Source organism: Sphingopyxis sp. sgz302558, assembly GCF_057220455.1.
Genome location: NZ_JBXPUZ010000003.1, coordinates 411,215 through 521,988 on the forward strand (window position 1 = coordinate 411,215; position 110,774 = coordinate 521,988).

Here is a 110,774-nt window from a genome sequence, read left to right on the forward strand (position 1 = left end):
GACGATCCCGATCGAAAAGACGCCCGGCACTCCCGACAGCGCAACCTCGCCGCTCCACCGGCTGGAACATGCGCTACATCCATGGGTGGCGTTCGCGATTGTACCGCTGTTTGGCTTTGCCAATGCCGGGGTGAACATCACCGGCATGACCGTGGCACAGCTGTTCGCGCCAATGCCGCTGGGCATTGCATTGGGGCTGTTTCTGGGCAAACAGCTGGGCATATTCGCGGCGGTCTGGCTGGCGGTGAAGGCTGGTTTTGGCGCCAAACTGCGCGGCGCGACGTGGGTGCAGATTTACGGCGTGGCGACGCTGTGCGGCATCGGCTTTACGATGAGCCTGTTCATCGGCGGCCTTGCCTTCACGGATCCATTGTTGGTCGAAGAAGCGAAGATTGGCACGCTGATGGGCTCCTTCGCGTCGGGCATCATGGGCTATCTGATCCTGCGCCTGTGCGCGCTCCACCCCGGTCATGCGCGTGAGGAAGCGGCGAAGGCGGCCGAGATCGATGCCGACGGCGATGTGGCGAGTTTGGAAGAGAGGGCTAGGGCATGAAGCCATTGGCAACGGCTGCAGCGGCATTGTTATTGACGGGCTGCGCAGTGGGCGCGCAGGCACAGGAGATCGTCGCCACCAAGCCGCCCCTTTCGTCAGTCTCGGTGGATGACCTGCTGAATCAGCTCGCGCGCGATTATGTGGCGCTCAGCCTTGAAATCGGCACGCACGAAGACGGCTACATCGATGCCTATTACGGCCCGCCCGAAATCCGCGCCCTCGCCGAAAAAGCTCCTCGCGACAAGGCGGCTCTTCGCGCCGAAATTGTCAACATGCGCGGCTTGCTAAACCTGCTCAACGGAAGGATGCCCGGCATCGACGCACGCCGCATCGCTTTCCTCGACAAGCAGCTCATCGCCGCCGACACGCGCCTCGCCATGATGATGGGCGAAAAGTTCAAATTCGCCGATGAGGCCGAGCGCTTGTTCGGCGTCCGCCCCCAACTCAAGCCGCTTAGCGTCTATGACGCGGGGCTGGCCGAGATTGCCAAGCTACTCCCCGGCGACGGCCCACTGGCGGCGCGCGTCGATGCGTATCTCGACCGCTTTACCATCCCCAAGGAAAAGCTGCTGCCGGTGTTCAATGCCAGCATTGCATCGTGCCGCGCCCGCACCGAAAAGCACATCGGCATGCCGCCGGGAGAGAATTTCAAGCTGGAGTTCGTCACCGGCAAATCGTGGAGCGGATACAACTACTACCAAGGCAATTACCAAAGCCTGATCCAGATCAACACCGACTTTCCGATCCGCCTGTCCCGCGCGGTCGATCTGGGGTGTCACGAGGGTTACCCCGGCCACCATGCGCTCAACTTCCTGCTCGAACAGCGGCTGACGCGCGAGCGCGGGTGGATCGAATTTAGCGTCTATCCGCTCTACAGCCCCCAAAGCCTGATCGCCGAGGGCACCGCCAATTACGGCATCGAAATGGCCTTCCCGGGCGGCGACAAGGCGGCCTATGAACGCGATGTCCTGATGCCATTGGCCGGCATCGCGCGCCCAGCCGACGACAAATACTGGCACCTAACCGACGCGATCAAGGCGGTGTCGGGCGCGCGGTTGACCATCGCGCAAATGTATCTCGACGGCGAGATTGACCGCGCGAAGGCGATCGAGCTGTCGCAGCAATATCTGCTGATGTCGCCGGCGCGCGCCGAACAGTCGGTCAAATTCACCGAAACCTATCGCAGCTATGTCATCAACTATGGCTTGGGCGAGGCGATGGTGAAGGCCGATGTCGAGCGCGAAGTTGGTGAGGCCGCACGGTGGAAACGTTTCGAGGCGCTGATAAGCGAGCCGACTTTGCCAGGGGATTTGCGTCGGTAAAGCCCGCTATCCTCTTCCCCGCCTGCCCTGAGCTTGTCGAAGGGCTGTCCCTTCTTTGGGAATGGGGAAAGAAAGAGCGGTGCTTCGACAAGCTCAGCACAGACGGGAGTTGGAAACAGCTACTCCGCGGCAATCGCAAATTCGACGCGTTGCGGGCCGCGGATGACAGTGCCAGGAAACACTCCCTGGCACACGCCATCGCGGAACGTCACCTGCCCCGACTTGACCGTCGCGACATAGCCATCGGCGCGCTGCAACAGGCGCTTACCGCCGGCGGGCAAGTCGAACGCCAGCCATGGCTTGCCGAGTTTCAGCTTGTCCATGTCGATCACGTTCAAGTCGGCGAGATAGCCCGGCGCAACCAGCCCGCGATCCTCTAACCCATAGAGCAGCGCGGTATCGCGGCATTGGCGCTTGACCGCTTCTTCGAGCGCAATACGGCCGCCGCGCTTACGGTCGCGCACCCAGTGCTGAAGCATGAAGGTGGGACTGGCGGCGTCGCAAATTGTGCCGCAATGCGCGCCGCCATCGGACAGGCTGTTCACCGTATCGCCGCTGCGCTGCAAAGCTTCGAGGAAATCCAGATTGCCATCGGCATAGTTGAGGATGGGCAAATAAATGAACCCCCGCCCATCGTCGCGGCATAGCAGGTCGTAAGCATATTCCTCGCCCGACACGCCGGCTGCTTCGGCGCGCGCGAGGATGCTTTCTTCTGCCGTCGGTTCATAGTCGAAGTCGGGGTCCATTTCATATTGCATGCCCCAGCCGCCCGCGACGACCATGACGAGGCCGATGATGTCGGGGTTGACCTCGCTCATGTCATTGCTTTCGGACAAGAGCTGCGCCTTGAAGGCGGGGTCGAGCAACTTCGCCTTTTGCTGCTCCCACGGCAGTTCGGCGATGGCGACATAGCTGGGGCGAAAGCGGAAGGGGTGGACGGTGCCCTGCCACGCCATGACGATGCCGTTGCCGCGCAGCGCGATCTGCGCGACGATATTGGCACCATTATCGTTCTCTGCGCGCATCGCGGCGATCTGCTCGTCGAGCGGCATTTCCTTGGCGATGCTTTGCAGCGCGGCATAGGTGCAGGGCAGCCCGGTTTCGCGGCTCAATGCGCCCATCCAGCCAAATTCGTCCCATTCGCGACGCATGTCGCTGGCCATTTCGAACACGCCATGTCCTACACGCCCCATGGCGCGGCCGATGGCGATCAGCTCTTCCTTGGTCGCGGTGGTACCGGGCACCACCTCGCCATCGACAGAGCGGTGGAGCACGGTGCGGCTGGTCGAAAAGCCGAGCGCGCCCGCACGCACTCCGTCTTCAACGATGGCCGCCATAGCCGCGATATCGTCGTCGGTCGGGATTGCGCCGGGCTGTTCGCGGTCGCCGAGCACATAGGCGCGCACCGCGCCGTGCGGGACATGCGTGCCGACATCGATGGTGCGCGGCAGTTTTTCCAGCGCATCGAGATATTGGGGGAAGGTTTCCCAATCCCACGTCATCCCTTCGGCAAGCGCGGTGCCCGGGATATCTTCCACCCCTTCCATCAGGCCGATCAGCCAATCGTGGCGGTCGGGTCGCGCAGGCGCAAAGCCGACGCCACAATTGCCCATGACGACAGTGGTGACGCCGTGCCACGATGACGGTGCCATTTCCTGATCCCACGTCGCCTGGCCGTCATAATGGGTGTGGATATCCACAAAGCCGGGGGTAACGATCTTGCCACTGGCGTCGATTTCCTCGCGCCCTGGCCCCAGATTGTCGCCAACCGCGATAATGCGGTCGCCGTTGGCCGCGACATCAGCGCGGCGCGGCGCGGCACCGCTGCCATCGACGACCATGCCGCCGCGAATGACCAGATCATACATTGTCCGACTCCCGCTGTTTTGGTTTTGATACGAAACCTAACATAGCGATGCTGCTTGGCAAGCCTCAGGCCGCCAGCGGCTCCAATCGGAACCCGTCATAGCCCGCCGCGACCACCGCGTCGCACGTCTCGACATAGGCAGGGAAGCCGCCCACATAAGGGAGGAAAACGCGCGGTTTGCCCGGCACATTGGCGCCCATGTACCAGCTGTTAGCGAGCGGATAGAGAGTAGTGTCGGCAACTTCGGCAACATGCGCCACCCACGCGGCTTCAGCCGCCTCGGTCGTTTCGATGGTGGCGAGCTGGCGCTGCTGCAAATGGCCAATAGCCGCCGCAATCCAGTCAACATGCTGTTCGATCGACATCACCATATTGGTGAGCACCGACGGGCTGCCGGGACCAGTAATCGTGAAGAAATTGGGGAAGCCGGCGACCATCAGCCCCAAATTGGTCACCGGACCGTCGGCCCATTTTTCCGCCAGCGTCATCCCGCCGCGCCCGGTGATGGCAATCTTGCCCAGCGTGCCCGTCATGGCGTCAAAGCCCAGCGCGAAAATGATGGCATCGCACGGGTGCTCACCCGCGCTGGTGCGGATGCCGGTGGGGGTGATGCGCACAATCGGCGTTTCGCTGATATCGACCAGCGTCACATTGTCGCGATTATAGACCTGGTAATAGCCGGTATCGACACACAATCGCTTGGTGCCGAAGGGATAGCTTTTGGGCGTCAGCTTGTCTGCGACGACCGGGTCCTGCACCACCTCGGCAATCTTGCCCGCGACCCAATCGGCAATGACCTTATTGGCGGCGAGATCGACGCCAACATCGGCGTACGGCCCCCCAACGCGAAAGCCGCCGTCGCGCCAGCGTCGTTCACACTCCGCGGCGCGTTCCTCCGCCGTTGCCTCCAGCGCCAGCGCCTCGGTCGGGTCATTCCAAAAGGCGAGCGGCTCGGCCCTGGCGCGCGCGCGATAGGCGGCGCGGTCGGCATCCCAGGCTGTCTGTTCGGCCTCGCTGAGCGGCCGGTTGTGGGCGGGGACACTGTAATTGGGCGTCCGCTGGAAGACCGTCAGATGTGCGCATTCGGGCGCGATGGTGGTGATGGTCTGGATCGCAGACGAGCCTGTGCCGATGATGGCGACGCGCTGACCGGCGAAATCGACGCCGCGCGCGGGATAGTCGAAGGTCGAGTAGATCGCGCCCGCGAAATCCTCCTTGCCAGCGAAGTCGATGGGCTTTGGTTCGGACAGGCAACCTGTCGCCATGATGCAATAGCGCGCACGATACTCGTCGCCTGCGTCGGTAGTGACGGTCCAGCCAGCTGCGACTTCGTCAAAGCGGGCGGCGACGACGCGCGTTTCGAACTGGATATCGCGGCGTAGGTCATAGCGGTCGGCGACATGGTTGAGGTAGCGCAGCAATTCGGGCTGCGCGGCATAGCGTTCACTCCACCGCCATTCGCGCTCCAACTCAGGGTCAAAGCTATAGCCATAATCGCGGCTTTCGATATCGACGCGGGCACCGGGGTAGCGGTTCCAATACCAGGTGCCGCCGACCCCCGCCCCCGCCTCGATCACCCGCGCGTTAAGGCCCATGCCGCGCAATTTGTGCAGCATATACATGCCGGCAAAGCCCGCGCCGACGATGATGGCGTCGAAATCCGTGTTGGCCATGGCCGATCTCCCCTCTCCCGCGCCAAAGCTATCACTGCATGGTCAATTATCCCAGCGTGCCTTTGCGTGGTCCCAGATAGCCGAACAAATAGGCCGCCACTTTGCGCATCTGAATTTCTTCTGCGCCTTCGGTGATGCGATAGCGGCGATGGTGGCGATAGATATGCTCGAACGGTTTGTGGCGCGAGTAGCCGATGCCGCCATGCACCTGCATCGCGCGGTCGGCGGCTTCACAGCACAGGCGGTTTGCCCAGTAATTGCACATGCTGACCTTATCGGAGATGGCGTGCTCAATTTCCTTGTGCGGCATGTTATCCATTTCCCAGGCCGTCTTGCGGATCAGCAGGCGCAGCATTTCGGCCTGCGTCGCAAGCTCGACGAGCGGGAACTGGATTGCCTGATTCTTGGCGAGCGCTTCGCCAAAGGGTTTGCGCGCGCGGGCGTAACGGACGCTTTCTTCGATGCAATAGACGGCGGCGCCCAGCGATGAAGCGGCCTGGCGGATGCGGTTCTGGTGGACGAAACTTTGCGCGATCGATAGGCCGCCGCCCACCGGGCCGAGCCGGGCGCTGTCGGGCACCCAGACATCGGTGAAAGACAGGCGCGGGTGATCGGTGGGCATATTAAAGGTCCACAGATATTCTTCAATCACCAGCCCCGGCGACGGATTGGGCACCAGCAGACAGGTGATGCCGCGCGCCTCGCCATCATTGCCGTCGGTGCGGCAAAAAGTCGCACAGTGGGTGGCGACGTGCATACCGGTGATCCACATCTTGCTGCCATTGATACGCCAGCCGTCGACGCCATCGCGGCTCTCGCGCACCGCGCGGGTTTCCATATGCGTCGCGTCGCTACCATGATCAGGTTCAGTGAGGCCAAAGGCGGTGATGCGTGTCCGGGCAAAGCCGCCGAGGATAAACTCCTGCTTCTGCTCTTCGCTGGTCGCGAACTGTTCGAACATTTCGACGAAGGGAAAATTGCCGACGATGCTGTGTTCGTTCTGCAGGTCATTGTGCAGACCTAGCCCCTTGGCGGCGAGATGTTCGCGGATCACCGCCATCCACAGGTTCGACCCGTCTTTCCCGCCATATTTTTTGGGGGCCGAAAAGCGCCAATGCCCCGCCGCATCGGCGCGCTTGCCCGCTTCACGCAGCAATGCTTCCCATTCATGGCGCGGCAGCCCGTGATTGTCCCAATCGGTGCGCGCATGTTCGCGGCGGTGGTCGAAGAAGCGGATGTTGTCGTCCGCCGCAACCAGCGGGTCGATTTCGCGTTCGATAAAGGCGTCAAGCTCGACGAGATAGGCTGCAAGGTCGGCGGCTACGGCGAAATCCATGAACTATCCTTCCGCTGCAATCTTGCTGAGCGCTCGCTCGAAAGCCTCCGGGGGATGCCCGCCCGAAATCACATATTTGCCGTTGATAATGAAGGTCGGCACTGCCTGAACACCTTCGCGCCGCCAGTAATTTTCCTCGGCACGAACTTCGCTAGTATAACGGTCCGAGGTAAGGATAGCGGCAGCTTCGATGGGGTCTAGCCCGGCGGCAAAGGCAGCTTCGGCGAGCACCCTGTGGTCACCCATATCGCGCCCTTCGGTAAAATGCGCCGTGAACAGTGCCATTTTGAGTTCGCGCTGCTTGCCCAGTTCGCCTGCCCAGTGGAGCAGGCGGTGGCAGTCAAGAGTATTCCAGATGCGGCTGTCTGGGCCGCTGTTCATCGCAAAGCCGACCTCCGCCGACCGGCGTTTGATCTCGTCGCGGATTGCAATACCCTCGCCCGGCGGACGGCCATATTTTTTGGCGATATGCTCGCCGACGTTCTCGCCATCGCGCGGCATGTCGGGGTTAAGTTCGAAGGGATGGAGGGTGACGTCGGCAGTGATCCCGCCCAAACGCTCAAGCGCGGTTTCCAAGCTGCGGATGCCGATGACGCACCAGGGGCAGACGACGTCTGAGACAATGGCAATGTTGAGTTTGGTCATTCGGGCGCTCCCCATTTTTCGCGCGCTTGCGCCAGCGCGGGATATTTGGGCATATCGCCGGCCAGCTTGTCGAGGCAAGTCCGCCGCAGCCGCGCAAGCAGGCCCGGCTCGCAAAGCGTCACCTCGCCGGTGAGCAGCGCGTCGGCCAACGATTTGTCGGCATAGTCCACCGGCCGTTCAAGAGCGCGCGCGGTGATGCCCAGCGCGTTCATTGCGACCGCGACCATGAATTTGTCGCGTCCCTGCACGCCGGGCTTGATGTCGCTGGCCAACCATTCACGCACGGCGGTGACAAGTTCGGCAGACGTTGGTTCGCCGCTGCGGAGGGGGATGGATGGTGCGGGCGGGGGTATGGGGCAGCTACGCTCAGTCTCAGGCGCTTCTTCCTCTAGCAGCAGCAGCAGGTCGAGTTCCTGCTCGGCGGTGCGCCGGGCGACGACAACGCGCTCCAGGCTGCGGTCGGCACCGCTGCGCCATGCCGCGCCCATGCCAAGGCAGCCCATTGCCCACCACAGGGTGCGATATACGAGCCAGAAGCGGAAGCGCGCGGGGTCAACTTGGCCGCCGCCGGCCGCCCGATAAGCGCCGAAAAACGCCTCCAGCGATCCAAGCCCGAAAGCCGGCAAATCCGGTCTGCCAAAGCGCCAGACCGTCATGCAACCATAGGCGAGGTCTTCGTGGAGGTCACCGCGATGCGCCAGTTCCCAGTCGAGCACGGCGGTCAAGCGGCCGTTATCGACCAACAAATTGCCCATGCGAAAATCGCCGTGCACCATCACCAACGGGTCGGCGGGCGAAGGCAAATGGTCCTCGCACCATTTGATCGCCAGTGCGATAATCGGCCTGTCACCGCCATAATCGGCGAAGCGGGCTTTAAGGTCAGCGAGCGCAGCAGCAACGTCCATGACTGGGATAGCAGCGGGCACTTGTGCTGCTGGCAACGCATGGATTTGCGCCAACGCCTCCGCTGTTTCCGTGAGCAATGTTGGCGACGGCGCCGCTAGGATTGTGGCGGGATTGGCGTCGCCTGCCACGCGCCGCATCACATAGCCGCTCCCTAATCCATCGCCAGCCCCCAGCACCGCCACGACTTCGGGCGCGCGCACCCCGGCGCGGTGCGCGGCGTTAACCAATGCAGCTTCAGCAGCATGATCATAAGGGCGGTCGGCGACATAATCGGCGCTGGGCGCGCGGCGCAGCACATAGCCGCTCTGTTCAACTGGATCACCCCAGTCGAAAGCCCAGCTTTCCATGCTTGCTCCGCCCGACAGGCGTGCCATCCCGGACAATGCACCATTGCCGACCGCACGGGTCATCACAATGGCTAGCTGTTCAGCAATCTCCGTCCCCATGTGCGCCATCGTGGGACGCGATGCGGGCCATGGCAAGCCCCGCCCTAGGCGCGCTGCACAGTTACTGACTGCGCGATCATCTGTGCCGAGCCAAAAATGGTCATGAAACCCACATCGGTGGCATCGCGGCCAACGGCAATACGCACCAGATGGGTTTCTGGGACCAGTCGTGTCGGATCAATCAAGTGCCAACTGCCGCCCAGATACACTTCAACCACCGCATGGAAATCAGGTGGATCGAGATCCAACGCATAGGCCGATACCATACGCGCGGGAACATCGGCAGCGCGGCATAGCGCGATCAGCAGATGCGCATAGTCGCGACATACGCCCTGGCGCGAAAGGAACGTATCAGCCGCGCTGGTCGATATGTCGGAACTGCCCGGTACATAGTCGAGCTCGGCATGCACCCATGCCGCCATATCAAGCACCTGTTGCCCCTTGGTTGCCGCTTGAAACCGCGTCGCCACAAAGTTGGCAAAGCGATCAGACGGGCAATAGCGGCTGGGCATCAAGTAAGAGATATAGGCTGGCGGAAGTTGATTGTGCGCAACAACGTCAAGCGTAGCGATCGCTATCGGAGCCCGCGCAATGGTTGCGGTTGCTACATAATTGATCGCGATTCGTCCCTCGGCGTGCAGCCAGGTACGCCGTCCTAGCCCGTCCATCCCCTCAATAGTGGTGAGCGGGCCGCTGCCCTTAACGCGCAGCAAGTCATGCTCGAGTTGCTGATCAGGCATGGGAATCGCCTCTATCGCCAACAGCACATCGGCTGGTTGGTCCAACTGATAGTCGAGCGTGGCGGTGATCGATACTTTGGTTGGGGCGTTCGGCATTCGCCGCCCATCGGGCAACAGCGTGGGAGGCGCAAGCAGGGTTTACGGACGGCGCAATCTTTCCTGCGATATCCGGTCATGGCGCTTTGCCGCAAAATGGAGCAGCAGGAGAATAGGAGCTGCCAGCGCGACCCAGTTCCAATCGATCATGCTGTCGAGCCCCCCATCGATATGCATACCGAAATAGGCCAAGACCAGAAAAAATCCGACGGCATACTGGCCTAGCAGATAATAATTGCGCGGGATGCGCGCCTTGGCCGGATCAATCGCCAGCGGCGCGCGCCCGGCGACTGCGGCCTCCAGTTCGTCACGCTGTCGGCGCCACTGGGCGAAATAATCATGTACCTCTATCCCAATGAGTCCGCCTTCGATCAATATGCCAGCGACGATGATACCGACCTTTTTGCCATAGCCCTCAATCCCCAATGCGCTGAACAGGAGCGGCCCCAAAATGGCGGTTCCAATTATCACAGCGGCGGTAATCCATACATTCCGCGGCAGGTCCGCCAGCATCGCCTCGATCCGCTCATGGGCGGCAGCACGCCATGCCTCCAGCTCGTCGTCGCCAACACGGCGCGGCCGGCCGGCGCGGTCGATATAGGCGGTGCCCATCGGTGTTTCCACAAACCATCGGGCAAAGCGCGCGCGCTCAGTTGTGCGCAAGGCATCAACCTGCTTTGCGTTCACAAACTGCATCATCAGGCCGCGCGGGCCGCTGCGTGATACAGCGGCGCGATTTCCAGCCGGTCGCGACCTTTAGCTTTTGCTTCATAAAGCGCCTTGTCGGCAGCACGATAGAGCGCCAGCCATTCGCCCTCACTGCCGCCCAGCCACCCGGTTGCCGCGCCCATCGACACGGTGATACGCTGGCCGCCTGCGGGAGGAAGCGCCCGCACCTGATCGAGCAGCCCGGTATGATAACGGCGATCATCGGCGTCACTGGGATAGATAAGTGCAAATTCCTCGCCGCCGATGCGCGCGGCCAGCGCGTCGCGGCGACGGCCCGCCTCGATCATCTCGGCAATGCGGCACAACACCTGATCGCCCGCGCTATGCCCGATGCTGTCGTTGATGCGCTTGAAGTGATCGACGTCAATCAGCACCAACCGATACATCCCCGCCTTTTCCGGCGGAGGGCAGACGGTGCGCATCAGAGCACGGCGATTGCTCAGACCTGTTAGCTCATCGGTATCGGCCTGATGTCGGGCTTCGGCGACGTCGGCGCGCGCCGAATCACGCTGCGCCTGCACTTGCCGGACACGGTGCGCGATGATCATCGACGACAGCAAAGCTTCGGCGCTCATCGCCACCAAAGTTGCGTTGTCGAGCCAGAAGCTTTGCGGAATCAGCCCAAAACCATGGAGAAGACGGCTTGTATTGAACAGGACTGGCACCATCCAAGCGATAACAAACAACCGTTCGATGCGGCCGCCGCTGTACCAGCCGCGCGCAAACATGGCGACGCCGACAGCGAAAAGCAGAGCGTAGGAGGTGAAATAGACGCGGTCGAGCAGGGCGACTTGCCATGGTGCAAGCGTTGCGAAGGCAACAGCGGAAATAGCAACGATGGCACCGCTCGCTACCACCAACCAGTCGAACCAGCGCGCAAATCCGCGATCTCCCAAGAAGGCACGCACGAACCACAAGGCGCAAATCGCGGTGGCCGCTAGCCCCAAATAGTTGAGTCGCAGCCGCAGATTGTTGTCGATCGCCGGGAAAACCTGAGCCAAGGTAGCTGACGACGTGATGGCATAGACCAGACAAGCGGCAATCATCGCCCCATAGGCACGCAGATAGTCTTCCCGCAGTGCGCGCCACAGCACCATATGATAGGTCAGCAGCGCAAGGCAGAGCCCTGCAAAGCCGCCATAGAGAGCAGAGCGCTGGGCATCGGTGCGCGCCACATGTTCGCCGCTGGCAAGGTGCGGCCCCAGCAAAATTCCGCGCATGTTGCCCGAACCATTGATCCGTAGCAGTAGCGTTTGTGCCACTGCGCTACGGCGCAGCGTGACCGTGTAGATACCGCCAATGTTGACGAAACGGCCCGAGCCGGCGGTGGGTACGTCGAACCGGTGTACTGGCCCGTCGGCATAGGTCGCCAAAATGGTCGCCCCGCTCTGCCACACACTGGTCCAGCGCAGCCGGTTGGCGCCCATGGGCGTATCCCTGGGAACCTCCATCCGGATCCAATAGTCACCCGGGCCGAAGGCGGTCTGTTTGGTCGTACAATCGAATGCCGTAGGCTGTGCAATCAGCGCATCAGCAAGATCTCCAGGCTGCACGCGTTTGATGCAGGGCTTGAGCGCAATACGTATGTCGGCGCGGGCGCGCTCTTCGGCATGGTGGTCGGCGTAAGCCGGAGCCGTCATCGCCCCTGCCGCAAATAGCAGCATGACCAAATGCGTGATAACGCGCAACAAATAGCCCCCGAACATGCAGCTGCGATAACCCAGCAAGGAAAAAATGGAGTTAATGGGGGGGGAAGCGCACACGCATTGCGGTGCCGGTGAACGCTGCCTATGCTGCCCGAAAACGGGACAGGAGCATTACATGGCTATCGCCGACCAACAGCGCGTGGGATCGCCATTTCACGCCAAATCGACCGGGACAGAGGTGCTTACGGGGATCGACCTCAGCGGCAAAGTCGCCATCGTCACTGGCGGCTATTCGGGCATTGGATTGGAAACCACCCGCGCACTTGCGGCGGCTAGGGCCAAGGTGATTGTTCCGGTGCGCGATCCGGCCAAGGCCGAGAACGCGCTCGCGGGTGTAGTGGGCGATGTCAGCAGCGCTGCGCTGGATCTGGGCAACCTCGGCTCGGTGCGCAGTTTTGCCGCCGATATGGCGGACAGCCTGTCGCGGCTCGACATTCTGATCAACAACGCGGGCATCATGGCTTGTCCCGAAGCTCGCGTTGGGCCGGCGTGGGAAGCGCAATTTGGCACCAACCATTTGGGGCACATGGCGTTGACGCTAGGGCTGATGAAACTGCTACAGCGCACCGAAGGCGCGCGGGTGGTCGCGCTGTCCTCGACCGGGCACAAGCGCAGCGGCATCCGCTGGGACGATGTGCATTTCACCGCCGCGCCCTATGACAAATGGGACGCCTATGGCCAATCGAAGTCGGCCAATGCGCTGTTTGCAAACACGCTGTCGCGGCGGCTGGCACCGTCAGGCGGGCTCGCATTTTCGGTGCATCCTGGCGGCATATTCACCCCACTGCAGCGCCATTTGACGGTGGAGGAAACGACCATGCTTGGTTGGACCAACGCCGACGGCACGCCCTCAGAGCTCGCCAAACGCGGATTTAAAACACCCGAGCAAGGCTGTTCGACCAGCCTTTGGGCCGCGACCAGTCCGTTGCTGGTGGGCAAACCCGGCGTTTATTGCGAGGATTGCGAGGTGGCGGTGCCGACTGACCCTGCCAGCCCGATGGCGCGCTACGCGGGCTGCGAGGCCCATATCTGCGAAGACGAAGCCGCCGAACGGCTTTGGTCGATGAGCGAGACGATGCTGGCAGAGGCGTAGTTAAAGCGCGCCATAGCTCCGGTAATCCTCCACATGCGCGTTGCTGCGCTGGAAGGCTGTAAAGCTCATGCTCGCCGACAGGTCGAGCGCTTCGATCTGGTGCCACCAGCCGACGGGCAGAAAGATGGCTTCGCCGGGGCCGAGGATAGTTTCCAGAACTGGGGGTCGTTCGGCATCGCCGGGGCCATGGGGCAGTGCTTCATTGCCCCAATCAGAAAAACAATGTTGGCTGTTCTTCATCCGATCGCTGGCCCAGGGTGGAGCGAGGCGGACGCGTTTGCGGCCCATCACCTGCACCAGAAGATTGTTGGTGAGGTCGTGGTGCCACGGCGTGAGGGTCCCGCGCGGGCCGAGCCAGAAAAAACCTTGGCGATGGCCACCGTCGGCGAGCAGAGCTATCGGCGCAAGGTCGTCCCACAGCGACGCCAGCGCAGCCGCATTGGTGCCGCTGTTATAGGCGGTAAGGTAGATGTCATTGCTGGCTTCGTCCCTGCGCAACCAGTCGATGAATTCGCCAAAGCGCAGCAGCCGCCGGTGATCATCCTTGGCAAGCTCATAAGCCGGGTCGCGCTCGCGTTCGACCTGCGCCTCGACAATAGCATCGCCGCAGCGCGCGGCAAAATGGTCCAGTGACCAATGGGTCAGCGCAGACCAATGGTCGATCATCCCGGTCAGCTTGACGGGACGTCCAGCGTCATAAAAAATGCGGTAGAAATCGGCAGGCACTATCGCATTGACCTCGTCAAGCGCAAAGCCGCCTTCGGCCTCCATCGCTAACCGCCGTTGGTTGGCGAGCAGCCACTGCTGTTTGGCCATCCGCTCCGCCAGACGGCGCAGCGCGGCGGCGAAGGGGTCCTTGTCCAGCCGCCCGATCTCATAGCGCGCGGCAGCGGCGGAAATGCCTGCCGCAGTCAGACGCGTCAGCAGCGCCGCATCATCCTCGCCCGCCGTGAGCCCCTCGGCCAGCAGGCTGCGTTTATCCACTTCTGCCATGACGCTGGCCAAGCCGAGAAAGATGACAAACGCGTTACGTCGGCTTACCGCTTCAGTTTGTCCCGGTCGCCGCCGCTTCCATTTCCCCGCTCTGGATGAGCCAATCGGGATGGTCGGATTGCACCGCCGCCATGATCCGGTCCATGGCCGCAGCGACCTCATCTCCCTCGGCAGCCCGGTCACGCGCCACTATGACTCGGCGCGCCTGCCTGTCGATCACCAGCTGGTCGCGAGCAATCAGGCCCCCAGTCATCAGCCCGGCTGCAATTGCGCGGATTGATTCGTCACGATTTTCGAGTGCCGCGATGCGGTTCTGCAGCCGCTCTTCGATTTGCACCGCGGCGTCGGTTTGCTGGCGCATCTGTACGATGCTGACGCGCGCCTCACGGTCCAGCTTCTTGCTGACCACGGCGGACAGTCGGCGCGGCAAGGTTGGCGAGTAGCGGTCGACAATCACCACGCCATCGATGGCAATGGCTTCCGCCTCCGCACGGACCGTTAGCGTGTCGATGCGGTCGTCTTCGCCCATCAGTCCACGCAACTCCGCTTGTACAACCGACCGCGCCCGCACTTCGGCAGCGATGGAATTAAGTGACAAGGCGAGCGGGATCGACAAGAGACCGATCACCGTCAAGCTGCCGACCATTTGCATCGCGGTGTGCTGTGGCGTCAGGTAGGGGCCGAAATGGTTCAGTCGCGCAACAAGCGTCGCGGCCAGCGCGATCGCCAGCGTGTTGGTCAGAAACAGCAGGCCAGCACCCGTCGCAAACTCTGGGCGCCATGTGGCCAACCCGAACCCCACGGTTGACAGTGGCGGGACAAGCGCGGTGGCTATGGCCACGCCGACCATTACCCCCGATAACCCACGCATAATGGCGAAAACACCGGCAATGCCGCCAACGACCGCGACCCCAAGATCAAGCAAGGTCGGCTGGGTGCGCGCCCGCAGTTCAGGTGTGACGTCGGCGATGGGTGACAACCAAACGATCACCATAGCTACCAGCACAGCAACAGCAATTCCGGCGGCAAGTGTGACCAGTGACCGCTTGATCAGCCCGGCTTCCAATGTCGCCAGCCCAAAGCCGATGCCCATGATCGGCCCCAGCAGCGGCGATACCAGCATCGCACCGATGACGACGGCCGTCGAGCTTTGCAACAGGCCCAAAGTGGCGATTGCCGCTGACAGGAGCACCAGCAGCAAAAACTTGCGGTCCAGCCGGGCATCGCGGGCGACCCGCGCGAGCAAGAGTGCCCGGTCGAGCTTGCCGCCTTCCTCATCGTCGTCAGGTAGCGCCGAGAATCGACCGCCCGCCGAAAACCCAGCTTCGCCGCGATTCGCTGAGGGCTGGTCGGGCGACAAGCTCCTTTGCCGAGATTACAGCTTGCCGGTCAGTTCGGGCACAACATTGAACAAATCGCCGACCAGTCCCAAATCGGCGACCTGGAAGATTGGTGCATCCTCGTCCTTGTTGATGGCAACGATGGTCTTGCTGTCCTTCATGCCCGCGAGGTGCTGGATCGCGCCGGAAATGCCGATAGCGAAATACACCTCAGGGGCGACGATCTTGCCGGTCTGGCCGACCTGATAGTCGTTGGGGACATAGCCCGCATCGACCGCCGCGCGGGATGCGCCCAGCGCCGCACCCAGCTTGTCGGCCAGCGGAACGATCACTTCCTGATATTTCTCCGATGAGCCCAGCGCACGGCCGCCCGAAACGATGATCTTGGCGCTGGTCAATTCGGGGCGTTCGGATTTGGCGATTTCCGCGCCGACAAAACTTGAAACGCCCGCGTCGCCACCGGCAGTGACGGCTTCCGTCGCAGCCGATCCGCCGGTTGCGGCTGCCTTTTCAAAAGCAGTGCCGCGCACAGTGATGACTAGTTTGCTATCGCTAGATTCGACCGTGGCGATGGCGTTGCCGGCATAAATCGGACGGGTGAAGGTCTTGGGGCCTTCGACCGAAATGATTTCCGAAATCTGCATCACGTCGAGCAAAGCGGCGACCCGCGGCGCCACATTTTTGCCGGTCGTCGTGGCGGGCGCAACGAAGGCATCGTGATGGCCCATCAAATCGGCAATGACCGGCGCGATATTTTCAGGCAGATTATGGCCGAAGGCAGCATTGTCGGCGACGTGCACCTTGGCCACGCCCGCAATCTGTGCGGCAGCGCTGGCGACCCCGCCTACACCCGTTCCGGCGACCAGCAAATGAACTTCGCCAAGCTTCGCAGCAGCGGTGACAGCGGAGAGCGTCGCGTCCTTCACCGACGCGCCATCATGTTCAACCCAGACGAGCGTTTTCATGCGCCAACTCCCATGGCTTTCAGCTTTTCAACCAGCGTGTCGACGTCGGGCACCTTGATGCCCGCCTGCCGCACCGGCGGCTCCGACACTTTGACGGTTTTGACGCGTGGGGCGATATCGACGCCATAATCCCCCGGTGCAGTGACGGCGAGCGGCTTTGATTTCGCCTTCATGATGTTGGGGAGCGAGGCATAGCGCGGTTCATTGAGGCGCAGGTCGGTGCTGACAATCGCGGGCAGCTTCAGCTTCACCGTTTCTAGACCACCATCAACTTCGCGCGTCACCGCGACATGATTGCCATCGACTGCGACGGCGCTGGCAAACGTGCCCTGCGGCCAGCCGGTCAGAGCACCGAGCATCTGGCCGGTCTGATTATTGTCGCCGTCAATCGCCTGCTTGCCGAGGATGACCATGCCGGGCATTTCGGCGTCGCAAATGGCCTTGAGCAGCTTGGCAACGGCGAGCGGTTCAACCTCTACCCCATCTTCCACCTGCACCAATATCGCGCGGTCGGCGCCCATCGCGAGCGCGGTGCGCAGCGTTTCCTGCGCCTTGGCGGGCCCAACGGACACGGCAACAATCTCGGTCGCCACGCCCTTTTCTTTCAGCCGAATCGCTTCTTCGATGCCGATTTCGTCGAACGGATTCATCGACATTTTTACATTGGCCAGATCGACGCCCGTGCCGTCGGCCTTGACCCGCGGCTTGACGTTGTAATCGAGCACCCGCTTCACCGGCACCAAGATTTTCATCGCGTCAGCTCCATCTCACTTTGCTGCACTACGCCATATTTTGCGTTTACGTAAACGTCAACTTGCTCGTGGCGGGTTCAAGCGACCGCCCGCACCTCGGCCACGATCTTCTTTGCCGCATCACCAAGGTCGTTGGCCGGGACAATAGGCAGACCGCTGTTCGCGAGTATTTCCTTGCCCTGCTGCACATTGGTGCCTTCAAGCCGTACGACCAGCGGCACCGCCAGATTTACTTCCTTCGCCGCTGCAACAATGCCTTCGGCGATGATGTCGCATTTCATGATGCCGCCGAAGATGTTGACAAGGATGCCCTTTACGGCGGGGTCCTTCAGGATGATTTTGAACGCCGCCGTCACCTTTTCCTTGCTCGCACCGCCGCCGACGTCGAGGAAATTGGCGGGAAATTCGCCGTTCAGCTTGATGATGTCCATTGTCGCCATGGCCAGCCCCGCGCCATTGACCATGCAGCCGATGTTGCCGTCGAGCTTGATGTAAGCGAGATCATATTCGCTCGCCTCGACCTCAGCCGGGTCTTCCTCGGTCAGGTCGCGCAGTTCGGCGAGGTCGGCGTGCCGGAACATGGCGTTGCCATCGAACGCCACCTTGGCATCGAGCACCAGCAGCTTGTCGCCCTCGGCGCTCGGGCAAATAGCGAGCGGGTTGATTTCAATCTGTTCGGCATCTGTGCCGAGGAACGCCGCATAGAGCCCTGCCAAAATCTTTGCACACTGTTTGGCGAGGTCGCCGGACAACCCCAGCGCCGCGGCAACGCTGCGCCCGTGATGCGGCATCAGGCCGGTCGCGGGATCGATGGTGATGGTGTGGATTTTTTCCGGCGTATCATGCGCCACGTCTTCAATGTTCATCCCGCCTTCGGTCGAGGCGACGACGGCAATGCGGCTGGACGCGCGGTCGACGAGCAGCGCGAGATAGAATTCCTTACCGATATCGACGCCGTCGGTGATGTAGAGGCGGTTGACCTGCTTGCCCGCTTCGCCGGTCTGGATCGTTACCAGCGTGTTGCCGAGCATGTCGGTGGCATGCGCGCGCACTTCGTCGAGGGTCTTGGCGAGGCGCACACCGCCCTTGGCGTCGGGGCCCAATTCCTTGAACTTGCCCTTGCCGCGCCCGCCCGCGTGGATTTGTGCCTTCACGACATAGAGCGGCCCCGGAAGTGCCTCGGCGGCCTTGACCGCTTCGTCAACGGTCAGCGCGGCAATGCCCTTGGGCACCGCGACGCCATATTTCGCCAGCAATTCCTTGGCCTGATATTCGTGGATGTTCATGGGGAGAGCAGCGCCTTTCCGGACAGGACGGAGTAAAGAGTCGCGGGGTCCATAAGCACAAGTGGCGAGGCGATGCTACCCCTTCGCGCTGGCAGCTGGGGAGCACCGCCGCATACTGGTCAATTTTCGTAAATCCGCGCCACCGCCGTCAGATTGGCGGCCCCCAAGCCCGCTTGAAGCGCAGTTGCAAAGACATCTGCAGCGGCATTCGTGACCGGCAGGGTCGCCGCTTCAGCCCCTATGGTATAGCCAAAATCCTTTGCCACCAATTCAACTGGAAACAGCGGTTCATCGCGCCGGGCGAGCATCAAAGCGGCAGCTCCCTTCGCCGATGGGCTCAGCACTGGCGTCTGGCTGAGCAGCTCCAGCGCCGCTGCCGGATCAAGACCGAGCCCCTTCATCCGTCCCAGCAGTTCGGCGAGCAGCGCGACCTGCGCTCCGAACAGCGTGTTGGCGATCAATTTGAGTGCCGTACCCGCTCCCGCCGGACCAACGTGATGTTGCGCCGCGCTCATGCTCACCAACAGCGGCTGCGCAGCTACAACGTCCTTTGCATCGCCCCCAATCAGGTGGATCAGTTGCCCAGCCTCTGCCTGTGGGCGGCTGCCCAGCACCGGCGCATCGATCATGCCAACACCAGCATCCATGGCAGCCATATGCAATTCGGTCATTCCGGCTGGACTTAGCGTTGAGCATTCAATCGCCAAGGCACCCTGACGCATGCCACCGAGAGCGCCTGTTTGGGCGTCCAACCAGACGCTATGTGCCGCCCCATCATCGCGCAGCATTGCGATGACAATGTCCGCATCTTGCGCCGCTTCGCGCGGCGTAGTGGACATCCCGGTGCGGTTCCACCGGTGGACCTGGTAACCGGCCGCAACCAGCCGATCGGCCATGCGCGATCCCATTGCGCCCTGTCCCAGAAAAGTGATGTTCATGGCTTTGCTCCAAATAGAATCAGCTGGTGCGGCGCCTCCTTGGGTAAAGGAAGCGCCGCGACAGGCTTGCGTTGGCGAAGGATCAGGCGGCGGCTTCCAGCTCCGCGCGCTGGGTGCGGCCTTCGGGATCGATCCAGCGCAGTGCCGGGTCCAGCATGAAATCTTCCAGCGGGGTGTGGGTCAGGTGGTTGGTGTAATTGCTGATCACCTTGGTGGCGATGATGGTGACGACTTCCAGCACCTGCGCGCGGGTGAAGCCGGCGGCGATGAAGGCATCGACGGCGTCATCCCCGGCAAAGCCGCGCGTTTCGGCGACCAGCTCGGTGAAGCTGCGCAGCGCCTGCAGCCTGGCGTCGGCGATGACCGTCTGATTGCGCAGTGCCTGGATAGCGTCTTCGGGAACGCCAGCGTTGCGCGACAGGAAAGTGTGGCCTGCCGTGCAATATTCGCAGCCATGGAACACATTGATCGCCTGATATACCACCTGTTGTTCGGCGGGGGTGAAAGAGGTTTGCGTCACCAGCGCCCAGAGCGCGTCATAGCCCTTCAGTGCGGCCGGGCTTTCCGCCAGAATGGCATGCAGCTTAGGAATGAAGCCCCAACCTTTTTTGGTCTCGGCCAGCGCGGCACGCGAACCTTCGGGGGCGTTGGTTTCGTTATAGAGTTCGAAGCGGGTCATGGTCGGTCTCCTTGCATCGCGGCGGCGGGCTGCCGTCGGTGAGAGCCTTTTCGTTCATCGCTGATGATTGCAGAAGAAACGCTATGGCGATATCATTCATTCCGAAAGGGAATGATCATGGATCGGCTCGGCGCGATGGCGCAGTTTGTCCGCGCGGTTGAGGCGGGTAGTTTTTCCGCCGCTGCGCGCGTGCTCGGCCAAGGCCAGCCCGCCATTTCCAAGGCCGTGGCGCAGTTGGAAGCAAGGCTGGGGGTGCGCTTGCTCAACCGCACCACCCGGGCGCTGACACTGACCGATGCTGGGCGCGCCTTTTATGATCGCGCGCGTACTGCGCTCGACGCCGCCGAAGAAGCCGAAGCGGCAGCGCGCGGCGCTGGCGCTGCGCTGACGGGGCGGCTGCGCGTCTGCGCGCCGGTAACGCTTGCGCGGCTGCACATTGTGCCGTCGCTGCCCGCCTTTTTGGCGGAGCACCCCGCACTCGACATTGACCTGCTCCTTGATGACCGGCGCATCGATCTGATCGAAGAGGGCATTGATATCGCCATACGCGCCGGGCCGTTGGCCGACAGCAGCATGGTGGCAACGCATATCGTCACCGGACAGCGGATGGTGCTAGGCAGTACACGCTTCTGGACCGCGCACCCGCCCATCGAAAAGCCATCCGATCTGGCCCACCTACCCTTCATTGCCTATGGCCCGGCACCGGGCGGCACTGACTGGGTGTTCGCCAACGATGGCGCAACCGAACTGGTCCGGATGACCCCGCGTCTGCGTATGAGTGCGCTCGAAGGCGTGCGCGAGGCGCTGTTTGCCGACATCGGCTTTGCCATCCAGTCCGAATGGGTGACGCGCGACGAAAGGGCGAGAGGCATCATTGAACCTCGGCTGCAAGCCTATCAGTTACCAGCGATTGCCGTTTCCGCAGTCTACCCAGCAGGGCGCCAGCCGCCAACTCGCGCGCGTGCCTTTGCGGCGCACGTCACCAACGTGCTGCGCGCCGCAACGGTCAATCCGTAACCGCGTCACGAAGCACCGCAACACCGTCTTCGCGCTGCTGGCGCAGTTCGGCTTTCAGTTTCGCCGGATTGCGCGCGAAGATGAAGCCGAAGCTGACCCCGCCTTCCTTGCCGATCGTCGCATGATGCAGCTTGTGCGCCTGCACCAACCGCTTGGCATAGCCGCCCCGCGGCACATATTTGAAATAGCGTTGGTGGACGAGGCCGTCGTGCACCAGCGTATAAATGATGCCGTAACCCAAAATGCCGAAACCGATCCACGTCGCGGGCTCCCAAGCATCCGCGCCCATGACCAGCGGCGAGCCAAGCGCAAACATCGAAATGCTCATCGCCGCGCCGACCACGCCAAACAGGTCGTTCTTTTCGAGGACATTGTCGTGCGGTTCATGATGGTCGCGGTGCCAGCCCCAGCCAAAGCCGTGCATGATATATTTGTGGCTGCTCCACGCGACACACTCCATCGCGATGATGGTGGCAAGGATGATGATCAGGATGGCAAGCAGCGACATAAACGTAGTATAGCGCGTCAATCGGCCTTCGGAAAGAAATAGGCAGCGATGTCGGCACCGATGCGCGCGGGGCGCAGCGTGGTGGCGTCGATGCAGCACCAGCTGGATTTCACCTCGGCCAGCACTTCTTCGCCGCGCTTGATCACCGTGTTGTAGAATGCTCGCGCGCCATGCAGGCTTTCGAGCAGCACGGTGGCGACGACATCATCGTCCAGAAACGCCGGTTTGCGGTAGGTAATCTCGTGTTTCAGCGCGACCCATGCGCGCTGGGCGACTGCATCGGGCGGCGCGAGGCCGCGCCAATGGGCGAGCACCGCTTCCTGCACCCAGTTCAGATAGCGGCTGTTGTTGACATGCCCCATGAAGTCGATGTCGTCGGGCAAAATTTTGATGGGGAATCGCAGGGTTAGGGTGTCCATCGACGATGGATAGCCCAGCAAGATTACAATTTCCAGAAATTGCGCAAAACAAGCTTGCTTGCGTTGCGCTGCCCGCTGTGGCTAACGCCAAGCCATGACCCGCCCTCGCACATTGTATGAAAAAATCTGGGACGCGCACCTCGTCGAACGGCGCGACGATGGCACCTGCATCATCTTCATAGACCGGCATCTGGTGCATGAAGTCACCAGTCCGCAGGCCTTTGCCGGGCTGCGCGCGGCCGGGCGCACTGTACGGCGGCCCGATCTGACGCTGGCGGTGCCCGATCACAACCTGCCGACCACTGCAAGGCGCGATGCGAGCGGCGCGCGCATTCCCATCGCCGACCCCGACAGCGCGGCGCAGTTGGCCGCACTCGAGAAAAATGCGCCCTATTTCGGCATCCGCTATATCGGCGACGCCGACCGCGAGCAGGGCATAGTTCACGTCGTTGGCCCCGAGCAGGGATTTTCGCTGCCAGGCACCACCATCGTGTGCGGTGATAGCCATACCGCCTGCCACGGCGGGCTGGGCGCGCTGGCGTTCGGTATCGGCACCAGCGAGGTTGAGCATGTGCTGGCCACGCAGACGCTGTTGCTCCAGCCATCCAAAACCATGGAACTGCGCGTCGAGGGCGCGCTGGAACCGGGCGTGACGGCGAAGGATCTGGTGCTGCACATTACCGGTGTGCTCGGTGCGGCAGGGGGCAGTGGGCATGTGATCGAATATACTGGGCAAGCCATTCGCGACCTGAGCATCGAGGGCCGCCTGACGATCAGCAATATGGCGATCGAGCATGGCGCGCGCGCGGGATTGATTGCGCCCGATGCCAAGACTTTTGCATATCTCAAAGGCCGCCCCATGGCGCCCAAGGGTGCCGATTGGGACGCGGCGTTGGCGTGGTGGCAGAGTCTGCCGACCGACGCTGGTGCGAGTTACGACAAGACGGTGGTGATTGACGCCGCCGTGATCGCGCCGTCGGTCACATGGGGAACCAGTCCCGAAGATGTTGTGCCCATCACCGGCGTCGTACCCAATCCCGAAAGCTTTGCCGATCCGTCCAAGCAGGAGGCGGCGCGCAAGTCGCTTGCCTATATGGGCCTGACCCCCGGCACGCCGATGACCGAGGTGCCTGTCGAGCATATCTTCATCGGCAGTTGCACCAACAGCCGCATCGAGGATCTGCGCGCCGCCGCCGCCGTGCTCAAAGGGCGGCGCAAGGCAGATGGTATCAAATGGGCGATTGTCGTGCCCGGCAGCGGACTGGTGAAAGCGCAGGCCGAAGCCGAAGGCCTTGACCGCATCTTCATCGACGCGGGCCTCGAATGGCGCGAACCCGGCTGCTCCGCATGCCTCGGTATGAACCCCGACAAGGTGCCGCCGGGGGAGCGCTGTGCCAGCACGAGCAACCGCAACTTCGTGGGGCGGCAGGGGCCGGGTGCACGCACGCACCTGGTGTCGCCCGCGATGGCGGCTGCGGCTGCGGTGACCGGGCGGTTGACGGATGTGCGGGAGCTTTCAGCATGACCCCCCTCACCACCGTGTCCGGTCGCGCGATTCCGCTAGGCCTGAAAAATGTGGATACCGACGTCATTGTTCCGGCCCGCTGGTTGAAAACCATCAGTCGTGAGGGACTGGGCAAGGGGGCGTTCGAGACCATCCGCGCCGAGCCTGGTAATATTTTTGACCAGCCCGAATTTGCCGGTGCGCCGATCCTGATTGCGGGGGACAATTTCGGGTGCGGATCAAGCCGCGAGCATGCCGCGTGGGCGCTGGCCGATCTGGGCATCCGCGTGGTGATCGCGCCCAGCTTTTCCGACATTTTTTCAGGCAATGCAGTGAAGAACGGCATTTTGCCGCTGGTCCTGCCGCAGGCCGCGGTTGACCGGCTGCTGGCGGTGGCGGCGACCGATCCAGTTGACATCGATCTGGAGGCGCAGACGGTCACCACCAAATTTCAGGACCGCTTCGCCTTTGACATCGACCCGTTCCGCAAGTCGTGCCTGCTCGGCGGACTCGATGAAATTGGTATTACCCTGGCGAGCGAGGCCGCGATTGACGCTTTCGAGGCGCAGGACCGCAACGCGCGTCCATGGCTGGTACCGGCCACCATTTGACCTGAGGGAGAGGAACATGAAAGCCCTGCTATCGACCGTCACCGGCGGTCCCGAAACATTGACCGTTGGCGAATTGCCCGAACCGGTCGCCGGTCCTGGCCAGGTGGTGATCGCGGTCAAGGCTTGTTCGATTAATTTCCCCGACACCTTGATGATTGTCGACAAATATCAGTTCAAGCCGCCGCGCCCCTTTGCGCCGGGCGGCGAGGTCGCCGGGATTGTCGACAGCATTGGCGAAGGCGTGACCGGATTTGCTGTTGGCGACCGGGTGATGGCCGGCTGCGGCAATGGCGGACTGGCCGAAAAAATCGCGGTGTCGGCGCATAATTTGTACAAAATGCCTGACAGCATGTCGTTTGAGCATGGTGCATCCATCCTGATGACCTATGGCACCTCCAGCCACGCGCTGAAAGATCGTGGGCGGATGAAGGCAGGTGACAATGTGCTCGTGCTCGGCGGGGCGGGCGGCATTGGCATATCGGCCATCGAGATTGCGAAGGCATGGGGTGGCCGCGTCGTCGCAGGGGTGTCAAGCGAGGCCAAGGCGGTGATTGCGCGCGAGGCCGGGGCCGACGAGGTCGTCGTCTATGGCCACGCGCCGTTCGACAAGGACCAGTCCAGGGCGCTGGCCGAAGCGTTCAAGGCCGCCGCTGGTCCCAACGGCTTCGACATCATCTATGACACGGTGGGCGGCGATTATTCGGAGCCCGCCGTGCGCGCCATCGCGTGGGAGGGGCGCTTCCTGGTCGTCGGCTTCCCGGCTGGCATCGCCAAGCTGCCGCTCAACCTGACTTTGCTCAAGAGCTGCGATGTGTGCGGCGTCTTTTGGGGCGCCTTCACGATGCGCGAGCCGGAGCGCAACCGTGCTAACATCGCCGAACTGTTCGACCTGTACAGCGCAGGCAAGATCCGCCCGCGTGTCTCCGAAACCTTCCCGCTGGAACGCGGCGGCGAGGCAATTGCCAAGTTGGCGAATCGCAGCGCGGTGGGCAAATTGGTTGTCACCTTCTGACCAAATTCTAGCCCACCGGTTCCGCCAAATCCTTCACCGGGCTTAACCTTTTCTTGAAACCGTAGAGCTAGACCCATTCGACGGCATTGGAGTCGGAAGAGGCAATCATGGCCCGGTTTCAGCGGCAAGGCGGTTATCACAGCGACGGCAGCAGCGTCGGCGCACGTGGGCGCCGTGCGCGACTGACCGCCGAATTCGAAGCCGATCTGGGCATCGATCACGCCGCACGCCGCCGCGCTGCCGAGGCCGAAGCCCGCTGGATCCGCATTAAAACCGGCATCGTTTGGACAATTGCATTGATTTTCTTCACGATCGCCTGCGTGCAGCTATTCGTGCTGCGCGAAGAGGTGGACGAGCCCTTCTCCGGCGCAGCAGGCGCGCTCGACTGGATCGAACTGCCCGATCCCCCGCCACCGCCGCCGCCGCCGGTGCTGTTCAACTAAAGCGGACGCACCCGGCGCTGCAAAAGCGGCCGTATGCGTAAAAACCCTAAATAAGCCAGTTCGAGCAGCCACAATATGGGCGGGATGCGCGCTAAGTGCCCAAGCGGTCGCAACGTGGGGATGCAGCGCCACATCGCCGCGAACGCGGCCGCGCCCGATAGAAGTTTGCCATTCTCCAGCGCATGAAAGCGGGCCAACAGGTCGGCAGGAGCAAGCGGGCACGATCCGGCATTGGCTGGATCGGCAACATCGACAAAGTGGATCGACCCCCGCCGGTCAAGCCGACGCATCAACGCAATTTCGCGCTGGCATAGTGGACAAGCGCCGTCATGATAGACCGTGAGGCCAACGGGCGCCGCGATCAATAAACCCTCGCCTTCGGTTCAATATAGCTGACATCGTCCGACAATGTGTACTCATGCACCGGGCGGTAATCAATTTTCACATCGCCGCCCTTGCCGCCCCAGCCGTTGAACCAAAGCGCGGTATGCTTCATCCAGTTGGCATCGTCACGGTTTGGGAAGTCCTCGTGCGCGTGGGCGCCGCGGCTTTCCTTGCGGTTGGCGGCACCATGCATCGTCACCGTCGCTTGGCTGATGAGGTTATCGAGCTCGAGCGTTTCGACGAGGTCGGTGTTCCAGATCAGGCTGCGGTCCTTGATGCCGACGTCCTGCAGCCGCTGATAGGTAGTGGAGAGCTTAGCTTTACCTTCCTCCAGTAGCGCGGTGTCGCGGAACACAGCACAGTGCGCCTGCATGGTGCGCTGCATGTCGAGCCGCACTTCGGCTGTCGGCGAGCCGCCCGCCGCGTGGCGGAAATGGTCGAGGCGGCCGAGTGCGAAGTCGGCGCTGTCGGCGGGCAGCGCAGGCTGCGCAGCATTGGGCTTGAGCAGCTCCTTCAGCCGATGACCGGTTGCACGACCGAAGACGACCAGATCGATCAGACTGTTCGAGCCAAGGCGGTTGGCCCCATGCACCGACACGCAAGCGGCTTCGCCGACCGCGAACAGGCCGGGGACAATGGTTTCGGGATTGCCGTCCTTCACCGTTACCACTTCGCCCCAATAATTGCAGGGGATGCCGCCCATATTATAGTGTACGGTCGGGCAAACGGGCAACGGCTGGCGCGTCAGGTCGACCCCGGCAAAAATCTTGCCGCTTTCGGTGATGCCGGGCAGGCGTTCGGCCAGCACCTTCGCATCGATATGGTCGAGGTGCAGGTAGATATGGTCCTTGTTCGGGCCAACCCCGCGCCCTTCGCGCATTTCCAAAGCCATGGAGCGTGACACCACGTCGCGCGATGCCAGATCCTTCGCTGACGGGGCGTAGCGTTCCATGAAGCGCTCGCCCTCGCTGTTGGTTAGGTATCCGCCCTCGCCGCGCGCCCCTTCGGTGATCAGGACGCCCGCGCCATAGATACCAGTGGGATGAAATTGTACAAATTCCATGTCCTGCAGCGGCAGCCCGGCGCGCAGCACCATGCCGCCGCCATCGCCCGTGCAGCTGTGTGCGCTGGTGGCTGTATAGTAGGCGCGACCGTAGCCGCCGGTGGCCAGCACCACCGCTTGGCTGCGGAAACGGTGGATGCTGCCATCGTCCATGCACAACGCAATTACGCCACGGCATTCGCCATCAACCATGATCAGATCGAGCGCGAAATACTCAATGAAGAAATCAGCGTCATATTTCAGGCTCTGCTGATACAGCGCATGCAGGATTGCGTGACCGGTGCGGTCAGCGGCTGCAGCTGTCCGCTGCACAGGTGGGCCGGCGCCCATATTCTGCATGTGGCCGCCAAAGGGACGCTGATAGATGGTTCCATCGGCGTTACGGCTGAACGGCACGCCCGCATGTTCCAGCTCGTAAACCGCCGCCGGAGCCTCACGCACCATATATTCTATGGCGTCTTGGTCACCCAGCCAGTCAGACCCTTTGACGGTGTCATACATGTGCCAAGTCCAATGGTCGGGTGAATTATTGCCAAGACTGGCCGCGATGCCGCCCTGCGCCGCCACCGTGTGGCTGCGCGTCGGGAACAGCTTCGTGATGCACGCGGTTTTCAGCCCCGCCTCGGCACTGCCCATGGTGGCGCGCAGCCCCGATCCGCCCGCGCCGACGACTACGGTGTCGTAAACATGGTCGATAATCTTGTAAGCAGCCGTCATGCGCCGGTTGTCCCCGCCAAAGCCACGCGCAGCACGGCGAAAATGCCATAGGCCGCGCCCGCAAATACAAAAAAGTTTAAGGCCACCAGCGCGACCAGCCGCGCCGCTTCGCCATGCACATAATCCTCTATCAGCACCTGCAACCCCAATTTGAGGTGGTAGAAGACCGATACAAGGAACAACATTAACGGCAGCGCCACCAGCGGGTCGGCGACCCAACCGCGCGCCGCGCTGTAGCTGGAAAAATCGCCCAGCAGCAGCGAAACGAACAGCCAAATTCCCAGCACGACATTGCCCAGCGCGGTGATGCGCTGCATCAGCCAGTGGTGCGAGCCATGTTTGGCAGAGCCCAGCCCGCGCACGCGGCCGAGACTGGTGCCGCCCTGCATTTTGCCGCTCATGCCCCTGCCCCCCCCAGCGCGCGTCCGAAAATGAAGAGCCAAACTGCCGCGGTGGCGAACAGAGCCGCGATGATCACGATGGTCGACCACAGCTTGTTGACCGGCAGCGCATATCCCGCGCCGGTGTCGAGCACGAAGTGACGAAGCCCCGAGAAGAGGTGCTGGAAGAAGGCCCAGGTCAGGCCAATCAGCACGATGCGACCGATCCAGTTGGTGATGGACAGGCCGGTCGCGGCCACCTCAACCACCGGCGGCGCGCCGGGTGCGGGGGGCGGGGGTACGGCGGGAGCGGCCTGCCATACAATGTCGAGAAAGGCGGCATAGCTGTCTGGCCCACCCGCAATCGCGCCGAGCCACCAGAGGAACATCAGGCTGCCAACGATCGCGAGGCCATCGCCGCTGGCGCGGTGGAGGATGGATACCAGCATGTGCGGGCCCCATTTATAGACCTGCAAATGCGGTGAAATCGGCCTGCTCGATGCCATGAAAGCGAGTCCCCTGTCTGCCGGTGCGATGCGGCGCAGCCATGCACTTGGCCAGCAAAGGCGTCAAGGCGGGGGTGCGGGTCGGCCATAAAAAAATGGCGGGAAACTGCGCAACTTCACACACTATTGCAGGATTTTCCTGCGTTGGTGTTCGTGCGTGCTGACGCGAACATTGCCAAGGTTGTCCACCTGCGGCCCGGCCAGCGGAGATGCGATGTTTGCGACCTTTGATCTGGAACGCGAAATTGACGATGGAAAGTGCCGGTCCGTGAGGATGGCAGCGGCGTGCGGTGTAGGAAAGGGGTTTCACGGCGATACAGCCGATATTGCCGACCCTCCGTCAGGCCTTCGGCCTGCCACCTCCCCAATGCAAGTCATTGGGGAGGACTAGGTCACGCCGTCCGCTTGTTCCTCCCCTTCGACTTGCGATGGGGAGGTGGCATCGCGTAGCGATGACGGAGGGGTGGAGGGGACGCCAAATCCACTGTTCACAAACGACCGCGTTGGGTTCGGATCGTAGAAATTCTGGTCAATAATTATTGCGACGAGGAAGACACCCATCGCAGTCCAGCCGACAACATTTCTGGTGACTAAGTTATCAAACCAACCGAAAACGAATGTCGCCATCAGGCAGATGCCCGTAACTTTCAGCATCAGCAATAACCAGCGCAGGAAGGCTTTAGAGGATAGCTTGGCCTTGAATGAAGCGAAGTCCACTGCCGCCCAACTTCACTTCTTCCTATTCGCATAAAGCAGCGCCGCCAGCAGTGCGGCCGAGCCTACGCCGATGCCGACGCCGGTTTTCCAGCCGATTTGCTTCTTCTCCGCTTTGGCGGCGGCTTCGGCTTGTTCCTTGGCGCGGCGCGTTTCGCGCATCACTTCATTCTCTTCGGGCGCGTCTTCCGGGGGATTGGGGTCGGTCATTTGCCTTGGTCTTTCATTATCTTGTCAGCTGGTCAGGCGAGCATCTCCGTCACCGGAGCATAATCCATCCCCATCGCTTCCGCCACCGCTTCATAGGTGATTTTGCCGTTGCACACATTCAGCCCTGCGGCGAGGTGCGGGTCGCGGCGCAGCGCGTCTTTCCAGCCCATGTCGGCAATGCGCAGCGCGTGAGGCAAAGTCACATTGTTGAGCGCATAGGTGCTGGTGCGCGCCACTGCGCCGGGCATGTTGGCCACCGCATAATGGACAATGCCGTCGACCACATAGGTGGGATCGGCATGCGTCGTGGCATGGCTGGTTTCGAAGCAGCCGCCCTGATCGATAGCCACGTCCACCAGCACCGCGCCGGGCTTCATCGTGCCCAGCATTGCGCGCGTGACCAGCTTGGGCGCTTCGGCGCCAGGGATCAGCACCGCGCCGATGACGAGGTCGGCCTCGGCCACGCATTCCGCGAGATTGGCCTTGTTCGAAAAGCGCGTTTTGGCGCGCGCTTCAAAAAAAGTACCGACGCGTTCGAGCACGTCGGGGTCGCGGTCGAGGATGGTCACATCCGCGCCGACGCCCGCCGCCATCTGGGCCGCGTTGAAACCGACAACCCCGCCGCCGATGATGCAGACCTTGCCCGGCGCCACGCCGGGGACGCCGCCCAGAAGGACACCGCGCCCGCCATGCGCCTTTTCCAGCGCGGTCGCACCGGCCTGGATCGACATGCGCCCGGCGACCTGGCTCATGGGTTTGAGCAAGGGCAAGCCGCCACCAGCGCCGGTGACCGTTTCATAGGCGATGCATACCGCACCAGAGGCCATCAGGTCGCGGGTCTGGTCGGGGTCGGGGGCAAGGTGCAGATAGGTGTAGAGGATCTGCCCTTCACGCAGCATGGCGCGTTCGCCCGGCTGGGGTTCCTTGACCTTTACGATCATATCGCTGTCGGCAAAAATCTGTGTCGCGGTGGCGACGATTTCGGCGCCCGCGACGCGGTAATGTTCGTCGCTGGCACCAATGCCCGCACCTGCGCCGGTTTCAACCAGCACATGATGGCCATGCGCCACCAGTTCACGCGCGCTTTCGGGGGTCAGGCCCACCCGATATTCATGATTCTTAATCTCGCGGGGGGTGCCGATGATCATGGCGCAGAATCTCCTCTCGGCCCGCTTATAGCAGCGGCAATCAGGACTGGCGCGGGCGAAATTGCTCTGCCTTACCTAACGGCCTGTTAACCAGTTTGCTGGCAGTAAGCGGGCAGGGAAAAACGCTTGTCACAGGGACGCCAAATGACCGCCACCGACCAGACGCCGCTGGAACCCAAGCCGATAACGCCGGTACGCGTCGAGGACCGGATCCACCTGTTCAACCGCGATGGGCGGCTGCCCCAGCTGGCCCGCGCCATCTATGATGCCATCCAGGGTCATGAACATGCCATCGCCATGTCGTTCTGGAACACCTATAACAGTTTGCCCAGTATTCCGCGCCGCGTGGAAGGTGCGCTCCTTGAAACTTACGCCAAGAACAGCGCGCACTATATTCTGACGCGCTATGCCGATGTTGAAGGTCAGGATTGGGTGACTCAATGCTGCGGCAACGCCGACATGGTCGCGCGCGCAGGCATGTCGGTGGTGGATGTGCAAACATGCCTGCTGGCCGGCCATGAAACGATCCTCGAACTGGTCATCACCCATTATAGTGGACACGAGCAGATGGCCGCCGTCGCCAAGGCAGTGACGCGCATGGCAATGTTCGAAAATGACATCATGGCGGCCTATTGGCAGCAGATGGAGCGGCAGCGCGAAGAAAAGAACCGCCGCACGCTGGCCGAGGATTTTGACCGTTCAATCGCCGCGCTGGTGCAGGACACCGAACATGTGCGCGGCCGCGTGGCGCAGCAGGCCCACAGTGCCGATGCCGCCGCGCAGGGCATGATTGCCAAGACCGCCGAAGTGGCTGCCGCGTCCGAGCAGTCGGCAATGGCGATGCGCGAAGCGGCATCGACGGCCGCTGGCCTGATCCGCGCCATCGAAGATGCGCGCGCCGAGGTGGAAGCCTCTGCCGACGTCGCCACGCGCGCCTCGCAGCAGGCGGGCGAAGCGGTCGCCATGTCCGAGGCGCTGTCGCACCATGCCGAGGCGATTGATTCGATTCTGGGCCTGATCCGCGACATTGCCGGACAAACCAATTTGCTGGCTCTCAACGCCACCATCGAAGCGGCACGCGCTGGCGAAAGCGGGCGCGGATTTGCAGTGGTGGCGCAGGAGGTCAAAAGCCTGGCCAATGAAACCGCGCGCGCGACCGACGATATTGCCGGCAAAATCGCCGCGATCCAGCAAGCCACGCGCGGTACCGTCGCCGCCAACCAGTCGATCCAGACCACGATCCATGATGTCCAGGTATCAGCGCAGCGGATCCGCGATGCGATGGATGCGCAGGCACAGACGGTGACAAGTATTACCGCCGCGGTCGATGAAACCGCACTCGCCGCCGACAGCATGTCCTCGACCATCGCCGCAATCCGAAGCGATACCGGGCAGGTCGCGGGCGAAATCGGCAGCCTGGCAGGCGAATTTGCCGCGATGGGTGACCGCCTGAAGAAACTGGAGCAAGCCGCAAGCGAGTTTAGCCGCCGGGTTGCTTAAGACGCGGCCCGCGCGCTAAGCGCGGGGCATGCAAACCCATATCCTTCTTACCGGCGGGTCACGCGGAATTGGCGCGGCGATTGCGGCAGCGCTGGATCGGCCCGATGTGCGGCTGGTTGCGCTGTCGTCCAAAGATGGCGACCTCAATGATCCCGCCGTGCCTGCACAGCTGTGGGACTATGCATTGGCGCGGCTTGCGGGCCGCGTCGATGTATTGATCAACAATGCCGGGGAATTTGCTGCCAATCCGATTGATGCGGGCGACGCCGATTGGCTGGCGGGATGGGATCGCGGGCTGCGCGTCAACCTCACGTCCGCCGCCGACCTGTCGCGGCGGTTCGTGCTGCACACTCAAGCGAATGGCGGGGGCCGCATCGTCAATATCGCCAGCCGCGCGGCGCATCGCGGGGACAGTCCGGCGCACTGGCATTATGCGGCGGCCAAGGCGGGGATGGTGGCGATGACCAAGACCATTGCGCGCGGCTATGCGGCGCAAGGCGTGCTCGCCTTCGCCATCTGCCCCGGCTTTACCATGACGGGTATGGCGGAGGACTATCTGGCCAGCCGTGGGGGCGACAAGTTGCTGGCGGATATCCCGCTGGGGCGCGTCGCGATGCCCGACGAAGTGGCGGAGATGGCGCGCTGGTGCGCGCTGGATGCGCCAGCGTCGATGACCGGCGCGGTGCTGGATGTAAACGGTGCGAGCTATGTTCGGTAAGCCAGGTGCCGCCCAACACCGAAGGGCTGAGCCTGTTAAAGGGCTACGGTTCATTGTGGCTTGCGCAGCTCTGACTTTTTCTGCGTGCGCAACCACGGAATTCCCCCTCACTCCCGCACAAAGCCAGCAACGCGTGCTTGCGAAGGCCTGCGAAGGGCGTGACGGGTGGAGCGATCCCGCGCCGCCCGCGCGCATTTTCGGCAACACTTACTATGTCGGCACCTGCGGGATCACTGTGCTGCTGGTCACTGGTCGGGAGGGCCATGCGCTGATCGACGGCGCAACCGAAGCGGCCGTGCCGTCGATTCTGGCCAATATCCGGTCGCTGGGGTTCGAGCCGCGCGACGTGCGGCTGATCGTCGGGACGCACGAGCATTATGACCACATGGGTGGTTTTGCGGCGCTGAAGGCCGCAACGGGAGCGCGGCTGATGGTGCGCGAACCGGCGCGTGCCGCAGTCGAGACGGGCAAGGTGAATGCCGCCGACCCGCAATTTGGCATCATTGAGGGCATGACGCCAGTCGCGGTCGATGCGACCTATACGCATGGCGAGGTGCTGCGTATTGGCGACGTTGCGCTGACCGCCGTCGCGACGCCGGGGCACACGGATGGCGGCACCAGCTGGCACTGGCGCAGCTGCGAAGGCGTGCGCTGTCTGACCATTGCCTATCTCGACAGCCTGACCGCGGTGTCGCGCGACAGTTATCGCTTTGCCGACCATCCCGAAAAGGTTGAGCCCTTCCGCGAAACCTTTGCTACGCTGCGATCCATGCCGGGCGACGTTTTTCTGACTGCCCACCCGGCCGCTGGCAGCATGTTCGCGCGCTTTGCCGGCAAGGAGCCACTCGTCGACCGCGATGCCGGACGGCGGCTGGTGCATGCCATGCGGAGGCGGCTGGACGACCGGCTCGCTAAGGAAGCAGCGGAGAGGCCATAATGGCAGGCTGGCTGCTGTCGCTGCCCTGCACGCGCGCCGAGGCGGAGGTATTGGCGGGAGAAGTGTCCGCGCTTGACGCGCTGGCCGATCCGCCAGTGGTGGTAACGCGTGAGATCGATGAGGCGGCAGCGGCATGGCAGCTAGACTGCTACTTCACCGAACGGCCCGATGCCGCCACGATTGCCGCGGTGCGGTCGTTGGTACCGAGCGCAAGGCACGCCAAGCCGCTGGTCGAAGCGCTGCCCGATGAAGATTGGGTGACGGTGAGTCAGCAAGGGTTGAAACCCGTTCACGCCGGCCGCTTCTATGTCCACACCGCCGACAATCGCGGGGAGGTGCCGGCCGGGGCGCGGGCGTTGCAGATTGATGCGGGACTGGCGTTCGGGACCGGCGGGCATGATACCACGGCAGGGTGCCTGGTGATGCTCGACCGGTTGGCGCGATCGGGGCGGCAGTTTCGTAACATTGCCGATGTGGGGTCGGGCACTGGCGTACTCGCCTTTGCCGCGCTGCATTTATGGCCCGGCGCGCGCATGCTGGCGAGCGACATTGATCCCATCAGCGTCGAGGTATTGCTGGCCAATGCACGGCTGAATGGCTTTGCTGTCGGGCGCGCGCGTGGGCAGATTGTGGGCGTGGCAGCCCCGGGGACCGACCATCCCGCCATCCGTCGCCGCGCTCCCTATGACTTGCTGATCGCCAATATCTTGGCCGGGCCGCTGATGACGTTGGCGCCCGATTTTGCCGCCGCCACCGCGCCGGGCAGCCATGTGGTGTTGGCCGGGCTGCTGGCGGGACAGGAGGATGCGGTGCTGGCCGTATATCGCGCGCAGGGGTTCCGGCTCGCCGCGCGCAGTCAGGCGGGCGACTGGCCGTGCCTGTTGCTGGTGCGCCGGGCGCGTTTTGGCCACCGCCGAGTGCAGCGCGCGCGGCATCGCAGCGACCCGGCAGACGCCAGCTTCGGCAGCTGGTAAATCTGAACGCGAGCTAACATCCAAGTTCAGCATCGCGACAAGGCCGAATCGCTACACCAGGCTCAACGGCCCGCGATGGTTGCGGGCCGCAGATGGAGGCTTTTATGGCCAAGACGCTTTCGACCCTGACCAAGGCCGCAGTTGCGGCGGCCACCACCGGCGCCATGCTGAGCGCCACCCCTGCCGCCGTGGCGCGCGACCGCGACCGCGATGGCATCAGCGCTGGCGAGGTTATCGCCGGTGCCGTGATCCTGGGCGGCCTCGCCGCGATCCTGTCGGACAATGACCGGGGTGACTATCGCGGCCACGACGGACGCTACAACGACCGCTATGGCTATAACCGTGACTATTATGAGCGCGGCTATGGCTATGACTATCGCCGCCACGGCAATGCACGGCAGGCCGTCAACCAATGCGTGCGCGATGTCGAATATCGCAGCGGACGCTGGGGCCGTACCGACGTGACCCAGATCCGCGACATTGAACGCCGCCGCGACGGCTATATCGTCAAAGGCAATGTCGTGGTGCGCGAGGGTTATCGCGGCCGTTATGGGCGCGATGGCTATTATGACCGCGGCAAGTTCAGCTGTTTCGTGCGCTATGGCCGGGTGGAGAATGTCCGCTTTTCGGGGCTAGGCTGATCGACAAGAAAAGGGCGGCAGGGTCACCCCTGCCGCCCTTTCGCTTGGACCAGTATTTGCAGGGTCAGGCAACCCGGCGGGCTTCGTTGCCATGCTCGTCGACGTCGCGCAGCACATAGCCGCGACCCCAGACGGTTTCGATATAGTTTTCGCCGCCGCACGCCAGCGCCAGTTTCTTGCGCAGCTTGCAGATAAAGACGTCGATAATCTTGAGTTCTGGTTCGTCCATGCCGCCATACAGGTGGTTGAGGAACATTTCCTTTGTCAGCGTGGTGCCCTTGCGCAGGCTCAAAAGCTCCAGCATCTGATATTCCTTACCGGTCAGATGCACACGCAGGCTGTCGACTTCGACGGTCTTGGTGTCGAGGTTGACGGCGAGTTTGCCGGTCTTGATGACACTCTGGCTGTGGCCCTTGGAACGGCGGACAACGGCATGAATGCGAGCAACAAGTTCGTCGCGGTGAAAGGGTTTGGTCACATAATCATCGGCGCCAAAGCCGAACGAGCGGACCTTGGAATCCATTTCCGAAATGCCCGACAGGATCAGCACCGGCGTCTGCACTTTGGCCGTGCGCAGCTTTTTCAGCACATCATAGCCGTGCATGTCGGGCAGATTGAGGTCGAGCAAAATGATATCATAATCATACAGCTTGCCCAGATCGAGGCCTTCCTCCCCCAGGTCGGTCGTGTAGACGTTAAAGCCTTCGGTCGTCAGCATCGTGTCGATGGCCTTGGCGGTCGTCGGCTCGTCTTCGATCAACAATACGCGCATTGGGTGTGCCCCTTGATCCGTTTCCCCAGCGGCCATTTCGGGTCCGCAGGTTTATTAACCACGAAAGCAATGAACGGAAAAGGTTAATTTTGAATTAAATGAGGATTCCCCGCGAGTCGCACATCAAGTGGGTGTCCGCCGCACGATTGTTTGAGGCTGCCCATCAGATGTTCGACCAGCGCATTGACGCGCGCTGGGCGGCGGCGGCCGGGGGGCATCACGATTTGCAGACGCAGCGCTGGCAAGGACCAGTCGGTCAGCACGCGCACCAGCCGCCCATCGGCCAACTCGCCCGCCATGATGAATTCCGGCAGTGCCGCCAGTCCCTGCCCGGCGACGAGCATCGGCACCATGACATCGCCATTGTTGGCGAACAGCGGCCCGCCAGGGGTCACCGCCGCTGTTTCGCCCGGCCGGGTAAAGCGCAGCGGCGTCACCTGTCGCCGATGGCCATAGCCAATAACCCGATGAAGGCCGAGATCGAGCGGGTGGCGCGGCGTGCCGTGCGCGCTGAGATAAGCGGGGCTCGCTGCCAGCGCCATCGGCACCGGGGCCACCGTGCGCGACAACAGGCTGCTGTCGGGCAATTCGGCGATGCGCAGTGCCAGATCATGACCGTCGGCGATGATATCGCAATGATCATCGCTGAGCATCAGATCGAGCGTGACATCGGGATGCGCCGCCGCGAACGCCGCCAACGGCGCGCCCAGCGCGCGGATGCCGAAACTCATCGGCGCGGTCAGGCGGATCGGCCCCGCTAGCGCGCCACGTTCTTCGCGCGCGCTTTCGACAGCGGCAGCTGCTGAGGCAACCATCGCACGTGCGTCAGCCAGCAAGTCTGCCCCGGCGGTTGACAGCGCAACGCGGCGCGTGGTGCGATGGAACAGGGTCAGGCTTAGGCTGGCCTCAAGCCGCGCCACCGCTTTCGACACGCTGGCAGGAGATACGCCAAGCTTGGCCGCCGCCGCAGCAAAGCTGCCTGCATCGGCGACGGCGGCGAACATCGCCCAGCCTTCATAATCGGGCAGCGCCATGATTACCTTTCATTTGGAATTAATATTCTTCCATTTACGCTCTTATCGAAATTATCTCCAGCCCCTATCTGGCCCTTGTTCCGGCGGCGCCTTTTCGTTTGGCTAACCCCGCCGATGCAAGGAATGACCAATGATCGACGTTCGCACTTTCGACAGTCTGGGTCATGCCGACCATGGCTGGCTCGACGCGCGGCACCATTTCAGCTTCGCGAGCTATCATGACCCCGCGCGGATGGGCTGGGGCGCTCTTCGCGTCTGGAATGACGACAAAATCGCCGCCAAGAGCGGTTTTCCGCCGCACCCGCATCGCGACATGGAAATCATCACCTATGTCCGATCGGGCGCGATTACGCACCGCGACAGTATGGGCAATGTCGGCCGCACCGCAGCAGGCGATGTGCAGGTGATGAGCGCGGGCAACGGCGTAACTCACAGCGAGTTCAATCTGGAGAATGAGGACACGACGCTGTTTCAGATCTGGATCCTGCCCGACCGTGCGGGCGGTGAACCCGGCTGGGGCCAGCGCGAATTCCCTAAGGCCGACCGCAGCGGCAAATTCGTCACACTGGCGAGCGGTGTGGCGGGAGATGAGGCCCTGCCCATCCGCGCCAACGCCCGCGTTGCCGGAGCGACGGTCGCGGCGGGCGAGACCGTTACTTATGACATCGGCAAGGGCCGCCATGCCTATCTGGTTCCTGCCAAGGGCCAGGTGCGCGTGAACGGTACAGTGTTGAACGAACGCGACGGCGCGGCGATCCGCGATGTGGACAGCATTACGGTCCAGGCATTGTCCGACGCCGAACTGGTGCTGGTGGATAGTCTTTAATTGCCCTCAGCGCGGGATTGGTTCCTCCCTCCCCGGTCCCGCGCCACCCTTAACTACGACCACGAAAGGAACGACCCATGACCAAGACCCTGATCCTTTATTACTCTTCCTATGGCCATATCGAAGCCATGGCCCAGGCCATTGCCGAGGGCGTGCGCAGCGAGGGCGGCGAGGCCGTAATCAAGCGCGTTCCCGAAACCGCGCCCGAAGCGGTCGCCAAGGCCGCGCATTTCAAACTTGATCAGGCTGCTCCGATTGCGACCGTCGAGGAACTGAAGGACTATGATGCCATCATAGTTGGGTCGCCCACCCGCTTTGGCCGGATGGCGAGCCAGATGGCAGCCTTCTTTGACGCGGCCGGCGGCGTGTGGATGCGCGGCGAGCTGAACGGTAAGGTCGCGGCTGCCTTTACCAGCACCGCGAGCCAGCATGGCGGGCAGGAAACAACGCTGTTTTCGATCATCACCAACCTCTTGCACTTTGGCACCACCATCGTCGGGCTCGATTATGGATTCACCGCGCAGATGGGCGTGGATGAGGTGAAGGGCGGCGCGCCCTATGGCGCCACCACCATTGCCGATGGCGACGGCAGCCGCCAGCCGAGCGAGACCGATCTCGCCGGTGCGCGCTATCTGGGCGCCCGCGTTGCGCGGACAGCAGCCAAGCTGGCAGCTTGACCGAGTAGCCACCTTTGCGCTGGCCGGGTCGCAATCCGGCGGGACACCCCTCCTCCCGGCGCAAAGGTGAGCGAACGAACGGGCGGGCCGTCTGCGGACGGTCCGCCCGCTCTATTTGCCCAGAAACAAAAACCCGACTGCACCCATGATACAGGCAAAAGCGGCAATGTGCCGCCAGCTCAGCGCTTCACCCAGCACCGCGACCATGAACACCCCAAAGACGATGAGCGCAATCGCCTCCCGCGCAATCTTGAACTGGCCTGCGCTCCAGCCACTGGCAAAGCCGATGCGGTTGGCGGGTACCGCGAAACAATATTCAACCAGTGCCAGCGCCCAACTGATCGCGATGACCGTGACGATGGGCCGCGCCGCCGCCGCCTGCGGTCCGCCATAAAGGTGCCAGTACCAGGCAATGGTCATGAAGATGTTGGACAGGACGAGCAAAAAATTGTCAGGGTGGTCTCCAGTTTGCCAGACAACAGCTCCACGGCCAAGCCGCACAATGAGTCTTAGAAACCCGTGCTGCTTAGCGGGTCACAGCGCAGCCGGATGACTTCGGCAGCAAAAGCCGCGCGCGTCGCCAAATCCTGATCCCCAAAACTGATTTCGACCTGTGGAGAATCCGAGCGCGCCGTATCGCTCATTCCGGTGTCGGAAAGTTGAGAGGTGGTGATCACAAGCCAACCATTTGTTGCAACCGCGCTAGATACTTTGGACCAGTCCAGCGCTAATGTAATGAGAGGTGGTCGGCCCCAGAATTTTGAGTATGTAATATCGCCGATATTTCGCTTCCAAACTCTTTGGGTAATTTCGGCGCTTTGCGTCCGCAGGACGATATTGCTCACACATACATCTGGTGCTGTCATAGATTGAATTGTCGAGGTACGAACAGTCTTTTGCGCGTTAAAAATTCGTTCTGGTGTGAAGGTCCCATCCCAGCATCCACCCTGATCGGGAAGCAGTTCGCATCCGTTTGTCAATTGCCGAGCCGGCGACAACTTGAACCGCTTATCGTAGAATAACTGGTCTTTGGTCGCTATGGCAAAAAATCGCTGGGCATTCTCAGCCGTCAACTGATTGGCTGAGGGTCTAGGCTTGGCATCGGTTGGCTCCGCAGCATCAACCACCGGCTTTTCTCTTGGCGCTTGTTTGGCGACCGGAGCCTCCGCGCTTATTGTTCCCGTGTTGCTCGGAATAAAATCGAGCGCGAGCGCCGTGCTGACTAACAGAGCAAAAAACATGGCTATTGCTGGGTCGCGCACGACGGCGCGCCTTTTGGCTTCGGCGGATCACCCGGCACCCAGCAGCCCTTCGCGCGTGCGCGTGCAATCGCCGCTTCATATTGCAGGCGTGCCAAACGCTCGGCCTCTGCTCGCCGGTGCGCGCTCAAGTTATTGGCGTCCAGCAGCGCTTGGCGGCGTTTTGCAAAGTCGGCTTCGCGTTGGTCGGCCAGCGCCTTTGCTTCAGCGGCCTTTTTATCAGCTTCAGCCTGCCGTTCTGCCCGCCGCGCCGCGTCTTCTTCGGTAGGCCGTTCTTCACCGCAAGAGTTAAGGATGCAAATACGAATTTGACCGGACGCTGGTGCGGAAGACAAAGAGCCCACGCCAAATAGAGTGATTAGCAATAAAAGTCTCATGCAAAAGAGCTATCAAGCACCCCATCTTTGTCAAGATGAGTTGCAAACACAATAGTGGTGTGCCCGAGAGGATTCGAACCTCCGGCCCCCAGATTAGGAATCTGATGCTCTATCCTGCTGAGCTACGGGCACACGCGGCACGCGATACCCGCGCGGCGCGGCAGCCGTCAATTTGCTTGTTCGGGGGGCACGAAGGGGACCAGCAGCGGCAAAGCAGCGACGCCATCCTCACGCAGCGCGGCGGCTTCTTGAGGCGACACACTGCCGTGGATGAGTTCAGCCTCGGCCCGGCCTTCGTGCATCGCGCGCGCGGCGGGGGCGAAGTCGCGACCGACCCAGCGCGATCGGGGCAGCATTTCGGCTTGTTTTGCCGCAACCGCGGCCACCAGTGCGCGCATCACCGCCTCGCTAGGAGCGACTTCGCCCGACGGAGCAGGGGTCATCGGCAAGGCATTGGTGGTGGCCGGGACGTCAGCGGACACCCCGCTGCGCTGGTTGCCCTTCGCCGCCAGCCGCGGGGCCATAACGGCCTTGTCCACTTCAGTATCGCTGCACACCGGGCAGGCGATCAGGCGCCTTTCGCGCTGTTCGGCAAAGCCCGCCGAGCTGTTGAACCAGCCTTCAAAGCGATGGCCATGCGCGCAAGCCAGATCGAAAACAATCATCCCAGCAGCGGATCCAGCCCGCCCGCTGCATCAAGCGCAGCCAGATCGTCGCTGCCGCCGATGTGACGACCGTCGATGAAGATTTGCGGAACGGTGCGGCGGCCGCCCGCGCGCTCGACCATTGCAGCAAATCCTTTGCTGTCCATGGTCACGTCAATTTCGCTAAAGGTCGCGCCCTTGCGGCCGAGCAGCGCCTTGGCGCGCGCGCAATAGGGGCAGAGAAATTTGGTGTACATGTCGATTTGGGGCATCGTCATATCCTTGTCATAGGTACCATATCGGAATCGATGGTCGCAAAGTCAAATGCCGCATCATCGGGCGTGTCGGGAACCACGCGAGCGAAGGTCAGTGCCGAGACACGCGCTGCCTTGGCACGCATTAACAACCGCGCGCAGGCCCGCAACGTTGCGCCGCTGGCGTGGACATCGTCGATCAAGATGGCGTGGCGCCCGGCTAGCCGCGACTTGGCATCGGGCGCGAGCGCAAAGGCGCCCTGCACCGCACGCCGCCGAGCCTTGCGGCCAAGCCCGCGCAGCGAGGGCGTGGCCTTGGTCCGCAGCAACAGATCGTGGGCGACATCGGCCTGCGCCGCGCGCGCGAGATGCTGCGCAACCAGCCCCGCCTGATTGAAGCCGCGCGACCACAAACGCCACCGGTGCAGCGGCACCGGAAGCAGCAGCGGGGGTTCACCCGCGTGGGCTGTCAGCGATGCCAGCGGGCGCGCCATCAAATCGGCCATCAGCCGCGCATGGCCGAGCCGCCGCCCATATTTCAGGCGCAGCGCAACACGACGGGCGGCAGGGCCATAAGCGATGGCGGCGGGGGCGCCCTCGAAGGGTGGCGGATCGGCAAGGCAGGCACCGCAGTGCGCCGCATCGTCAGGAACCAATGTTGTCACGGGGATAGAGCAGCGGGCGCAGGCGGGTCCGGCCAGAAAATCGAGCGACGACCAGCAGGCGAGACAAAATTGCCGGTCCTCGCCGACAATGACGCCGCAACCAGGGCAGCGAGGCGGTAGGGCATAATCGGCAATCAGCCGCATGCCTCGCGCCAGTACGCCAACCACGCGGTCGCCAAAGGTCGTTGCCTGTACCCTTTCGTTCATACCGCACTTGTGACGCGGCCAGGCAGGCGGCACAAGCGTCGGGTGAGCAAGCCCCCTGCCCTTTTTTCACCGCAGCGCCGCGCCGCGCAGCAGGCGCGATACGCCGAGGCGGATGACATTATCGGCGCGATGACCGCCGAATCCCTGCTCGACCGGCTGAGCATGGTCACGCGCACGTTCGCGCGCGTTTTGTTGGTCGCAGATACGCACCATCCTCTCCACGCCCCCTTGCAAGCAATGTCAGGACAAGTGGTGACGGGACGCGATATCACCGATGCCGGGCCGTTCGACCTGATCGTCTGGCCCGGCGGGCTGGAGAGCATCGACGATGTGCCCGGTGCCTTGATCCGCGCGCGGCACGCGCTGGCACCCGATGGGCTGCTGATCGGTGCATTGGTGGGCGATGGCAGTTTTCCGCTGCTGCGCCGCCTGCTGGCAAGCGAGGGGATGCGCGCCACCCCGCGCATGCATCCACAAATTGACCTGGCCAGCCTCGGCAATCTGCTGCAGCGCGCGGGCTTTGCGCTGCCGGTCGCCGATGTCGAGGCGACCATATTGCGCTATGCCGATTGGCGGCGGCTGGTCGCCGATTTGCGCGGCGCCGGGCTGAGCAGCCAGCTAGCGAACGCGCCGCCGCCGCTCACCCGCGCCGAACTGGCGGCGCTGGACGCTGGATTTGCTGCGGCGCGCGATGCCGATGGCCGCGCCACCGAAACGCTGCGCATCGTTTACTTCACCGCTTGGGCCCCGCACCCCGACCAGCAGCAACCCGCGCGGCGCGGCAGCGGCAAGAGCTCGCTCGCCGATGCGTTGCGCCAGATCGGGGAGCAAAAATAGCCCTCTTGCCAAAGGGCCGCGCTTTGTGATTATTTTGTTGCATCGCAATAAGGGCAGCTAGGAGACGCGCAGTCGATGGCAGGGCAGGGTTTCGACCGCGGCCGCATCGCGTTGGCCGAGATCAAGGAATTTGCGGGTTTTCCGGCGGGGACCCAGCGCTACATCCGCCGCTCGCTCGACATTGCGTTCGCTCCCGCCGAGCCGCGCCGCGAGGAAGCGGTCGAACGCTGGTCGCGCGACGGGATCGAACAGGTGAAAATCCGCGTGCAGGCGCGCTATTATGAGCGCATCGGCGAACTACGCGAACGCGTGCCCGAAAGCAGCGATTTGGGCGTCATGGAGGGATTTATGGCGCCTTTGGTGTCTTTGTCCGCCTTTGATCTGGCACAAGAGAAACTGCCGCATTTTTCAAGCTACCGCTTCCTCTATGAGCGGCTGATTGGCGCGGCAGCGCGGCCGTGGCTGCCCGGCGCTTTCTGTGCCGCGGCAGCGCTGCCGCATATCGAACCCGCGCGGCGCCGCGAACTGCTCCAGACGATCAGCGAAAGCGCCGCGACCGCTCCCGGCTGGTCGCGGCGCGAGCCGAGCTTTTATCCCGGCTGGGTCGACAAGGATGATCCGGCCGATGGCGAGGTGGATGTGCCCGAAGGCGAAGGCTGAGGCACCCGGTAACGCGCAAGGTCGGCTGGTGTATTGATGTTGGCCAGTGGCACGGGCAGGACCGCTTCCGTCGCGCCAATATGTTTGGCAAATTTCCGCACGCTGCGCTCGCCGTTGGCCAACCATGCATCAAGCTGCGGCGCAACGTGGACAGGCCATAGTCCCACCACCGGCTGATCAGCCAGCACCGCCGGGGCCCTGCCGAGCAAAATAGGGAGATTGTCTGGCAAATCCGGCATGTCGCAAGGCGCACTCAGGACGGAGGTGTAGCCGTGGTTCGCCGCATCGTGGAGCGCAGCATTGAGGGCGGCGAGCGGACCTAAACCACCGGCAGGACGGTCCGTCAGACTGGTCCAGTCGCCATGATGGCGGCCCACCACCAGCAGCGCCGCACATTGGGGGGCGAGACGCGCGATGACGTGATCGATCAGCGAGCGGCCATCAAGCAGCGCCAACGCCTTGTCGCTGCCAAAGCGGCGCGACGTCCCGCCTGCCAGCACCGCGCCCAAGATCATTTTTTCAGCCGTTCGGCGTGCCAGGCGACATGGTCCGCCATAAAGGTCGAGATGAAGTAATAGCTATGGTCATAGCCTGGTTGCAGGCGGATGGTCGCGGGTTGGCCGGCAGCCGTGCAGGCTTCGGCAAGCAGCTGGGGCTTGAGCTGGGATTCAAGGAAATTATCGGCTTTCCCTTGGTCGACGAGCAGATCTGGCAAGCACGCCCCATCGGCAATCAGCGCACACGCATCATAGTCGCGCCACGCCATGCGGTCAGGGCCGAGGTAGCCCCCCAGTGCCTTTTCGCCCCATGGGCAGGCAAGCGGGCTGACAATCGGAGCGAAGGCGCTGACCGAGCGAAAGCGCCCTGGATTGCGCAGCGCGATGGTGAGTGCACCATGACCGCCCATCGAATGACCAGTGATGCCCTGGCGCGTCACGTCGGCGGGGAAATGCTGTGCCACCAGAGCGGGCAATTCTTGCTCGATATAGCTGCGCATACGGTAATGCTGTGCCCAGGGCGCTTCAGTCGCATCGACATAAAAGCCGGCACCGAGGCCGAAATCCCACGCGCCATCGGGATCATCGGGCACGCCATCGCCGCGCGGAGACGTGTCCGGCGCGACAAAGATGATGCCCGCCTTGGCGCAAGCGGCGCGATATTCGCCCTTTTCCATCACATTGGCGTGCGTGCAAGTCAGGCCCGAGAGATACCAGAGCACCGGCAGCGACGTACCAGGCCCGTGGTCGGGCACAAAAACAGCGAATGTCATGGCGGTGCCGGTGGCGCTGCTGGCGTGGCGATAGACGCCTTGCGTCCCGCCGTGACTGCGGTTGGTGGAAAGGGTTTCAAGGGTCATGCGGCGAGCCATAGCTCAATTTTCGCCATGCTGAACTTGTTTCAGCATGACGCCCAACCGCCGCTCGTTGGCCCGAAACGCTTTCGGGACAACGAAACGGAAGCAATGGGTTACGCCGCCATGCGGTGCATTGCGCAAATTTTGTTACCGGCGGGATCGCGCAAGTAGGACAGATAGAGGTTCATCCCGCCCGGGTCGCGCACGCCCGGCGGGTCTTCGATCGCGGTGCCGCCATGCGCCAATCCGGCGGCGTGGAAGGCATCGGCCTGTTCAGGCGAGGCTGCAGCGAAACCAATGGTGCCGCCATTGGCACAGGTCGCTGGTTCGCCGTTGATCGGCTTCGTTACGATGAACAATCCGCCGCCGTGCATATAGATGACCCGGCCCTTGGGATCGACCATGCCGGGGCGGGCACCCAGCGCACCCAGTGCGGCATCATAAAAAGCCTTGGCGGCGTCGATATCGTCGGCCCCCAGCATGATGTGGCTGAACATCGTGATTCTCCTCCTATTTTAGTTGCGAACAGAAACTGTTTTGGCCGAGCCTTCAGCGGAACACAACCGTCTTGCGTCCGTCGATCAAAACGCGCTGCTGTGCCACCATCGTGACAGCGCGCGCCAGCACCTGCGCTTCAATATCGCGGCCGATGCGGATCAGGTCGTCGACGGTGTCGCGGTGGTCGACCCGTTCGACCGCCTGTTCGATGATTGGCCCTTCGTCGAGGTCGGCAGTAACGAAGTGCGCGGTCGCCCCGATCAGCTTGACGCCGCGCTCGTGCGCGCGGTGATAGGGCTTGGCGCCCTTAAACCCCGGCAAGAAGCTGTGGTGGATGTTGATCGCACGGCCGGCGAGCGCGGCACTCATGCCATTGGACAATATTTGCATATAGCGGGCGAGCACCAGATACTCGGAATTGGCCATGAGCGCCATGATGGCGGCTTCCTGCTCGGCGCGGTTCGCATCGCTGACCGGCAGATGATGGAAAGGCAAGCCGTGCCATTCCGTGAGGCGGCGCAGATTGTCGTGGTTCGATACGACGCCGACAATGTCGATGGCCAGATTGCCGGTCGACCAGCGATGGAGCAAGTCGTTGAGACAATGACTGCCCTGCGACACGGCGATCAGGAAGCGCGGCTTAACGCTGGTCTCGCTGATCCGCGCGGCCATAGCAAAATGCGCGAAAATGGGGGCAAAAGCCGCTTCCACCCCCGCCAGGTCTTGCGGAAAGCGCGGCCCTGCGCCGCGAAATGCGACGCGCATGAAAAAATTGCCGCTGCCCAAGTCGGCATATTGCTGGCTGTCGAGAATGAAGCCGTCATTGTCGGCCAGCAGGCCGGTGACGGCGGCAACGATGCCGACCGCGTCAGAACAGCTGAAGGTGAGAATATAGCTGGGGGTCATTCGGGCGTCAGTAGACCACCACGCTGCGAATGCTTTTGCCCGCATGCATCAGATCGAAGGCGGTGTTAATCTCTTCGAGACCCATCACGTGGGTGATCATCGGGTCGATTTCGATCTTGCCGGTCATATACATGTCGACAATCTTGGGCACATCTGTGCGGCCCTTGGCACCGCCGAACGCCGTGCCGCGCCAATTGCGGCCGGTGACAAGCTGGAATGGCCGGGTGGCGATCTCTTTGCCAGCCTCAGCCACCCCGATGATGATGCTGGTGCCCCAACCGCGATGGCACGCCTCTAGCGCCATGCGCATGACTTCAGTGTTGCCGGTGGCATCGAAGGTGTAGTCGGCACCGCCGTCGGTCATCGTGACGATCGCTGCGACAACATCCTCGCGGCTCATGCCCTTCGAATTCAAAAATTCGGTCATGCCGAACTTGCGGCCCCATTCCTCGCGATCGGGGTTGATGTCGACGCCGATGATCCGGTTTGCACCGGCCAGCCGCGCGCCCTGAATGACGTTCAGGCCAATGCCGCCCAGGCCGAACACGACGACATTATCGCCGACCTGTACCTTGGCGGTGTTGATCACGGCACCGACGCCGGTGGTCACGCCACAGCCGATGTAGCAGGCGCTCTGGAACGGCGCGTCCTCGCGGATTTTCGCCACGGCGATTTCGGGCAACACGGTGAAGTTCGAGAAAGTCGAGCAGCCCATGTAGTGGAAGATCGGCTGCCCCTTGTAGCTGAAGCGCGTGGTGCCGTCGGGCATCAGTCCTTTGCCCTGGGTGGCACGAATTGCTGTGCACAGGTTGGTCTTACCCGACAGGCAGCTTTTGCACTGGCGGCATTCAGGGGTGTAAAGCGGAATGACATGGTCGCCAGGCACAATGCTGGTTACGCCCGCGCCGACCTCTCGCACCACACCTGCACCTTCGTGGCCCAGCACGCTGGGAAAGATGCCCTCGCTGTCGAAGCCGTCGAGAGTATAGGCGTCGGTATGACAGATGCCGGTCGCCATAATCTCGACCAGCACCTCGCCCGCCTTGGGCCCTTCCAGGTCCAGTTCGACAATTTCGAGCGGTTTTTTGGCTTCGAAGGCAACGGCGGCGCGGGTTTTCATGGTGCTGGATCCTCCCTATTGCCACCTCCCTTAGCGGGAAGCGACAGAGGGAATCCAGCACCTAATCGGAGCTAGCCATGCACCCATTGCGTCTCGCGGGCAAAATTTTCGCTCGCAAATTGCCAGTTGAGCAAATCGTCCGTGACCGCGCCGACATAGGCCGGGCGATCGTTGCGGCGGTCAATATAATAAGCATGCTCCCACACATCGATCACGAGCAGAGGTCGCACCGCGTGCGTTACGACGGTTCCGGCGTCGTGCGTGTCGGTGATGAGCAAATCGTCGCCGCGTGCCACCAGCCAGGCCCAGCCCGAGGCGAAATGCGCCTTGGCGGTTTCGGCCAGTTCAGCCTTCAGCCCGTCGATCGAACCAAAGCTCTTGGCGATAGCCGCGTTTAGTTCCGGTGACGGTAAGGTTGGCGCCGGGCTCAGGCTGTTCCAGTAAAAAGCATGATTCCATACCTGCGCGGCGTTGTTGAAGAGCCCCTGATTACCGTCGGCGTCGGCGCGGCGGATGATTGCCTCCAACGGCGCCTCCTCCAGATCACTGCCCGCAATCGCGGCATTGGCTTTATCGACATAGGCCTTGTGGTGCTTGCCGTGATGAAACTCCAGCGTTTCGGCGGAAATATGCGGTGCGAGCGCATCGATGGCATAGGGCAGCGGCATATGGGTAATAGCCATGGGAGAGGTTTTCCTGTGCTGTTGGTTCTCTGATAAACCCCGCCTTGCACCCTTTCGTTCCAATTTTATGTCGCCATTTTGCGCAGCGCAGTGATGCAGTCGGCCTCTGCGGCGGGCTTGTCGGTGCGGATGCGCGCGATGCGCGGGAAGCGCATCGCGAGGCCCGATTTGTGGCGTTTGCTGGCATGGATGCTATCGAACGCGACCTCCAGCACCAGCGTCTTTTCAACCTCGCGCACGGGGCCGAACCGCTGAACCGTGTGCTGGCGCACGAAGCGGTCGAGCATCTTCAGTTCATCATCGGTGAACCCCGAATAGGCCTTGCCCACCGGCAATAGCTCGCCGTCGTCGGACCAGCAGCCGAAAGTATAGTCGCTGTAGAAACTGGCGCGCCGTCCATTGCCGCGTTGGGCGTACATCATCACGCAATCGGCGACGAGCGGGTCGCGCTTCCATTTATACCACTGCCCGACTTTGCGGCCGCCAACATAGGGTGCATCGCGGCGCTTTAGCATTACGCCTTCGATGGCGGCATCGCGCGCGGTGGCGCGTTGGGCGGCAAGACCGGCAAAATCGGGCGCGGTGATGATCTGCGACAGGTCGAAGCGGTCGGCGGGAAGTTCGCCCATCAGCGACTCAAGCCGCGCACGCCGGGTGGTCCAGGGCAACGGGCGCAAATCGTCGCGGCCGAGGCCAAGCAAATCATATAGGCGCACGAAGGCGGGCGCTTCGGCCAGCATCTTCTTTGACACCGTTTTGCGGCCCAATCGCTGTTGCAGTGCGTTGAAACTGGCGGCTTCCCCGCCCTGCGCGTCGCCGCGCACCAGCAATTCGCCATCAAGCGCGCAGTCGAGCGGCAGCGCCGCGACGATTTCGGGAAAGGCCGCGCTGATTTCCTCGCCGCCCCGGCTGTAAACGCGCGTTTCTCCGCTCGCGCGGACGATTTGCACACGGATGCCGTCCCATTTCCATTCGGCGGCAAAATCGGTGAGGTCGACTTCCTCGCCATCGCCCAACGGGTGCGCCAGCATGAAGGGGCGGAAAAAGGGTGTGGCGGCCAGATCGGGGCGCGGCGCCTTTCCTTCGGCCCAGGCGAATAGCGGCGTGAAGGGCGGGGCGACGGCGTGCCACAGTTCCTCGACATCTTCGACCGGCACGCCGAACGCATCGGCAAAGGCCTGCCGCGCCAGCCGCGCCGACACGCCGAGGCGCATGCCGCCGAGCGCAAGCTTCATCAGGGCATAGCGGCCGTCGCTGTCGAGCCGGTCAAGCAGGCCCGCAAGCGTTGCGGGAGCGGTGGCGCGGGTCGCCGCAGAAAGGGCGGCGACGGCTTGGGAGAGGGTGAGTGGCTCAAAGTCCCTCTCCTCCCCTGAAGGGGAAGGGAGAGGATCAGGCCACAACAGCGCAATCGTCTCCGCTGTCTCCCCCACAAATTGCCGCGACAGCCGCGCCAGTTCCGCGTCCACGCGGGTCGCGAGCAGCGCGCGCGCCATGCCAGCCTTGACTGCCGGAAAGTCGAGTACCTCGGTCAAGGCCGCCATCGCCCAGCCGCGATCAGGATCGGGTGTTTCGCGCAAATAACCAGCAATCAGCGCCAGCTTGGCATTGCGCGAGCGCGTGTAGATCAGCCGGTCGAGGAGCACGGCAAAGGCCCTCATTCGACCTCCTCCACTTCGCGGCCAACGAGGTGGAGCGCGCGGGCTTTGCGCTGATGGAGTTCGCACCAGCGCACCAGCCCTTCCTCGCTGCCGTGGGTGATCCAATTTTCCGTGGCGTTCACGTCGGCGACGGTCTGTGTCAGTTCATCCCAGTCGGCATGGTCCGAGATGATCAGCGGCAATTCGACCTGTCGCTGCCGCACGCGCCCGCGCACGCGCATCCAGCCCGAAGCCATCGCAGTCAACGGATCGGGCAGCCGCCGCGACCAGCGGTCCGTCAGCGCAGAGGGCGGGCACAGGACAATCTTCCCCGCCATTTCTTCCTTGGGGGTATCGGCGACGCTGCGCAGGGCGCCCAGCTGCACGCCATGCGCTTCATAAAGGCGGCACATCGGCTCGAGCGCACCATGGAGGTAAAGCGGGTCGTGCCAACCCGCCGCGCGCAGCTCGGCAATCACCCGCTGCGCCTTGCCCAGGGCATAGGCACCGACCAGGACACAGCGCGCGGGTTCCGCACGTGTCGCCGCGATCAGCTTGGCTATCTCGGCGGACGTCGGTGGGTGACGGAACACTGGCAAGCCAAAGGTCGCCTCGGTCACGAAAATATCGCACGGCACAACCTCAAACGGCATGCAGGTGGGGTCGGCGCGGCGCTTGAAATCGCCAGTAACGACAACGCGCTCGCCGCGATATTCCATTGCAATTTGCGCGCTGCCCAGCACATGACCGGCGGGGTGAAAGCTGAAATGCACCCCGCCTCGTTCGAACCCTGTGCCATAGGCGCACGGCACCGACCCTGCTTGGGGAGCGCCATAGCGCAGCGCCATAATCGCGAGCGTTGCGGGGGTCGCATACACAGTGCCATGGCCGCTGCGGGCATGGTCGGCGTGGCCGTGCGTAACTGCGGCGTGTGCGCGCGGGCGCGACGGATCAATCCAAACGTCGGCGGGAACGACGTGGATGCCGTCGGGATGAGGAATGATCCAGCCGCTGTCTGTCATGCCTTTGCTGTCCTGCTGTGCGCGATTGACCTTGGCGCGCGCTCTCCCCATGTTGTCCCAAAGCTGCACCGTTACAAGGACCCAACACCCCATGCCGCGTTCCGCCGAAATTGCTGCCCAATTGCCCTTTTTGCGCCGCTATGCGCGCGCGCTGACCGGCAACCAGTCGAGCGGCGACCGACTTGTGGAAGCCGCGCTGACCGCCATTGTCGAGAACCCAGCCAAGCTCGACACCGCGCCGTCACTGCGGCTTGGGGTTTTTGCCGAACTGCAGCGCGCTGTCGCCGGGCTGCCTTCGAATGATGATGCGCCCGAGCAGAACCGCATTGCGCGGGTCCCGCCGCTGCAGCGCCAATTGCTGTTGCTGACTGCGCTGGAGAATTTCTCGACCGCCGATGCGGCCGTGATTACCGGACTGTCGCTCGCCGACGCCGAGCGCGAAATTGCCGCCGCCTATGAAAAGCTTGATACCGAGCTACGGACGTCGGTGCTGATCATCGAAGACGAGCCATTGATCGCCATGGATCTGGAACATCTGGTGCAGGACCTGGGACACCGCGTGACCGGGCTTGCCGCGACGCATAGCGAAGCAGTGGCAGCGGTGGCGCGCGACCGGCCCGGGCTGGTACTCGCCGACATCCAGCTGGCCGACGGGTCATCGGGCATTGACGCCGTCAACGAAATTCAGGCTGTCATCGACGTGCCAGTGATATTCATCACCGCCTTTCCCGAACGGCTGCTGACCGGCGAGCGGGTCGAGCCCGCTTTTCTGATTACCAAGCCGTTTCGCCCGGCAGCAGTGCGCGCCACCATCAGCCAGGCACTGATGTTTGAAACGAGCGTGGCTTAGATCTGGTTCAGCCACGCCGAGTACTGGAAAGCTAACGCCCGCGCCGGTTCAGCCCAACAAAGGCCGCGATCCGATCGAGCGTGTCGATGCGCGGTGCCCCCGCCTCCCGGACAGCGTCCATCGTTTTTTCCACTGGCTGTTCCACCAGGCTGTAACGCATGGCCCAAGCAGGAAATTCGCGTTCATCAATCGGCTGATCGCGCAGGGTGACAACGCCGCTGTGGCGCGGATCGGACTGGATACGAGCATAGCAGGCGTTGATGACGTCCGCATCGCCTTCGATCAGCTGCAGGAAATTGGACCCGTTATAGAGCATGATCCCCGTGATACCGTCGGCCTGATTGCGCCGTTGGCTGTGGCTGACGATTGCCTTGATGGCGTCGGTCCCGACATCGGGGTCCGCCACGCTGACATAAAGGACCGACTTCATTTGGTGCGCCCTCCCGCGCGGATTCCCCTGCGCCGCCCCCCCGACAGCGCCGACATTGCGACTTGCGGGGGCGTATAAATGAAACTAACTCAACAGGTCTAGGGTCAGGACCTGTTAAATGCGCGTTCGAGGTTTGAAGCCATTTTGCTCAGGGCTAGGAGGAAAGGCGATGGGATATGAAGATATCTCAAGGCTTTCTGACGCCGCCATGGGCAAAATGGGTCAAATCCGAAGGACGCCGAAATGGCTTCGACCTCGAAGCGAAATGCCCTTGCGGGTAGCGATGCTAGCCGACGGCGGGCACTTCCCTCCGATGCCTTCGCCATTTCGACGCCTCGAACGCGCATTTAGCAGGTCCTGACCCTAATCACTTTCTGTCGGCGCTTCGCGCGCAAAAGGGAACTACCGGCCGCCTCGGCTCGTTAGGTCTGGGAGCATAGAGCAAGGTGCGACATTGAACCGAGGCAAGCCAATAGCGAAGGACGCTGGCGCAGCGCATAACAGTACCGCTGCTGAGCCGGCTGCCGTGCCCAATCGCGGCATGCGCAACGCGGCGCTGCAACAGGGGCTACGTGCGGCCTATCGCACTGTCGTTGAAGAGCCGCTTCCGGACCGCTTGCTCTCGCTGTTGCAACAGCTCGACGGTGACAGGCCGAACGACTGATGCCCGATGTGCCAACGCCTGACGGCTCACTGCCGCGGCTGGACGATGCTGCCTTCAAGGCGGAGTTGACGGCGGCCATCCCGCACTTACGCGCCTATGGCCGCAGCCTGACCGGCGACATGGATCGTGCCGACGATCTGGTCCAAGACACGATGCTCAAGGCCTGGGCCTCGCGCGACCGTTTCGCGGCAGGCACGTCGATGAAGGCGTGGACCTTTGTCATCCTGCGCAATGTCTTTCTATCACAGATGCGGCGGCAAAAATTCCACGGCGATTATGACGAAATGGCTGCCGAACGCATGCTGGTCGCCGCGCCGTTGCAAGAGGAAGCGACGCATGTCGCCGACATCCAGCGCGCGCTGCTCGAACTGTCGGCCGACCAGCGCGAGGCGCTGATATTGGTGGGCGCAGGCGGTATGTCCTATGAAGAGGCCGCGCGCATCTGTGAGGTCGCAGTCGGCACAATGAAAAGCCGCGTGTCTCGCGCACGCACCGCGCTTGAGGCGATCATGGTGTCTGGGCGCCTGTCCACGCCGCGCGGCGACATGCCCCCGCCCGCCGAGGCGATGGGTGCAATCATGGAGCGCGTTGAATCGCTGGCCAGCGAGGCCGAAGCGCGCGGCGCGGCCGAACCTACCAATTGAAATCCCCGACCATCAGGAGAGCATGACTATGAACAATTTCCATCGCCCTGCCCGCCTGCGCGGTGCTGCGCTGTTCGCATTGCTGGCGGCGTGCAGTCCCGCCGTTACTTCGGCGACCTATGCCGATGATCCCGCCATCGATGCAACCGGCGCGCATCCGGCGGTGCAGCCCAGCGCCGCGCCCTTTGCGATTGCCGAAGTGGCAACCTTCAATGCTCCCTGGGCGATGACTTTTCTGCCGGGCACCCGCTATGCGCTGATCACCGAAAAGGGCGGGCGGATGCTCCTGTGGCAAGAAGGCAGTGCGGCGATGCCGGTCAGCGGCGTCCCGCAGGTGGCCGCGGGCGGGCAGGGCGGACTGGGCGACATCATCGCGCTGGGCAAAGCTGCGGCCGATGGCAGCCAGCCGGTCGCGTTGAGCTGGGCCGAGGAAGGCGAAGGCGGCTTTGGCGCAGTCGTGGCAACGGCGACGATCAATCCAGCCAAAAGCGCGGCGCTGAAGGATCTGAAAATCATCTGGCGTGCCACGCCCAAGGTCAGCGGGCGCGGTCATTTCGGGCATCGCCTTGCCCTCTCCCCCGACGGACAGCATTTGTTCATCACCACCGGCGAGCGCCAGAAGTTCGATCCGGCGCAGGACATGGCAGGCACGCTGGGCAAGGTCATCCGCATCAAGCTCGATGGCAGCGCGCCCGCCGACAATCCCTTCGCTGATAAAGGCGGCGCGACTGCCCAAATCTGGTCGCTGGGCCACCGCAACCCGCTGGGCATTACTTTCGATGACAAGGGCAATTTGTGGACCCACGAAATGGGGCCGCGCCACGGTGATGAATTGAACCGCGTCGAACGCGCCGCCAACTATGGCTATCCCATCGTGTCGAACGGCGACCATTATGACGGCAAAGACATTCCCGACCACCCAACGCGTCCCGAATTTCGCGCGCCCGACCTTTGGTGGAACCCCGCGATCTCGCCTGCGGGCCTGACTTTCCACAGCGGCGCCGGCTTCAAGGACTGGGGTCCATCGCTGCTAATGGGCGGCCTGTCAGGGCAGGCCCTGATCCGCATTTCGCTCGATGGCACCAAGGCCAGCAAAGCCGAGCGCTGGGACATGGGTGCCCGGGTGCGCGAGGTGGAAACCGGGCCTGACGGCAGTATCTGGGTGCTGACCGACGGCGATAATGGCAAGTTGCTGAAACTGACGCCGAAGGGATAGCACCAACCCGAAACCTAACCCCGTTCGCCCTGAGCTTGTCGAAGGGCTGTCCTTTTCTTGGCAACCCTCAAAGAAAGGACGGTCCTTCGCCAAGCTCAGGACAGGCGGGGGAGGTTGAGAAGGCGATGCCCAATTGTGACAGCAATTGTGACAATTACTTCGCCAGACGGTCCCAAAATATCGACGAACTGCCAGTTGCTTGCGCTTGTTTGTTACAGACAAGCGGCAGATATGTTGAAGTATGTCCGGACTCGCTGTCACAGATTCGCTTCACGCAACCGAGCGCCCGCCGTCATGGCTGTTGCTGGTAGCCGAACTGCGTGCGGTGCTGGCATGGATTTTCTTCCGTTTCTTCACCCGCCCGTTCGTGACCAGCGAGATTGGTGGTGGCCAGCCGGTGATCACCATCCCCGGATTCATGGCCAGCGACCTGGCCATGCGCCAGCTGCGCTCCAGCCTGCGCGCGGCGGGCTTTCGCGCCTATGGCTGGGGGCTGGGGCGCAACCGTGGCGTGACTGCTGACATGCTCGACCGGCTCGACGCGCGCGTCGATGAAATCATCACGCGCGAGGGCCGCGTGCCGGCGCTGGTCGGCTGGAGCCTAGGCGGCATGTACGCCCGCGAATATGCCAAGCGCCATCCGCACAAGGTCGCTCGCGTCGTCACCATGGGTACGCCATTCTCCGGGTCGCGCCGGGCGAACCATGCGTGGCGGCTGTATCAGTTGGTCGCGGGTCACGACGTCGACGCGCCTCCGGTCGCACTGCACCCCGCGCCCAAGCCGCCGGTCCCGACCTATGCCCTGTGGTCGCCCAATGACGGCATCGTTGCAGCCGCCTGCGCGCGCGGACTTCCTCACGAAAGCGATGAGGCTATCGAAGTGAACTGCCGCCACATCAGCTTTTCGTTCGCCCCGGCAGCAGCAAGGGCGGTGGTACGGGTGTTGGCTTAACCCCGAAACGGCCCCACTATCTCGGCCGTCACGCGCAACGGCCGTCCGCTCGCCTTGTCGAGCAATGCCCAAGAGGTTTTGGCCCGCACATGCACGCGCCCATCAGCGCCCGTGAATTCCACAAAGCGATCAAACTTCGCCCCTTGCGGCGCATCGGCGACCCAGGTGCGCGCCGTCACGCTTTCGCCGGGCCCAAGTGCACGCAGATAGTCGATTTCGTGGCGCACCACCACCCAGATATAAGCATCCTTATGCTGCTGCGGTGCGACTGCGTCCCAATGTCCCGTTGCAACCACCTGAATCCATTGCACCCACACCGCATTGTTGACGTGGCCAAGCACGTCGATGGCCTCAGGCGTCGCGGTGAAGGATTGGGTGAATTCGTCGCTCAAGCCAGCTCCACCGGTGTTACCTGATAGCCCGCGCTGCGCAGCGCGCCGATGAGGGTATCGAGATGCTCGCGGTCGCGCGCTTCGCATTCGATGTCGGTAATGAGACCCTTGGCGGGCAGCGTCGTAAACACACGCTGGTGATAAATTTCGATGATATTGACCTGATTGTCGGCGAAGACGCGCATCACATTGAACAATGCACCGGGCCGATCCTGCAAGCGGACGCGCAGCCGCGCCAGCCGCCCCGAGCGGGCAAGGTCGCGCAGCAGCACATTGGCGAGCAGGCGCGTATCGATGTTGCCGCCGCATAGCACCAGGCCGACTTTTCGGCCGGCAAATTGTTCGGGGTGCGCGAGCAATGCGGCAAGTCCTGCCGCACCAGCACCCTCGACGACGGTCTTTTCAATCTGCAGCAGCAGGCTGACCGCCCTTTCCAGATGGCGTTCGCCGACCAGCAAGATATCGTCAGCCAGCCGCGCTACCATCCGCCGGGTATATTCGCCTGGTTCGCGCACCGCGATCCCCTCGGCCAACGTGTCGCCGTCGCTGACCATCGCCACATTGTGGATGGCGGCATACATGGACGGGTAAAGCTCGGCCTGTACGCCGACCAGCCGCATTGCAGGATTGATGCCGCGCGCCGCCGTGCCCATGCCGGTGAACAATCCGCCGCCGCCGATCGGGATAACCAAAGTGTCGAGATCGGGCACGTCAGCCAGCATTTCCAGCGCGACCGTCCCCTGCCCTGCAGCAATGTGCGGATGGTCAAAGGGGTGAACGAAGGTCAGCCCGCGCTCGACCTCCAATTGGCGTGCATGGGCATAGGCATCGTCATATTTCTCGCCAAAGAGAACGATCGACGCGCCATGGCTTTCGGTCTGCTGGACCTTCACCGTCGGCGTCGTCTTGGGCATGACGATGGTGACGGGGACGCCGAGGCGCGCGCCATGATAGGCCAGGCCCTGCGCATGGTTGCCCGCGGACGCCGCAATCACGCCGCGCGCGCGCCGCGATTCGTCCATTTGCAGCAGCGCATTGAGCGCGCCGCGCTCCTTATAGGCGGCGGTGAATTGCAGGTTTTCAAACTTCAGCCACACCTCGGCCCCGGTAATTTCGGAGAGCGTCTTGCTGTGCAGCGTTGGTGTGCGCACCACCGCGCCTTCGACGCGCTGGCGCGCTGCGGCGACATCGGCGGCGGTCAGCGCGGGCCAGTCGGCCACATTGTTGCTCGTCAAAACTTCGCTCATGGACAGGCGGGACCCCCTTATTTCGCGCGCAGCCCTAGCCCATCTGGCGCGGCGCGCAAACTTGGTTATGCTTGGCACCATGCAAGCAGAACAATTATCCATTGGCTTTATTGGCACCGGCGTCATGGGCGGGCCGATTGCGGGGCATCTGGCGCGCGCAGGGCATAAGTTGACAGTCTATAACCGCACCCGCGCCAAGGCGGAGGCGTGGGCGGCGAAGCATGGAGGCCAAGTGGCTGGCTCGCCTGCCGATGCCGCAGGTCTTGCCGATGTCGTGATCAGCTGCGTCGGCAATGACGATGACTTGGCGCAGGTGGCGCTTGGCCGCGATGGCGCCTTTCGCGCCATGCAAAAAGGCGCGCTGTTCATCGACCACACCACGGTTTCGGCGCGCATCGCACGGCAATTGTCGGTCGAGGCCGATGGCTTAGGGCTGCACAGCGTCGATGCACCAGTAACCGGCGGTCAGGCCGGAGCCGAGGCGGGTACGCTTTCCATCATGTGCGGTGCCAGCAAAAAAGCGATGGAGCGCGCCGAACCGGTACTGCGCGCCTATGCCTCGCGCATCGTGCATATTGGCGGCCCCGGCACCGGCCAGACCACCAAAATGGCCAATCAAATCGCCTTTTCGGGGATTATCCAGAGCCTGTCGGAGGCGCTTCGCTTTGTCCAGGCCGCGCATCTTGATACCGACAAGGTATTCGAAGCCATCTCGGGCGGCGCGGCGTCGAGTTGGCAGATGACCAACCGCTGGGCGACGATGGCCAAGGGCGAGTATGATTTCGGCTTTGCCGTCGACTGGATGCGCAAGGACCTGGGCCTCGCCATTGATGAGGCCCGCGCCAATGGCGCTACATTGCCCGTCGCCGCGCTGATCGACCAATTTTACGCCGATATCCAGCGCATGGGACGCGGGCGGCAAGACACCAGCGTGCTGATTGAAAGGTTGCCAAAACCGTGAAGCGTTTGTTGATGGCCGCGCTGACTCTCGCGCTCACCACCCCCGCCCATGCTGATACGCTGATCGACAATGTCAACGGCATCACCCTGGATGCCGAGGGCAAGGTGGTGCACTTTACCGGCGTCGTTATCGACGAGAGCGGCAAGGTAAAGCAGCTGCTGGACCGCACGGACAAGCGCCCCGAACGGATAGATTATAGGCAGGACGGTCGCGGGCAGACGATGCTCCCCGGCTTCATCGACGCGCATGGCCATGTGATGGGGCTGGGATTCCAGCGCATGCTGCTTGACCTCAGTGCAACTACGTCGCTGACCGAGGCACAGGCGAAGATACGGCAGTTTGCCGCTGACAACCCTGAAATGCCATGGATTTTGGGGACAGGGTGGAATCAGGAGAAATGGGAGCTGGGCCGCTTTCCAACTGCGGCTGAGCTCGATGCCGCTGTGCCAGACCGCCCGGTGTGGCTGGAGCGCGTCGATGGTCATGCGGGCTGGGCAAACAGCCGCACTCTGGCGCTGGCTAAGGTCAGCGCGGCGACCAAGGATCCGGCAGGCGGGCGCATCGAGCGCGGTCCCGGCGGCGCCCCCGCCGGCGTGTTCGTCGATGCCGCTATGCAACTGGTCAATGCGGCCAAGCCCAAGCCGTTAGCGCGCGACCTCGATCGTGCCTTGTCGCTGGCGCAGGGCGCGCTGCTCGAATGGGGCATCACCAGCATCGCCGACATGGGCACCACGCTGGAGGAATGGCAGGCTTTCCGCCGCGCCGGCGACAAGGGCCAACTCGCGGTCCGGATCCTTTCCTACGCCGGCGACATCGACAATATGCGCATCATCGGCGGCCCCGGCCCGACGCCCTGGTTGTATGATGACAAACTGCGCATGGGCGGAGTGAAGCTGTATCTTGACGGCGCGCTGGGCTCTCGCGGGGCGTGGCTGAAGGCCCCATATGCTGACGCGCCCAAGGAGCGAGGGTTGCCGTTGCTCACGCCCGCCGCGCTGCGCAACAAGTTGGTTAGCGCGACCATGGACGGATTTCAGGTCGCGGTGCACGCGATCGGTGACCAGGCCAATGCCGAGGCATTGGATGCCATCACCGATCTGGCCGCCGATTTCCCAGGTGACCGGCGCTGGCGTATCGAACATGCGCAAATTGTTGATCCCGCCGATATCAGCCGCTTTGCCAGTTTGAAAATCATCGCCTCGATGCAGCCGGTGCACCAGACGAGCGACCGGGTGATGGCCGAGGCGCGGCTCGACCCTGCGCGCCTTACTGGTGCCTATGCGTGGCGCAGCATGCAGAATGCAGGCGTACGCCTCGCCTTTGGCAGCGACGTGCCAGTTGAAAGCGCCGAACCCTTTGCGGGCCTTGCTGCGGCCGTGTCGCGCACCGGCCCCGACGGCCAGCCCTTTGGCGGCTGGCGCCCACAGGAGGCGGTGAGCCGCGAAACCGCGCTCGACGGCTTTACCCGCAGCGCCGCCTTTGCGGCCTTTGCCGAGGACCGACTGGGCACGCTGATGCCCGGCATGCGCGCCGATTTTGTGCTGGTTGACGGCGACCCGCTGCTTGCTTCGGCCAGCGAGCTGCGCGCGATGCGTGTTCGGGAAACCTGGGTGAACGGCCAGCGCCGTTTCGTGCGCCAGCCGTGAGCGAGTCGCCGCGCCGCAAGAGCAAGCGCCGCCGCGATCCGGCCCCAGTCGTCTCGCACGTCGATGTCGCCATTATCGGCGCGGGCGTGTTCGGTGCTTGGACGGCATGGCATCTGGTCAAGGCGGGGCTGAAAGTCCGGCTGTTTGACGCGTATGGCGCAGGCCATGCGCGCAGTTCATCGGGCGGTGAAAGCCGGGTGATCCGCATGGCCTATGGTGCCGATGCCATTTACTCCGCCATGGCAGCGGAGTCGCTTCCGCTGTGGCAGGCGCTGTCGGACAGCGCAAGTGCACCGATTTTCTACCAGACGGGCGTCTTGTGGTGGGCGCCTGATACCGACACTTATTCCGCCCAGTCACTGCAGTGGCTGGCCAGCAGCAACACCCCGCACGAAAGCGGCGACGCCAACTGGCTACAAAACCGGTGGCAGCAAATCCGCTTCTACAACAATGAACGCGGGATATTGGAAACGACCGCCGGCGCGCTGATAGCCGGGCGCGGAGTGCAGGAGGTGGTCGCCGACGCCGGGTTAACGGTCGAGCGCATCGTCATGCCTGCCCCGATGCCGGTGAAGAAGCGAGCGACGCATCACCTGCCCGATGGCGGAACGGCAGACACTTTGGTCTATGCTACCGGCCCATGGCTCGCCGAGCTTTTCCCGCAGCAACTTGGTGGCCGCATCGTCGCGACGCGGCAGGAGGTGCTGCACTTCGGCGCGCCGCAGGGCGACAATCGCTTTGCCCCGCCGCAGCTACCCGTCTGGGCCGATTTCAACAACGGCGCGATTGTTTACGGCATCCCTGACCTTGAGGGGCAGGGGTTCAAGCTCGCCTTCGACACGCACGGCCCGGTGGTCGATCCGGACACGCACGACCGCCGGGTAAGCGACGCCACGGTAAGCAAAGCGCGTGCCTATCTTGCCGTCCGCTTCCCCGCACTTGCCGAAGCACCGCTGATCCACAGTCGTGTCTGCCAATATGAGAATAGCAGCAACGGCGATTTCCTGATCGACCGGCTGCCAGGCACCGAGCGGGTGTGGTTGGTCGGCGGCGGATCGGGCCATGGCTTCAAACATGGCCCGGCGGTCGGCAGGCGGGTCGCGGCGCATGTAATGGATGCGAAGCTGGCGGTGGAACCGCGCTTTTCGCTGGTGACAAAAGGCACTGTAGCGGCGCGGACGGTGTTTTAGTTTTCAATCTTGCCCCCAATCACCGTCCGGACTGAGCTTATCGAAGGACTGTCCTTTTCTTTTGCGCCGGAAAGGGAGAAGAACGGCCCGCTGATAAGCTTAGGGTGGGCGGGGGATCGAATGAGAATCAGTGACTGCCACAATATTGCCGACTTCCGTGCCCTCGCACGGCGCCGCCTCCCCTGGCCGGTGTTCGACTATATCGATGGCGCCGCCGACGACGAAATCACCCGCCGCCGCAACCGCAGCAGTTTTGACGATTGCGACCTCGTCCCGCGGGTTCTCGCGGGGGTGGAAAGCATCGACATGCGCGCCACCCTGTTCGGGCGGGATTTGTCTATGCCGCTTTTCCTGTCACCGACCGCGCTGCAACGCCTGTTCCACTGGCAGGGCGAGCGCGCGGTGCTGCGCGCCGCGGCTGACGCGGGCACGGTCGCGGGCATCAGCAGCCTTGCGACCATCAGCCTGGCCGAAGCGGGCGCGCTGACCGATGGCCCCAAACTGTTCCAGCTCTATGTCCACAAGGACGAAGGGCTGAACCAGGCGATGCTCGCGGCGGCCAAGGCGGCGAAGTTCGATGCGGTCGCGCTGACCGTCGATACCATCGTCGGCGGCAACCGCGAGCGCTGCCTTAGATCAGGCTTCACCTCGCCACCGCGGTTCACGCCGGGCAATTTGCTGTCCTATGCTTTGAAGCCCCGCTGGGGCCTTAACTATGTCCTGCGCGAGCCGTTCGGCCTTCCAAACCTCGCCACGCATGTGGCCGAAGGGTCGAGCGTACCCAAATCGGTCGCCGATTATTTCTCCACAATGCTCGACCAAAGTCTCGACTGGAAGCGGGCAGAGACAATTCGCAAGGGATGGGACGGCCCCTTCTGCCTTAAAGGCATTATGGCGGTTGAGGATGCCCGCCGCGCGGTCGACATTGGCGCGACTGCGATCATGGTGTCGAACCATGGGGGGCGGCAATTGGACGGCAGCCTTGCGCCGTTTGATGCGCTTGCCGAAATTGTCGATGCGGTCGGCGATCAGGTCGAGGTCATCTGCGATGGCGGCATCACACGCGGTACCCATGTGCTGAAGGCGCTGAGCGTGGGTGCAAAGGCGTGTTCGGGTGGGCGGCTGTACCTTTATGCGCTTGCCGCAGCGGGCGAGCCCGGGGTGGCCCGCGCCATTGCGCTGCTCCGCGCAGAGATGGAGCGCGGGATGAAACTGATGGGCGCAAAATCGCTCGCTGATCTGTCGCGCGGCAATTTACGCTGGCGCTAACAAAAAACCCCCGCCGAAGCGGGGGTTGTCTGTTGTCGCTGGTCGCTGATTAGAAGCTGAAACCCAGCGAGAAAATGATGGTGCTGTCGTACAACGTGTCGATGGCATTGATGCCGGTCGATTCGATGTCGGTATCGACGTAGCGCACACCCAGCGTTGCCGGACCAACGGCCAAGTCAGCACCCAGTGCCCAGTCGAGATAATTGCCGCCCGAAGCCAGCGCGCCGAGCGCGCCATCGGTATAACCGATTGTCCCGACCAGCGTTACTGGTGTGTCAGGAATTGCCGCCGACAGACCCAGGCTCAGATAAAGGTTATCATCGTCGCCGAGCGAGCTTTGGTCCCAGCTGTAGCCGACGGTTCCCGTGGCGGTCACCGGGCCGATATCATGGCTGATCTTGCTCAGAATTTCGAAATAGTCGCTGTTGCCCGCTGCGCTGTCGCCATCGGGATACCAGTAATAGATGAGGCCGATGTCGAAGTTGGTGCCTTCGGCGATGTCGGTGTTGTAGCCGGCATAGAGATCGACCTCGACCTCACCATAGAGTGGCGTATCGTCGAGGTTTGAACCCCAGGCACCGACATAGAAGCCACTTTCGTGGCTGACCGTGATGGTCGGCTGGACGGCGAAATCTTCGCCCGACAGCGATAGGCCGCGGAAGCGATAGTCAGAGGTGACGGTGACACCACCGGACACGGTGATGGGGCCGCTTTCTTCCTCGGCGTCCTGCGCGAATGCAGGTGTCGCGGTGGCCGCGAGCAACAAGCCCGCGATAGCGGCAAATGATTTCTTCATGGGTTGATCCCCTTCTTTGTTACAAACCGGATCGTCCCGCCTGCGTGAACCGGACATGCCATCGTTGCAGTGAGGCGGGCACATTCCGGCTTACCGCGATAAAGTTGCGCAATTTGCTGCGACGCACAAACAAAAATGCGCTGCAAACATATTCAGCGACAGCAGTGTGACATTGCAGCAACATTGTTCAGTGCCAACTCACCGCTTTGCGGCGGCGCGGTGAGCCGCTATTGCGGGGGGTATGAGCGACCATAATCCCGGACTGCGCCCCTGGCGCGACATCCACCGCCGCCAATGCCGCCAGATCATGGTGGGCAATGTTCCCGTTGGCGGGGGCGCGCCAATCACCGTCCAGACGATGACCAACACGCTGACCAGCGATCCAGTGGCGACCATCGACCAGATCCGCCGCTGCGAAGAGGCCGGGGCGGACATCATCCGCGTTTCGTGCCCCGATACTGACAGCACCGCCGCGCTCGGCAAAATCACCCGCGCCGCACGCGTGCCGATCGTCGCCGACATCCATTTCCACTATAAGCGCGCGCTCGAGGCCGCCGATGCGGGCGCGGCGTGCCTGCGCATCAACCCCGGCAATATTGGTTCATCGGAACGCGTCGCGGAGGTTGTCCGCGCCGCCAAGGCCAATGGCTGCGCGATCCGCATCGGCGTCAACGCCGGCAGCCTCGAAAAGGACCTGCTCGAAAAATATGGCGAACCCTGCCCCGAGGCGCTGGTCGAAAGTGCACTCGACCATATCAAGCTACTACAGGACCATGATTTCCACGAATATAAAGTCGCGGTGAAGGCGTCGGACGTGTTCCTCGCGGTCGCGGCCTATCAGCAACTCGCCGAAACGGTCGATTGCCCGCTGCACCTGGGCATTACCGAGGCAGGCGGGCTGATCGGCGGCACAGTCAAGTCTGCCATCGGCCTCGGCAGCCTGTTGTGGTTCGGCATCGGCGACACCATCCGCGTATCGCTGTCGGCCGAACCCGAGGAAGAGGTGCGCGTCGGCTATGAGATATTGAAAGCCCTCGGCCTGCGCACGCGCGGTGTCCGTGTCGTCAGCTGCCCCAGCTGCGCGCGCCAGGGCTTCGACGTGATCCGCACCGTGCAAAAGCTTGAGGATGCGCTCAGCCATATCAAGACGCCCATGTCGCTCTCGGTTCTCGGCTGCGTCGTCAACGGCCCCGGCGAGGCGCGTGAAACCGACATCGGCATCACCGGCGGCGGCAATGGCAAGCATATGGTGTACCTCTCCGGCGTCACCGACCACCATGTCGCCGACGCCGACATGATCGGCCATATCGTGAAGCTGGTGGAGGCCAAGGCGGCGGAGATTGACGCCGGCACCAGCGTGAGCATGGACGTGCTGCACGGCAAGGCGGCGTGATGACAATTTGGCTCTTTATTGCGGCTGTTGCGACCGAAGCAGCCTTCCCAGAGCGCACACCGGGCATGATTGAAGCATGCATCAACGAGGCGGTCGAGTCGGAGAGAATGTCCAAAGAGGGCGGCGACTACAAATATATATGCGGCGATGAAGTGGCGCAGCAACTTTGGGACTACCTTGAAAGCGCCAAGATCGAAGCATCAGAGCAAACAACCGAAAATGGCACTTGGTCGTCACGCTATTTTCCGTTGGGGGGCTGCTTCAAGCGAGTGCGGAATGTGGATGGGTCTGCGGCAACCAGTGGTCTGAGCTGTACGATCTGGATACCCTATCGCATCCAAAAAAAGCGCTAGGGCCAGCGTGAAATACATTGCCAAAGGGCAAAGCAAGCAATGACACTCGCCATCCGCCCCGCCATACGCGCTGACTTACCCCTCATTGCGCAGTTCATTCGTGACCTCGCGGCTTATGAAAAACTGTCGCATGAGGTGCGCTTTGATGAAGCGGTGCTGGCCGAGCGTCTGTTCGGACCGCGCCCCTATGCCGAAGTCATCATCGGTGAAATTGACGGCGCGCCACAGGGTTTCGCGCTGTTCTTCCACAATTTTTCGACGTTCGAAGGCCGCCCCGGCATTTACCTTGAGGACTTGTTCGTGCGCCCCGAGACGCGCGGGTCTGGGCTGGGCAAGGCCCTGCTCGCCCACCTTGCCAAACTGGCGGTGGAGCGCGATTGCGCCCGGCTGGAATGGTGGGTGCTCGACTGGAACAGCCCCAGCATCGGTTTCTACCAGTCGCTGGGAGCAAGGCTGATGGACGAATGGACGGTGATGCGCGTCGATGGCGCTGCACTAACCCGCCTAGCTGGAGAATGACGATGCGTTTCCCCCTGCTTCTTGCTGCTGCGCTGGTGCTCGCAGGCCCCGCCACTGCGCAGACCAACCGCACCGGTGACCGGCTCGACGGCACCCCGGTGATCGACCGGCTCGACGCCAACGACCTCGCCCCCGGCGAAGTCCACCGTTTCTGGTTCCGCGCGGGCGACAGCGCGCTGGGGCAGGCCTGGTATGTGCCTGTCGTCGTGGTCAAAGGTACCAGGCCCGGACCGCGCCTGCTGCTGACGGCCGGAATTCATGGCGATGAACTGAACGGCATCGCCGTTATCCACCGGCTGGCCCGCGAAATTGACCCCAAGACGCTTACTGGCGCGCTGGTGATGGTGCCGGGGCTCAACACGCCGGGGTTGAACAATTCGACACGCGCCTTCACCCCGCGCGGCGGCACAGGCGGCGACAATATGAACCGCGTCATGCCGGGCAAGGATGTTCCAGGCGCGAGCCTGATCGATGTTTATGCCCACCGGCTGTGGCACAGCCTAATGCGCCCCAATGCCGACCGGATGATCGACCTGCACACCCAGTCGCGCGGCACCGCCTATAATCTTTACGCCTTTGTTTCTTCGCCTGAGGCGCGCGAAATTGCCGAAGCGATTGCCCCCGACACCATCCGCCTCGACCCCGGGCAGCGCGGCACGGTGGAAAATGAAATGGTGCCCGATCGCGTCCCGGCCATTACGCTGGAGCTCGGCGCGCCCGAAGTGTGGGACGAAGCGCTGATCGCACGCAGCCACGACGGCATTTTACGCTTGATGGCAAAAATGGCGATGCTGCCAGCCAGCGCAGCGCCGCCCGCCACCGCCAGGCCCTTTGTCGCCAACAATCAGGTGCAAGTGCGATCACCGGTGGGCGGCTGGGTGACACTGCACGTGCGCCTGAACGACATGGTGGCGAAGGACCAGCCCGTCGCCACCATCGCCGACGCCTTTGGCCAGAGCCGCACGACGCTGACTGCACCGGTCGCGGGGCAGGTCGTGTCGCTGAGCACCGACCCGCGCAATGATGTCGGCGATATGGTCGTGCGCATCGGCTATTGGGACCCCGACCCCAAATGCGCCGCGGGGTGTTGAGTTAAGCCCCCAGCCGAGCCCAGGCCAGCCCGGCGAATTCGCACAGCAGAGGGCGCGTATCGCGCGGGTCGATAATGTCCTCGATGCCAAAGCGTTCGGCAGTGCGGAAGGGGCTTTTGACTAAGTCGAGGCGCGCCTTGATCGCAGCCAGTGCGGCGGCGGGATCGGCGCTCGCCTCAATCTCGCTCTTGTAGGCGACCTCGACGCCGCCATCGATGGGAAGACTGCCCCAATCGCCGCTGGGCCAGGCGAAGCGATACTGAAACCGCTCGGCGTTGCTCATGGCGCTCCCGGCGATACCATAGGCGCGGCGGATGACGACCGCGCACAGCGGCACCCGCGCGCGGTAAATGGCATTCATGGCGTTGACGCCGTAGCGGATCGTGCCCGTCCGTTCGGCCTCGCCGCCGATCATGAAGCCGGGATTGTCGACCAAATGGACGATGGGCAAGCGGAACTGGTCGGCAAGCTTGACGAAACGTTCAACCTTTTCGCTGGTTTTGGCGTCCCAGCTGCCGCCCAGAAAGGCAGGGTCGCTTGCCACCACCGCGACGGGCCAGCCATCGAGCCGGGCAAAGGCGGTGATCGCCGCCTGCCCCCAACGGCGGCCCATTTCAAACAGACTGCCCGCGTCGAACACAGCGTCCAATACGCGACGCATGCTGTAGACCTGCTTGGCCTCGCGCGGGACGATGGACAGCAAGGCTTCATCGCGGCGATCCGCCGGGTCATTGCGGGGCGTCCGTCCCGCCAACCGGTCGACCGACGATGGCAGATAGGACAGGAACCGCCGCGCCGCGGCAAAGGCTTCGGCCTCGGATCCTACCTCGTCGTCGACCACGCCATTGCGCGTATGCACGTCGCTGCCGCCCAGCTCCTCGCGATCCAGCGTGTCGCCAATGGCTGCGGCCACTGCTGGGCCCGCCGCAAACAACTGCGACAGGCCGCGCACCATGATGCTGTAATGGCTGGCGACCACGCGCGCCGCACCCAGCCCCGCCGTCGGCCCCAGCGCCAGCGCGACCACGGGAACGGTCTCCAGATTTCGGATCACCGCGCCCCAACCGGGCACGGCGGGGACATAAGTGTAGCCCATATCTTCCAGGGACTTGACTGAGCCGCCCCCGCCCGTCCCATCGATCATCCGGATCAGCGGCAGACCTAGCTCGTGCGCCATCATCTCGGCCTGCACAAATTTGCGGTGAATCGCCGCATCGGCCGCACCGCCGCGCACCGTGAAATCGTCGGCAGTTGCGACGACCGCGCGGCCGTCGATATGGGCCCGGCCAAAGATGAAGTTCGATGCAGCCAGCCCCGTCAGCTGGCCGTCAGCGTCATAGCTGCCGCGTCCGGCAATCTTGCCGATTTCGCGAAAGCTGCCCGCATCGACCAGCGCCGCTATCCGCGCCCGCGCGTCCATTTTGCCGCGCCCATGCTGCCGCGCCACCTTCTCCGCGCCGCCCATGGCTTCGGCCATGGCTTGGCGGGCGCGCAGTTCCTCAACCTCTTTTTCCCAGCTCATGCCATCGCTCTCCTTGGCCGCATCAGGCTGTGCCAAAGGCGCGGGCGACGCGGCAAGCCAAATCGGCACTTGCACCATTGTAGCGCTTGCTACATACGGCCAAGCAGCGCGTGTACCGCATCTAAAGGAGGGTTATTTATGCTGCTGTTCCGCCTGTTCCTGCTCACCGCCATTGCGGTCATCGGCGCCTATACCGCCGTCACCATCAGCAATCATGGGATCAACCTGCTCCCCATATTCTTTGGCGACATGGCCAAAATGGGCTGGCCGGGGCAATTCAATCTGGATTTCCTGTTTTTCCTGCTGCTGGCGATGATCTGGATCGCCTGGCGCCACCAGTTCAGCGCTGCTGGTCTTGCGCTCGCCGCCCTCGTACCGGCGGGCGGTATGCCTTATCTCTCAATCTATCTGCTAGTGCACAGTTTCCGGACTCGTGGCGACCCCGCCGCGCTGCTGTTGGGGCCCGATCGTGCGCGCCAGCGTTGAACCTGTGTTTGATGGCGCGCTGCGCAAAGCAAGGAAGCCCAGCAAATGACCGATTCTGCCAGCACCAATCTTGCCGTTGTTCATGCATTTAATGCTGCGATGGCGCAGTTCGACTATGATGCCGCCCTTGCGCTGATCGCTGACGACTGCGAATATCAGAATATGCCGGACCCCGGCAAGGTCATGGTCGGCCCGGCGGGCGTGCGCGCCGCGCTCCAGCCCTTTTTCGGCCTGACCATTGCCAACGAGCTCGTCACATTGCGCGCTGCGGAAAGCGGGCATTTGGTGTTTCTCGAACGACTTGATCGCCATCAATTGCCTGACGGCCGCTGGGTCGAGCTGCCCGTCACCGGCGTTTATGAGGTGGTGAACGGAAAGATCAAACTCTACCGCGATTATTTCAGTGCCCAAACCCTCTATGCCCAGTGGCCCGAACTGCTTGGCGGGCGGCAGGCCGGCTGAGGGCCCGACACGTCCGCCGGGCGGTGGCAGGCTGTGCCTTGGCCCCTTTGCCACAGGCAGACCCGCATGCTAAGCGCCCGCGCGCCATGACCAGCTATCAATCCAGCCTGATGCGCCTACTCGACGAGCGCGGCTATATCCACCAGACCACCGACGCAGTCGGGCTCGACGCGCTTGCTGCCAAGCAGATTGTGCCGGGTTATATTGGTTTCGACGCGACCGCGCCCAGCTTGCACGTCGGCAGCCTGGTGCAGATCATGCTGCTGCGCCGCCTGCAACAGGCGGGGCATAAGCCGATTGTGGTGATGGGCGGCGGCACCACGCGGATCGGCGACCCCACCGGGCGCGACGAAAGCCGCAAGATGCTGACCGACGAAGTGATTGACGCCAATATCGCGTCGATCCGCACCATCTTTGCCCGGCTGTTGACCTTTGGCGATGGCCCCACCGATGCGGTGATGGTGAACAATCAGGATTGGTTGGGCCAGCTTGGTTATATCGAGCTGTTGCAAGAGGTTGGCACGCATTTCACCATCAACCGCATGCTAACGTTTGACAGCGTGCGGCTGCGGCTGGAGCGCGAACAGCCGATGACCTTCCTTGAATTCAACTATATGATTTTGCAGGGCTATGACTATCGGCATCTCGCTCAGACTCATGGCGCACGGCTGCAGATGGGCGGGTCTGACCAGTGGGGCAATATCGTCAACGGGATTGAGCTGGGCCGCCGTATGGACGGCACCGAACTTTATGGCGTCACGACGCCGCTGTTGACCACCGCCAGCGGGGCGAAGATGGGCAAAACTGCGGACGGTGCGGTGTGGCTGAACGACGATGCGCTGCCGCATTATGATTTCTGGCAATATTGGCGCAACGCCGATGACCGCGATGTCAGCAAATTCCTGCGGCTGTTCACCGACCTGCCGCTGGATGAAATCGCGCGCCTCGAGGCGCTGGAAGGAGCAGAGATTAACGCGGCAAAAAAGGTGCTGGCCGATGCAGTGACGGCATTGTGCCGCGGGCCGGAGGCTGCTGCAAACGCGGCTGCAACGGCGGCGCAAGTCTTTGAACAGGGCCGCGTTGGCGGCGATTTGCCCAGCGTGTCAGCGGGTGCCGACGGTGTCACCATCGTCGATGCTTTGCGCGAACTGGGCTTTGTTGCTTCGAACAAGGAAGCGCGACGCAAGCTGGAGGAAGGCGCGGTCAAGGTCGATGGCGGTGTCGTGCGCGATCCGGCAATGCGGGTGAAGCCGGGCGATACGCCCGTTCCGGTCAGCCTTGGCAGCAAGCGCCACGGCCTCGTCACGCCGTGATCGGGGCCTTCAGCCGACCAGATTCAGCGCAGGATTTTAACTCTTTATTAGTGTGATTTGGGCCACAACCCGCTTGAAACAGTTTCGGGACAAGCCCCAATGAACAAAGTCGACCCCTCACGCGCCACTTATAACGGCCTAGATCAGCGCATTGCGCCGCGTAGCGACATTTACTGCCGCTTGCCGTTCATCCTGACCGATGGCCGTCAGGAAATCGGCACCTGCGTTAACATCAGCGCAGATGGTTTGCTGATGCGCTTTGAGCGCGGGCTCGATGTGGGCGACATGATCATCTTCAAAATGCCGATCGTTGGCCGCATCGCCGCGCGCGTCATTTGGTCGCTGGGCGGCAAGACCGGTGTACAGTTTGACCGGATGATCCCGGTGCAGGACTATCTGCCGCTGCTGAAGGCGCTGGGCGTCCGTACTGACCAGTAAGCGTCATCCGCTGCGCAGCAGCGGAAGCGCAGCATCGCGTTCAAACAAATAGAGGCACTGGCGCATCGCTTCGCCGCGATGGCCGGACAGGCCACCATCGCGTTCGACGAACAGGCGGGCATCATCGTGGGCGACGGGGAGCAGCCGGACCAGCTGTTCGGGCGTCGCCAGCCGGTAGTCGGCATCACCCGATTGTTTGAGGCCGAGCAGCTCGCCGCCGCCGCGCAACTCCAGATCCTTTTCGGCAATCACAAAGCCATCGTTCGTCTCGCGCATCAAACGCAAGCGTTCGCGCGCGGTTTCAGACAGGGCGGCGGAGCGCAGCAGCAAACACACCGACTGCGCGCTCCCCCGACCCACGCGCCCGCGCAGCTGGTGCAGCTGGGCAAGGCCGAAGCGGTCGGCATGTTCGATGATCATCAGGCTGGCGGCAGGCACATCGACACCGACTTCGATGACCGTGGTAGCGACGAGCAGCGGCAGCGCACCCGACTGGAATTGCGCCATGACGTCATCTTTTTCGGGCCCCTTCATCCGCCCGTGAACCAATCCAACGCGGTCCGTGCCAAAGCGGGCGCGCAGCATAGCGGCGCGCTCCTCCGCAGCGGCGAGTTCGCTCTTGTCGCTTTCGGCGACCAGCGGGCATACCCAATAGGCCTGCGCGCCGCTGGCGATGTGGCGTGCAAGTGCATCGATCACCGTATCCAGCCGCTCGACCGATACGACGCGCGTATCCACCGGCGTGCGGCCGGGTGGCATCTCGTCGATCCGCGACACATCCATTTCGCCATGATTGGCGAGCAGCAAGGTGCGCGGGATCGGCGTCGCGGTCATCACCAGCAGATGTGGCGGCACACGCCCCTTGTCCGCCAACATCAGCCGCTGCGCGACGCCAAAACGGTGCTGTTCATCGACCACCACCAGCGCGAGATCGCGGTAACTGACCGCCTCCTGAAAAATGGCATGGGTGCCAACGAGGATGTGCACGCTGCCGTCAGCAAGCCCCATCAGTGTTGCCTCACGCGCGCGGCCCTTGTCGCGGCCGGTGAGGATAGCGATCTCAACTCCCGTTCCGGCGGCCAGCCGTTGCAGCGTTGCAAAATGCTGGCGCGCCAAGATTTCGGTCGGCGCGAGCAACGCCGCCTGATGCCCATCCTCCACCGCCGCCAACATCGCGTGCAGCGCGACCAGCGTCTTGCCCGACCCGACATCGCCCTGCAACATGCGCAGCATCGGGGTTGACTGGGCCATGTCGGCGGCGATTTCACCGATCACCCGGCGCTGTGCACCGGTTGGGGCGAAGGGCAGTTGCAGCCGCCCGGCCAACCGCCCATCGCCGACAACCGCGCGCCCGCGCCGCGCGCGCAAGTTGGAACGCAGCAGCATCAGCGCGACCTGGCCCGCCAATATTTCGTCGTAAGCTATGCGGTCGCGCGCAGGGGCATCATGCGGGCTGGCATGCGCACGGGCTAGCGCCTCGCCCCAGGCAGGCCAGCCGTTAGCGGCGAGCAGCGAAGGCTCAATCCATTCGCCCAGCGCGGGCCGCCGGTCCAACCCTTCGCGCACCAGTCCAGCCAGACGCGCGCTGGTCAGTCCTTCGGTCAGCGGGTAAATCGCCTCCTGTACGGCTACGGTCGCCCCCTCGCCCGGCACCAGCGCCTGATCGGGGTGGACGATTTGGCGCATGTCACCATATTGGTCGAGCCGCCCGGTTACGATGCGCGGTTCGCCCAGCGGAAACAGCTTTTTGGCAAGGCCGGCAGTGCGCCCGAAGTAGACCAGCCGCACATGATCGCCCGCGCCGTCGAAGGCCTCCACCCCGAACGGCGCCCGTGGGCTCCGGCCCGGGCGGTAGTCGCGCGCTGTCAGCGTGACGATGATCTGCTCCCCCGGCTGCGCATCGTCGAGCCGCGCCACCGGCTTGCGGGTGATCAGTCCTGTCGGCAGATGGAACAACGCATCGACAATCCGTTCGAGCCCAAGCCGCGCCAGCGGCTTGGCGAGCTGCGGCCCGACACCCCTAAGGTCAGTCAGCGCGGCAAAGAGCGGGTTGAGGATTTCAGGTCGCATGGCTATTCCGCCTGCGACTATAGACCCAAAGCGCGCGCACGCCAGATTCGGCATGCGTGCCCCAATCGGATTCCCATCCTGCCGTGACTGACCGCCTGAAAGCTCTCAAATACCGCGCTTATTATCGCGGCACGCGCGAGGCCGACGCGCTGGTTGGCGGCTTTTTCGATGCCCATGCAGCGCGCTGGGACGACGATGAACTGGCGTGGTTCGAGGCGGTGGTCGAACAGGATGACGAGGACATTATGGCTTGGGCGCTGGGCCGGGCCGAGCCGCCTGCGGCGCTGGCCAACCCAAAGATGATCGCAGCGCTGCGCCGTCTGGACTATATCGCCAAGCCGTGACCGATCCCGTCGCCGCCATCCTGGCGGGCCAGCGCCCGCACACGCTGGCCCGCGTCGCCGACGGTTTCCTGCCGTTGCTGCTCGCCGATCTGGCGCGTGCGAGTGACCGTCGACTGGTCTATGTCGCCACCGACGATGCGGTTATGGCGGCGATCGCCGATGCCGCGCCCTTCTTTGCGCCAGAGCTGGTCGTGCACCGCTTTCCGGCGTGGGATTGTCTGCCTTATGACCGCGCCGGGCCCAGCCTACGCGTCAGCGCCGAGCGGCTGGCGACGCTAGCCGCGTTGCAAGCCCCGGCACAGCGCGGCGAGTTGATCCTGACCACCATCGCCGCCATCGCCCAGCGCACATTGACCCCCTTTCGCATCCGCCAGCTTGCCGCCAGCCTGAAGCCCGGCGCGCGGATCGACCGCGATGCGCTGGTCGCGCTGCTGATCGCCAACGGCTTTTCACGCGTTGATACCGTTGCCGATCAAGGCGAATTTGCCGTGCGCGGCGGCATCATCGACCTTTTCCCGGCAGGGGAACCCACGGGCATTCGCGTCGATTTCTTCGGCGACGAAATTGAAACGCTGCGCCGCTTTGACCCTGCCGACCAGCGCTCACAGGGCCATGTCGATGGCTTCACCTTGTTGCCCGCCAGCGAAACCCTGCTTGACGAAGCCAGTATCAAGCGTTTCCGCACCCGCTATCGCGAATTGTTCGGCGCGGCGGCAACCGGCGATCCGCTCTATCAGGCGGTAAGCGACGGGCGGCGCCAAGCCGGCATGGACCATTGGCTGCCATTATTCGAGGAAAAGCTGGCCACGCTGTTCGACCATATTGGCGACGCACCAATGCTGCGCGGCCACCGCGTCGACGCCAGCGCAGCGCAGCGATTTGAGGCCATCAATGACTATCATGGCAACCGGGTGGCGGCGGCAGACGGCGCAGCGGGTAGTTACCGTCCGCTTGCTCCTGAGGCGCTTTACCTGAGCGATAAAGAGTGGCGCGCCGCCGAGGCCGCGCGCCCCATCCACCTCATCACCCCTTTCGATGCCCCCGAAGCGCCAAGCGCCATCGACATGGGCGTCCACGCCGCGCGTGACTTTGCGCCCGAGCGCGCCGCCGATGCCAATGTCTATGCGCTCGTCGCGGCGCACCTGGCCGCAGAACAGCGCGCCGGGCGGCGGACCATCATCGCCAGCTATTCGGTCGGCGCGCGTGACCGGCTGGCGGGACTGCTGAAGGAACATGGCGCAAACATGCTTGCCGAAGCCGACGGCTGGCAAGCCGCGTTGGGCACGGCTTCGGACCTGCGGACCACCGCGCTCGTCGTGCTGCCCATTGACAGTGGCTTTGCCAGCGATGCGGTCAGCCTGCTGAGCGAACAAGATATATTGGGTGAGCGGCTAGTACGCCGCCAGAAACGCCGCAAGAGCGCCGATGCTTTCCTCGCCGAACTGGCGACGCTCAGCGTCGGCGATCTGGTCGTGCATATCGACCATGGCATTGGCCGCTATGAAGGGCTGACCAGTATCCCCGTGGGCCAAAGCCCACACGACTGTGTCGCGCTGACCTATGCGGGCGGCGACAAGCTTTACGTACCGGTCGAGAATCTCGACGTGCTGTCGCGCTATGGCGGCGAAAACGAGGGCGTGGCGCTCGACAAGCTGGGTGGCGAAGCATGGCAGCGGCGCAAGGCGCGGATGAAGGAGCGCATCCGCGAAATTGCGGGCGAGCTACTCGCTACCGCCGCCGCACGTGCGCTGCGCCCCGCCGATGTGCTGGAAGCCGACGCCTCTTATCCGGCGTTTGCCGACCGCTTCCCCTATCAGGAAACCGACGATCAGGACCGCGCCATTGGCGACGTATTGGCTGATCTGGCAGCGGGCAAACCGATGGACCGGCTGGTGTGCGGCGATGTCGGCTTTGGCAAGACCGAGGTCGCGCTGCGAGCCGCGTTCGTGGCGGCAATGGCGGGCATGCAGGTCGCGGTGGTGTGCCCGACGACGTTGCTGGCGCGCCAGCATTACAGCAATTTCGTCGAGCGATTTCGCGGCTTTCCTGTCAATCTGGGTCGCCTGTCGCGTTTGGTACCCGCCGGCGAGGCGCAGAAGACGCGCGACGGGTTGGCCGATGGAAGCATCGACATTGTGATCGGCACCCATGCCGTTTTCGCCAAGTCCGTAGCGTTCAAAAGGTTGGGGCTGGTCATCGTTGATGAAGAGCAGCGCTTTGGCGTCGTCCACAAAGAGCGGCTGAAGCAACTCAAGGCTGACGTCCATGTGCTGACGCTGACCGCGACGCCGATCCCGCGCACCTTGCAAATGGCGATGTCGGGGCTGCGCGAGCTTAGCGTCATTCAAACCCCGCCGGTCGATCGCCTGGCGGTGCGCACCTATGTGAGCCCGTGGGATCCGGTAGTGATCCGCGAGGCGTTGCTGCGCGAGCACGACCGCGGCGGGCAGAGTTTCTTTGTCACGCCGCGCATCAAAGACCTGCCCGACATCGAAGAATTTCTGCGCACCCGCGTGCCCGAGGTCAAATATGTCGTCGCTCACGGGCAAATGGCGCCGGGCGAGGTCGAGGAGCGCATGAGCGCCTTTTATGACCGGCAATATGATGTGCTGGTATCGACCACCATCGTCGAAAGCGGGCTCGATATTCCCAGCGCCAACACGCTGGTCATTCACCGCGCTGACCGGTTTGGTTTGGCCCAGCTTTACCAGCTACGCGGGCGCGTCGGTCGATCCAAGACGCGCGCCTATGCCTATCTGACCACGCCGGACAATGGCCTGATTACCGAAACGGCAGAGAAAAGGCTGAAGCTGCTGGGCGACCTCGACACGCTGGGGGCGGGGTTCCAGCTGGCGAGCCACGACCTCGACATTCGCGGCGCGGGCAATCTGGTCGGCGATGAACAATCGGGACATATCCGCGAGGTCGGGTTCGAGCTGTACCAGTCGATGCTCGAGGAGGCGATTTTGACGGCCAAGGCCGAGGGCGCGGGCCTAGCGCCGCCGCGCGAGGCGATGTCACCGGTCATCACGGTCGATGCGCCGATCCTGATCCCGGAAGACTATGTCCCCGACCTGCCGCTGCGCATGGCGCTGTATCGCCGCATCAACGATGCCGAGGGGCGCAGTGGACTCGATGCCTTTGCCGCCGAATTGATCGACCGTTTCGGCCCGCTGCCCCCCGAAACACAGAATCTGATCTTGCTGATGGAGATCAAGGGCAATGCCAAGGCGGCGGGAATTTCCAAACTGGATATTGGCGCAAAGGGCGCTCTTGTCAGTTTCCACGGCGACCATTTTGCCAATGTCCCCGGCCTCCTCGCCTATGTCGACCGGCTGAAGGACCGCGCGCGCATCCGGCCCGACAACAAGCTGTCGGTGAGCGGCAATTGGACGAGCGCGGCAGCGCGGCTGAACGGCGCGGTCCAATTGTCGAGCGGGCTGGCGAAACTGGCCCGCACGGCTAGCTGAGCATCGCCGCCAGCGTTTCGCCAGACACCGGGTCGGACCCCAGAAAGCCCTGCCAATATTCGACGCCAAGATCAGCGAGCATGGCGCGCTGCGCCGCGGTTTCCACGCCTTCAGCGACCACCGCGAGACCCAACGCGCGGGCAAGTTCAGCGATCGCACGCACGACGATGGCGTCGCGCTCCGAGACGTCCATGGCGCGGACAAAGCCGCTGTCGATTTTGAGATAGTCAAGCGGCAGTTGCGCCAGCAACGCCAAGGAGGAATAGCCGGTGCCAAAGTCATCGACGGCAATGCGGCAGCCCAGCGTGCGCAGCGTCGCCAGCTGATCGGCCGCACGGTCCGGGCTGGCCAGCATCGCCTGCTCGGTCAGTTCGAGCGTGAAGCGGCTGGCAGAGAGCTGGTGTTCGGCGAGCAACGCCGCAAATCGTCCCGCAAACCCGGCTTCGTCCAAATCGGCGGCGGTGATATTGAGTGCGACCCGGATGTCGGAAAGCAAAGCTGGCCACCCCGCCACTTCTGCCATGGCAAGCGCGTGCGCGTGGGCGGTCAATTGCGTTTGCAGCCGCGCCGCCGCCGCGGCGGTGACCAGCGGAGCTGCACCAAGCAGGCCCAGTTCGGGATGCTGCCAGCGCAGCAGCGCCTCCACCCCCACCATGTGCCCGCCCACCATCGCATATTGCGGCTGGTAGCGCAGCGCGACCTCACCATTCGCCAACGCTGCCGTCACTTGCGCGCCATCGCGTTTGGCCGCGGGACGGGCCAGCGCGCTGGTTGCCTGCATCAGCACGCGGTCGAACGACTGGCCAGCGGTAAAGCTCGCAAGCGCCAGGCGGATGGCGACGCGGCTGTGCGGATCGCCCACAAAGGGCTGCGCCAAAATGGCGTGCAGCGCCCGTTGCTGCGCCGCCAGCGCGCCCGCTGCGGTTCCGGCCGGGGGAAGGAAAAGGAAGCGCGGCCCGTCCAAGCGCGCCACGACGCAGTCATGGCCGAACTCGTCCGCCGCGAAGCTTTCCAGTCGCCGCGCAATTTCGGCCAGCACCGCATCACCTGTGGCGATCCCCGCGCTCTGATTGATGCGGTCGAGCGCATCGGCCTGCACCACCAGCGCCGCGACCGGCGTCGATGTTGCCGCGGTCAGCATGCCAATGTGGCGCGCGATGCTCGCCCCTGAAATTGTCCCCTTATGCATCAAACGCGCATAGCAGCCTTTGCTTGCCAAGCCGTTGCTTTTTGCGTCACAAGGCCGCCCGAGCCGATGACCGCCCTTTCTGCCCCGACCGCGCCTGCGCTTACCGACGGCCACGGCCGCCGCATCAGCTATGTGCGCATTTCGGTGACCGACCGCTGCGATCTGCGCTGCCGTTACTGTATGGCCGAGGACATGACCTTTCTGCCGCGCAGCGAACTGCTGACGCTGGAGGAAATTGAAGTGATCGCGCGGCGACTGGTCGCGCGCGGGGTCACCAGATTGCGCCTGACCGGTGGCGAGCCGCTGGTCCGGCGCGGGATCGATGATTTGGCCGCGCGCTTGGGCGCGATGCTGGGGCACGGGCTTAACGAATTGACGCTGACCACCAACGCCATGCGGCTGGCGGAATATGCCCCTGCACTGGCGGCGGCGGGGGTGCGGCGGATCAACGTCAGCCTCGACACGCTGGATGCCGACGCGTTTCGGCACATTACCCGCGTGGGCGACCTGGCGCAGGCCTTGACAGGCATCGCGGCGGCGCAGGCGGCGGGGATCGCGGTCAAGATCAACATGGTCGCATTGCGGGGGTTGAACGAGGGCCAGTTGCTGCCGATGCTGCAATGGTGCGCCGACAATGGCTGCGACCTGACGCTGATCGAAACCATGCCGCTGGGCGAGATCGCGGACGACCGCAGCGACCATTATATCCCGCTGTACGCGTTCATCGCGCCGCTGCGTGAGCAGCACGCGATCATGCCCGTTGACCGCAAGACCGGCGGCCCGGCGCGCTATTTCAGCGTCGCGGGAATGCCGGTCACACTGGGCCTGATCACGCCTTTGTCCGACAATTTCTGCGCCAGTTGCAACCGCATGCGGCTGACCGCGCAGGGGCGCATCTATATGTGCCTGGGCCAGGACGATCATGTCGACCTGCGCGCCGCCCTGCGCGCGGAGGGGGCAGACGCGCTCGACCCGCTGCTGGATCGCGCGCTTGGCGCCAAGCCGCGCGCGCATGATTTTGTCATCAAGGCAGGGCAGCAGCCCGCTGTCGCGCGCCATATGAGCGTCACCGGGGGATAGACCAGAACCATGCAGCACCGCGTCGCGCTCGTCGCATCGCCGACCCCGGGGGCCGAGGCCGCCGCCGCCGAGCTGGCCCCCCTCTATCCCTTTGTCCCGTTGGGCGAGGCCGATATGGTCGTTGCGCTGGGCGGCGATGGCTTTCTGCTGCACATGCTGCATCAGATGCTCGACAGCCGCCGCATCGTGCCGGTGTTCGGGATGAACCGCGGCACGGTGGGCTTTTTGATGAACGAGTTTCGCCCCGAATTGCTGCTCGACCGGATTCGCGATGCGCGCACCTTCATCGTCAACCCGCTGTGCGGCAATATCACCACGGTCAGCGGCGAACGGCATGTCGTCCCCGCCATCAACGAAATATCGCTGCTGCGCGAGACGCGGCAGGCAGCGAAGCTGGAGGTCGTGGTCAACGGCCGGACGATGCTGGAGGAGCTGGCGTGTGACGGCGTGCTGGTGTCCACCCCGGCGGGATCGACGGCGTATAATCTGTCCGCGAACGGCCCGATCCTGCCGCTCGATTCGGCGATGCTGGCGCTGACCCCGATCAGCCCGTTCCGCCCCCGCCGTTGGCGCGGCGCGATTTTGCCCGAGGCGACGCGCGTACGCTTTAACGTGCGCGAGGCGAGCAAACGCCCGGTCAGCGCGGTCGCCGACCAGCGCGAAATCCGCGACGTTGCGACGGTGGATATCGCCATTGACCGCACCCGCCCCCTCACCCTGTTATTCGACCCGGACCAGGGGCTGGATGAACGCATTGCGATGGAGCAATTCATCGTTTGAATGGGGTTGCAAATTAACCGATGCTTCGGCATAGGCCCGCTCCTGTCCCGCCACGCGGGCGTGTTCCTCGGTAGCTCAGCGGTAGAGCAATCGACTGTTAATCGATCGGTCGTAGGTTCGAATCCTACCCGGGGAGCCATTTTCATCCCGTCTGGATATTGTGGGCTGCGCCATGGCGTGCGGGGCCGCGCGACTCGCGCATTTCTCACAAAGTAGAAGCCACCCCCCCATCCCCCTTTGCGGCCATCACCCCACAGTGCCGGCGATTAAGGATACAAAGGATACGGCCACCCATCCCCCTGGGTGTATCCTTTGTATCCTTTGCGGCCGGTAGAAAACCGGCCAATGCCAGCAACGGGGTTGGAAGTGCGATCATACGCAAGGTTAAGACATAACAGATGCGTGTAGGACAGCGAAAAATGGGCTTCAAACGGAAGCGCTATTTGAGGATTGTCGTACCTGTCACCGTAACTGATTTCTGCCGCGCCTTTTGCAAACTAGGAAATCTTTAGCTGCCGGAAGCAACTCCTCTTTGCGCGGCGCGCCGGGCGGGGCGAAGCGGCAGGCCGAAAAAGATCAGATTCACAAGAAGATGAAGGACGACGACCGGCTATGTCGGTATCTATTCTTGCTCGTGGCTCGGCAATTTTGACAACTTTGTTCGCGACCATTGCCATGGCCCAAGCGCCGGACATGCAGCTAGATGCGACAACCGCTGAAGTCGCCATTGAAATTGACGGCAAGGTGCTTGGCCGCTGGCAGGTCGATCCGAACAATTATCCGCAAGATATCGCCTTGCCCGTGCAGAAGAGCGAGCCGTCAACCATTTGCTTTATCAATCAGGATCGGCGGGCCTGCGCGGATTTTGTTCCCGAGCAGACCCGGCCGTTGCGGATCATGTTCAACGGTGCAGAGATCGCGACAGTGATCAAGGCGCAGCGCGACACGCCACCGGCAAAATTTGATGCTGCCTATCAGGCCGCGCATCGCGGGCGCACCGTGGTGGAAGTTCCGGAAGTCTATGAACTGGTCAACATTGCGATTGCTATTTCACCATATGGTCAAAACGACCGCGACATGGTCTATCACGACAGCCCTTATTATCAGGCTGTGCAAAGCCATTTCGCTGCTCATACCGGCCATCCGCTCATCCAGCGCGTTGACGCGATGCTGCGTCAGGACAGATCAGATTATTTCCCCTTCAAGATGAATGGATATGCCTTTGTCTTTGACGCGGAGGGCCGGATTGGGCGCAGTCCGGTCTATGACCGGACAGGTTTTGCCGGATCTCTGGATAACGCCGTGTTGCCCTTTCTCGATGAATTGCAAGACTTTGCCCGCGTAAGCGGATTTCGCGACTTCTATCGCCAGCACACCGAGTTGTATGCGCAGCAGATCCGCTTTTTTGACCAGGAGGCGCAGGTTGCCCGGATCAGCAGCTGGCTTGTCGAGCGGTTTCCATCGGTCACGCCATATGACGGGGTGAAAATCATCTTCTCGCCGCTTGTAGCCTACAACCAATCGCTCACGACGCTGGAAGCAGACGGCTATCGCGAGCTGCAGCCCCATGTGAACTATCCCTATCGCGCCAATCGCGGGCTGACATCCGAAGGGGCAGCTATCGAGCGATCCGCCATCCTGTTTACCGAAATGAACCACGGTTTCATCAATCCCACTGCCGAGCGCCATGCGGAAAGGATCGCCAGTGCGCTATCCGACCGGGCAGCTTGGGCGGACGACAGGAGCGCGGCGGGGAATTATCCGGGCCCCGAGGCGCTGTTCAACGAGTATATGAACTGGGCGCTGGTTAGCATCTATTATCGTGATCTGATGAGCCCGGAGGATTTTGCCATTGCGCATTCCGCCGTCGTCGACAACATGCAGAACGGGCGCGGCTTTCGCCGATTTGCGGCCTTTGATGCCGAGCTGCGTCGACTATACGCTGCGCGCGAGCCCGGCCAAACAATTGAAGCATTATACCCTGCGCTTTTGCGGTGGATCGAAGCCCAAAAGTAGACCGGGCGCGCATCTCGATACGGGCTGTTCCCCCCCCCTTGCCCCCCCGCCCCCAATCGCTATCTTCTTTGGCATCCACATGATCCCCACCACAATCCGAGAGATGCCATGTTTGCACCCCGCCGCTTGTCCGTTTTGCTTGCCAGCGTTGCCGCGTTGAATTTCACCCCTGCCCTCGCCGGAACCGATGCCGGCGCCGATGCCGCAGCGGCCGCCGAATTGCCGCGCGCGCCGCTCTATTACCCCGCGACCGAGACGGTGGATGTGACGGAGACGCAGTTCGGCGTGCCAGTGGCCGATCCCTATCGCTGGCTGGAGGATGATGTGCGGGTCAACCCCAAGGTGGCCGATTGGGTGGCGCGGCAGAATGCGGTGACCAATGACTATTTGGCAAAGCTGCCCGGGCGCGCGGCCTTTGCGGCGCGGATGACCGAGCTGTTTGATTATGAGCGCTTTGGCGTGCCGCGCAAAGCGGGGAACCGCTATTTCTACACTCGCAACGACGGGTTGCAGCCGCAATCGGTGCTGTATGTGCGCGACGGCCTGACAGGTGCGCCGCGCGCGCTGATCGATCCCAACACCTGGGCCAAGGACGGCGCGACCGCGCTGGGCGAATGGGAGCCGTCGCCCGATGGCAAGCATTTGCTTTATTCGGTGCAGGACGGCGGCACCGACTGGCGCATCGTGCGCGTGCTCGACGTGGCGAGCGGCAAGGATGTCAGCGACGAGATCCGCTGGGTCAAATTTTCGGGCCTCAGTTGGGCCAAGGATGGCAGCGGATTTTTCTATTCGCGCTTTCCCGCCCCCGCCGAAGGGGCGGCGTTCCAGTCCTTGAACGAAAATCACACGGTGCATTTCCACAAGCTGGGGACCAGCCAAGACGCCGATGTGCTGGTGCATGCAACGCCCGAGCGACCCAAGCTGAACCACAGCGCAGCCGTGACCGACGACGGCGCGTGGCTGCTCGTCACTTCGTCCGAAGGGACCGACGAGCGTTATGGCCTGACGCTCTATCCGCTGGGCAAATCGGGCGCGGGCCAGCCGATCAATGTCATCACCGATTATGCGCATAATTGGGAATATGTCGCCAACCAGGGCAGCGCCTTTACCTTCCTCACCAACCAGGGCGCACCGCGCCAGCGGCTGGTGCGGCTGGACGTGAAGCGGCGGATTGCCCCCATCGAGATTGTCGCCGAAAGCGAAGGCACTTTGGTCGGCGCATCGGCAGTGGGCGAACGCATTATCCTGTCCTACCTGGGCGATGCCAAATCGGACGCGCGGATGGTGACGCTGGACGGCAAGCCGGTGGCGACGATTTCATTGGGCGCAATCGGCACGGCCGCGGGCTTTGGCGGCAAACCCGGTGACCCCGAGACCTTTTATGCCTTTTCCAGCTTCGCGCGGCCGACAACGATTTATCGGCTCGACACGGCGACGGGGAAAAGCACGGTGTTCGCCGAACCCAAGCTGACCTTTGATCCCGCCGATTTCACCGTCGAGCAGCATTTTTACACGTCGAAAGACGGCACGCGCGTGCCGATGTTCGTCATCGCCAAAAAGGGCGTGATAGCAAAGGGCGGCGCGCCGACGCTGCTTTATGGCTATGGCGGGTTCAACATTTCGCTGACACCGGGATTTTCGCCGACGCGGCTCGCCTGGGTTGATAAGGGCGGGGTGCTGGCCATGGCCAACCTGCGCGGCGGAGGCGAATATGGCAAGGAGTGGCACGACGCTGGCCGCCTGTCGAACAAGCAGAATGTGTTCGACGATTTCATCGCCGCGGGTGAATATCTGATCGCCAAGGGGATCACCAAAAAGGACGGGCTGGCCATCGAGGGGCGATCGAACGGCGGCTTGCTGGTCGGTGCGGTGGTGAACCAGCGGCCTGACCTGTTTGCCGCGGCGCTGCCCGGCGTAGGCGTGATGGACATGTTGCGCTTTGATCGCTTCACGGCGGGGCGCTATTGGGTCGATGACTATGGCTATCCCAGCAAGGAGGCCGATTTCAAAAATCTGCTGTCCTATTCGCCCTATCACAATATCGGCGGGGCCACGCCTTACCCGGCGATCCTGGTGACGACCGCCGATACCGACGACCGCGTCGTGCCGGGGCATAGCTTTAAATATGCCGCCGCATTGCAGGCCGCGAAGATTGGCGACAAGCCGCACCTGATCCGCATCGAAACGCGCGCCGGGCATGGATCGGGCAAGCCGACCGACAAGGTTATTGCCGAGTTCGCCGACATGTATGCCTTCATCGCCGAACATACCGGATTGGCGGTGAAGTGAGCCTGACCTTTGCCCCCGTCGCCACCGACACCGCCACGCGTTGGGCCGAACTGGCCGAGGCGGCCGAGGCAGTGACGGCGGGCGAGCCCGATGCTGTCGCCAATATGGCCAATGTGGCAGCGCTGGTGTGGCAATTTATTCCCGATCTGAACTGGGCGGGATTTTACCGCTTTGACGGGACCGAACTGGTGTTGGGGCCATTTCAGGGCCTGTCGGCGTGCATTCGCATTGCGCTCGACAAGGGCGTGTGCGGCGCGGCGGCGCGGACGCGGACCAGCCAGCGGGTCGATGATGTCCAAGCCTTTCCTGGCCATATCGCCTGCGACGCCGCGAGCCGCAGCGAGCTGGTGGTACCGGTGGTGGTGGGTAACCGGTTGATTGGCGTGCTCGACCTCGACAGTCCTCTCCCTGCGCGCTTCGCTGCCGAAGATCAGGCGGGGGCCGAAGCCCTGGTGGCGCGCATCGCGCCCGCGCTCGCAGGGTGAGCTGCGCCAAAACGGGACGCCGCGAACAGGGTTAACGGAATCGCCCGTACCGGCGCGCTTTGCTAAACTCCCCATTAACCAAGGGGTGTGGGCCCCGGCTTCAGGGTGGGGAAACATAATGCGGACTTTGCTGCTGTTGAGCGTTGCGGCCAGTGCGGTGATCTGGGCCGACACATCCGACGCCGCGCAGGACAAGGCCGCCGAAGCGGCCGCGGCGGCGCGTGAAGCGGTTGATGCCGCCAGCGGCCAGCCCGCACATGGCGTGACCTATAACACCGAAACCCGCATCGAAACCCAGACCATCACCCCGCCGCCAGTAGTTCGCACCGAACGCCGCATCATTTCGACCGCAGCGCCGATCGAGGCGGAATATCGCACCACCGGCCATGGCGATGCGCGTGGGCAGTGGCTGTGCACGCAGGACGGGGCCGACGCGCGCGAATATCGTTGCCGCTTTGATGGCGACCAGCTGGGCGCGCAGCCGGCGCATAGCGGCTGGCAGGAGATGGCCTGGTCCGACGCCGAATGGGCCGAGGAAGAGGCGCTGCGCCGCGATCTGGAACAGGCCTGCCGCCCCGACAATGGCGTTGGCGGGTCGATTTTGGGCGGGTTGCTGGGCGGCATTGCCGGCAACCGCATCGCCGGGCGCGGCAATCGCACCGCGGGCACGCTGATCGGCGGTGCACTGGGCGCGATCGCCGGCGGGGTGATCGATCAGGCCGAGGACAAGGGCAAATGCCGTGATGCGGTGCGCCGCGTCGAGGAGCGCCAGCGCGGCTGGCACGGCGGCGGAGGTTATTGGCAGCATGGCCATGCCAGCTATGGCCAAGGTTATGGCCAAGTCTATGGCTGGTATTCGCCGGGCATCATCGTGACCACGGTGACCAGCGCACCGGTGACGACCGAAACCGTGACGACCGAAACCTTTTACGAAAGCGTGCCGGTGCGCAAACGCCACTATCCCAAGAAGCGCCACTACAAGCCCAAGCCCAAGCCGCGCTGCGTGTGCTGAACCCATTCAGCCGCGCGACAGACTCGTCGCAGTAAAGCATCCCCCGACGCGCGGTATCGGACCGCGCCCTTTGGGTGGGGACCCTGACATGAACCGCTTTGCCGTCAATCTGGTCGGTGCCGCCGTACTGGCATCATCGGTGCTGGTTGCGATTGCGCCCGCCGAGGCGCGCCACCGTCGCCATTGGCATCGTGACCGGGTGGATGCCGGTGACGTTATCGCGGGCATTGTCCTGATCGGTGCAATCGCCGCCATCGCGGATTCGGCAAGCAAATCGCGTGACCGCGAACGCGACCGGCGCGATGAAGATTATCGCTATGAACCGCGCGATGGGGAGTATCGCAGCGCCCCCGACCAGACCGACCGCCAATGGGTGCCGGGCAGCAACAACGCCGAGACCCGCGCCGTCGAAGCATGCAGCTGGGCCGCCGAGGGCGAGCTGGGCGATGACGCGCGCGTTGGCGCTATCGACGCGGTGACGCAGGACGGGGGCAGCTGGCGGGTCAGCGGCACCGTCGCCGCGCCCGAAATGATGCCGCGCGATTTTGCCTGCACCTATCGCGGCGGCCGCGTGGTGGATGTGACGTTCAACTAGGCGGCACGGCCACACGCATAGGCCTGTGTGCCGCGTGTTATGACTTGATCGCCATCCACAATATCGGCGATGGCAATGTCGTCGAGGTTGGCGAGCCGATTGTAAAGCGGTGCGAAATCGGTTTCGACCGTCACGCGCAGCAGTTCGTCCAAGCTGTCGATCACGAAATAATTCTGTTGATAATCGTCGATGCGATAGCGCGTACGCATCACCCGTTCGAGGTCAAAGCCGATGCGGTTGGGGCTGGGGTCGTCGAGCGCGAAGATGCTTTCGCCATAGCTTGACACAATCCCCGCGCCATAAATGCGCAGGCCCGCTGCTTCGCGGATCAGGCCGAATTCCACCGTATACCAGTAAAGCCGCGCCAATTTGTCGAGTGAGCCGAAGTTCAGGCTGCGTAGCCCCCCCTGGCCATAGGCGACCATATAATCGGCGAACACCGGATCGGCGAGCATCGGCACATGGCCAAAGACGTCATGAAAAACATCCGGTTCCTGCAAATAATCCAGCTGTTCAGGTGTGCGGATGAAATTGCCTGCCGGAAAGCGGCGGTTGGCGAGATGGTCGAAAAACACATCGTCGGGGACCAGCCCCGGCACCGCGACCACCTGCCACCCCGTCGCCGCCATGAGCCGTGCATTGAGTTCGCGGTAATCAGGGATGCCCGGCTTTTCCAAGCGAAGCACGTCGATACCGCGAAGAAAGGCGTCGGCAGCGCGGCCGGGCAGCATCGCCGTCTGGCGCGCGAACAGCCGGTCCCACATCGCATGTTCAGCGGCGCTGAACGCCTCCCAATTTTGCGGGATGGTCCAGTCGGCGGCAGCACCCGGCGGAGGTGCGTCAAAGACATGAAGGGCGGGGTCGGCCATCCCCAAGTCATAGCATCAACCGGTTGCAGATGAAACCGGCGCTGCCCCCAGCCAGCGCGCGAGACGTGGCAGACGCGGTAACAGCAGCCGGTCCACCAACAGCAGCAGGATCAACGATACCGCGAGCATCGGCAGCAGTGCCGCGAGCAGCAGGATGATCATGGCAACAGCCTTGAGCCGCGCGGGTTCGCGCGGCAGCGGCGGAGCGCCCAGCCCGTCCGCAGGCTTGCGCCGCCGCCACAGCACAAAACCGCTGACCGCGAGCACCATCAGCATGAGCGCGGTTAGCACGCCGATCGCCTGCGTCACCCAGCCAAACAGCGCGCCTTCGTGCCAGGCAATGCCGATGTTGATGACCTGGTCGATGGGGTGTTTGTCGGCAAAGCCGCTGCGCGCCACCTCAATCCCCGTGGCGGGGTCATAGCTGATACGACGGATCAGCGGACGATTTTGCGCATGGCTGGTCAGTGTCCAGTGATTTCCGTTTGGCGGCCCATGCGCGGCGGGCGCACCCGGTGGCATGACGATGACGGGGTGTGGCAAGGCTTCGTTCCGCGCGCGCAGCACGATGTCGGCAAGCGTGACAGGCGAAGGCGGCAGCGGCGCGGTCGCCGTCTGCATCGCACCATGATCATGGTGCGTGTGCAAATCGATGCCGCCCTTCCAATTCTGTGGCCCCGAAACCCAACCCATTTCGGCGCGCAGTGCACGAAAGCCAGTCGCCCAGGCGTCGGTCCAAGGTAGCGCGGTCAGCAGCAGGACCAGCGCCAGCCCCGAAGCCCAAAAGCCCGTTACCGCGTGCGCATCGCGCCATGCCGCGCGCGCACCAAGGTGCAGGCGTGGCCACAGCACGCCTGTCGCGCCGCGCCCGCGTGGCCACCACAGATAGAGACCCGTGAGGATCATGACGATGGCCCAGCTGGCAGCCAGTTCGACCAGCAAGCCGCCGGCGGTACCGATCAGCAGACTGCCGTGCAGCCGCGCCAACCACGCCGACCAGCGCGCATCGGGATCGACAATGGCGAGTACCCGGCCTTGCGGCGACACAGCAACGTCGCGCATGGCCCCGGCGGGCAAGCCAACATGGACGAGCCCAGCATCACCCGCCGCCTGCGGCACGCGATAATGATGCAGTGCAGCGCCGGGTAGCGCGGCAAGGGCGGCGGCGACCTGGGCATCGGCATCGACAGCACCGGCCGTGGGCAAATCGCGCCAGCCGCGTTCCTCCCACGCATCAATCTGCGGTTTGAACAGATAGATGGCGCCGGTCAGCGACAGCATCAAGATGAAGGGGATAACGAACAGCCCAGCATAAAAATGCCAGCGCCAGATGGTGCGATAGAGCATCGCGCCGCCGCCCGCAGCGCGGCGGCTTTCGGAAAGAGACATTGCAGATCCTTGACCAGAGGAAGAGCGCCGACGGATTCGGGCGCATGACTTGGTTCAAGCCAAGGTCGGCGGTCCGGTGCTGGGAGGAAGCGGCGAAGCGATGCCGGGGGAAAAGCCCAGTATCGGGAGGGATTCCGGCGAGATTCTTATTGGCGGAAGGCTGGCTGAAAGCGTGATCTGATCTGGCGGCGGTGTGCCCACCGCCAGCGCGCCCCACGGGCATTGCTGGTCGCCGGCAGCATGGTCGGCAGACCGCTCGAACGGAATTTCAATGCTTTGCCCGGCGCTGTTTACATCCGAACAGATGCGCACGGTCAGCGTCCCGCCCTCGGCGCGCTCGACCATCCAGCCGGGCGCGACGGCGATGCGCGCCAGCAGCACCAGAAGCACGGGCAGCCACAGCCAGGTCAGACGGCGGAAGGCGGTGAGAAGCAGCACGCAAATCGCGTTAGTCTGTTCCAACCAACCGGGCAATGCGTTGCTGCAAATAGGCCGCTTCGGCCGGCGCGGGACCCAGCGCCATCGCCCGACGCAATGCCGACAACGCATCGTCCGCGCGCCCCATGTCCGCCAGCAAATGACCGCGCGCGCTGTGCCAGCCGCGATGATGGGCGACGCTGGTGGGGTCGATGGCGTCGAGCGCCGCCAGCCCTGCCGCCGCGCCCTCCAGCTGGGCCAGCGCGACCGCGCGCGCGGTCGCCACCGCCGGGCCGGGGCGGATGGCAGCCAGCACATCATAGAGCGCGACGATGTCGGCCCAGTCGGTGCGGCCTTCAGCCTTCCGCCGCGCATGGGTGAGGTGAATGGCAGCGTTGATCTGACGCGGGCCGCTGTGGCCCAGCGCGGCGGCGCGCTGCATCAGGCGGTGCGCGTGGGCGATGGCGGGATCGTCCCACAGGCGCACATTCTGCTGCGATAAAGGCACCATCACGCCGTCCGCATCGACGCGTGCGGCGCGGCGCGATTCGGCGAGCTCGACGAGCGCCGCCAGGCCCAGCACCTCGGGATCATCGGGCAGCAAATCGGCCAGAAGCCCGGCGAGCCGCCGCACTTCGGGTGCAAGGTCCGCATCCAGCGCGCCCGCGCCGTCGGCATAGGCGACGGCATAGCCCAGCTCGAGCGTTGCCAGCACCGCCTCGATCCGTTCGGGCCAATGGCGGCGCTCGGGCACCGCGAACCCGATGCCCGCGTCACGAATCTTGGCCTTGGCACGCGTGAGGCGCTGGTAGAGCGTCGCGGTGGGGACCAGAAAGGCCGCGGCGAGCCGCTCCATCGCCACGCCGCAAATCGTCCGCAGCGCCAGCGCAATCCGCACATCGGGGGCAATGGCCGGGTGCGCGCAGGCGAAGATCAACCGCAACCGTTCGTCGGGGAAGGGATCGGGAAAGGCGATGATGTCGCCCATGTCATCCTCCGTCAGCGCCTCGCGCGCCAGCAGGGCTGCGCGGCGCGCATCGCCGCGCACCGCGTCGACGATGCGGCGCTTGGCGGTGACGTACAGCCAGCCCGGTACATTGGCGGGTTGTTTTTCGGGTGGCAGCGCCAGCAACGCGGCGACCGCATCGGCAAAGCTATCTTCGGCCAGATCCAGATCGCGGCAATGCCCGGCCAACGCGGCGATGACGCGCGGCCGGGCATCCTCGACTACTCCCGCCAGCGTCACCCCATCGGCCATATCGGGCGGATTTCGATGGCACCTTTGCCCGGGACCGGGATCATCCGCGCCCATTCGATCGCGGCGTCGAGATCGGGAACATCGACGATGTAAAAGCCGCCCAGTTCCTCGTGCGTTTCGGCGAAAGGACCGTCGGTCAGCTCGGACGCGCCATGGTTCCAGCGCAGCGTGGTGGCGGTATCCGCCCCCTTCAGCCGCTCGCCCGAGAAGGGCACACCGGCGGCGACGAGTGCATGCGCCAAGGCGGTGTGCTTGGCGAGCGTGTCGGCCATCACCGCGTCGCCATTGGGGCCGGTATAGGCGCTTTCGTCTTCGTGGATCATCAGCATATATTGCATGGGTCTGCCTCCTTCAGCGGCCGTGCGGCATTGCGCGACCATGCATCAGAGACGCGCGGCGCGCGACGGATTCGACGGGATGATGAAATTTTCTCAAAGCTCGGCCAGCACCGTGGCCAGCCCGGGCGGTTGCGGCTCGGCACGCAGCCGGGCGAGCGCGGCACGCGCGTCGAGGACGAAGTTGTCGACGCTGCCCTGCATCCCCACCACCTCGGCCCCCAGATCCAGCAGCAGCGTCGCCGCTGCGCGGTTTTCGCCGAGCACCTGCATTTCGAGGCAGCACAAATTTTCTTCAGCGCAATCGGCCAGCACCGCCGCCACCAGCATGCGCGCGATACCCAACCCCTGATAGTCATCGAGCACCGCCACCGCGAGCTCGCCGGTGCCCGGTTTGTCGTCGAGCCGGATGGCGTGTGCGGCGGCGATTGGCGGATAATCCTGCCCATCGAGCAGGATCGCGCCCCAACCGATATGGTCATGCCCGTCGACCGCGCTCAGCCGTTTGACGATGCTGTCGGGCGGCGAGCGAAAGGCGGAAAAGAAGCGCAGATAGCGCGAACGTTCCGACATCGCCTCAATCCCGTCGCGGATGCGCTCTTCATCGCTGGGGCGGATCGTGCGCAGGCACACCCAGCGCCCGTCCTTGAGCGGCGCGTCGATTTCGCAGGGCAGGCGGCGGGGAGAGGATGCCATTCAGGGGAGTGTACCCTACCCCGCCCTTGGCGTCATCCCGGACTTGATCCGGGACGACGATAGCGAGCGGCCTAACCCGCCGCCGCCACGATCGCGGCCCACTCTGCCTCGTCGATCACGCGGATGCCGAGCGCGGCAGCTTGTTTGAGCTTGCTCCCCGCGCCGGGGCCAGCAACGACCAGATCGGTTTTGGCGCTGACCGAACCAGCGGCCTTGGCGCCGAGGGCTTCGGCCTGTGCCTTGGCTTCGTCGCGGCTCATGGTTTCGAGTTTGCCGGTGAAGACAACGGTTTGGCCCGACACTTGGGAAGCGCGCGTTTCGACGACGAAGGGCGGCGGGCTGACTTCGCCGAGCAAATCCTCCCACGTCGCGACATTGTGCGGTTCGTGGAAGAAATCGCCCAGCGCCTCGACGACCGCCGGCCCAATGCCGTCAATCGCGGTGAGTTCGGCGAGCGCATCGGCCTCGCCGCCATGCGCGCGCTGGGCCACATCGCGCAGCGCGGGCAGCGTCGCAAAGGCCTTGAGCAAATCGCGCGCCGTCACCGCGCCGACATGGCGGATGCCGAGGCCGAACAGCAGCCGTGCGGCGTCGGGACTGCGTTTGGCTTCGATGGATGCGAGCAGATTATCGACCGATTTGGCTTGCCAGCCGTCGCGCGTCAGCAATTCTTCGCGGTGCGCGCGCAAGCGGAATATGTCGGCAGGGCTTTGCAGCCAACCCGCCTCGATAAATTCAGCAACGCTTTTCTCTCCCAGCCCCTCGATGTCGAGCGCACCGCGGCTGACGAAATGGCGCAGGCGTTCGAAGCGTTGCGCAGGACAGGTCAGCCCGGCGGTGCAGCGCACATCGACTTCGCCCTCCTCGGCCACCGCCTCGCTGGCACAGACAGGGCAGTGATCGGGGAAGACATAGGCGGCGCGCGCTTCATCACGGGTCAGATTTTCAACGATCTGCGGGATGACATCGCCCGCGCGCTGGACCACCACGCGGTCGCCGGGTCGGACGCCAAGGCGCGCGATTTCGTCGCGGTTGTGGAGCGTAACGTTCGACACCACCACACCGCCGACAGTGACGGGGGTAAGGCGGCCAACCGGCGTGAGCTTGCCGGTGCGCCCGACCTGGATGTCGATGGCCTCCAGCGTCGTCTGTGCGCGTTCGGCGGGGAATTTGTGCGCGATGGCCCAGCGCGGCGCCTTCGCCACAAAGCCCAGCCGCGCCTGCCAGTCGAGCCGGTCGACTTTGTAGACGACGCCGTCGATGTCGTAGGGCAGGTCGGCGCGCGCGGCCTCGATGGCGCGGTAGTGAGCGAGCGCGGCGTCGGTGGTGGTGCAGCGCGTCAAGCGCGGCGAGACGGGAACACCCCAGCCGGCGATGGCGGCCATGACTTCGCTTTGGCTTGTCCCCGGTAACTCGCTGACCTCGCCCCAGCCGTGCGCCAAAAAGCGTAACGGGCGCGCGGCGGTGATGCTGGCATCCTTCTGGCGCAGCGAGCCCGCAGCAGCATTGCGCGGGTTGGCGAAGATTTTTCCGCCCGCCTTCTGCTGCGCATCATTGAGCGCAGCAAAATCGGCTTTGCTCATGTAAATTTCGCCGCGAATTTCGAAGACCGACGGAACATCTTGCCCCGGCGAAGGCCGGGGTCCAGTGACTTGGAAGGCCGAGCCTTGCCGCTCTGGACACCGGCTTTCGCCGGGGAGCAGTTGGTGGGGAATGTCGGATATCGTCCGCACATTCGCGGTCACATCTTCCCCCACACTCCCGTCGCCGCGCGTCGCCGCCTGCACCAGTACGCCCTGTTCGTAGCGCAGCGAGCAGGACAGCCCGTCAATCTTGTCCTCAGCCGTCAGCGCAACGGGGGCATCCTCGGGCAGATTAAGGAACCGCCGCACCCGCGCGACAAACTCCGCGACCTCGGCATCGTCAAACGCGTTGTCGAGGGACATCATCCGCTGTGCATGGGTGACTTTGGCGAGCGGCGATGCTTCTACCGCCGCGCCGACTTGCACATTGGGACTGTCGGCGCGGATCAGGTGCGGGAAGGCCGCTTCGAGTTCATTGTTACGACGCACCAGCGCGTCATATTCGGCGTCCGAAATTTCGGGCGCGTCCTCGGCATGATAGCGCCGGTTGTGATGCGCAATCGCCTTGGCGAGGCGCATCAATTCGTTGGCGGCTTCGGCTTCCGTGATGCTCACACCACCTCCAACAACCGCACCGCTTGCGCCCTTGCCTCGTCGGTTACCTCAGCACCAGACAGCATTCGCGCGATTTCCTCGCGGCGCTCTTCAGCTGCTAGCAACCGTACGCCCGTCCGCGTGACCAGCCCGTCGCTGGCCTTGGCGATCTGGTAGTGTACCGCGCCCTTGGCGGCGACTTGTGGCGAGTGGGTGACCGCCAGCAACTGCTTGCCCTGCGCCAACCGCGCCAGCCGTTCGCCGATCGCCGCCGCCACCGCGCCGCCGACGCCGCGGTCGATTTCGTCGAAGATGATCGTATCGGCCCCGCCTTCCTCCGCCAGCGCGACTTTGAGCGCGAGGATGAAGCGCGACAATTCGCCGCCGCTGGCGATCTTGATCAGCGGGGCAAAGGGTGCGCCGGGGTTGGTGGCGATCAGAAACTCCACCCGATCCATGCCCTCTGGCCCCCAGCGTTCGGCGGGCAGGCGTTCGACCAAAGTCTGGAAACGCGCAGCGTCGAGTTTGAGCGACTTGAGCTCGCCCGCCACCGCCGCGTCGAGCCGCGCCGCCGCCATGCGCCGCGCGTCGCTGAGTTCGCCTGCGGCGTGGGTGTAGGCCGCCGCCAAGGCCGCGACTTCAGCCTCCTGCGCCGCCAGCCCCCCTGCCCCGCCGTCGATGGCCGCCAGCCGCGCGGCGAGTTCGCCGGTCAGGTCAGCCAGCGCGTCGGGCTGACACCCATGTTTGCGGGCCAGCGCCCGCAGCTCGAACAGCCGCGTCTCCGCCGTCTCGAGCCGCGCGGGGTCAAATTCCAGCGCGCGCGCAGCTTCGTTCAACCGGTCTTCGGCCTCGCCCGCTTCGATCAGCGCGCGGTCGAGCGCCGCGAGCGCTTCGGCGAGCAGCGGATGGCCGCCAGCAAGCCGGTCGAGCCGCCGCGCGGCGGCGCGCAGCTGCGCCGGGCCGCTGTCGCTGCCTTCGAATGCGGCGAGCACCGCTTGCAGATCATCGGCAATCTTCTCGCCCTGCTGCATCGCCGCGCGTTCGGCGGCGAGGGCCGCTTCTTCTCCCGGCTGCGGCGCAAGTGCCGTTAATTCGGCGACGCAATGCGCGAGCCAGTCGCGGTCACGTTCGGCCTCGGCCAGCGCGGCGCGGGTCGCTGCAAGCCGTGCTTCGGCGGCTTTCCACGCCCCATGCGCCGCCGCCACCGCACTCGTGTCCGTGCGTGCAAAGGCGTCGAGTAAGGCCCGGTGCCCGGCAGGCGCGATCAGGCCGCGGTCGTCGTGCTGGCCGTGGATTTCCACAAGGCTCGCGCCAATTTCGCGCAGCAGCGCCGCCGAACAGGGCTGGTCATTGACGAAGGCGCGGCTGCCGCCATCGGCACGCACGCTGCGGCGGATGATCAGCGGCTCGCCCGCGCCGATGTCGAGGTCATTGGCGGCAAGCAGCGCCGCCAGCGCGCTGCCCTGCGCCGGTGCCGTGAAGCTGGCGGTCACCTGCCCCCGTTCGCACCCCTGGCGCACCAGCCCCGAATCGGCGCGCGCGCCGAGCGCCAGCCCCAAGGCATCGAGCAGGATCGATTTGCCCGCCCCCGTCTCGCCCGTCAGCACGCCGAGTCCGTCCCCGAAATCCAGGTCGAGCGCGTCGATAAGGACGATGTTCGATATGGCGAGCGCAGTCAGCATCGCCGCCGACTTAGCGCAGAACGAAAGCGGAATCTATCGGCTGGTTGGGCCCACAATCCTCTCGTCATCCCGGACTTGATCCGGGATGGGGATGACAAGGAGTCTGCCCAGCAATCCTACGCCGACGGCGCGTGCTTTTGCATCAGCGCAAAGGCGCGCTCATACCATTTGCTTCCCGGATAGTTGGCCCCCAGTACCGCGGCCGATTTCTTGGCCTCGCTGGGAATGCCGAGCGCGAGATAGCATTCGGTCAGCCGGTACAGCGCCTCGGGCGTGTGGCTGGTGGTCTGGAACTTGTCGACCACCTCGCGAAAGCGGATCGAGGCGGCAAGCCACGACGAGGCGCGCTGGTAATAGCGGCCGATTTCCATTTCCTTGCCCGCCAGATGGTCGTTGACCAGATCAAGCTTCAACCGCGCGTCAGCGGCATAGCGCGTGTCGGGATAGCGGCGGATAACCTCACCCAGCGAGGCGCGCGCCTGCTCCGTAATTTTCTGGTCGCGGGTAACGTCGCTGATCTGCTCATAGTAGGAGAGGCCAATCAGATAATAGGCGTAGGGCGCGTCCTTGTTGCCCGGGTGAATCGATAGGAAACGCTGCGCCGATTCGATCGACGGCGTATATTCGCGGTCCATATAATAGCTGAACGCGCTCATCAGCTGCGCCCGGCGCGCCCAGGGCGAATAGGGATGCTGGCGTTCAACTTCGTCGAACAAGGCCGCCGCCACGGCATAATTGCCGCGGTCCAAACGGTCCTGCGCCGCACGGTAGAGCGTGCTGACGTCGCGCGCGACATAGCGCCGGTCGGCAGGGCCGGACGTGCTGCTGCCGCCAGCACAAGCCGAAAGCAGTGGTACGGCGAGTGCTGTCACAAGGAGCAAGCGGGCGAATGGGGAAGTTTTGATCATCACGGCGGGGATATAGCCATGGCGCGCCTGAACGCAAAATAAATGCGGCCCTGACTCAGGGTGTTTTTACGATGCAGCCCGGTTTGGGCTTGGCGGGATCAACTGCGGCAGGCGCGGCAACACGTTTGGCGCGCAGGATTTTGACGGGTGCCGCCAAAATCTGGCCCTTCATCGCCCCTTCGCCTGCGGTTTCGGAAACGGGCGCGGCGGCAATGGCCTGCGCCACCGCCCAACCATCGACGATTTCGGCGAACACGGCGAATCCGGCATTGTCGCCAGCAGCCGCCGGGTCAGCGTCAAACCCATAGATGGGGCCAAGCACCAGGAAAAAGTCGCTTTGCGCCGTCCCGGGGGCCAGCCGCGCCAGCGACACGGCGCCGGGGCAGTGCATCAACCCCGTTGCCGTCGTGGGCTCGTGCGCCACGGGCGGGTAAAGCAGCCGCGCATCGGTGCGCACCCCGCCCTGAATCAACGTACTGTTCGCCCCCCAATTGCGGGTGGTGCGGTAAATGCTCTGCCCATCATAACGTTTGTTATCGACATATTTCAGGAAATTGGCAGCCGTCTTGGGGGCGCGCTGCGCCTCGATCCGCAAGACGATGGTGCCAGCTGAAGTTTCAAGCGCGACGTGGGGCAAGGGTGCGGCGGCAACGGGCGGCGGGGAAGCCGGTGGCGGCGCAACTTGGGCGTGGGCCGGAATGACCGTCATACCGACGGCGGACAGAATCAGGCGGAGCAGGGTGCGTTGGCGCATGGCGACAGCCTAGCGCCGTGCGCCGCGCGATGCGAGCCTGTGATTGACGCCAAGCATCGCTCGCGCGAAAATGCGACCATGACAATACTCGAACATAAGCGCGCACTGGTGACCGGCGGGGCGCGCGGGATTGGTGCCGCCATCGCGCGATGCTTTGCGCGCGAAGGCGCGGCCGTCATCATCGCCGATATCGACAGCGCCGCCGGGGTGGCGCTGGCGGCAGAAATCGGGGCCGAGTTCGCCGCGCTGGATGTCGCCGACGAAGCGGGCTGGGCCAACTTCGCCCTGTCGCACCCTGCCATCGACATTGTCGTCAACAATGCCGGGATTTCGGGGTTCGAGGACAGCCCCGGCCCGCATGATCCCGAACATGCCAGCCTGGCCGAATGGCACAAGGTCCACCGCGTCAATCTGGACGGCACATTCCTTGGCTGCCGTTATGCCATTGGCGCAATGCGCGCGGCGGGCGGCGCGGGGAGCATCATCAATATCGGTTCACGCTCGGGGGTGGTCGGCATTCCCGGCGCGGCGGCCTATGCCAGCAGCAAGGCGGGCATCCGCAATCATACGAAGTCCGTCGCGCTATGGTGCGCGCAAGCGGGGCTGAAAATCCGCTGCAACGTTATCCAGCCCGCCGCGATCCTGACCCCGATGTGGGAGGCTCTGGTCGGCGACGGCCCCGACCGCGAGGAACGCATGGCCGCGATGGTGGCGGACACACCGCTCAAACGCTTTGGTACGGTCGAGGAAGTGGCGGCGCTGGCGCTCTATCTGGCGAGCGATGCCAGCGCCTATATGACCGGCGCCGAGCTGACGCTCGACGGCGGGCTGCTGGCGGGCAGCGCGGTTTCGCCTGGGGATTGATCTGCCAACCTGCCGAGCCATGCCACCGTTCGGTCCAGCGCCTGCCGCCCGGCGGCGGTCCGCCGGATAGAACAGGCTGTGCATTTGTATGCCGGCAGCACGCAACTTGTGGCCCATTGGTAGCGACTGCGGCGGCAGCGGACCGGTGCAAATCAGGGATAGGAGATATTTTCGTCCCCCTTTCCATCGCGGCGGGCAGCACTGGCATGTCGCCGCCGTTGCTCCTGGAGCGACTATCGCAACAAAAAGGGCCCCGCACGTGCGTGCGGAGCCCTTTGCTTGCGTAAATTTTTGAGGTCTCAGTCGGCTTTCAGGAAGCCGGGCAGATGACCTTCGTCGACCGGACCATCGTCGCTGCGTTCGCGGCGCGGAGCGCGCTCAGCGCGGTCACCGCCACCGTCGCGGCGCGGGCCGCGATCACGGTCACGACCGCCGCCACCACGCGGGCCACGATCGCCGCGGTCACCGCCGTCACGGCGCGGACCACGATCACCGCGCGGACGATCACCACCTTCACGCGGCTCGCGCGGCGGGCGGGTATCTTCCAGCTCTTCGCCGGTTTCCTGATCAACGACGCGCATCGACAGGCGCACCTTGCCGCGCTGGTCAATCTCCAGCACCTTGACCTTGACGTCCTGACCTTCGCTCAGGACGTCGCTGACCTTCTCGGTGCGTTCGTTGCGGATTTCGGAGACGTGGACGAGCCCGTCCTTGCCGCCCATGAAATTCACGAACGCACCGAAATCGACGAGGTTGACGACCTTACCATTGTAGATTTTGCCGACCTCGGCTTCCTCGACAATGCCGAGGATCCACTGCTTGGCGGCTTCGATCTGCGACAGGTCCGACGACGAGATTTTGATGATGCCTTCATCGTCGATGTCGACCTTGGCACCGGTGGTCGCAACAATCTCGCGGATCACCTTGCCGCCGGTACCGATAACATCGCGGATCTTCGACTTGTCGATGTTGATCGTCTCGATGCGCGGGGCGTGCGCCGACAGCTCGCTGCGCGTTTCATTGAGCGCTTTCGCCATTTCGCCCAAGATGTGCGCGCGGCCTTCCTTGGCCTGGTTCAACGCCGCTTCAAAGATCTCGCGGGTGATGCCGGCAATCTTGATGTCCATCTGCATCGTGGTGATGCCTTCGGACGTGCCCGCCACCTTGAAATCCATGTCGCCGAGGTGATCCTCGTCACCCAAAATGTCGGACAGGATCGCGAAATCCTTGCCTTCCAAAATCAGGCCCATGGCGATGCCCGACACCGGACGCGATATCGGTACACCCGCATCCATCATAGCGAGGCTGCCACCACACACCGACGCCATCGACGACGACCCGTTGCTCTCGGTAATGTCGCTCGTCAGGCGGATGGTATAGGGGAAATCCTCTTTCTTCGGCAGCACGGCGTGCAGCGCGCGCCAGGCGAGCTTGCCATGGCCAACATCGCGGCGCGACGGCGCGCCAAAGCGGCCAACTTCACCGACCGAATAGGGCGGGAAATTATAGTGCAGCATGAAATGTTCGTACTTCAGGCCAGTGAGGCCATCGATCATCTGTTCGGCTTCCTTGGTGCCGAGCGTGCAAGTCGCGATGGTCTGCGTTTCGCCGCGCGTGAACAGCGCCGAACCGTGCGCACGGGGCAGGAAGTGGGTTTCGGCGACGATCGGACGGATTTGCGTCGTGGTGCGACCATCGATGCGCTTGCCGGTCTTGATGATGTCGCCGCGGACGATTTCGGCTTCCAGCTTCTTGGTCAGCTTGATGCCGGCCATCACCGTTTGCGGATCAGCGCCATCGTCGGCGAGCATCGCCTTGGCCTTGTCGCGCGCGGCATTCAGCGCGTTGGAACGCGCCGATTTGTCGGTCAGCTTATAGGCGGCGGCAATGTCCTTGCCGATCAGCTTCTTAAGCTTGTCCTTCAGCGCGCCATTGTCGGTGCCGGCGTCGACGTCCCAAGGATCCTTGGCAGCCTGTTCGGCCAGCTTCACAATCGCCTTCACGACTTCGCGGCAGGCATCGTGCGCGAACATGACCGCGCCGAGCATAATTTCTTCCGACAGCTCCTTGGCTTCAGATTCGACCATCATCACCGCGTCGTGCGTTGCGGCGACGACCAGATCGAGCTGGCCTTCGGCGACCTGTTCGTCGGTGGGGTTAAGGATATATTCGCCGTCAACATAACCGACGCGCGCCGCGCCGATCGGGCCCATGAAGGGTACGCCCGAAATGGTCAGCGCCGCCGAGGCTGCCACCATGGCGAGAATATCGGGTTCGTTCGACCCGTCATAGCTCAGCACCTGAGCGATGGCATTGATCTCGTTATAGAAGCCTTCGGGGAACAGCGGGCGGATCGGACGGTCGATCAGACGGCTGACCAACGTTTCCTTTTCGGTCGCGCCGCGTTCGCGCTTGAAAAAGCCGCCCGGGATGCGCCCGGCAGCCGAATATTTTTCTTGATAATGGACGGTCAGCGGGAAGAAATCCTGTCCATCCTTGACCGATTTGGCGGCGGTGACAGCGCACAGCACCACGGTTTCGCCTAGCGTCGCGATCACCGCGCCGTCGGCCTGACGGGCAACCTTGCCCGTTTCGAGGGTCAGCGTCTCACCGCCCCACTCGATCGATACAGTCTTTACATCAAACATGTGTTTTCCTTTGCCCGCCGGGCCCTATGCCGGGCGGGGCCTCTCTTGTTCCAGGCAGACCGGCCCGGTGCGGTGCGGGGCTCTTCAATCGCCCCGTGGCGGACCCGCCGGATGCGGGGTCGCCCCAAGCAAAAAGCGGCCCGCAACGGGGCCGCCTTCGCGAGATTACTTACGAAGCCCGAGCTTCGCAATCAAATCGGTATAGCGCGCTTCGTCCTTCTTTTTCAGATAGTCGAGCAGCGAGCGCCGCTTGTTGACCATCATCAGCAGGCCGCGGCGGCTGTGGTTATCCTTGTGGTGACCCTTGAAATGGTCGGTCAGCGTGTTGATGCGGTCGGTCAGAATGGCGACCTGCACTTCGGGCGAACCCGTATCGCCCTTTTCGCGGGCATATTCAGCAATGACTTCGGCTTTGCGCTCGGCGGTAATCGACATTTATACTTTCCTTCGAACATCTTACAAATTGAAACCACGCGCGACCGTCAGCGTACCCGCTGAAAGGCTTACCAGCGCCAGCGGCACGAAATCGCCCGCATGCGCCCAATATAGCCCGTCGTCCGTGGCAACCCCGGTCAGAACGCGCCCCTGTCGGACCGCCCCTGCCGCTTCCGGGGAAAGGATCAGAGCCGGGATGTCGACCAGCCCTGCCTCCAGCGGCAGAAATACATCTGAATGTGCGGCCCCTTGGCCGAAAGCGTTCAATTTGTCCAGCGAAATCGCCTGATCGAGCATGAAAGGCCCGGCACGGGTGCGGCGCAGCATGGCGACATGGCCAACGGTGCCGAGCGCACGGGCAATGTCGCGGGCAAGGGAGCGGATATAGGTGCCCTTGCTGACGTGGGCGGTGAGGGCGATGTTATTGAGCCCCTCCCGGTTGGGGTGGGGTATGTCGGTAGCCACAGGGTCAGAAGGAATGACCCCACCCCCGGCCCCTTCCCTGAAGGGGCCGGGGGAGAGCGAATACACCATTACCTGTCGCGCCTTTATCGCGATATCCTCGCCCGCCCGCGCCCGATCATAGGCGCGCTTGCCGTCAATCTTGATGGCAGAATAAGCGGGAGGCACCTGTTCAATCAGTCCGGTAAAGCGCGGCAGCACGCCTTCGACGTCTGCCAACGTCGGTCGCACGTCGCTGGTCGCGATCACCGCCCCTTCGGCATCGAGTCCATCAGTCTCGGCCCCGAAGGCGATGGTAAAGTCATAGACCTTGCTGGCATCAAGCATGCGCCCGGTCAGCTTGGTCGCCTCGCCAACTGCAATCGGCAGCACCCCGGTTGCCAGCGGGTCGAGCGTGCCCCCATGCCCGACCTTGACCTTGCCCAGCCCCGCCTCGCGGCAGACGCGCTTCACCGCCGCGACGGCCTGCGTCGAGCCCAGGCCCAGCGGTTTGTCCAGGATGATCCAGCCGTTCACGTGCCTGCCGTGCGGGGCAGGCGAACGCTTGTCAATTCGCGGCGGCTTCCGCCTTGAGTTCCGCCTCGGCCTGTTTGCGCAGCTTGCGCTGCTCGCGTTCGGACAGCGGCTTGTCAGCCGTCACCAACGTCACGATGGCGCACACATTGCCGCGCACCAGGATCTTGCTGTATTTGTCGAACCGCGCCGACCCGCGCGTGTCGATGCCAATCCCTTGCGCGAAGCGGATCTCGGGGCAGGTGCCAAGGAAGCTGGCATAATACCAGTTGCGCTGGCGGTCCTCCAGCCACACGCCACGATCGCTGTCGGCGCGAAAATTGCGGATGCCGCCCAGCGCGGGGAAGCTGATTTCGCCTTCGACGCCTACTTCGCGTTGGGGGGCTTCTTCGGCAGCAAGGGCCAACGGTAAAGCGGCGAGCGCGAGGGCGGAGGCGAATCTCATGATGATTTCTTGTCAAACGCGTCCTGAACCAATGCTGAAGAGCAGTACCGCTCGTCGGCCAATATTGAGAACAGCCCGGTATCGCGCACATGCCCGGTCCACGTGATCCGCTCAGCGCGCAGCACGCCTTCCTTGACCCCGCCCAGCTTGCGCACCGCCGCCTGGCTGCGCGCATTGCGTTCGTCGATGCGGAATTCGATGCGGCGGATGCCGACCGCGAAGGCATGGTCCAGCATCAACCGCTTGATCCGTCCGTTCAGGCCCGTGCCGCGTGCATCGGGGCGGAGGTAACTGTTGCCCAGTTCCACCGTTTGCGCCGACCAGTCGGGGCGCAGCCAAGCGGTCATGCCAACCACCGCCCCGCCCAGCATGATCGCATAGGGCATGCGATGTTCGTGCCCGATTAGTGCGCCAAATGCCGCATCGAAATTGTCGGGGCCGAAGTTGGACGAATAGATGGCCCAGATTTCGCTATCGGCCGCGCAAGCGGCGCGCAGCCCCTCGCGATGCCGATCATTCAGTCTTTCCAGCAGCAGATCAGCATCGCGCAATTCGACATAAAGCGCCTCACGCATCGCCGGCCGCCCGGCGCGCGGCCATGAAATGTTTGCGGCACAGCGCAACATAGCGGTCGTTGCCGCCCACTTCGGTCTGTGCGCCGTCGAGCACAGCGCGGCCGCTGGCATCGACGCGCAGGTTCATGGTTGCCTTGCGGCCGCATTCGCACACGCCCTTGAGCTCGACCAGCGTGTCGGCGATCCCCAGCAGCGCCGCCGAGCCCGGAAAAAGCTGGGCGGCGAAGTCGGTGCGCAGGCCATAGCAGACGACCGGAATATCATCCTCATCGGCCAGGCGCGCCAGATCGAGCACCTGGTCGCGCGACAGGAATTGCGCCTCGTCCACCAGCACGCAGGCGAGCGGGCGCGCACCATGCTCGGCCATCACCGCCGTGCGGATATCCGTATCCGGGTCGAACTTATGGGCGCTGGCGCTCAGCCCGATGCGGCTGGTCACCGCGCCGACATCGTAACGATTGTCGAGCGCGGCGGTCCACAGCATCGTCGCCATCCCGCGCTCGCGATAGTTGAAATCGGCCTGCAACAACGTCGTTGATTTTCCCGCGTTCATGCTGGCGTAGTAGAAGTACAGCTTTGCCATGGGTGGCGTCATAAACAGACATGGCGGCGCTTGCATAGGGGAGGGACCATGGCGTTGACGCTGGTCGCCAACACGGAGTTGATTGCCGCGCTTCTGCTCGCCGCTCCGTCAGCGATATTGGGCAACCGCGTCGACCCCGTCGCGAGCGATGTTGCCGCCAAAGTGTCGTTTCTGGGCTTTGGCAGGCGCACCGCGAGCTTTCCGGCGGTCAGTGGTGCCGTCAAGCTGGTGCCCAGGTAATCCTGCGGCAAACTTGACTCGCCCCGCTGCACTGCCATGCTGGCGATAACAAAAACAATATAGCGGGGGCGGACCATGCGGCTGATGCCGGTTACCGACGCAATGTTTCTGATGAGCGAGACGCGCGAAACGCCGATGCACGTCGGCGGCATCAATTTGTACACGCTGCCTGAGGGCGTCGATGAGGCCGAATGGCTGAACGAACAGCCTGACCTGCTGCGCCAGCCGCAGGGCATTCGCCGCCCTTTTTCCGAAGTGCTTAAGCTGACCCCCTTTGGCCAGTACGGCCCGATCCGGCTGGAACCCGACCGCGACATCGATATGCATTATCATGTCCGCGCTGCCGCGCTACCCAAGCCAGGGCGCTACCGCGAAATGTTCGAGCTGGCCTCACGGTTGCACTCGGGGCTGCTCGACCGGACGCGGCCCTTGTGGGAAATCACGCTCATCTCGGGTCTGCCGAACCGGCAGATCGCGACCTATACCAAAATCCACCATGCGCTGATGGACGGAGCGGCGACCATCCATTTCACCAATTCCATGTTGTCCAACGACCCTGCCGAACGCCGCGCTTCGTCACCGCTGTCGGTCGAGGCCTATGAGGCCTATAAGCGCCGTTTCCCGCCGCCTAAAAAGCCACCGCGCCCCGACCTCACCGACATCAAGGCGATTGGCGATTTCCTGAAGGAGCAATGGGGGAACAGCGTCGGCGTGACCAAGGCGCTGAACCAATACACCGCCGCCATGCTTGGACTGGGCGGCGACGGGCTGGCAACCCCCTTTGCCGGGTTGCCGCGCACCAGCTTCAACCGGAACATCACCGGCGCGCGGCGTTTTGTCGCGCAAAGCTGGTCGCTCGATCGCGTGCGCGCCATGGGCAAGGCCTATGACGGGACCATCAACGATGCGGTGCTGGGCATGTGCGCGGGCGCGATGCGCAAATATCTGCAGTCGCTAAACGAACTGCCCGACAAGCCCCTCAAAGCCATGGCCCCGGTGTCAATCCGCCCGGCCGACGACATTGATTCGGGCAATTCGGTCGCGGCGGTCACGGCCAACCTCGCCACACACATCGACGATCCCGCCGAGCGCATGGCGGTGATCCAGGCATCGATGAACGCAGCGAAGGCACAGCTGCGCGCCATGACCGCCAGCCAGATCCAGCTGTACACCGCCATCACCAGCCTGCCGATGATGCTGACCGCGCTCACCCGAACCGCCGACCGTTTTCCGGCCTATAGCGCCACCATTTCCAACGTGCCGGGCCCGCGCGAGCAAATGTATTGGAACGGCGCGCGGCTGGATGGCATGTATCCCGCCAGCATTCCTGTGGATGGCATGGCGATGAACATCACCCAGGTGTCGAATTACAAAAATATCGATTTCGGCATCACCGCCTGCCGTCGTAGCGTGCCGCATGCCCAGCGGATGATCGACTATCTGGAAGATGCGCTGGTGGAGCTGGAGAAAGCGGCGGGTATCAAGCCGCCCAAGCGCTAGTCGCCCTCGCCGCTCTCCAGATCGCGCGCGACTTTGGGATCGCGCAGCAACGCATCGATATGGCTCGCCTCATCGAAGCTATCGTCGGCGAGGAATTTCAGCTTTGCGGCATATTTCATCCGCACTTTCGCCGCGACAGTCTTTTGCAGGTAAGCGGTGTTGGTGCGCAGCGCCTTCAGCACCGCTTCCTCATCCTTGCCCAGCAACGGTTTCACGAAAACGGTGGCGTGGCGCAGGTCGGGCGACATGCGCACTTCGGTGACGCTGACCGGATGCGCAGTTAGCACATCATCATGGACGTCGCCGCGCATTAAAATGTCGGACAGGATATGGCGCACTTGTTCGCCGACGCGCAGCACGCGGACGGATGGGCCAGCGGGCGTTTCTTTCTTCATGCGCCCGCCCCTTCCTGTTCATCCAGCTTCGCGATTATCCGCGCAATAGAGCGGATATTGCGCGCGGTGCCCTTGCACTGCAACTGCCGTTCGATGAACGCTCCCGTCAGCGTGCTTTGCCCCGCGCCAGCGACATAGTCGATATGCAGTGCGCGATCCCCCAGCGCCATGCGCTCGGGCCCGCGCCCTGAATAGCGCAGCACCATCGCGTCGAACTGCGCCGCCGTCGGCTGCGCCGTCAGGAACATCGTGTGGACCAGATTGGGCGCGCCATCGCTGGCAAAGGGATTGCCCGCCAGCGCAGCCGCCAGCTCGTCGCGGCTGCGCACAAGGGCGGTGCTGGTGAAGCCAAAATGGTCGAGCATCAGCGCGCCCAGCTTCTCGCCCAGCCCGTCGGTGGGGCGCGCATCATGATCGAACAACACATTGCCGCTAGCGACAACGGTTTCAACGTTGCTCAGCCCCTCGCCTTCGAACGCGCGGCGCAGCTCGGCCATCGTCACCCGGTTGCGCCCGACATTGACGCTGCCGAGCAGCGCGACATAGCGCGGCATGCTCCCTGCCCCTTCCGATCAGCGCCAGATCACAACGTCCGTTCGCGTTCCTCGACCTCGAACACTTCCAGCATGTCGCCAGCCTTGATGTCGTTGGTATCCGCCAGCACGACGCCGCATTCGAGGCCCGCGCGGACTTCGTCGACATTGTCCTTGAAGCGGCGCAGCGATGCGATGGTGGTCGCCGAGACGATGACATCTTCGCGCGTGAGGCGCGCGAACAGGCCCTTTTTGATGCTGCCTTCCAGCACCAGCAAACCTGCCGCCTTGTCGCGCTTGCCCGCCGGGAAAACCTCGCGCACTTCGGCGCGGCCGACGACAGTTTCGATGCGTTCGGGGCCAAGCTCGCCTGCCATCTCCTTCGCCACCGCTTCGGTGAGGTGATAGATGACGTCGTAGTAAAGGAAGCGCACCTTGTCGCGGTTGGCCAGTTCGCGCGCTTTCGCATTGGGGCGGACATTGAAGCCGATGATCGGCGCACCGGTCGCCGCAGCGAGCGTCATGTCGCTTTCGGTAATCGCACCGACGCCCGAGGAGAGCACGCGTACGCGGATTTCGTCGGTCGACAGGCGGTTGAGGGCGTTGACGATAGCTTCGGTTGACCCCTGGACATCGGCGCGGATGACGACCGGCCATTCGATGACCTTGGCCTTATCCGCCAAAGCACTGAACATGCCCTCCAAGCTGACCGGGGCCTGCGTCGTGCGCTGGCGCAGCGCGGTTTCGTGGCGATAGGCCGCCACTTCGCGCGCGCGCGCCTCATTTTCCACGACGGTGAGCGTGTCGCCCGCCATCGGCACACCGCCCAGGCCCAGCACCTCGACCGGCATTGAAGGCACCGCTTCCTTGATTTGCTGACCCTTGTCGTTGATCAGCGCACGCACGCGCCCGCTTTCCGCGCCGCACACGAAAATGTCGCCGACCTTCAGCGTGCCGCGACGCACCAATATGGTCGCCACCGGACCGCGGCCCTTGTCGAGCTTGGCTTCGATTACCGTGCCTTCGGCAGCGCGGTCGGGATTGGCCTTGAGCTCCATGATTTCGGCCTGCAACGCGATAGCGTCGAGCAGCGTGTCGAGGCCGGTTTTCTTGAGCGCCGACACTTCGACATCCTGCACTTCGCCGCCCATTTTTTCGACCATGATTTCATGTTCGAGCAGGCGTTCGCGCACGCGCTGCGGGTTGGCGCCATCCTTGTCGACCTTGTTGATCGCGATGATCATCGGAACGCCTGCTGCCTTGGCATGGTTGATCGATTCGATCGTCTGCGGCTTGATGCCGTCGTCGGCGGCGACCACCAAAATGGCAATGTCGGTGACATTGGCACCGCGTGCGCGCATATCGGTAAAGGCTTCGTGGCCCGGCGTATCGAGGAAGGTGACCAAGGCGCCGTCCGGCGTCTTCACCTGATAAGCGCCGATATGCTGGGTAATGCCGCCAGCTTCGCCCGCGACAACGTTCGCGCCGCGCAGGGCATCGAGCAGGCTGGTCTTACCATGGTCGACATGGCCCATGATGGTGACCACCGGCGCGCGCTGGCGCAGCGTTTCGGGCGCATCGACATCGGCGTCGGTATCGATATCAACATCGGCTTCGCTGACGCGCTTCACTTCATGGCCGAATTCGGTCACCAGCAGTTCGGCAGTGTCGTGGTCGATGGTTTCGTTGATGGTGACCATCACGCCCATTTTGAACAACGCCTTCACCAGATCGCTGCCCTTTTCGGCCATACGGTTGGCGAGTTCCTGAATGGTAATGGCGTCAGGGACCACGACTTCGCGCACCTGCTTCTCGCGCGGGCCGCTGTGGCCCATATGCGCGCGCTTTTCCTTTTCGCGGGCGCGCTTCAGCGCAGCAAGGCTGCGCGCGCGGGCGCCTTCGTCCTCGTTCAGCGCGCGGCTGACGGTCAGCTTGCCGGACTGGCGACGGCTGTCGCCCGCGCCTTTGCGCTCGCCCTGCGGCTTCGCGGGCTTGGGTTCTGGGCGCTTGGGCGCGGCAACCGGCGTAAAGCGACGCGGCGCCGGGGTCGGCGTCGCAGCGGCATCGTCACCGGCGTCGGCATCGGCATCGTCACGAGCGACCGGAACCTCAGGCTCAGCCGAATCGACGGCATTTGCGGTTGCGGGCACTTCGGCAACCGGCGCAGGTGCCTCGCTGCGCTGTTCGGCGCGGGCGCGCTCTTGCTCTTGCTGGCGAGCGCGCTCCTGCTCTTCGCGGCGGCGCGCGTCTTCCAGCGCGGCAAGCCGGGCTTCTTCGGCCTCGCGCAGCAATTGCGCTTGCCGTTCCTGCCGCGACATCAGGCTGCTCGCCTCGCTCTGGCGCGGGGCAACGGGGGCAGGCTTGGCAACCGGCGCGGGGGCGGGAGCCGGCGCGGGTTCGGGTGCAACCTCAACTTCGGGCGCAGCTTCGCCGGGGCGGCCGATCAAACGGCGCCGCTTGACTTCAACCACCACAGTGTTGCGGCGGCCGTGGCTGAATTGCTGTTGCACCTGGCCAGCCTCAACCGTGCGCTTCAGCCCCAGCGGCTTGCGCGTCAAGGTCGGCTTGTCCTGTTCGTCACTCATCGAAAACCCACTTATCCTTCAAAAATCATGTCCATCGGCGGATGCAACAGCATCCGCGCCCGTTTCGTTTGCCGGGTCGCCATTGGCGGCGTCCCTAGCCCATCCCAGATAAAACTGCCAGCGGTCCAGCAACGCTTGTACGCGCGCGGCCGCCCGGGCGTCGGTCAACGCCATATGCACGGCATTTTCGCGGCCCAATGCCACAGACAGCGCGCCGCGGTCCACCGGCAAGATGACGCCTTGGACGCCGCTGCCCTCTTGGTCAGAGCCGACACGCCAAGCCTGTGCCAGCTTGCGGCGCCCGTCGGCGGCGGCATCGCTGGCGTGCAGCAGCAAAGCCACCTGCCCGGCGCGCGCCGCCGTTTCGATGCGTTCATTGCCGGTCAGCAAATATCCGCCGCGCGCCTCGAGACCCAGCCGTTCCAATGTCACGCGCTGAAGCGCCGTGGCCACCCGCGCGCCAAGATCGGCCGGAATCGAAATAGCGCTGGTTTTGAACGCGCGCGCCAGAGCGCCTTTAAGCTTGCCCTTCGCCACGGCAGTTTCAAGAGCAACGCGATCGACCGCGATCCATGCGCCGCGCCCAGGCGCTTTGGCCAGGACATCGGGCAGCACGTCGCCGTCCGGTCCAAGCGCCAGGCGCACCTGCTGTTCGGCGGGTGCAACCGCGCCGGTCAAAACGCAGCGGCGTTCGGGTTCATGCTTCCCCCGGACGCGCGGGGGGCGCTCGTCACCTATGCCGGTATCATTGGGAGGGTTCCGCATTGGCGGCCTCCTCAGTGGCTGGCTCGTCTTCGAACCAGTGCGCGCGCGCGGCCATGATGATCTCGTTGCCCTGCTCTTCGGACAGGCCATATTCGCCGAGCACACCGCCCTTGTCTTCGGTGCGTTCGCGCGCCGGGCCGCGGCGGTTGTCCTGCCGCTTTTTGGCAATCAGCTCGTCGGTGGCGAGGTCAGCGAGGTCGTCGAGCGTCTTGATGCCCGCCTTGCCCAGCGTCACCAGCATGGCTTCAGTAAGATGCGGCATATCGGCCAGCGCATCCTCGACACCCATGGCACGGCGTTCCTCGCGGGCCGCAGCTTCACGCTTTTCGAGCGCTTCCAAGGCGCGGCTCTGCAGCTCTTCGGCCAGATCCTCATCAAAACCTTCGATGCTTGCGAGTTCTTCGAGTGCGACATAGCCGACCTCTTCGAGCTCGCTGAAGCCTTCGGCAACGAGCAGCTGCGCGAGCGTCTCGTCGACGTCGAGCTCTTCCTGGAACATGGTCGAACGTTCGACGAATTCACGCTGGCGCTTTTCGCTGGCGTCGGCTTCGGTCATGATGTCGATCTGCTTGCCGGTCAGTTGGCTGGCGAGGCGGACATTCTGCCCGCGCCGCCCAATAGCGAGGCTTAGCTGATCATCGGGAACGACGACTTCGATGCGGCCATCATCTTCGTCGATCACCACGCGCTGCACGGTGGCGGGCTGGAGCGCGTTGACAACGAAAGTAGCGGTGTCTTCGGACCAGGGAATGATGTCGATTTTTTCGCCCTGCATTTCCTGCACAACGGCCTGGACGCGACTGCCCTTCATGCCGACGCAGGCGCCGACGGGGTCGATGCTGCCATCATAGCTGATGACGCCAATCTTGGCACGGCTGCCCGGATCGCGCGCGGCGGCCTTGATTTCGATGATGCCGTCGTAAATTTCGGGCACTTCCTGCGCGAACAATTTCTTCATGAAATCGGGGTGCGCGCGGCTCAGGAAAATCTGGGGGCCGCGGTTTTCGCGGCGCACCGACAGGATGATGGCGCGGACGCGGTCGCCGACGCGCATCAATTCGCGCGGGATTTGCTGGTCGCGGCGGATGACGCCTTCGGCGCGGCCCAGATTGACAACAATGTGCCCGAACTCGACCGATTTGACGACGCCGGTGATAATCTCACTGGTGCGGTCCTTATATTCTTCAAACTGGCGCTCGCGATCGGCTTCGCGCACTTTTTGGAAAATGACCTGCTTGGCCGACTGGGCATCGATGCGGCCAAGGTCAACGGCGGGCAGCGGGTCGACGATGAAGTCGCCAACCTTGGCTCCGGCTTCCAGCTTTTGGCCGGCGGCGAGATCGACCTGTTTGAAATAATCCTCAACCACTTCGACCACTTCGACCACGCGCCACAAACGCAAGTCGCCGGTCTGCGGATCGAGCTTGGCGCGAATGTCGTTTTCGGCACCATAGCGGGCACGCGCGGCGCGCTGGATTGCTTCCTCAATCGCCTCGATGACGATCGCCTTGTCGATCATCTTTTCGGTGGCGACGCTATTGGCAATCGCCAGCAGTTCGGCCTTGTTGGCGGAAATGGCAGTGGCCATCAGTCCTGTCCTTCTTCTTCAAATTCGTCCGCGCCTTCGGCAGAGAGCGGGACGGTTGCGGCAATTAATTTGTCGGTCAGCACCAGCTTGG

General features: G+C 63.4%; 116 protein-coding genes and 2 tRNA genes (2 of these 118 running past the window's edge). 47 read left to right on the forward strand and 71 right to left on the reverse strand.

The genetic code is table 11. From position 1 onward, the window contains the following. Both nhaA and AC2TC0_RS12640 read left to right on the forward strand, forming a co-directional pair. Positions 1-553 carry the 3' end of a Na+/H+ antiporter NhaA gene (gene nhaA, locus AC2TC0_RS12635; protein WP_484717874.1) on the forward strand. Its footprint begins 728 nt before the window's first position, so 553 of the gene's 1,281 nt are visible here — the last part of the coding sequence; the start codon falls outside the window, past its left edge; the stop codon is at positions 551-553. Further along, a complete protein-coding gene (locus AC2TC0_RS12640; RefSeq protein ID WP_484717875.1) occupies positions 550-1,875 on the forward strand; it encodes a hypothetical protein in 1,326 nt (441 codons plus the stop codon). Before nhaA ends, AC2TC0_RS12640 begins: the two co-directional genes overlap by 4 nt. Before the next feature lie 119 nt (positions 1,876-1,994). On the opposite strand, the gene AC2TC0_RS12645 is transcribed toward AC2TC0_RS12640, so the two are convergent. The 8 genes from AC2TC0_RS12645 to AC2TC0_RS12680 form a co-directional block, all read right to left on the reverse strand. After that, positions 1,995-3,743, reverse strand: a complete 1,749-nt coding sequence (locus tag AC2TC0_RS12645; protein ID WP_484717876.1) for an N-acyl-D-amino-acid deacylase family protein — start codon at positions 3,741-3,743, stop codon at positions 1,995-1,997. A gap of 64 nt (positions 3,744-3,807) precedes the next feature. Beyond that, positions 3,808-5,415: a flavin-containing monooxygenase gene (locus AC2TC0_RS12650; RefSeq protein WP_484717877.1), complete on the reverse strand. Its 1,608-nt coding sequence runs from the start codon at positions 5,413-5,415 to the stop codon at positions 3,808-3,810. A 46-nt stretch (positions 5,416-5,461) separates the two neighbouring features. After that, positions 5,462-6,751: an acyl-CoA dehydrogenase family protein gene (locus tag AC2TC0_RS12655; protein WP_484717878.1), complete on the reverse strand. Its 1,290-nt coding sequence runs from the start codon at positions 6,749-6,751 to the stop codon at positions 5,462-5,464. A gap of 3 nt (positions 6,752-6,754) precedes the next feature. Next, the gene (locus tag AC2TC0_RS12660) at positions 6,755-7,396 is read right to left on the reverse strand and encodes a DsbA family oxidoreductase (protein WP_484717879.1); all 642 of its coding nucleotides are present in this window, start codon (positions 7,394-7,396) and stop codon (positions 6,755-6,757) included. After that, positions 7,393-8,748: a phosphotransferase gene (locus AC2TC0_RS12665; protein WP_484717880.1), complete on the reverse strand. Its 1,356-nt coding sequence runs from the start codon at positions 8,746-8,748 to the stop codon at positions 7,393-7,395. The genes AC2TC0_RS12660 and AC2TC0_RS12665 overlap by 4 nt, the downstream gene beginning before the upstream one ends. A gap of 44 nt (positions 8,749-8,792) precedes the next feature. Next, positions 8,793-9,584, reverse strand: coding sequence for a transglutaminase-like domain-containing protein (locus tag AC2TC0_RS12670; protein ID WP_484717881.1), 792 nt, complete (start codon positions 9,582-9,584; stop codon positions 8,793-8,795). Positions 9,585-9,626: 42 nt separating this feature from the next. Further along, positions 9,627-10,283 carry a hypothetical protein gene (locus AC2TC0_RS12675; RefSeq protein ID WP_484717882.1) on the reverse strand — a complete coding sequence of 219 codons (657 nt, stop codon included), beginning with the start codon at positions 10,281-10,283 and terminating at the stop codon, positions 9,627-9,629. Beyond that, the gene (locus AC2TC0_RS12680; protein WP_484717883.1) at positions 10,283-12,019 is read right to left on the reverse strand and encodes a GGDEF domain-containing protein; all 1,737 of its coding nucleotides are present in this window, start codon (positions 12,017-12,019) and stop codon (positions 10,283-10,285) included. Before AC2TC0_RS12680 ends, AC2TC0_RS12675 begins: the two co-directional genes overlap by 1 nt. Before the next feature lie 115 nt (positions 12,020-12,134). Here AC2TC0_RS12680 and AC2TC0_RS12685 point away from each other — a divergent pair, with 115 nt between their 5' ends. Continuing rightward, the gene (locus AC2TC0_RS12685) at positions 12,135-13,112 is read left to right on the forward strand and encodes an oxidoreductase (RefSeq protein ID WP_484717884.1); all 978 of its coding nucleotides are present in this window, start codon (positions 12,135-12,137) and stop codon (positions 13,110-13,112) included. Here AC2TC0_RS12685 and AC2TC0_RS12690 read toward each other — a convergent pair whose 3' ends face one another. The 7 genes from AC2TC0_RS12690 to AC2TC0_RS12720 all read right to left on the reverse strand — a co-directional run bounded on the left by AC2TC0_RS12690 (position 13,113) and on the right by AC2TC0_RS12720 (position 20,065). Beyond that, positions 13,113-14,105 carry a cupin-like domain-containing protein gene (locus tag AC2TC0_RS12690; protein ID WP_484717885.1) on the reverse strand — a complete coding sequence of 331 codons (993 nt, stop codon included), beginning with the start codon at positions 14,103-14,105 and terminating at the stop codon, positions 13,113-13,115. A gap of 52 nt (positions 14,106-14,157) precedes the next feature. Then, positions 14,158-15,465 (reverse strand): DUF389 domain-containing protein, encoded by a 1,308-nt coding sequence (locus AC2TC0_RS12695; protein ID WP_484717886.1) that lies wholly within the window; start codon positions 15,463-15,465, stop codon positions 14,158-14,160. A gap of 15 nt (positions 15,466-15,480) precedes the next feature. Next, positions 15,481-16,410, reverse strand: a complete 930-nt coding sequence (locus tag AC2TC0_RS12700; protein ID WP_484717887.1) for an electron transfer flavoprotein subunit alpha/FixB family protein — start codon at positions 16,408-16,410, stop codon at positions 15,481-15,483. Continuing rightward, positions 16,407-17,162: an electron transfer flavoprotein subunit beta/FixA family protein gene (locus AC2TC0_RS12705; protein WP_484717888.1), complete on the reverse strand. Its 756-nt coding sequence runs from the start codon at positions 17,160-17,162 to the stop codon at positions 16,407-16,409. Before AC2TC0_RS12705 ends, AC2TC0_RS12700 begins: the two co-directional genes overlap by 4 nt. A gap of 77 nt (positions 17,163-17,239) precedes the next feature. Next, positions 17,240-18,448, reverse strand: coding sequence for an ADP-forming succinate--CoA ligase subunit beta (sucC, locus tag AC2TC0_RS12710; protein ID WP_484717889.1), 1,209 nt, complete (start codon positions 18,446-18,448; stop codon positions 17,240-17,242). A 119-nt stretch (positions 18,449-18,567) separates the two neighbouring features. Further along, entirely contained in the window at positions 18,568-19,386 is an 819-nt protein-coding gene (locus AC2TC0_RS12715; RefSeq protein WP_484717890.1) for an NAD(P)-dependent oxidoreductase, read from the reverse strand. A gap of 82 nt (positions 19,387-19,468) precedes the next feature. Then, positions 19,469-20,065 (reverse strand): carboxymuconolactone decarboxylase family protein, encoded by a 597-nt coding sequence (locus AC2TC0_RS12720; protein ID WP_484717891.1) that lies wholly within the window; start codon positions 20,063-20,065, stop codon positions 19,469-19,471. 117 nt (positions 20,066-20,182) lie between these two features. Here AC2TC0_RS12720 and AC2TC0_RS12725 point away from each other — a divergent pair, with 117 nt between their 5' ends. Further along, positions 20,183-21,082, forward strand: a complete 900-nt coding sequence (locus AC2TC0_RS12725; RefSeq protein ID WP_484717892.1) for a LysR family transcriptional regulator — start codon at positions 20,183-20,185, stop codon at positions 21,080-21,082. On the opposite strand, the gene AC2TC0_RS12730 is transcribed toward AC2TC0_RS12725, so the two are convergent. Both AC2TC0_RS12730 and AC2TC0_RS12735 read right to left on the reverse strand, forming a co-directional pair. Next, positions 21,072-21,590, reverse strand: a complete 519-nt coding sequence (locus AC2TC0_RS12730) for a sterol desaturase family protein (protein WP_484717893.1) — start codon at positions 21,588-21,590, stop codon at positions 21,072-21,074. The genes AC2TC0_RS12725 and AC2TC0_RS12730 overlap by 11 nt on opposite strands. A 17-nt stretch (positions 21,591-21,607) precedes the next feature. Continuing rightward, positions 21,608-22,009, reverse strand: a complete 402-nt coding sequence (locus tag AC2TC0_RS12735; RefSeq protein ID WP_484717894.1) for an acyl-CoA thioesterase — start codon at positions 22,007-22,009, stop codon at positions 21,608-21,610. Positions 22,010-22,103: 94 nt separating this feature from the next. Here AC2TC0_RS12735 and leuC point away from each other — a divergent pair, with 94 nt between their 5' ends. The 4 genes from leuC (at position 22,104) to AC2TC0_RS12755 (ending at position 25,579) form a co-directional block, all read left to right on the forward strand. Beyond that, positions 22,104-23,534, forward strand: a complete 1,431-nt coding sequence (gene leuC, locus AC2TC0_RS12740; RefSeq protein ID WP_484717895.1) for a 3-isopropylmalate dehydratase large subunit — start codon at positions 22,104-22,106, stop codon at positions 23,532-23,534. Further along, the gene (gene leuD, locus AC2TC0_RS12745; RefSeq protein ID WP_484717896.1) at positions 23,531-24,124 is read left to right on the forward strand and encodes a 3-isopropylmalate dehydratase small subunit; all 594 of its coding nucleotides are present in this window, start codon (positions 23,531-23,533) and stop codon (positions 24,122-24,124) included. The genes leuC and leuD overlap by 4 nt, the downstream gene beginning before the upstream one ends. Positions 24,125-24,140: 16 nt before the next feature. After that, positions 24,141-25,136 carry an NADPH:quinone oxidoreductase family protein gene (locus AC2TC0_RS12750; protein WP_484717897.1) on the forward strand — a complete coding sequence of 332 codons (996 nt, stop codon included), beginning with the start codon at positions 24,141-24,143 and terminating at the stop codon, positions 25,134-25,136. Positions 25,137-25,243: 107 nt separating this feature from the next. Next, positions 25,244-25,579, forward strand: coding sequence for a hypothetical protein (locus AC2TC0_RS12755; protein WP_484717898.1), 336 nt, complete (start codon positions 25,244-25,246; stop codon positions 25,577-25,579). Here AC2TC0_RS12755 and AC2TC0_RS12760 read toward each other — a convergent pair. From AC2TC0_RS12760 to ald, 8 genes are all read right to left on the reverse strand, one after another. Beyond that, positions 25,576-25,869, reverse strand: coding sequence for a DCC1-like thiol-disulfide oxidoreductase family protein (locus tag AC2TC0_RS12760; RefSeq protein ID WP_484718131.1), 294 nt, complete (start codon positions 25,867-25,869; stop codon positions 25,576-25,578). The genes AC2TC0_RS12755 and AC2TC0_RS12760 overlap by 4 nt on opposite strands. A 71-nt stretch (positions 25,870-25,940) precedes the next feature. Further along, positions 25,941-27,743 carry a succinate dehydrogenase flavoprotein subunit gene (sdhA, locus tag AC2TC0_RS12765; RefSeq protein WP_484717899.1) on the reverse strand — a complete coding sequence of 601 codons (1,803 nt, stop codon included), beginning with the start codon at positions 27,741-27,743 and terminating at the stop codon, positions 25,941-25,943. Then, a complete protein-coding gene (gene sdhD / locus AC2TC0_RS12770) occupies positions 27,740-28,132 on the reverse strand; it encodes a succinate dehydrogenase, hydrophobic membrane anchor protein (protein WP_484718132.1) in 393 nt (130 codons plus the stop codon). Before sdhD ends, sdhA begins: the two co-directional genes overlap by 4 nt. A gap of 8 nt (positions 28,133-28,140) precedes the next feature. Next, positions 28,141-28,572, reverse strand: coding sequence for a succinate dehydrogenase, cytochrome b556 subunit (locus AC2TC0_RS12775; RefSeq protein ID WP_484717900.1), 432 nt, complete (start codon positions 28,570-28,572; stop codon positions 28,141-28,143). Between the two features lie 13 nt (positions 28,573-28,585). Next, positions 28,586-28,939: a hypothetical protein gene (locus tag AC2TC0_RS12780; protein WP_484717901.1), complete on the reverse strand. Its 354-nt coding sequence runs from the start codon at positions 28,937-28,939 to the stop codon at positions 28,586-28,588. A gap of 77 nt (positions 28,940-29,016) precedes the next feature. Continuing rightward, positions 29,017-29,346, reverse strand: a complete 330-nt coding sequence (locus tag AC2TC0_RS12785) for a hypothetical protein (protein ID WP_484717902.1) — start codon at positions 29,344-29,346, stop codon at positions 29,017-29,019. A 12-nt stretch (positions 29,347-29,358) separates the two neighbouring features. Beyond that, entirely contained in the window at positions 29,359-29,553 is a 195-nt protein-coding gene (locus AC2TC0_RS12790; RefSeq protein WP_484717903.1) for a hypothetical protein, read from the reverse strand. Between the two features lie 32 nt (positions 29,554-29,585). Continuing rightward, positions 29,586-30,701, reverse strand: coding sequence for an alanine dehydrogenase (ald, locus tag AC2TC0_RS12795; RefSeq protein ID WP_484717904.1), 1,116 nt, complete (start codon positions 30,699-30,701; stop codon positions 29,586-29,588). 144 nt (positions 30,702-30,845) lie between these two features. Between ald and AC2TC0_RS12800 the strand changes: the two genes are divergently transcribed. The 5 genes from AC2TC0_RS12800 to AC2TC0_RS12820 all read left to right on the forward strand — a co-directional run bounded on the left by AC2TC0_RS12800 (position 30,846) and on the right by AC2TC0_RS12820 (position 35,471). Beyond that, a complete protein-coding gene (locus AC2TC0_RS12800) occupies positions 30,846-32,201 on the forward strand; it encodes a methyl-accepting chemotaxis protein (protein ID WP_484717905.1) in 1,356 nt (451 codons plus the stop codon). Positions 32,202-32,229: 28 nt separating this feature from the next. Next, positions 32,230-32,919, forward strand: a complete 690-nt coding sequence (locus AC2TC0_RS12805) for an SDR family NAD(P)-dependent oxidoreductase (protein ID WP_484717906.1) — start codon at positions 32,230-32,232, stop codon at positions 32,917-32,919. Between the two features lie 133 nt (positions 32,920-33,052). Continuing rightward, positions 33,053-33,856, forward strand: coding sequence for a subclass B3 metallo-beta-lactamase (gene bla, locus AC2TC0_RS12810; protein WP_484717907.1), 804 nt, complete (start codon positions 33,053-33,055; stop codon positions 33,854-33,856). Further along, positions 33,856-34,830, forward strand: coding sequence for a 50S ribosomal protein L11 methyltransferase (locus tag AC2TC0_RS12815; RefSeq protein WP_484717908.1), 975 nt, complete (start codon positions 33,856-33,858; stop codon positions 34,828-34,830). The genes bla and AC2TC0_RS12815 overlap by 1 nt, the downstream gene beginning before the upstream one ends. Positions 34,831-34,934: 104 nt before the next feature. Continuing rightward, positions 34,935-35,471: a hypothetical protein gene (locus tag AC2TC0_RS12820; protein WP_484717909.1), complete on the forward strand. Its 537-nt coding sequence runs from the start codon at positions 34,935-34,937 to the stop codon at positions 35,469-35,471. A gap of 64 nt (positions 35,472-35,535) precedes the next feature. Here AC2TC0_RS12820 and ctrA read toward each other — a convergent pair whose 3' ends face one another. Continuing rightward, complete coding sequence (ctrA, locus tag AC2TC0_RS12825; protein ID WP_484717910.1) at positions 35,536-36,243, reverse strand: response regulator transcription factor CtrA; 708 nt, start codon at positions 36,241-36,243, stop codon at positions 35,536-35,538. A gap of 83 nt (positions 36,244-36,326) precedes the next feature. After that, positions 36,327-37,277, reverse strand: coding sequence for a LysR family transcriptional regulator (locus AC2TC0_RS12830; protein WP_484717911.1), 951 nt, complete (start codon positions 37,275-37,277; stop codon positions 36,327-36,329). 130 nt (positions 37,278-37,407) lie between these two features. Here AC2TC0_RS12830 and AC2TC0_RS12835 point away from each other — a divergent pair, with 130 nt between their 5' ends. Then, positions 37,408-38,103, forward strand: a complete 696-nt coding sequence (locus AC2TC0_RS12835) for a pirin family protein (protein WP_484717912.1) — start codon at positions 37,408-37,410, stop codon at positions 38,101-38,103. A 77-nt stretch (positions 38,104-38,180) separates the two neighbouring features. Then, positions 38,181-38,780: an NAD(P)H:quinone oxidoreductase gene (wrbA, locus tag AC2TC0_RS12840; RefSeq protein WP_484717913.1), complete on the forward strand. Its 600-nt coding sequence runs from the start codon at positions 38,181-38,183 to the stop codon at positions 38,778-38,780. 111 nt (positions 38,781-38,891) lie between these two features. On the opposite strand, the gene AC2TC0_RS12845 is transcribed toward wrbA, so the two are convergent. The 7 genes from AC2TC0_RS12845 to AC2TC0_RS12875 all read right to left on the reverse strand — a co-directional run bounded on the left by AC2TC0_RS12845 (position 38,892) and on the right by AC2TC0_RS12875 (position 42,186). Next, positions 38,892-39,281, reverse strand: coding sequence for a DMT family protein (locus AC2TC0_RS12845; RefSeq protein ID WP_484717914.1), 390 nt, complete (start codon positions 39,279-39,281; stop codon positions 38,892-38,894). 8 nt (positions 39,282-39,289) lie between these two features. Beyond that, complete coding sequence (locus AC2TC0_RS12850) at positions 39,290-40,042, reverse strand: hypothetical protein (protein WP_484717915.1); 753 nt, start codon at positions 40,040-40,042, stop codon at positions 39,290-39,292. Next, entirely contained in the window at positions 40,024-40,416 is a 393-nt protein-coding gene (locus tag AC2TC0_RS12855) for a hypothetical protein (RefSeq protein WP_484717916.1), read from the reverse strand. The genes AC2TC0_RS12850 and AC2TC0_RS12855 overlap by 19 nt, the downstream gene beginning before the upstream one ends. 55 nt (positions 40,417-40,471) lie before the next feature. Beyond that, a tRNA-Arg gene (locus tag AC2TC0_RS12860) sits at positions 40,472-40,548 on the reverse strand. A 35-nt stretch (positions 40,549-40,583) separates the two neighbouring features. After that, positions 40,584-41,081, reverse strand: a complete 498-nt coding sequence (locus AC2TC0_RS12865) for a DUF1178 family protein (RefSeq protein ID WP_484717917.1) — start codon at positions 41,079-41,081, stop codon at positions 40,584-40,586. After that, positions 41,078-41,332 (reverse strand): glutaredoxin 3, encoded by a 255-nt coding sequence (gene grxC / locus AC2TC0_RS12870; protein ID WP_484718133.1) that lies wholly within the window; start codon positions 41,330-41,332, stop codon positions 41,078-41,080. Before grxC ends, AC2TC0_RS12865 begins: the two co-directional genes overlap by 4 nt. A gap of 2 nt (positions 41,333-41,334) precedes the next feature. After that, positions 41,335-42,186 carry a double zinc ribbon domain-containing protein gene (locus AC2TC0_RS12875; RefSeq protein WP_484717918.1) on the reverse strand — a complete coding sequence of 284 codons (852 nt, stop codon included), beginning with the start codon at positions 42,184-42,186 and terminating at the stop codon, positions 41,335-41,337. A gap of 42 nt (positions 42,187-42,228) precedes the next feature. Between AC2TC0_RS12875 and AC2TC0_RS12880 the strand changes: the two genes are divergently transcribed. Both AC2TC0_RS12880 and AC2TC0_RS12885 read left to right on the forward strand, forming a co-directional pair. Continuing rightward, positions 42,229-43,023: a methyltransferase domain-containing protein gene (locus AC2TC0_RS12880; RefSeq protein WP_484717919.1), complete on the forward strand. Its 795-nt coding sequence runs from the start codon at positions 42,229-42,231 to the stop codon at positions 43,021-43,023. Between the two features lie 75 nt (positions 43,024-43,098). Continuing rightward, complete coding sequence (locus AC2TC0_RS12885; RefSeq protein WP_484717920.1) at positions 43,099-43,683, forward strand: hypothetical protein; 585 nt, start codon at positions 43,099-43,101, stop codon at positions 43,681-43,683. On the opposite strand, the gene mobA is transcribed toward AC2TC0_RS12885, so the two are convergent. The 8 genes from mobA to AC2TC0_RS12925 form a co-directional block, all read right to left on the reverse strand. Then, entirely contained in the window at positions 43,614-44,198 is a 585-nt protein-coding gene (mobA, locus tag AC2TC0_RS12890; RefSeq protein ID WP_484717921.1) for a molybdenum cofactor guanylyltransferase, read from the reverse strand. The genes AC2TC0_RS12885 and mobA overlap by 70 nt on opposite strands. Continuing rightward, complete coding sequence (gene fghA, locus AC2TC0_RS12895) at positions 44,195-45,040, reverse strand: S-formylglutathione hydrolase (RefSeq protein WP_484717922.1); 846 nt, start codon at positions 45,038-45,040, stop codon at positions 44,195-44,197. The genes mobA and fghA overlap by 4 nt, the downstream gene beginning before the upstream one ends. 110 nt (positions 45,041-45,150) lie before the next feature. Beyond that, complete coding sequence (locus AC2TC0_RS12900; protein WP_484717923.1) at positions 45,151-45,534, reverse strand: VOC family protein; 384 nt, start codon at positions 45,532-45,534, stop codon at positions 45,151-45,153. Between the two features lie 52 nt (positions 45,535-45,586). Further along, the gene (gene purU, locus AC2TC0_RS12905; protein WP_484717924.1) at positions 45,587-46,441 is read right to left on the reverse strand and encodes a formyltetrahydrofolate deformylase; all 855 of its coding nucleotides are present in this window, start codon (positions 46,439-46,441) and stop codon (positions 45,587-45,589) included. Between the two features lie 7 nt (positions 46,442-46,448). After that, positions 46,449-47,561 (reverse strand): S-(hydroxymethyl)glutathione dehydrogenase/class III alcohol dehydrogenase, encoded by a 1,113-nt coding sequence (locus AC2TC0_RS12910; protein ID WP_484717925.1) that lies wholly within the window; start codon positions 47,559-47,561, stop codon positions 46,449-46,451. A gap of 71 nt (positions 47,562-47,632) precedes the next feature. Further along, complete coding sequence (locus AC2TC0_RS12915; protein WP_484717926.1) at positions 47,633-48,244, reverse strand: superoxide dismutase; 612 nt, start codon at positions 48,242-48,244, stop codon at positions 47,633-47,635. 65 nt (positions 48,245-48,309) lie between these two features. Beyond that, the gene (locus AC2TC0_RS12920; RefSeq protein ID WP_484717927.1) at positions 48,310-49,902 is read right to left on the reverse strand and encodes a cisplatin damage response ATP-dependent DNA ligase; all 1,593 of its coding nucleotides are present in this window, start codon (positions 49,900-49,902) and stop codon (positions 48,310-48,312) included. Then, positions 49,899-50,903 (reverse strand): ligase-associated DNA damage response exonuclease, encoded by a 1,005-nt coding sequence (locus AC2TC0_RS12925; protein WP_484718134.1) that lies wholly within the window; start codon positions 50,901-50,903, stop codon positions 49,899-49,901. Before AC2TC0_RS12925 ends, AC2TC0_RS12920 begins: the two co-directional genes overlap by 4 nt. 91 nt (positions 50,904-50,994) lie before the next feature. On the opposite strand from AC2TC0_RS12925, the gene AC2TC0_RS12930 reads away from it, so the two are divergent. Further along, positions 50,995-51,753 (forward strand): response regulator, encoded by a 759-nt coding sequence (locus AC2TC0_RS12930; protein WP_484717928.1) that lies wholly within the window; start codon positions 50,995-50,997, stop codon positions 51,751-51,753. A gap of 31 nt (positions 51,754-51,784) precedes the next feature. Here AC2TC0_RS12930 and AC2TC0_RS12935 read toward each other — a convergent pair whose 3' ends face one another. Next, the gene (locus AC2TC0_RS12935; protein ID WP_484717929.1) at positions 51,785-52,183 is read right to left on the reverse strand and encodes a BLUF domain-containing protein; all 399 of its coding nucleotides are present in this window, start codon (positions 52,181-52,183) and stop codon (positions 51,785-51,787) included. Between the two features lie 454 nt (positions 52,184-52,637). On the opposite strand from AC2TC0_RS12935, the gene AC2TC0_RS12940 reads away from it, so the two are divergent. The 4 genes from AC2TC0_RS12940 (at position 52,638) to AC2TC0_RS12955 (ending at position 55,659) form a co-directional block, all read left to right on the forward strand. Beyond that, on the forward strand, positions 52,638-52,847 hold the full coding sequence (locus tag AC2TC0_RS12940; protein ID WP_484717930.1) for a NepR family anti-sigma factor: 210 nt from the start codon (positions 52,638-52,640) through the stop codon (positions 52,845-52,847). Further along, positions 52,847-53,491 (forward strand): sigma-70 family RNA polymerase sigma factor, encoded by a 645-nt coding sequence (locus AC2TC0_RS12945; RefSeq protein WP_484717931.1) that lies wholly within the window; start codon positions 52,847-52,849, stop codon positions 53,489-53,491. The genes AC2TC0_RS12940 and AC2TC0_RS12945 overlap by 1 nt, the downstream gene beginning before the upstream one ends. Before the next feature lie 28 nt (positions 53,492-53,519). Further along, positions 53,520-54,707 carry a PQQ-dependent sugar dehydrogenase gene (locus AC2TC0_RS12950; RefSeq protein WP_484717932.1) on the forward strand — a complete coding sequence of 396 codons (1,188 nt, stop codon included), beginning with the start codon at positions 53,520-53,522 and terminating at the stop codon, positions 54,705-54,707. Positions 54,708-54,948: 241 nt separating this feature from the next. Further along, positions 54,949-55,659, forward strand: a complete 711-nt coding sequence (locus AC2TC0_RS12955; RefSeq protein ID WP_484717933.1) for an esterase/lipase family protein — start codon at positions 54,949-54,951, stop codon at positions 55,657-55,659. Here AC2TC0_RS12955 and AC2TC0_RS12960 read toward each other — a convergent pair. Both AC2TC0_RS12960 and AC2TC0_RS12965 read right to left on the reverse strand, forming a co-directional pair. Then, complete coding sequence (locus AC2TC0_RS12960) at positions 55,656-56,051, reverse strand: acyl-CoA thioesterase (RefSeq protein ID WP_484717934.1); 396 nt, start codon at positions 56,049-56,051, stop codon at positions 55,656-55,658. The genes AC2TC0_RS12955 and AC2TC0_RS12960 overlap by 4 nt on opposite strands. Then, entirely contained in the window at positions 56,048-57,298 is a 1,251-nt protein-coding gene (locus AC2TC0_RS12965; RefSeq protein WP_484717935.1) for a threonine ammonia-lyase, read from the reverse strand. Before AC2TC0_RS12965 ends, AC2TC0_RS12960 begins: the two co-directional genes overlap by 4 nt. Positions 57,299-57,377: 79 nt before the next feature. Here AC2TC0_RS12965 and AC2TC0_RS12970 point away from each other — a divergent pair, with 79 nt between their 5' ends. The 4 genes from AC2TC0_RS12970 (at position 57,378) to AC2TC0_RS12985 (ending at position 62,364) form a co-directional block, all read left to right on the forward strand. Next, positions 57,378-58,259 carry an NAD(P)-dependent oxidoreductase gene (locus AC2TC0_RS12970; protein WP_484717936.1) on the forward strand — a complete coding sequence of 294 codons (882 nt, stop codon included), beginning with the start codon at positions 57,378-57,380 and terminating at the stop codon, positions 58,257-58,259. Between the two features lie 11 nt (positions 58,260-58,270). Then, positions 58,271-59,905 (forward strand): amidohydrolase, encoded by a 1,635-nt coding sequence (locus AC2TC0_RS12975; protein WP_484717937.1) that lies wholly within the window; start codon positions 58,271-58,273, stop codon positions 59,903-59,905. Continuing rightward, positions 59,902-61,095, forward strand: a complete 1,194-nt coding sequence (locus AC2TC0_RS12980; protein ID WP_484717938.1) for an FAD-dependent oxidoreductase — start codon at positions 59,902-59,904, stop codon at positions 61,093-61,095. The genes AC2TC0_RS12975 and AC2TC0_RS12980 overlap by 4 nt, the downstream gene beginning before the upstream one ends. Positions 61,096-61,215: 120 nt before the next feature. Next, positions 61,216-62,364: an alpha-hydroxy acid oxidase gene (locus tag AC2TC0_RS12985; protein ID WP_484717939.1), complete on the forward strand. Its 1,149-nt coding sequence runs from the start codon at positions 61,216-61,218 to the stop codon at positions 62,362-62,364. Between the two features lie 49 nt (positions 62,365-62,413). Here the strand turns inward: AC2TC0_RS12985 and AC2TC0_RS12990 are convergent, their stop codons facing one another. Then, positions 62,414-63,160: a TorF family putative porin gene (locus tag AC2TC0_RS12990; protein WP_484717940.1), complete on the reverse strand. Its 747-nt coding sequence runs from the start codon at positions 63,158-63,160 to the stop codon at positions 62,414-62,416. Between the two features lie 241 nt (positions 63,161-63,401). Here AC2TC0_RS12990 and ispG point away from each other — a divergent pair, with 241 nt between their 5' ends. Genes ispG through AC2TC0_RS13010 form a run of 4 tightly spaced genes read left to right on the forward strand, consistent with a single transcriptional unit; the run spans position 63,402 to position 66,516 of the window. Continuing rightward, positions 63,402-64,553, forward strand: a complete 1,152-nt coding sequence (gene ispG / locus AC2TC0_RS12995; protein ID WP_484717941.1) for a flavodoxin-dependent (E)-4-hydroxy-3-methylbut-2-enyl-diphosphate synthase — start codon at positions 63,402-63,404, stop codon at positions 64,551-64,553. After that, a complete protein-coding gene (locus tag AC2TC0_RS13000; protein ID WP_484717942.1) occupies positions 64,553-64,906 on the forward strand; it encodes a hypothetical protein in 354 nt (117 codons plus the stop codon). Before ispG ends, AC2TC0_RS13000 begins: the two co-directional genes overlap by 1 nt. Positions 64,907-64,945: 39 nt before the next feature. Next, positions 64,946-65,425, forward strand: coding sequence for a GNAT family N-acetyltransferase (locus tag AC2TC0_RS13005; RefSeq protein ID WP_484717943.1), 480 nt, complete (start codon positions 64,946-64,948; stop codon positions 65,423-65,425). Positions 65,426-65,427: 2 nt separating this feature from the next. Beyond that, positions 65,428-66,516 (forward strand): succinylglutamate desuccinylase/aspartoacylase family protein, encoded by a 1,089-nt coding sequence (locus AC2TC0_RS13010; RefSeq protein ID WP_484717944.1) that lies wholly within the window; start codon positions 65,428-65,430, stop codon positions 66,514-66,516. A gap of 1 nt (position 66,517) precedes the next feature. On the opposite strand, the gene AC2TC0_RS13015 is transcribed toward AC2TC0_RS13010, so the two are convergent. Continuing rightward, complete coding sequence (locus AC2TC0_RS13015) at positions 66,518-68,038, reverse strand: acyl-CoA carboxylase subunit beta (protein ID WP_484717945.1); 1,521 nt, start codon at positions 68,036-68,038, stop codon at positions 66,518-66,520. Positions 68,039-68,176: 138 nt separating this feature from the next. Between AC2TC0_RS13015 and AC2TC0_RS13020 the strand changes: the two genes are divergently transcribed. From AC2TC0_RS13020 to AC2TC0_RS13035, 4 genes are all read left to right on the forward strand, one after another. After that, on the forward strand, positions 68,177-68,524 hold the full coding sequence (locus AC2TC0_RS13020; protein ID WP_484717946.1) for a hypothetical protein: 348 nt from the start codon (positions 68,177-68,179) through the stop codon (positions 68,522-68,524). A gap of 45 nt (positions 68,525-68,569) precedes the next feature. Further along, the gene (locus tag AC2TC0_RS13025) at positions 68,570-68,986 is read left to right on the forward strand and encodes a limonene-1,2-epoxide hydrolase family protein (RefSeq protein ID WP_484717947.1); all 417 of its coding nucleotides are present in this window, start codon (positions 68,570-68,572) and stop codon (positions 68,984-68,986) included. Positions 68,987-69,072: 86 nt separating this feature from the next. Next, a complete protein-coding gene (gene tyrS, locus AC2TC0_RS13030; RefSeq protein ID WP_484717948.1) occupies positions 69,073-70,299 on the forward strand; it encodes a tyrosine--tRNA ligase in 1,227 nt (408 codons plus the stop codon). 99 nt (positions 70,300-70,398) lie between these two features. After that, the gene (locus AC2TC0_RS13035; RefSeq protein ID WP_484717949.1) at positions 70,399-70,737 is read left to right on the forward strand and encodes a PilZ domain-containing protein; all 339 of its coding nucleotides are present in this window, start codon (positions 70,399-70,401) and stop codon (positions 70,735-70,737) included. Between the two features lie 3 nt (positions 70,738-70,740). Here the strand turns inward: AC2TC0_RS13035 and recG are convergent, their stop codons facing one another. Further along, the gene (gene recG, locus AC2TC0_RS13040) at positions 70,741-72,807 is read right to left on the reverse strand and encodes an ATP-dependent DNA helicase RecG (RefSeq protein ID WP_484717950.1); all 2,067 of its coding nucleotides are present in this window, start codon (positions 72,805-72,807) and stop codon (positions 70,741-70,743) included. Between the two features lie 83 nt (positions 72,808-72,890). Here recG and AC2TC0_RS13045 point away from each other — a divergent pair, with 83 nt between their 5' ends. After that, positions 72,891-73,151 carry a succinate dehydrogenase assembly factor 2 gene (locus AC2TC0_RS13045; protein WP_484717951.1) on the forward strand — a complete coding sequence of 87 codons (261 nt, stop codon included), beginning with the start codon at positions 72,891-72,893 and terminating at the stop codon, positions 73,149-73,151. Next, positions 73,148-76,621, forward strand: coding sequence for a transcription-repair coupling factor (mfd, locus tag AC2TC0_RS13050; protein ID WP_484717952.1), 3,474 nt, complete (start codon positions 73,148-73,150; stop codon positions 76,619-76,621). Before AC2TC0_RS13045 ends, mfd begins: the two co-directional genes overlap by 4 nt. Here the strand turns inward: mfd and AC2TC0_RS13055 are convergent. Continuing rightward, positions 76,614-77,810, reverse strand: a complete 1,197-nt coding sequence (locus AC2TC0_RS13055) for a bifunctional diguanylate cyclase/phosphodiesterase (protein WP_484717953.1) — start codon at positions 77,808-77,810, stop codon at positions 76,614-76,616. The genes mfd and AC2TC0_RS13055 overlap by 8 nt on opposite strands. A 66-nt stretch (positions 77,811-77,876) precedes the next feature. Between AC2TC0_RS13055 and moaA the strand changes: the two genes are divergently transcribed. The 8 genes from moaA (at position 77,877) to AC2TC0_RS13095 (ending at position 86,067) form a co-directional block, all read left to right on the forward strand. After that, the gene (gene moaA / locus AC2TC0_RS13060) at positions 77,877-78,890 is read left to right on the forward strand and encodes a GTP 3',8-cyclase MoaA (RefSeq protein ID WP_484717954.1); all 1,014 of its coding nucleotides are present in this window, start codon (positions 77,877-77,879) and stop codon (positions 78,888-78,890) included. Between the two features lie 9 nt (positions 78,891-78,899). After that, complete coding sequence (locus tag AC2TC0_RS13065) at positions 78,900-79,670, forward strand: NAD kinase (protein ID WP_484717955.1); 771 nt, start codon at positions 78,900-78,902, stop codon at positions 79,668-79,670. Between the two features lie 64 nt (positions 79,671-79,734). Beyond that, positions 79,735-79,809 (forward strand) — tRNA-Asn (locus AC2TC0_RS13070). A gap of 605 nt (positions 79,810-80,414) precedes the next feature. After that, the gene (locus AC2TC0_RS13075) at positions 80,415-81,686 is read left to right on the forward strand and encodes a DUF4932 domain-containing protein (RefSeq protein ID WP_484717956.1); all 1,272 of its coding nucleotides are present in this window, start codon (positions 80,415-80,417) and stop codon (positions 81,684-81,686) included. 108 nt (positions 81,687-81,794) lie between these two features. Further along, a complete protein-coding gene (locus AC2TC0_RS13080) occupies positions 81,795-83,975 on the forward strand; it encodes a prolyl oligopeptidase family serine peptidase (RefSeq protein ID WP_484717957.1) in 2,181 nt (726 codons plus the stop codon). Further along, positions 83,972-84,460 (forward strand): GAF domain-containing protein, encoded by a 489-nt coding sequence (locus AC2TC0_RS13085; RefSeq protein WP_484717958.1) that lies wholly within the window; start codon positions 83,972-83,974, stop codon positions 84,458-84,460. The genes AC2TC0_RS13080 and AC2TC0_RS13085 overlap by 4 nt, the downstream gene beginning before the upstream one ends. 118 nt (positions 84,461-84,578) lie before the next feature. Further along, positions 84,579-85,472, forward strand: a complete 894-nt coding sequence (locus AC2TC0_RS13090; protein WP_484717959.1) for a glycine zipper 2TM domain-containing protein — start codon at positions 84,579-84,581, stop codon at positions 85,470-85,472. An 88-nt stretch (positions 85,473-85,560) separates the two neighbouring features. Continuing rightward, positions 85,561-86,067 (forward strand): hypothetical protein, encoded by a 507-nt coding sequence (locus AC2TC0_RS13095; RefSeq protein WP_484717960.1) that lies wholly within the window; start codon positions 85,561-85,563, stop codon positions 86,065-86,067. On the opposite strand, the gene phhA is transcribed toward AC2TC0_RS13095, so the two are convergent. The 10 genes from phhA to AC2TC0_RS13145 form a co-directional block, all read right to left on the reverse strand. Next, a complete protein-coding gene (phhA, locus tag AC2TC0_RS13100) occupies positions 86,064-86,936 on the reverse strand; it encodes a phenylalanine 4-monooxygenase (RefSeq protein ID WP_484717961.1) in 873 nt (290 codons plus the stop codon). The genes AC2TC0_RS13095 and phhA overlap by 4 nt on opposite strands. 15 nt (positions 86,937-86,951) lie before the next feature. Next, a complete protein-coding gene (locus AC2TC0_RS13105) occupies positions 86,952-88,325 on the reverse strand; it encodes a PepSY-associated TM helix domain-containing protein (RefSeq protein WP_484717962.1) in 1,374 nt (457 codons plus the stop codon). Between the two features lie 54 nt (positions 88,326-88,379). Beyond that, on the reverse strand, positions 88,380-88,763 hold the full coding sequence (locus AC2TC0_RS13110; protein WP_484717963.1) for a DUF2946 family protein: 384 nt from the start codon (positions 88,761-88,763) through the stop codon (positions 88,380-88,382). 10 nt (positions 88,764-88,773) lie between these two features. Further along, a complete protein-coding gene (locus tag AC2TC0_RS13115; RefSeq protein WP_484717964.1) occupies positions 88,774-90,000 on the reverse strand; it encodes an RNA polymerase sigma factor in 1,227 nt (408 codons plus the stop codon). Further along, positions 89,985-90,338, reverse strand: coding sequence for a YciI family protein (locus AC2TC0_RS13120; RefSeq protein WP_484717965.1), 354 nt, complete (start codon positions 90,336-90,338; stop codon positions 89,985-89,987). Before AC2TC0_RS13120 ends, AC2TC0_RS13115 begins: the two co-directional genes overlap by 16 nt. A 93-nt stretch (positions 90,339-90,431) precedes the next feature. Beyond that, positions 90,432-91,031 carry a GNAT family N-acetyltransferase gene (locus AC2TC0_RS13125; protein WP_484717966.1) on the reverse strand — a complete coding sequence of 200 codons (600 nt, stop codon included), beginning with the start codon at positions 91,029-91,031 and terminating at the stop codon, positions 90,432-90,434. A gap of 71 nt (positions 91,032-91,102) precedes the next feature. After that, positions 91,103-93,193: an NAD-dependent DNA ligase LigA gene (gene ligA / locus AC2TC0_RS13130; protein WP_484718135.1), complete on the reverse strand. Its 2,091-nt coding sequence runs from the start codon at positions 93,191-93,193 to the stop codon at positions 91,103-91,105. A gap of 32 nt (positions 93,194-93,225) precedes the next feature. Beyond that, positions 93,226-94,890 carry a DNA repair protein RecN gene (recN, locus tag AC2TC0_RS13135; protein WP_484717967.1) on the reverse strand — a complete coding sequence of 555 codons (1,665 nt, stop codon included), beginning with the start codon at positions 94,888-94,890 and terminating at the stop codon, positions 93,226-93,228. Between the two features lie 116 nt (positions 94,891-95,006). Continuing rightward, entirely contained in the window at positions 95,007-95,798 is a 792-nt protein-coding gene (locus AC2TC0_RS13140) for an outer membrane protein assembly factor BamD (protein ID WP_484717968.1), read from the reverse strand. Between the two features lie 55 nt (positions 95,799-95,853). Then, positions 95,854-96,552, reverse strand: a complete 699-nt coding sequence (locus AC2TC0_RS13145) for a peptidylprolyl isomerase (RefSeq protein ID WP_484717969.1) — start codon at positions 96,550-96,552, stop codon at positions 95,854-95,856. Between the two features lie 78 nt (positions 96,553-96,630). Between AC2TC0_RS13145 and AC2TC0_RS13150 the strand changes: the two genes are divergently transcribed. Further along, positions 96,631-97,416: an SDR family NAD(P)-dependent oxidoreductase gene (locus AC2TC0_RS13150; protein WP_484717970.1), complete on the forward strand. Its 786-nt coding sequence runs from the start codon at positions 96,631-96,633 to the stop codon at positions 97,414-97,416. A 299-nt stretch (positions 97,417-97,715) separates the two neighbouring features. Here AC2TC0_RS13150 and pnp read toward each other — a convergent pair whose 3' ends face one another. The 6 genes from pnp to AC2TC0_RS13180 all read right to left on the reverse strand — a co-directional run bounded on the left by pnp (position 97,716) and on the right by AC2TC0_RS13180 (position 103,077). After that, positions 97,716-100,064: a polyribonucleotide nucleotidyltransferase gene (pnp, locus tag AC2TC0_RS13155; protein WP_484717971.1), complete on the reverse strand. Its 2,349-nt coding sequence runs from the start codon at positions 100,062-100,064 to the stop codon at positions 97,716-97,718. Positions 100,065-100,229: 165 nt separating this feature from the next. Then, on the reverse strand, positions 100,230-100,499 hold the full coding sequence (rpsO, locus tag AC2TC0_RS13160) for a 30S ribosomal protein S15 (protein ID WP_484717972.1): 270 nt from the start codon (positions 100,497-100,499) through the stop codon (positions 100,230-100,232). A 21-nt stretch (positions 100,500-100,520) separates the two neighbouring features. Further along, the gene (gene truB, locus AC2TC0_RS13165; RefSeq protein ID WP_484717973.1) at positions 100,521-101,477 is read right to left on the reverse strand and encodes a tRNA pseudouridine(55) synthase TruB; all 957 of its coding nucleotides are present in this window, start codon (positions 101,475-101,477) and stop codon (positions 100,521-100,523) included. Positions 101,478-101,508: 31 nt separating this feature from the next. After that, on the reverse strand, positions 101,509-101,919 hold the full coding sequence (locus AC2TC0_RS13170; RefSeq protein WP_484717974.1) for a DUF6491 family protein: 411 nt from the start codon (positions 101,917-101,919) through the stop codon (positions 101,509-101,511). Then, positions 101,916-102,494 carry a GNAT family N-acetyltransferase gene (locus AC2TC0_RS13175; RefSeq protein WP_484717975.1) on the reverse strand — a complete coding sequence of 193 codons (579 nt, stop codon included), beginning with the start codon at positions 102,492-102,494 and terminating at the stop codon, positions 101,916-101,918. Before AC2TC0_RS13175 ends, AC2TC0_RS13170 begins: the two co-directional genes overlap by 4 nt. Next, positions 102,487-103,077, reverse strand: a complete 591-nt coding sequence (locus tag AC2TC0_RS13180) for a thymidine kinase (RefSeq protein ID WP_484717976.1) — start codon at positions 103,075-103,077, stop codon at positions 102,487-102,489. The genes AC2TC0_RS13175 and AC2TC0_RS13180 overlap by 8 nt, the downstream gene beginning before the upstream one ends. 48 nt (positions 103,078-103,125) lie before the next feature. Here AC2TC0_RS13180 and AC2TC0_RS13185 point away from each other — a divergent pair, with 48 nt between their 5' ends. Together AC2TC0_RS13185 and AC2TC0_RS13190 are read left to right on the forward strand one after the other, a co-directional pair. After that, positions 103,126-103,317: a hypothetical protein gene (locus AC2TC0_RS13185; protein WP_484717977.1), complete on the forward strand. Its 192-nt coding sequence runs from the start codon at positions 103,126-103,128 to the stop codon at positions 103,315-103,317. A gap of 75 nt (positions 103,318-103,392) precedes the next feature. After that, complete coding sequence (locus AC2TC0_RS13190) at positions 103,393-104,817, forward strand: WS/DGAT/MGAT family O-acyltransferase (RefSeq protein WP_484717978.1); 1,425 nt, start codon at positions 103,393-103,395, stop codon at positions 104,815-104,817. Here the strand turns inward: AC2TC0_RS13190 and rbfA are convergent. The 6 genes in view from rbfA to rimP are tightly spaced (at most 29 nt apart) and all read right to left on the reverse strand, a layout consistent with a single transcriptional unit that may run on beyond the window. Then, entirely contained in the window at positions 104,814-105,212 is a 399-nt protein-coding gene (gene rbfA / locus AC2TC0_RS13195) for a 30S ribosome-binding factor RbfA (protein WP_484717979.1), read from the reverse strand. The two genes, AC2TC0_RS13190 and rbfA, sit on opposite strands and share 4 nt — an antisense overlap. Beyond that, the gene (locus tag AC2TC0_RS13200) at positions 105,209-105,766 is read right to left on the reverse strand and encodes a DUF1697 domain-containing protein (protein ID WP_484717980.1); all 558 of its coding nucleotides are present in this window, start codon (positions 105,764-105,766) and stop codon (positions 105,209-105,211) included. Before AC2TC0_RS13200 ends, rbfA begins: the two co-directional genes overlap by 4 nt. A gap of 29 nt (positions 105,767-105,795) precedes the next feature. Next, positions 105,796-108,330: a translation initiation factor IF-2 gene (gene infB / locus AC2TC0_RS13205; protein WP_484717981.1), complete on the reverse strand. Its 2,535-nt coding sequence runs from the start codon at positions 108,328-108,330 to the stop codon at positions 105,796-105,798. Positions 108,331-108,348: 18 nt separating this feature from the next. Beyond that, positions 108,349-109,095 carry a DUF448 domain-containing protein gene (locus AC2TC0_RS13210; protein WP_484717982.1) on the reverse strand — a complete coding sequence of 249 codons (747 nt, stop codon included), beginning with the start codon at positions 109,093-109,095 and terminating at the stop codon, positions 108,349-108,351. After that, a complete protein-coding gene (nusA, locus tag AC2TC0_RS13215; protein ID WP_484717983.1) occupies positions 109,076-110,683 on the reverse strand; it encodes a transcription termination factor NusA in 1,608 nt (535 codons plus the stop codon). The genes AC2TC0_RS13210 and nusA overlap by 20 nt, the downstream gene beginning before the upstream one ends. After that, positions 110,683-110,774, reverse strand: partial view of a ribosome maturation protein RimP gene (gene rimP, locus AC2TC0_RS13220; RefSeq protein WP_484717984.1) — the 3' end only. The gene runs 457 nt beyond the window's last position; 92 of the gene's 549 nt are visible here — the last part of the coding sequence; its start codon lies beyond the right edge, outside the window; it ends in the stop codon at positions 110,683-110,685. Before rimP ends, nusA begins: the two co-directional genes overlap by 1 nt.

What these genes read in the sequence shown, in the direction of transcription:
- AC2TC0_RS12970 (WP_484717936.1), top strand. Translation starts at nt 57,378, where the DNA reads ATGCAAGCAGAACAATTATCCATTGGCTTTATTGGCACCGGCGTCATG.
- AC2TC0_RS12800 (WP_484717905.1), top strand. Translation starts at nt 30,846, where the DNA reads ATGACCGCCACCGACCAGACGCCGCTGGAACCCAAGCCGATAACGCCG.
- AC2TC0_RS12805 (WP_484717906.1), top strand. Translation starts at nt 32,230, where the DNA reads ATGCAAACCCATATCCTTCTTACCGGCGGGTCACGCGGAATTGGCGCG.
- AC2TC0_RS12650 (WP_484717877.1), bottom strand. Translation starts at nt 5,415, where the DNA reads ATGGCCAACACGGATTTCGACGCCATCATCGTCGGCGCGGGCTTTGCC.
- AC2TC0_RS12910 (WP_484717925.1), bottom strand. Translation starts at nt 47,561, where the DNA reads ATGAAAACCCGCGCCGCCGTTGCCTTCGAAGCCAAAAAACCGCTCGAA.
- AC2TC0_RS13105 (WP_484717962.1), bottom strand. Translation starts at nt 88,325, where the DNA reads ATGTCTCTTTCCGAAAGCCGCCGCGCTGCGGGCGGCGGCGCGATGCTC.
- AC2TC0_RS12835 (WP_484717912.1), top strand. Translation starts at nt 37,408, where the DNA reads ATGATCGACGTTCGCACTTTCGACAGTCTGGGTCATGCCGACCATGGC.
- AC2TC0_RS12915 (WP_484717926.1), bottom strand. Translation starts at nt 48,244, where the DNA reads ATGGCTATTACCCATATGCCGCTGCCCTATGCCATCGATGCGCTCGCA.
- AC2TC0_RS13000 (WP_484717942.1), top strand. Translation starts at nt 64,553, where the DNA reads ATGACAATTTGGCTCTTTATTGCGGCTGTTGCGACCGAAGCAGCCTTC.
- AC2TC0_RS12675 (WP_484717882.1), bottom strand. Translation starts at nt 10,283, where the DNA reads ATGATGCAGTTTGTGAACGCAAAGCAGGTTGATGCCTTGCGCACAACT.
- recN (WP_484717967.1), bottom strand. Translation starts at nt 94,890, where the DNA reads ATGCTGACTGCGCTCGCCATATCGAACATCGTCCTTATCGACGCGCTC.
- AC2TC0_RS12815 (WP_484717908.1), top strand. Translation starts at nt 33,856, where the DNA reads ATGGCAGGCTGGCTGCTGTCGCTGCCCTGCACGCGCGCCGAGGCGGAG.
- AC2TC0_RS13010 (WP_484717944.1), top strand. Translation starts at nt 65,428, where the DNA reads ATGCGTTTCCCCCTGCTTCTTGCTGCTGCGCTGGTGCTCGCAGGCCCC.
- AC2TC0_RS12885 (WP_484717920.1), top strand. Translation starts at nt 43,099, where the DNA reads ATGGCAGGGCAGGGTTTCGACCGCGGCCGCATCGCGTTGGCCGAGATC.
- AC2TC0_RS12735 (WP_484717894.1), bottom strand. Translation starts at nt 22,009, where the DNA reads ATGGACACCCTAACCCTGCGATTCCCCATCAAAATTTTGCCCGACGAC.
- AC2TC0_RS13005 (WP_484717943.1), top strand. Translation starts at nt 64,946, where the DNA reads ATGACACTCGCCATCCGCCCCGCCATACGCGCTGACTTACCCCTCATT.
- AC2TC0_RS12755 (WP_484717898.1), top strand. Translation starts at nt 25,244, where the DNA reads ATGGCCCGGTTTCAGCGGCAAGGCGGTTATCACAGCGACGGCAGCAGC.
- fghA (WP_484717922.1), bottom strand. Translation starts at nt 45,040, where the DNA reads ATGACCCTTGAAACCCTTTCCACCAACCGCAGTCACGGCGGGACGCAA.
- ctrA (WP_484717910.1), bottom strand. Translation starts at nt 36,243, where the DNA reads ATGCGCGTATTGTTGATCGAAGACGAGCCGACGACCGCCAAGGCCATC.
- AC2TC0_RS12985 (WP_484717939.1), top strand. Translation starts at nt 61,216, where the DNA reads ATGAGAATCAGTGACTGCCACAATATTGCCGACTTCCGTGCCCTCGCA.
- AC2TC0_RS12950 (WP_484717932.1), top strand. Translation starts at nt 53,520, where the DNA reads ATGAACAATTTCCATCGCCCTGCCCGCCTGCGCGGTGCTGCGCTGTTC.
- AC2TC0_RS12775 (WP_484717900.1), bottom strand. Translation starts at nt 28,572, where the DNA reads ATGCTGGTATCCATCCTCCACCGCGCCAGCGGCGATGGCCTCGCGATC.
- ispG (WP_484717941.1), top strand. Translation starts at nt 63,402, where the DNA reads ATGAGCGACCATAATCCCGGACTGCGCCCCTGGCGCGACATCCACCGC.
- AC2TC0_RS13125 (WP_484717966.1), bottom strand. Translation starts at nt 91,031, where the DNA reads ATGGCATCCTCTCCCCGCCGCCTGCCCTGCGAAATCGACGCGCCGCTC.
- leuD (WP_484717896.1), top strand. Translation starts at nt 23,531, where the DNA reads ATGACCCCCCTCACCACCGTGTCCGGTCGCGCGATTCCGCTAGGCCTG.
- AC2TC0_RS13020 (WP_484717946.1), top strand. Translation starts at nt 68,177, where the DNA reads ATGCTGCTGTTCCGCCTGTTCCTGCTCACCGCCATTGCGGTCATCGGC.
- AC2TC0_RS12945 (WP_484717931.1), top strand. Translation starts at nt 52,847, where the DNA reads ATGCCCGATGTGCCAACGCCTGACGGCTCACTGCCGCGGCTGGACGAT.
- recG (WP_484717950.1), bottom strand. Translation starts at nt 72,807, where the DNA reads ATGCGACCTGAAATCCTCAACCCGCTCTTTGCCGCGCTGACTGACCTT.
- grxC (WP_484718133.1), bottom strand. Translation starts at nt 41,332, where the DNA reads ATGCCCCAAATCGACATGTACACCAAATTTCTCTGCCCCTATTGCGCG.
- AC2TC0_RS12725 (WP_484717892.1), top strand. Translation starts at nt 20,183, where the DNA reads ATGGATCGGCTCGGCGCGATGGCGCAGTTTGTCCGCGCGGTTGAGGCG.
- pnp (WP_484717971.1), bottom strand. Translation starts at nt 100,064, where the DNA reads ATGTTTGATGTAAAGACTGTATCGATCGAGTGGGGCGGTGAGACGCTG.
- purU (WP_484717924.1), bottom strand. Translation starts at nt 46,441, where the DNA reads ATGACCCCCAGCTATATTCTCACCTTCAGCTGTTCTGACGCGGTCGGC.
- AC2TC0_RS12750 (WP_484717897.1), top strand. Translation starts at nt 24,141, where the DNA reads ATGAAAGCCCTGCTATCGACCGTCACCGGCGGTCCCGAAACATTGACC.
- AC2TC0_RS12900 (WP_484717923.1), bottom strand. Translation starts at nt 45,534, where the DNA reads ATGTTCAGCCACATCATGCTGGGGGCCGACGATATCGACGCCGCCAAG.
- AC2TC0_RS13210 (WP_484717982.1), bottom strand. Translation starts at nt 109,095, where the DNA reads ATGCGGAACCCTCCCAATGATACCGGCATAGGTGACGAGCGCCCCCCG.
- AC2TC0_RS12935 (WP_484717929.1), bottom strand. Translation starts at nt 52,183, where the DNA reads ATGAAGTCGGTCCTTTATGTCAGCGTGGCGGACCCCGATGTCGGGACC.
- moaA (WP_484717954.1), top strand. Translation starts at nt 77,877, where the DNA reads ATGACCGCCCTTTCTGCCCCGACCGCGCCTGCGCTTACCGACGGCCAC.
- AC2TC0_RS12920 (WP_484717927.1), bottom strand. Translation starts at nt 49,902, where the DNA reads ATGAGGGCCTTTGCCGTGCTCCTCGACCGGCTGATCTACACGCGCTCG.
- ligA (WP_484718135.1), bottom strand. Translation starts at nt 93,193, where the DNA reads ATGCGCCTCGCCAAGGCGATTGCGCATCACAACCGGCGCTATCATGCC.
- AC2TC0_RS13190 (WP_484717978.1), top strand. Translation starts at nt 103,393, where the DNA reads ATGCGGCTGATGCCGGTTACCGACGCAATGTTTCTGATGAGCGAGACG.
- AC2TC0_RS13080 (WP_484717957.1), top strand. Translation starts at nt 81,795, where the DNA reads ATGTTTGCACCCCGCCGCTTGTCCGTTTTGCTTGCCAGCGTTGCCGCG.
- AC2TC0_RS12830 (WP_484717911.1), bottom strand. Translation starts at nt 37,277, where the DNA reads ATGGCGCTGCCCGATTATGAAGGCTGGGCGATGTTCGCCGCCGTCGCC.
- sdhA (WP_484717899.1), bottom strand. Translation starts at nt 27,743, where the DNA reads ATGACGGCTGCTTACAAGATTATCGACCATGTTTACGACACCGTAGTC.
- AC2TC0_RS13140 (WP_484717968.1), bottom strand. Translation starts at nt 95,798, where the DNA reads ATGATCAAAACTTCCCCATTCGCCCGCTTGCTCCTTGTGACAGCACTC.
- phhA (WP_484717961.1), bottom strand. Translation starts at nt 86,936, where the DNA reads ATGGCCGACCCCGCCCTTCATGTCTTTGACGCACCTCCGCCGGGTGCT.
- AC2TC0_RS13120 (WP_484717965.1), bottom strand. Translation starts at nt 90,338, where the DNA reads ATGCAATATATGCTGATGATCCACGAAGACGAAAGCGCCTATACCGGC.
- AC2TC0_RS12715 (WP_484717890.1), bottom strand. Translation starts at nt 19,386, where the DNA reads ATGAACATCACTTTTCTGGGACAGGGCGCAATGGGATCGCGCATGGCC.
- AC2TC0_RS12790 (WP_484717903.1), bottom strand. Translation starts at nt 29,553, where the DNA reads ATGACCGACCCCAATCCCCCGGAAGACGCGCCCGAAGAGAATGAAGTG.
- mobA (WP_484717921.1), bottom strand. Translation starts at nt 44,198, where the DNA reads ATGATCTTGGGCGCGGTGCTGGCAGGCGGGACGTCGCGCCGCTTTGGC.
- AC2TC0_RS13170 (WP_484717974.1), bottom strand. Translation starts at nt 101,919, where the DNA reads ATGAGATTCGCCTCCGCCCTCGCGCTCGCCGCTTTACCGTTGGCCCTT.
- AC2TC0_RS13035 (WP_484717949.1), top strand. Translation starts at nt 70,399, where the DNA reads ATGAACAAAGTCGACCCCTCACGCGCCACTTATAACGGCCTAGATCAG.
- AC2TC0_RS13090 (WP_484717959.1), top strand. Translation starts at nt 84,579, where the DNA reads ATGCGGACTTTGCTGCTGTTGAGCGTTGCGGCCAGTGCGGTGATCTGG.
- AC2TC0_RS13180 (WP_484717976.1), bottom strand. Translation starts at nt 103,077, where the DNA reads ATGGCAAAGCTGTACTTCTACTACGCCAGCATGAACGCGGGAAAATCA.
- AC2TC0_RS13185 (WP_484717977.1), top strand. Translation starts at nt 103,126, where the DNA reads ATGGCGTTGACGCTGGTCGCCAACACGGAGTTGATTGCCGCGCTTCTG.
- AC2TC0_RS12925 (WP_484718134.1), bottom strand. Translation starts at nt 50,903, where the DNA reads ATGACAGACAGCGGCTGGATCATTCCTCATCCCGACGGCATCCACGTC.
- AC2TC0_RS12640 (WP_484717875.1), top strand. Translation starts at nt 550, where the DNA reads ATGAAGCCATTGGCAACGGCTGCAGCGGCATTGTTATTGACGGGCTGC.
- ald (WP_484717904.1), bottom strand. Translation starts at nt 30,701, where the DNA reads ATGATCATCGGCACCCCCCGCGAGATTAAGAATCATGAATATCGGGTG.
- AC2TC0_RS13150 (WP_484717970.1), top strand. Translation starts at nt 96,631, where the DNA reads ATGACAATACTCGAACATAAGCGCGCACTGGTGACCGGCGGGGCGCGC.
- wrbA (WP_484717913.1), top strand. Translation starts at nt 38,181, where the DNA reads ATGACCAAGACCCTGATCCTTTATTACTCTTCCTATGGCCATATCGAA.
- AC2TC0_RS13115 (WP_484717964.1), bottom strand. Translation starts at nt 90,000, where the DNA reads ATGGCCGATGGGGTGACGCTGGCGGGAGTAGTCGAGGATGCCCGGCCG.
- AC2TC0_RS13200 (WP_484717980.1), bottom strand. Translation starts at nt 105,766, where the DNA reads ATGCCGCGCTATGTCGCGCTGCTCGGCAGCGTCAATGTCGGGCGCAAC.
- AC2TC0_RS12760 (WP_484718131.1), bottom strand. Translation starts at nt 25,869, where the DNA reads ATGCGTCGGCTTGACCGGCGGGGGTCGATCCACTTTGTCGATGTTGCC.
- sdhD (WP_484718132.1), bottom strand. Translation starts at nt 28,132, where the DNA reads ATGCAGGGCGGCACCAGTCTCGGCCGCGTGCGCGGGCTGGGCTCTGCC.
- AC2TC0_RS12690 (WP_484717885.1), bottom strand. Translation starts at nt 14,105, where the DNA reads ATGGCAGAAGTGGATAAACGCAGCCTGCTGGCCGAGGGGCTCACGGCG.
- AC2TC0_RS12665 (WP_484717880.1), bottom strand. Translation starts at nt 8,748, where the DNA reads ATGGGGACGGAGATTGCTGAACAGCTAGCCATTGTGATGACCCGTGCG.
- AC2TC0_RS13065 (WP_484717955.1), top strand. Translation starts at nt 78,900, where the DNA reads ATGCAGCACCGCGTCGCGCTCGTCGCATCGCCGACCCCGGGGGCCGAG.
- leuC (WP_484717895.1), top strand. Translation starts at nt 22,104, where the DNA reads ATGACCCGCCCTCGCACATTGTATGAAAAAATCTGGGACGCGCACCTC.
- tyrS (WP_484717948.1), top strand. Translation starts at nt 69,073, where the DNA reads ATGACCAGCTATCAATCCAGCCTGATGCGCCTACTCGACGAGCGCGGC.
- AC2TC0_RS12875 (WP_484717918.1), bottom strand. Translation starts at nt 42,186, where the DNA reads ATGAACGAAAGGGTACAGGCAACGACCTTTGGCGACCGCGTGGTTGGC.
- nusA (WP_484717983.1), bottom strand. Translation starts at nt 110,683, where the DNA reads ATGGCCACTGCCATTTCCGCCAACAAGGCCGAACTGCTGGCGATTGCC.
- AC2TC0_RS12730 (WP_484717893.1), bottom strand. Translation starts at nt 21,590, where the DNA reads ATGTCGCTGCTTGCCATCCTGATCATCATCCTTGCCACCATCATCGCG.
- AC2TC0_RS12975 (WP_484717937.1), top strand. Translation starts at nt 58,271, where the DNA reads ATGGCCGCGCTGACTCTCGCGCTCACCACCCCCGCCCATGCTGATACG.
- AC2TC0_RS13175 (WP_484717975.1), bottom strand. Translation starts at nt 102,494, where the DNA reads ATGCGTGAGGCGCTTTATGTCGAATTGCGCGATGCTGATCTGCTGCTG.
- AC2TC0_RS13025 (WP_484717947.1), top strand. Translation starts at nt 68,570, where the DNA reads ATGACCGATTCTGCCAGCACCAATCTTGCCGTTGTTCATGCATTTAAT.
- AC2TC0_RS12930 (WP_484717928.1), top strand. Translation starts at nt 50,995, where the DNA reads ATGCCGCGTTCCGCCGAAATTGCTGCCCAATTGCCCTTTTTGCGCCGC.
- AC2TC0_RS12990 (WP_484717940.1), bottom strand. Translation starts at nt 63,160, where the DNA reads ATGAAGAAATCATTTGCCGCTATCGCGGGCTTGTTGCTCGCGGCCACC.
- AC2TC0_RS12820 (WP_484717909.1), top strand. Translation starts at nt 34,935, where the DNA reads ATGGCCAAGACGCTTTCGACCCTGACCAAGGCCGCAGTTGCGGCGGCC.
- AC2TC0_RS12700 (WP_484717887.1), bottom strand. Translation starts at nt 16,410, where the DNA reads ATGAAAACGCTCGTCTGGGTTGAACATGATGGCGCGTCGGTGAAGGAC.
- AC2TC0_RS12705 (WP_484717888.1), bottom strand. Translation starts at nt 17,162, where the DNA reads ATGAAAATCTTGGTGCCGGTGAAGCGGGTGCTCGATTACAACGTCAAG.
- AC2TC0_RS12685 (WP_484717884.1), top strand. Translation starts at nt 12,135, where the DNA reads ATGGCTATCGCCGACCAACAGCGCGTGGGATCGCCATTTCACGCCAAA.
- AC2TC0_RS13145 (WP_484717969.1), bottom strand. Translation starts at nt 96,552, where the DNA reads ATGCGCCAACGCACCCTGCTCCGCCTGATTCTGTCCGCCGTCGGTATG.
- AC2TC0_RS12955 (WP_484717933.1), top strand. Translation starts at nt 54,949, where the DNA reads ATGTCCGGACTCGCTGTCACAGATTCGCTTCACGCAACCGAGCGCCCG.
- rpsO (WP_484717972.1), bottom strand. Translation starts at nt 100,499, where the DNA reads ATGTCGATTACCGCCGAGCGCAAAGCCGAAGTCATTGCTGAATATGCC.
- AC2TC0_RS12720 (WP_484717891.1), bottom strand. Translation starts at nt 20,065, where the DNA reads ATGACCCGCTTCGAACTCTATAACGAAACCAACGCCCCCGAAGGTTCG.
- AC2TC0_RS12655 (WP_484717878.1), bottom strand. Translation starts at nt 6,751, where the DNA reads ATGGATTTCGCCGTAGCCGCCGACCTTGCAGCCTATCTCGTCGAGCTT.
- sucC (WP_484717889.1), bottom strand. Translation starts at nt 18,448, where the DNA reads ATGAACATCCACGAATATCAGGCCAAGGAATTGCTGGCGAAATATGGC.
- AC2TC0_RS12865 (WP_484717917.1), bottom strand. Translation starts at nt 41,081, where the DNA reads ATGATTGTTTTCGATCTGGCTTGCGCGCATGGCCATCGCTTTGAAGGC.
- AC2TC0_RS12670 (WP_484717881.1), bottom strand. Translation starts at nt 9,584, where the DNA reads ATGCCGAACGCCCCAACCAAAGTATCGATCACCGCCACGCTCGACTAT.
- AC2TC0_RS12660 (WP_484717879.1), bottom strand. Translation starts at nt 7,396, where the DNA reads ATGACCAAACTCAACATTGCCATTGTCTCAGACGTCGTCTGCCCCTGG.
- rbfA (WP_484717979.1), bottom strand. Translation starts at nt 105,212, where the DNA reads ATGAAGAAAGAAACGCCCGCTGGCCCATCCGTCCGCGTGCTGCGCGTC.
- AC2TC0_RS12680 (WP_484717883.1), bottom strand. Translation starts at nt 12,019, where the DNA reads ATGTTCGGGGGCTATTTGTTGCGCGTTATCACGCATTTGGTCATGCTG.
- AC2TC0_RS12855 (WP_484717916.1), bottom strand. Translation starts at nt 40,416, where the DNA reads ATGAGACTTTTATTGCTAATCACTCTATTTGGCGTGGGCTCTTTGTCT.
- AC2TC0_RS12965 (WP_484717935.1), bottom strand. Translation starts at nt 57,298, where the DNA reads ATGAGCGAAGTTTTGACGAGCAACAATGTGGCCGACTGGCCCGCGCTG.
- AC2TC0_RS12645 (WP_484717876.1), bottom strand. Translation starts at nt 3,743, where the DNA reads ATGTATGATCTGGTCATTCGCGGCGGCATGGTCGTCGATGGCAGCGGT.
- AC2TC0_RS13095 (WP_484717960.1), top strand. Translation starts at nt 85,561, where the DNA reads ATGAACCGCTTTGCCGTCAATCTGGTCGGTGCCGCCGTACTGGCATCA.
- infB (WP_484717981.1), bottom strand. Translation starts at nt 108,330, where the DNA reads ATGAGTGACGAACAGGACAAGCCGACCTTGACGCGCAAGCCGCTGGGG.
- AC2TC0_RS13015 (WP_484717945.1), bottom strand. Translation starts at nt 68,038, where the DNA reads ATGAGCTGGGAAAAAGAGGTTGAGGAACTGCGCGCCCGCCAAGCCATG.
- AC2TC0_RS13055 (WP_484717953.1), bottom strand. Translation starts at nt 77,810, where the DNA reads ATGCATAAGGGGACAATTTCAGGGGCGAGCATCGCGCGCCACATTGGC.